This window comes from Paenibacillus filicis (assembly GCF_038070315.1).
In the GTDB taxonomy this organism is placed as follows: Bacteria; Bacillota; Bacilli; order Paenibacillales; family NBRC-103111; genus Paenibacillus_G; species Paenibacillus_G filicis.
Window position 1 is genome coordinate 1 of record NZ_JBBPCC010000030.1, and the last position, 80813, is coordinate 80813.

73 protein-coding genes and 1 riboswitch are annotated in these 80813 nt (G+C 54.1%); of the genes, 24 read left to right on the forward strand and 49 right to left on the reverse strand.

Annotation, left to right across the window (positions count from 1 at the left end; genetic code table 11):
* The first annotated feature begins 424 nt into the window (after window positions 1-424).
* On the forward strand, window positions 425-808 hold the full coding sequence (locus tag WMW72_RS31370) for a hypothetical protein (protein WP_341419539.1): 384 nt from the start codon (window positions 425-427) through the stop codon (window positions 806-808).
* A 210-nt stretch (window positions 809-1018) separates the two neighbouring features.
* Here the strand turns inward: WMW72_RS31370 and WMW72_RS31375 are convergent, their stop codons facing one another.
* On the reverse strand, window positions 1019-2269 hold the full coding sequence (locus WMW72_RS31375; RefSeq protein WP_341419540.1) for a S1C family serine protease: 1251 nt from the start codon (window positions 2267-2269) through the stop codon (window positions 1019-1021).
* 878 nt (window positions 2270-3147) lie between these two features.
* Here WMW72_RS31375 and WMW72_RS31380 point away from each other — a divergent pair.
* Window positions 3148-3882 carry a stalk domain-containing protein gene (locus WMW72_RS31380; RefSeq protein ID WP_341419541.1) on the forward strand — a complete coding sequence of 245 codons (735 nt, stop codon included), beginning with the start codon at window positions 3148-3150 and terminating at the stop codon, window positions 3880-3882.
* A gap of 97 nt (window positions 3883-3979) precedes the next feature.
* On the opposite strand, the gene WMW72_RS31385 is transcribed toward WMW72_RS31380, so the two are convergent.
* Entirely contained in the window at window positions 3980-8689 is a 4710-nt protein-coding gene (locus WMW72_RS31385) for an NEAT domain-containing protein (RefSeq protein WP_341419542.1), read from the reverse strand.
* Between the two features lie 1036 nt (window positions 8690-9725).
* Here WMW72_RS31385 and WMW72_RS31390 point away from each other — a divergent pair.
* The 5 genes from WMW72_RS31390 (at window position 9726) to WMW72_RS31410 (ending at window position 16928) form a co-directional block, all read left to right on the forward strand.
* Entirely contained in the window at window positions 9726-10694 is a 969-nt protein-coding gene (locus WMW72_RS31390) for a cation diffusion facilitator family transporter (RefSeq protein WP_341419543.1), read from the forward strand.
* A 351-nt stretch (window positions 10695-11045) separates the two neighbouring features.
* Window positions 11046-12026 carry an ABC transporter permease gene (locus WMW72_RS31395; protein WP_341419544.1) on the forward strand — a complete coding sequence of 327 codons (981 nt, stop codon included), beginning with the start codon at window positions 11046-11048 and terminating at the stop codon, window positions 12024-12026.
* Between the two features lie 13 nt (window positions 12027-12039).
* The gene (locus tag WMW72_RS31400) at window positions 12040-12912 is read left to right on the forward strand and encodes a carbohydrate ABC transporter permease (RefSeq protein ID WP_341419545.1); all 873 of its coding nucleotides are present in this window, start codon (window positions 12040-12042) and stop codon (window positions 12910-12912) included.
* A 69-nt stretch (window positions 12913-12981) separates the two neighbouring features.
* The gene (locus WMW72_RS31405; RefSeq protein ID WP_341419546.1) at window positions 12982-14529 is read left to right on the forward strand and encodes an extracellular solute-binding protein; all 1548 of its coding nucleotides are present in this window, start codon (window positions 12982-12984) and stop codon (window positions 14527-14529) included.
* Window positions 14530-14600: 71 nt separating this feature from the next.
* Window positions 14601-16928, forward strand: coding sequence for an AraC family transcriptional regulator (locus tag WMW72_RS31410; RefSeq protein ID WP_341419547.1), 2328 nt, complete (start codon window positions 14601-14603; stop codon window positions 16926-16928).
* A 395-nt stretch (window positions 16929-17323) separates the two neighbouring features.
* Here WMW72_RS31410 and WMW72_RS31415 read toward each other — a convergent pair whose 3' ends face one another.
* From WMW72_RS31415 to WMW72_RS31425, 3 genes are all read right to left on the reverse strand, one after another.
* Window positions 17324-18391: a LacI family DNA-binding transcriptional regulator gene (locus WMW72_RS31415; protein WP_341419548.1), complete on the reverse strand. Its 1068-nt coding sequence runs from the start codon at window positions 18389-18391 to the stop codon at window positions 17324-17326.
* A gap of 234 nt (window positions 18392-18625) precedes the next feature.
* Window positions 18626-19738 carry a DNA alkylation repair protein gene (locus WMW72_RS31420; protein ID WP_341419549.1) on the reverse strand — a complete coding sequence of 371 codons (1113 nt, stop codon included), beginning with the start codon at window positions 19736-19738 and terminating at the stop codon, window positions 18626-18628.
* An 88-nt stretch (window positions 19739-19826) separates the two neighbouring features.
* Window positions 19827-20741, reverse strand: a complete 915-nt coding sequence (locus WMW72_RS31425) for a helix-turn-helix transcriptional regulator (protein WP_341419550.1) — start codon at window positions 20739-20741, stop codon at window positions 19827-19829.
* 160 nt (window positions 20742-20901) lie between these two features.
* Between WMW72_RS31425 and WMW72_RS31430 the strand changes: the two genes are divergently transcribed.
* Window positions 20902-21378 (forward strand): CcdC protein domain-containing protein, encoded by a 477-nt coding sequence (locus WMW72_RS31430; RefSeq protein WP_341419551.1) that lies wholly within the window; start codon window positions 20902-20904, stop codon window positions 21376-21378.
* Between the two features lie 171 nt (window positions 21379-21549).
* On the opposite strand, the gene WMW72_RS31435 is transcribed toward WMW72_RS31430, so the two are convergent.
* The 4 genes from WMW72_RS31435 to WMW72_RS31450 form a co-directional block, all read right to left on the reverse strand.
* The gene (locus WMW72_RS31435; RefSeq protein ID WP_341419552.1) at window positions 21550-21684 is read right to left on the reverse strand and encodes a hypothetical protein; all 135 of its coding nucleotides are present in this window, start codon (window positions 21682-21684) and stop codon (window positions 21550-21552) included.
* 190 nt (window positions 21685-21874) lie between these two features.
* On the reverse strand, window positions 21875-22642 hold the full coding sequence (gene sdhB, locus WMW72_RS31440) for a succinate dehydrogenase iron-sulfur subunit (protein ID WP_341419553.1): 768 nt from the start codon (window positions 22640-22642) through the stop codon (window positions 21875-21877).
* 2 nt (window positions 22643-22644) lie between these two features.
* A complete protein-coding gene (sdhA, locus tag WMW72_RS31445; protein ID WP_341419554.1) occupies window positions 22645-24408 on the reverse strand; it encodes a succinate dehydrogenase flavoprotein subunit in 1764 nt (587 codons plus the stop codon).
* A 17-nt stretch (window positions 24409-24425) separates the two neighbouring features.
* A complete protein-coding gene (locus tag WMW72_RS31450) occupies window positions 24426-25082 on the reverse strand; it encodes a succinate dehydrogenase cytochrome b558 subunit (RefSeq protein WP_341419555.1) in 657 nt (218 codons plus the stop codon).
* Between the two features lie 275 nt (window positions 25083-25357).
* Between WMW72_RS31450 and WMW72_RS31455 the strand changes: the two genes are divergently transcribed.
* Complete coding sequence (locus WMW72_RS31455) at window positions 25358-26251, forward strand: LysR family transcriptional regulator (protein WP_341419556.1); 894 nt, start codon at window positions 25358-25360, stop codon at window positions 26249-26251.
* A gap of 7 nt (window positions 26252-26258) precedes the next feature.
* Here WMW72_RS31455 and WMW72_RS31460 read toward each other — a convergent pair whose 3' ends face one another.
* Both WMW72_RS31460 and WMW72_RS31465 read right to left on the reverse strand, forming a co-directional pair.
* On the reverse strand, window positions 26259-26921 hold the full coding sequence (locus WMW72_RS31460; protein ID WP_341419557.1) for a potassium channel family protein: 663 nt from the start codon (window positions 26919-26921) through the stop codon (window positions 26259-26261).
* A gap of 15 nt (window positions 26922-26936) precedes the next feature.
* Window positions 26937-28298: a TrkH family potassium uptake protein gene (locus WMW72_RS31465; RefSeq protein ID WP_341419558.1), complete on the reverse strand. Its 1362-nt coding sequence runs from the start codon at window positions 28296-28298 to the stop codon at window positions 26937-26939.
* A 69-nt stretch (window positions 28299-28367) separates the two neighbouring features.
* Window positions 28368-28518: riboswitch (cyclic di-AMP (ydaO/yuaA leader) on the reverse strand.
* 274 nt (window positions 28519-28792) lie between these two features.
* Between WMW72_RS31465 and WMW72_RS31470 the strand changes: the two genes are divergently transcribed.
* Window positions 28793-30421, forward strand: a complete 1629-nt coding sequence (locus WMW72_RS31470; RefSeq protein ID WP_341419559.1) for a CPBP family intramembrane glutamic endopeptidase — start codon at window positions 28793-28795, stop codon at window positions 30419-30421.
* Window positions 30422-30472: 51 nt separating this feature from the next.
* Here WMW72_RS31470 and uvrC read toward each other — a convergent pair whose 3' ends face one another.
* Window positions 30473-32596, reverse strand: a complete 2124-nt coding sequence (gene uvrC, locus WMW72_RS31475; protein ID WP_341419560.1) for an excinuclease ABC subunit UvrC — start codon at window positions 32594-32596, stop codon at window positions 30473-30475.
* Between the two features lie 95 nt (window positions 32597-32691).
* Window positions 32692-33009: a thioredoxin gene (gene trxA, locus WMW72_RS31480; protein WP_341419561.1), complete on the reverse strand. Its 318-nt coding sequence runs from the start codon at window positions 33007-33009 to the stop codon at window positions 32692-32694.
* 231 nt (window positions 33010-33240) lie between these two features.
* On the opposite strand from trxA, the gene WMW72_RS31485 reads away from it, so the two are divergent.
* A complete protein-coding gene (locus WMW72_RS31485; RefSeq protein WP_341419562.1) occupies window positions 33241-33390 on the forward strand; it encodes a YqzM family protein in 150 nt (49 codons plus the stop codon).
* 166 nt (window positions 33391-33556) lie between these two features.
* Here the strand turns inward: WMW72_RS31485 and dnaI are convergent, their stop codons facing one another.
* The 3 genes from dnaI to WMW72_RS31500 all read right to left on the reverse strand — a co-directional run bounded on the left by dnaI (window position 33557) and on the right by WMW72_RS31500 (window position 36585).
* A complete protein-coding gene (dnaI, locus tag WMW72_RS31490; protein WP_341419609.1) occupies window positions 33557-34522 on the reverse strand; it encodes a primosomal protein DnaI in 966 nt (321 codons plus the stop codon).
* A 113-nt stretch (window positions 34523-34635) separates the two neighbouring features.
* Window positions 34636-36135: a replication initiation and membrane attachment family protein gene (locus WMW72_RS31495; RefSeq protein ID WP_341419563.1), complete on the reverse strand. Its 1500-nt coding sequence runs from the start codon at window positions 36133-36135 to the stop codon at window positions 34636-34638.
* Window positions 36136-36300: 165 nt separating this feature from the next.
* Window positions 36301-36585 carry a YuiB family protein gene (locus WMW72_RS31500; RefSeq protein ID WP_341419564.1) on the reverse strand — a complete coding sequence of 95 codons (285 nt, stop codon included), beginning with the start codon at window positions 36583-36585 and terminating at the stop codon, window positions 36301-36303.
* Window positions 36586-36798: 213 nt separating this feature from the next.
* Here WMW72_RS31500 and hemQ point away from each other — a divergent pair, with 213 nt between their 5' ends.
* Window positions 36799-37545 carry a hydrogen peroxide-dependent heme synthase gene (hemQ, locus tag WMW72_RS31505; protein ID WP_341419565.1) on the forward strand — a complete coding sequence of 249 codons (747 nt, stop codon included), beginning with the start codon at window positions 36799-36801 and terminating at the stop codon, window positions 37543-37545.
* Between the two features lie 166 nt (window positions 37546-37711).
* Here hemQ and WMW72_RS31510 read toward each other — a convergent pair whose 3' ends face one another.
* On the reverse strand, window positions 37712-37987 hold the full coding sequence (locus tag WMW72_RS31510) for a hypothetical protein (RefSeq protein ID WP_341419566.1): 276 nt from the start codon (window positions 37985-37987) through the stop codon (window positions 37712-37714).
* Between the two features lie 3 nt (window positions 37988-37990).
* A complete protein-coding gene (locus WMW72_RS31515) occupies window positions 37991-39181 on the reverse strand; it encodes an NAD(P)/FAD-dependent oxidoreductase (RefSeq protein ID WP_341419567.1) in 1191 nt (396 codons plus the stop codon).
* A gap of 424 nt (window positions 39182-39605) precedes the next feature.
* Between WMW72_RS31515 and WMW72_RS31520 the strand changes: the two genes are divergently transcribed.
* Complete coding sequence (locus tag WMW72_RS31520) at window positions 39606-40595, forward strand: NAD(P)/FAD-dependent oxidoreductase (RefSeq protein WP_341419568.1); 990 nt, start codon at window positions 39606-39608, stop codon at window positions 40593-40595.
* Window positions 40596-40698: 103 nt separating this feature from the next.
* Here WMW72_RS31520 and sda read toward each other — a convergent pair whose 3' ends face one another.
* The 3 genes from sda to WMW72_RS31535 form a co-directional block, all read right to left on the reverse strand.
* On the reverse strand, window positions 40699-40854 hold the full coding sequence (gene sda / locus WMW72_RS31525; protein ID WP_341419569.1) for a sporulation histidine kinase inhibitor Sda: 156 nt from the start codon (window positions 40852-40854) through the stop codon (window positions 40699-40701).
* A gap of 310 nt (window positions 40855-41164) precedes the next feature.
* The gene (locus WMW72_RS31530; RefSeq protein ID WP_341419570.1) at window positions 41165-41833 is read right to left on the reverse strand and encodes an NAD-dependent epimerase/dehydratase family protein; all 669 of its coding nucleotides are present in this window, start codon (window positions 41831-41833) and stop codon (window positions 41165-41167) included.
* A gap of 50 nt (window positions 41834-41883) precedes the next feature.
* Entirely contained in the window at window positions 41884-42456 is a 573-nt protein-coding gene (locus WMW72_RS31535) for a TetR/AcrR family transcriptional regulator (RefSeq protein WP_341419571.1), read from the reverse strand.
* A gap of 237 nt (window positions 42457-42693) precedes the next feature.
* On the opposite strand from WMW72_RS31535, the gene WMW72_RS31540 reads away from it, so the two are divergent.
* Window positions 42694-43020, forward strand: a complete 327-nt coding sequence (locus tag WMW72_RS31540; protein WP_341419572.1) for an SPW repeat domain-containing protein — start codon at window positions 42694-42696, stop codon at window positions 43018-43020.
* 255 nt (window positions 43021-43275) lie between these two features.
* Here WMW72_RS31540 and WMW72_RS31545 read toward each other — a convergent pair whose 3' ends face one another.
* Together WMW72_RS31545 and WMW72_RS31550 are read right to left on the reverse strand one after the other, a co-directional pair.
* The gene (locus WMW72_RS31545) at window positions 43276-43638 is read right to left on the reverse strand and encodes a HesB/IscA family protein (protein ID WP_341419573.1); all 363 of its coding nucleotides are present in this window, start codon (window positions 43636-43638) and stop codon (window positions 43276-43278) included.
* Between the two features lie 33 nt (window positions 43639-43671).
* Window positions 43672-43911, reverse strand: coding sequence for a Spo0E family sporulation regulatory protein-aspartic acid phosphatase (locus tag WMW72_RS31550; RefSeq protein ID WP_341419574.1), 240 nt, complete (start codon window positions 43909-43911; stop codon window positions 43672-43674).
* A 321-nt stretch (window positions 43912-44232) separates the two neighbouring features.
* On the opposite strand from WMW72_RS31550, the gene mqnE reads away from it, so the two are divergent.
* Both mqnE and WMW72_RS31560 read left to right on the forward strand, forming a co-directional pair.
* Window positions 44233-45339, forward strand: a complete 1107-nt coding sequence (gene mqnE / locus WMW72_RS31555; protein WP_341419575.1) for an aminofutalosine synthase MqnE — start codon at window positions 44233-44235, stop codon at window positions 45337-45339.
* 31 nt (window positions 45340-45370) lie between these two features.
* Window positions 45371-46435, forward strand: coding sequence for an NAD(P)/FAD-dependent oxidoreductase (locus tag WMW72_RS31560; RefSeq protein WP_341419576.1), 1065 nt, complete (start codon window positions 45371-45373; stop codon window positions 46433-46435).
* Here WMW72_RS31560 and WMW72_RS31565 read toward each other — a convergent pair.
* The gene (locus tag WMW72_RS31565; protein WP_341419577.1) at window positions 46432-46692 is read right to left on the reverse strand and encodes a YuzB family protein; all 261 of its coding nucleotides are present in this window, start codon (window positions 46690-46692) and stop codon (window positions 46432-46434) included. The genes WMW72_RS31560 and WMW72_RS31565 overlap by 4 nt on opposite strands.
* Before the next feature lie 78 nt (window positions 46693-46770).
* On the opposite strand from WMW72_RS31565, the gene WMW72_RS31570 reads away from it, so the two are divergent.
* Window positions 46771-47019 (forward strand): NifU family protein, encoded by a 249-nt coding sequence (locus WMW72_RS31570; RefSeq protein WP_341419578.1) that lies wholly within the window; start codon window positions 46771-46773, stop codon window positions 47017-47019.
* 77 nt (window positions 47020-47096) lie between these two features.
* Here WMW72_RS31570 and WMW72_RS31575 read toward each other — a convergent pair whose 3' ends face one another.
* The 6 genes from WMW72_RS31575 to WMW72_RS31600 all read right to left on the reverse strand — a co-directional run bounded on the left by WMW72_RS31575 (window position 47097) and on the right by WMW72_RS31600 (window position 52771).
* The gene (locus WMW72_RS31575) at window positions 47097-47915 is read right to left on the reverse strand and encodes an SDR family oxidoreductase (protein WP_341419579.1); all 819 of its coding nucleotides are present in this window, start codon (window positions 47913-47915) and stop codon (window positions 47097-47099) included.
* 57 nt (window positions 47916-47972) lie between these two features.
* A complete protein-coding gene (locus WMW72_RS31580) occupies window positions 47973-48740 on the reverse strand; it encodes a Cthe_2314 family HEPN domain-containing protein (protein ID WP_341419580.1) in 768 nt (255 codons plus the stop codon).
* Window positions 48741-48944: 204 nt separating this feature from the next.
* Complete coding sequence (locus tag WMW72_RS31585; protein WP_341419581.1) at window positions 48945-49382, reverse strand: universal stress protein; 438 nt, start codon at window positions 49380-49382, stop codon at window positions 48945-48947.
* A 64-nt stretch (window positions 49383-49446) separates the two neighbouring features.
* Entirely contained in the window at window positions 49447-51216 is a 1770-nt protein-coding gene (locus tag WMW72_RS31590) for a UbiD family decarboxylase (RefSeq protein ID WP_341419582.1), read from the reverse strand.
* A gap of 98 nt (window positions 51217-51314) precedes the next feature.
* Window positions 51315-52223 (reverse strand): COX15/CtaA family protein, encoded by a 909-nt coding sequence (locus WMW72_RS31595; protein WP_341419583.1) that lies wholly within the window; start codon window positions 52221-52223, stop codon window positions 51315-51317.
* A 203-nt stretch (window positions 52224-52426) separates the two neighbouring features.
* Complete coding sequence (locus tag WMW72_RS31600) at window positions 52427-52771, reverse strand: thioredoxin family protein (protein WP_341419584.1); 345 nt, start codon at window positions 52769-52771, stop codon at window positions 52427-52429.
* 198 nt (window positions 52772-52969) lie between these two features.
* Here WMW72_RS31600 and WMW72_RS31605 point away from each other — a divergent pair, with 198 nt between their 5' ends.
* Both WMW72_RS31605 and WMW72_RS31610 read left to right on the forward strand, forming a co-directional pair.
* Window positions 52970-53815: an SPFH domain-containing protein gene (locus WMW72_RS31605; protein ID WP_341419585.1), complete on the forward strand. Its 846-nt coding sequence runs from the start codon at window positions 52970-52972 to the stop codon at window positions 53813-53815.
* A gap of 9 nt (window positions 53816-53824) precedes the next feature.
* Complete coding sequence (locus tag WMW72_RS31610; RefSeq protein WP_341419586.1) at window positions 53825-54049, forward strand: type II toxin-antitoxin system antitoxin; 225 nt, start codon at window positions 53825-53827, stop codon at window positions 54047-54049.
* 274 nt (window positions 54050-54323) lie between these two features.
* Here WMW72_RS31610 and WMW72_RS31615 read toward each other — a convergent pair whose 3' ends face one another.
* Complete coding sequence (locus tag WMW72_RS31615; RefSeq protein WP_341419587.1) at window positions 54324-55913, reverse strand: copper amine oxidase N-terminal domain-containing protein; 1590 nt, start codon at window positions 55911-55913, stop codon at window positions 54324-54326.
* A gap of 139 nt (window positions 55914-56052) precedes the next feature.
* On the opposite strand from WMW72_RS31615, the gene WMW72_RS31620 reads away from it, so the two are divergent.
* On the forward strand, window positions 56053-57486 hold the full coding sequence (locus WMW72_RS31620) for a DUF2515 family protein (RefSeq protein WP_341419588.1): 1434 nt from the start codon (window positions 56053-56055) through the stop codon (window positions 57484-57486).
* Window positions 57487-57641: 155 nt separating this feature from the next.
* Here WMW72_RS31620 and WMW72_RS31625 read toward each other — a convergent pair whose 3' ends face one another.
* The 4 genes from WMW72_RS31625 to asnB all read right to left on the reverse strand — a co-directional run bounded on the left by WMW72_RS31625 (window position 57642) and on the right by asnB (window position 62867).
* Window positions 57642-59408, reverse strand: a complete 1767-nt coding sequence (locus tag WMW72_RS31625; RefSeq protein WP_341419589.1) for a putative polysaccharide biosynthesis protein — start codon at window positions 59406-59408, stop codon at window positions 57642-57644.
* A 151-nt stretch (window positions 59409-59559) separates the two neighbouring features.
* Window positions 59560-60048 (reverse strand): DUF456 domain-containing protein, encoded by a 489-nt coding sequence (locus WMW72_RS31630; RefSeq protein WP_341419590.1) that lies wholly within the window; start codon window positions 60046-60048, stop codon window positions 59560-59562.
* Window positions 60049-60161: 113 nt separating this feature from the next.
* Entirely contained in the window at window positions 60162-60905 is a 744-nt protein-coding gene (locus tag WMW72_RS31635) for a Cof-type HAD-IIB family hydrolase (protein WP_341419591.1), read from the reverse strand.
* A gap of 84 nt (window positions 60906-60989) precedes the next feature.
* Window positions 60990-62867, reverse strand: a complete 1878-nt coding sequence (gene asnB / locus WMW72_RS31640; RefSeq protein WP_341419592.1) for an asparagine synthase (glutamine-hydrolyzing) — start codon at window positions 62865-62867, stop codon at window positions 60990-60992.
* 249 nt (window positions 62868-63116) lie between these two features.
* Here asnB and WMW72_RS31645 point away from each other — a divergent pair, with 249 nt between their 5' ends.
* Complete coding sequence (locus WMW72_RS31645) at window positions 63117-63926, forward strand: SDR family NAD(P)-dependent oxidoreductase (protein WP_341419593.1); 810 nt, start codon at window positions 63117-63119, stop codon at window positions 63924-63926.
* A 156-nt stretch (window positions 63927-64082) separates the two neighbouring features.
* Here the strand turns inward: WMW72_RS31645 and WMW72_RS31650 are convergent, their stop codons facing one another.
* The 9 genes from WMW72_RS31650 to WMW72_RS31690 form a co-directional block, all read right to left on the reverse strand.
* The gene (locus tag WMW72_RS31650) at window positions 64083-64967 is read right to left on the reverse strand and encodes a metal ABC transporter permease (protein WP_341419594.1); all 885 of its coding nucleotides are present in this window, start codon (window positions 64965-64967) and stop codon (window positions 64083-64085) included.
* Window positions 64964-65935: a metal ABC transporter permease gene (locus WMW72_RS31655; RefSeq protein ID WP_341419610.1), complete on the reverse strand. Its 972-nt coding sequence runs from the start codon at window positions 65933-65935 to the stop codon at window positions 64964-64966. The genes WMW72_RS31650 and WMW72_RS31655 overlap by 4 nt, the downstream gene beginning before the upstream one ends.
* 5 nt (window positions 65936-65940) lie before the next feature.
* Entirely contained in the window at window positions 65941-66708 is a 768-nt protein-coding gene (locus WMW72_RS31660; protein ID WP_341419595.1) for a metal ABC transporter ATP-binding protein, read from the reverse strand.
* A gap of 24 nt (window positions 66709-66732) precedes the next feature.
* A complete protein-coding gene (locus WMW72_RS31665; RefSeq protein ID WP_341419611.1) occupies window positions 66733-67665 on the reverse strand; it encodes a metal ABC transporter solute-binding protein, Zn/Mn family in 933 nt (310 codons plus the stop codon).
* Between the two features lie 370 nt (window positions 67666-68035).
* Window positions 68036-70138: a peptidoglycan D,D-transpeptidase FtsI family protein gene (locus WMW72_RS31670; RefSeq protein ID WP_341419596.1), complete on the reverse strand. Its 2103-nt coding sequence runs from the start codon at window positions 70136-70138 to the stop codon at window positions 68036-68038.
* 45 nt (window positions 70139-70183) lie between these two features.
* Window positions 70184-70891, reverse strand: a complete 708-nt coding sequence (locus tag WMW72_RS31675) for an HAD-IA family hydrolase (protein ID WP_341419597.1) — start codon at window positions 70889-70891, stop codon at window positions 70184-70186.
* A gap of 143 nt (window positions 70892-71034) precedes the next feature.
* A complete protein-coding gene (locus tag WMW72_RS31680; RefSeq protein WP_341419598.1) occupies window positions 71035-72198 on the reverse strand; it encodes a transglutaminase domain-containing protein in 1164 nt (387 codons plus the stop codon).
* A gap of 51 nt (window positions 72199-72249) precedes the next feature.
* Entirely contained in the window at window positions 72250-72687 is a 438-nt protein-coding gene (locus WMW72_RS31685; protein ID WP_341419599.1) for a hypothetical protein, read from the reverse strand.
* A 71-nt stretch (window positions 72688-72758) separates the two neighbouring features.
* Window positions 72759-72911 (reverse strand): hypothetical protein, encoded by a 153-nt coding sequence (locus WMW72_RS31690; protein ID WP_341419600.1) that lies wholly within the window; start codon window positions 72909-72911, stop codon window positions 72759-72761.
* Between the two features lie 227 nt (window positions 72912-73138).
* Here WMW72_RS31690 and WMW72_RS31695 point away from each other — a divergent pair, with 227 nt between their 5' ends.
* Complete coding sequence (locus WMW72_RS31695; RefSeq protein ID WP_341419601.1) at window positions 73139-74299, forward strand: MFS transporter; 1161 nt, start codon at window positions 73139-73141, stop codon at window positions 74297-74299.
* Between the two features lie 449 nt (window positions 74300-74748).
* Window positions 74749-76338, forward strand: coding sequence for an S-layer homology domain-containing protein (locus tag WMW72_RS31700; RefSeq protein WP_341419602.1), 1590 nt, complete (start codon window positions 74749-74751; stop codon window positions 76336-76338).
* On the opposite strand, the gene WMW72_RS31705 is transcribed toward WMW72_RS31700, so the two are convergent.
* The gene (locus WMW72_RS31705; protein ID WP_341419603.1) at window positions 76335-76520 is read right to left on the reverse strand and encodes a hypothetical protein; all 186 of its coding nucleotides are present in this window, start codon (window positions 76518-76520) and stop codon (window positions 76335-76337) included. The two genes, WMW72_RS31700 and WMW72_RS31705, sit on opposite strands and share 4 nt — an antisense overlap.
* 61 nt (window positions 76521-76581) lie before the next feature.
* Here WMW72_RS31705 and WMW72_RS31710 point away from each other — a divergent pair, with 61 nt between their 5' ends.
* Window positions 76582-76932, forward strand: a complete 351-nt coding sequence (locus tag WMW72_RS31710) for a ribonuclease M5 (RefSeq protein ID WP_341419604.1) — start codon at window positions 76582-76584, stop codon at window positions 76930-76932.
* Window positions 76933-76937: 5 nt separating this feature from the next.
* On the opposite strand, the gene WMW72_RS31715 is transcribed toward WMW72_RS31710, so the two are convergent.
* The 4 genes from WMW72_RS31715 to ureG all read right to left on the reverse strand — a co-directional run bounded on the left by WMW72_RS31715 (window position 76938) and on the right by ureG (window position 80679).
* Complete coding sequence (locus WMW72_RS31715) at window positions 76938-77864, reverse strand: AEC family transporter (RefSeq protein WP_341419605.1); 927 nt, start codon at window positions 77862-77864, stop codon at window positions 76938-76940.
* A gap of 59 nt (window positions 77865-77923) precedes the next feature.
* Entirely contained in the window at window positions 77924-78865 is a 942-nt protein-coding gene (locus WMW72_RS31720) for an SCO family protein (RefSeq protein ID WP_341419606.1), read from the reverse strand.
* 313 nt (window positions 78866-79178) lie between these two features.
* Entirely contained in the window at window positions 79179-80054 is an 876-nt protein-coding gene (locus WMW72_RS31725) for an urease accessory protein UreD (protein ID WP_341419607.1), read from the reverse strand.
* A complete protein-coding gene (gene ureG / locus WMW72_RS31730; RefSeq protein ID WP_341419608.1) occupies window positions 80017-80679 on the reverse strand; it encodes an urease accessory protein UreG in 663 nt (220 codons plus the stop codon). Before ureG ends, WMW72_RS31725 begins: the two co-directional genes overlap by 38 nt.
* Window positions 80680-80813 lie beyond the last annotated feature (134 nt).

An 80813-nucleotide genomic window follows, 5' to 3' on the forward strand; every position in this document is an offset into this window, starting at 1 on the left:
AGCTCTCAATCACTCTTGCTTGCCTCTCTCTCAAGGGGCGAGAAGTAATGTACCATATTCGATTCTGTTTTGCAAGCATCAATTTTCTTCTTCCATTCAAGGGGTCTAACCACATGTGCAGAAGCTTTCAAAGGCTGTTGCTAGCGGGCACTCTTTCGAACGGCCGAGTTGTAATGTATCATATTCGACAAAGTTTTGCAAGAGCTTTGTTACAAGAATTTTAGAGAGAATCATATTGTCTTCCTCATTAAGTGCTGCTCATCACTTACTTATGTCTCTGCCAATAGATTGTATATGATGGATAAGACCGCGACAAAGTGAAACAAGTTTACCTTGGTTTTGACAGTCCATTTCGACTGTATTCTTATTCTATTTGCTCTATCATAAGAATATATCCATTTACTAGAGGAGGTTTGCCGTGTCCATGGAGGTTATCCGCGAAGTGGAATCGATGCCAATGCCACCATCCTTATATCCTGAGCATGATCAAGAAAGATCCAAGCCCGTCAAGCTTACTATGAAAGTATTGTACGAGCTGATCGAAGAACTGCAGGAGGAAAACCGCGTGCTGGCGGAACGGCTTGAACAGCTTGAGTCTTGCAACCAATTTCATATCGAGGTTGCCGCCGCGGTACAATGGTCGACCATCCCGATGGAGGCGCCGCATGGCAGCGTGACCTCTCGAGAAATCACTTTACATGCCCAAGACGAAGAAGCCGAAGAATATCTTCTGCCGCGCTCAAAGCGTCACTTTGTCCCCAAGAAAAAAACCTCCTTCTGGAGCCTATTGTTTCGAACCGCCAAGTAGTGGCCAAGCGTCTGGTTTGGCGAAATCGTTTCTAATGAAGTCACACTTCATTATAGAAGCAGACCCTTTTCCCGGTTAGAGGAGAAAGGGTCTGTTTCGTTTCATTGGGCTTAAGAAGCCTGTGTGACGAAGCAGCATACAGGCAAGCTAAATGAAGCATAGTATAAGAAGACGTATCCCTGCGGATGACGGACGAACGTTCTATTGTGGTTACTTCGCATTCTTATTGCCGACTGTGACATGAATCTCGCTCTGCTGGCCGCTGCGTATCGTGGTCAACGTAAGCTGATCGCCGACTGCAGTCTCCTTGACTTTCGAGGAAAGCTCCTCAGCATTGGCCACGGACTGACCGTTTATCGCGGTAATGACATCATACGTACGGATTCCTGCTGCAAACGCCGGACTTTTCGGATCAATCTGGGTTACCACGGCGCCTGTCTTCGTATTAAGATTCAGATCCTGCGCCCAATCGGCGTTCACATCTTCCAAACCAATGCCCAGGTATGGAATAGGCTCTTTGGGTATCGCGACGTTGTTTTTGAGATTCTCCAGCACGGTGGAAATAGTGCTCGTCGGGATAGCAAACCCGATACCCTGCGCTTGAGCGCTAACGGCCGTATTGATCCCGATGACCTCACCGTTCATATTTAGCAGTGGACCGCCTGAATTGCCGGGATTAATGGAGGTGTCTGTCTGAAGCAGATGCTTGTACTCCCGCGTTCCCTGTGTATCGGGGATCGAGATTGGACGTTCCTTGGCGCTCAAGACTCCGACAGTGACGGTCTGATCATAGCCGTAAGGATTGCCGATAGCGACGACCCAGTCGCCGACCTTGGACTGATTCGGATCGCCGAGGGGCAAGTAAGAGAAGTCTTTGTCACCCTCAATCTTCAGCACAGCCAAATCCAAATCATAGCTATTGCCCAGCAAAGTGGCTTTCAGCGGCTTATCATAACCCTGTACCGTCACCCATATTTCCTCGGCTCCGTCGATCACATGCTCATTGGTCAAAATATAGCCGGACTTTTCAAAAATAAATCCGGTTCCCAGACCGCCGTCCTGAAGCTTGTCCGACCCTTCCGCGCTGCCGTCGTCGAAGAACTGGCGGAATCTCGGATCTGTGAACTGCGAATTCGGATTACTTTGCGCTTTGACCTTGGTTTCAATTTTGACCACAGCCGGCTTGGATTGATCGACGATACCGGAAATGCTGCCGTTGGTGCCCAAGTTTACGGCTGCATTCTTTAAGCCCGCGCCCGCTGTCGGGCTTCCGCTTACATCTACTGCTGCTGCCGTCCCTGCTGCCGCGGCCCCCTGATGTAAGGTAAATAAGTTCATTTTATCCGAAGCGAACATGAAGCCGCCTGTCACGAGTGTACCTGCCAAAAAAGCCGCCATCATGCTCCGAAGCCGTGGGCTTCGTCCCGATGTAACTGTTGCTGGCTTATTAAGATTATCCATTTATTTCAGCCTCCCCAGTCCTAGTTTTCTAAGATGAATGTTTGCAACGAATGGTCTTGCGTTTCGTTGTCTCTATCATCAGGGATGGACCTTAAAGGAGGATTAAGACTTCCTAAATGGCAGGTAAAAAGTGAACACGGGGAGATCGCATCCAGAAGAGCATGCCGACCCTATGAATCAACGGGGCTGAGTTCTTGGCATGCCTGACGTAGACAAGGTCTCCTTCAAATTCCATGTACCAACTAAACCAGCGAGAAAAGGTAAGCACGCAATCAGACCAATTGCCCATTGGATGCTCATTATGTCCGTGAATATCCCACCAACAAGTGCGCCGAAATCATAACCTCAGTCTCGCCAGAGCCGATAGACGCCCAAGAGGAAGCATACCAGGTGGGTTGGGCTAAATCACTTATAGCAGCCGGAAGCGTCAGGTATACCCTGGCCGTTCCGATCCCTTGTAATACGAGTGCAGGGATCCTCCTTGAAAAGGAGTGAGCCAAAAAAACAATAAATCGCACTCCTTATGGAGTGCGACAAGTCCAGTCCTGCCGATGAGCGGATTTCACACTGATTTCAATCCACGCACTCCACACGGAGTGCGACAGCGAAAATACCCCATAAATCATTCAAATGGATAATGAAAAGGGATACTTTCATTACTAATCATGCCAAAGGCAAGTCATAATCTTAATTTATTCCCATCTATTGTAACATAATTTTCAATGGGTTAAAGTTTCTATTCTTCTAACTCAGCCGACTGAAAACATGTAATCCGGGTACCCCGTCACCCATACAAGTCTTTATAACCAACACTTCCAATGATATCATTAACAAAATAAACCAAATTTGTAATCAATAAATTCTAATGAGGTGTCTCTTTGAACAAATTCATCGTCCCCCTAGGTCTAGGGCTGCTCCTATCCTCATCCGCCGCTGCGCTGGCCCCCGATACTCCGAAGCTGGAGGTTTCTCCCGCAAGTATTAAGTTCAATCGGACCATCGCTGTTATGCCTTCCGGACACCCAGCCTATCAGATTAACGGGAGTACCTATGTGCCTCTGAGATTTTTAGTTGACCAAACGGGAGGAACTATTCACTACGACGAGACATACAAGACCATTGATATTCAGTACCCGAAAAAGTACGTTCAATCCCAGCTCAGTTCAACCGCTCGAAATTCAGATTTTAAACTCAAAATTCACTCTGAAAAACCGGTCTATCGAGCGGGGGAAGGTCTGAGCATCTGGGCGACCTTGGAATATCTCCCTGATACGGAAAAGGTCATTACCCACAGCAGCCGCCTGTTAAGCTTTGCATTCACAGATGACAAGGGAAACTCCAGTCCGGCGATGACTTTGCCGAAGCTCGAAAAAACTCGGCTCAAGAAGGACATGGACCTGTACGCCTCCTTCACCCCTTACCTCATTCAGAATTACAACCATAATCAGCTGCAACTGGAGTTGTCCGGACCCGAAGACTGGGATCATGTTCCCACTGTGTTGCCCCCTGGCCGCTATAGCATCGGCGCATTCATCAGATACTCGGATGGCGACGATACAACTCACGTCAAGCCTATTACCCTGGCCGCCGATCTTGAAATTGAAGTCAAATAAAGACGCCCATTCATCAGAAAAATCCCTCGGAAAACGTCATCGCGTGATATACGCGGTTTGACGTTCCAAAGGGATTTTGTTAGTTACTGACTCAATCTTACTTTACGTTATCTACTATAGATAGAATTAACTTAACAGCCTCTGCTCTTGTCGCATAGGCGTAAGGAGCAAATACATTATGCTCTCGCCCACTTAGGACGCCTTGCTTGGCTGCAGCAGCAACCGATGCATAGGCCCAGACCGGGATCTGCTGCTCATCTGCGAAGGTCACTTGCCCTCCCTCTTCGAGTGGAAGCTTCATAGCTTTGCTGATGATAACCGCAATCTCCGATCGGGTGATGCTTTGCGCCGGACGGAAGGTACCATCCTCGTAGCTGGTCACAATACCAGCTTGGACAGCCTTAGCAAGTGCAGGCTTGGCCCAATCTGGAATTTTCTCCAGATCCGCAAAGCTCAGTTCGGATTGCTGTGTGCCATCTCCTAGAGCACGGCCGACCAGTGCGATAAATTCAGCACGGCTAATCTCACCGTCTGGACGGAAGCTTCCGTCCTCATACCCATTGACCAGACCAAGCTCGACTGCTCGCTCGATCAATGCCTCGGCCCAGTGGCTGGCCGTATCCTTCAGAACAGGCCGAGAAGCTATAGGACGCTCAGATGTGGAATCCTTGTCTTTCAACACATCTCCAAGTCGGGCATGCTTGCCAAGCAGGGTGGCTGCGGCTGAATCGAGGGTAAGCTCAGCTTCGAGCTTCTTCCCGTCAACCGTGGCGATAATCCTCAGCTTAGATGTTAACGCCTCGATCTCGAATTGAACGTCGCGCGTATCGTTCTTCTCATTCGTATCGATAACCTTGGTATCAGTCAGCTTGCCATTCAATTCGGTTTGGAACGAGCTGACCTTGTGGCTCTGCTTCAGTCTCAGCGTAACCAGCCCCTTGCTGCCTTCTACGCTCAGCAATACGGGCCCGGTTATATAAGCTTGGAGCTCGGAAGGAACAGTTTTGCCCTTCTGGAGCACCGATACGGCTACAGAGTATGCGCCATCCTTCAATTTGCTCGTTGGAATCCCGGGACCGCTCCCGTAGGAACTGCCGCTCGTTGAAGATTTAGGCGGTTCCGGCGCAACCTCCCCTTCTGGTTTCGGCGTCAACACGGTGTAGCTCGTCACAGGCTCTACATTACCGAAGGCCAGCTTCAATGCGGCTGGTTGTCCATTCTTTGTCAGCTTCAAGGCATAGGTTACGGTGAGATCATCGACAACCTCGAACTGTACACGAGTAGCAGCCGGGTCTGCAGCAAGCACACGAACCACTCCAGCCTGCTTGAAGGCAGCTGCCGCCAAGGTTGACGTAATCTCCTGGATCACCTCACCCTGCGCGTTGATAACCGCTATGCTGGAGACGTTAACTCCGGCCTGCAGTTGAAGAATCGCTTGCTTCTTGCCATTCAGCACGTTCAGGCTGTTCCCTTCGCTCTGGATAAAGTCAGCGAGCGGAGCCTCCGCCGGGTCTTCGGACCTGGAGGTGAAATTAACTTTGTACTGACCATCTTTCACCGGCTGGGTCAAATCCAAATGAATATTGCCATAGCCAATCTCTATAGGATAGCTTTGTTCTTGGGCACCCGCAGCTTTTAGCTTGACGGTTCCTTGCTGTTTATTCAGCTTGAGGTCCTGCACTTCGAATTGTATCGTGCGCTTGCCTGTCGCTTCATTGTTTTCGATGACGGAGGCTTCCTTCCATGCCGTGACTGAGTTCAGCTTGGTTTGAAAGGACACGATGTCCAGAGAGGAATGAAGCGTGAACGCTACCTGCTTCTGATCTCCCTTGACCAAGAGAATGCCACGACCTGTTACGTAGTCCTGAATAGGCGAGAGTTCATCTCCACTTGGCAGGAAGAGATTCACATCCAAGGTATAACGGCCATCCGGCAGAGATGTAACGGCATCCTTGTACTGAGACGCAGCGAACAGTTTCCATGCTGCCTGCAGCTTCTTCACGGCTTCGTCCACTTGAGCCTGTGTCGCCGCCTCATTAGCTAACACTAGCGCTACCGCGTCCAGAGCCGTACTCAGCGCAGCCTTAGAACCAGTCAGATATTGTCCAAACCCGCTGCCCTCCACTGCTGCAGCATGATTGGTTTTAGAATCGGCGATCAGGTTAGTCAACTCCGTCTTATCGACAGGTGCCGCACCCCCCTTAACAACCGACTCTTCGAATACAATGATCGCCGCCCTGAGAACGGTTGCTGCCTCATTGATTTCCTGCTGCGTGAGCTGCTCACGGTTTACTACGGTCTGAGCCGCTTCAATACCCGTTTGGAGGATAGCTTTGGCACCGGTCTTATATTGTCCCTTGGCAGTGCCCTCCACCGCCGCATCATGCTTCGCCTGGGCCTCTGCAATCAGCGCCTTCAGCACTTCCTTATTGGCCTTGATCTGGCCGAAGCCCAGCTCGATCACATACTCATGATCATAGATTCCTAACGGAGGACCGAGGTCCCAATAAATTTTGATCCAACTATTCAGTCGTTGCGTCAGATCCTTAACCTCGAAGCTGACGAGTCTCGTATTACGAATAGGATCTGTAGACAGGATATCCGTTTCTGTAAATTGACCGTTTTGCTCTGTTTTCATCGATTGGATTTCTTTACTTTGCTTCAAGATGAATGATACATATTTCTTGCCGTCCTTCACCGTCAGCTTGTGGCTGCCTGGGACCACGTACTGGTTGGTCATCGAAGCCTCATTCGATTGGTTCTGGAATACCGTTAGATCGATACCATACTCGCCATCGGGCAGATCAGGTACAGGGTGGTCCGTAATCACCTTCAGCTTGAGCTCGTTATAGGCTGCCAGCAGCTTGTCATATTGAGCCTTGATCGCTTCTTCGGTCTGTTCACTGCTTACGAAGTTACGGGATTCGATGAAGACCTTCTTGAACTCTGCCATCGAACCCACCGGATATTGGCCGTTCCAGACGCCTTCGCGTGGCTTGCCGGCTTCGGCAATCAGCTCGTTCAACTGATCCTTATTGCCTCCAGGGAAGATCGTCAGATGTTCGGAGGATTCCCCGACATGCAGGCGCCCGCCCTCTTTATTGATCAGTGTGATGTCTTTAACCTGTATCGTGGCAGTTGTTTGCTCGGTCAGCATCTTCGCCACCAGCCGCAAGATCAGGATGTCTTCGGGCGTCGTCGACTTCAGCACGACAGGTTTGTCGGCCGAGCTTAATGCAGTCTTAATGCGGTATACACCCGGAGAGAGCTCTTCCTTGTCCGGCTTAAGGAATTGGCTATGCCAGCCACTGATGCTTGCCAGCTCCAGCTTGCCTGGATCCACGATAACGGTTGCCTCATACCCGTAGATCTCCTGGTACGCCGCATTCGTCACATTCCCAATACTTTGTGAGATGAATACCCGGTTACCGCCAAGCATTTCTTTATCGCTCGACGTCACCGTAACGATCAGCTTCAGAGCGTTTACGGCCTTCTGCAAGGCAGCAACTGCGTCATTTACCTGCTGAGGGGTCGCTGCCGAGTTATTCATTACCGTCTGCGCTGCTTCGATAGCTGCCCCTACTGCTTCCTTCAACGCTCCCGCCGCTGCGGCATCGTGCTCCACTTGGGCCTCTGCAACCAGCGTCTTCAGCACTTCCTTGTTGGCCTTGATCTGGCCGAAGCCCAGTTCGATAACATATTCATGGTCGTAGAGTCCCAGCGGGGGCCCCAGATTCCAATAAATTTTTACCCAGCCATTCAGCCGGTTATCAATTTCTTTGATTTCAAACCGCACGACTCTCGTATTGCCAGCCGGATCCACGCTCGGAATTTCCGTTTCTGTTAAAACACCGTTCTTTTCCGTTTTGAGAGAAAGAATTTCCGCATGCTGCTTCAGGACAAACGACACATATTTCTTGCCGCCCTCAACCGTCAGCTTGCCGCTGCTCGCGTCAACGTAAGCCTGCATCACAGACGTCTCGTTCGAATTTTCTTTGAAAATCGTAAAATCAATCCCGTACTGACCGTCGGGAAGCACAGGAACAGGATTATTCGTGATCACCTTGTCCTTCACGGCCAGATAAGCTGTATTCAGATCGTTGTACCGCTGATCGATTCTGGCTTGGGACGATTCCGTTTCCAAGGAAAATTTGACTGTACTGAAAATATTCGAAAGCACCCCCAAAGACCCTACCGGGTACTGGCCGTTCCAGACGCCCTCGATCAAATTCAGGGAGCTTACCTGGGCTACCAGTGCAGCGAGCTGCTGCTTGTTGCCGGTCGGCTGGAAAGTTACGGTCGCCGACGCATCTGGCGCCTTCCATCTGACGCCTTCCTTGTTAACCAGCCAGAGGTCCGTCACGGTAAGGGTCGTTGTGGTCGTTACGCTCACAGGCTTGGACTTCAAGGTGAGCGTTGCCAGATTGACGAAAGCTGTGCCGAGCTTCACGGGAGCGCTTTGATTTTTCACATCGCTCGTAATCTTGTAAGTCCCTGAGCCAGACTCCGTAATCACCGGCGTATTCCAGGCGGCGACTGCCGTAGTATTCGTAAGCCCCACCTTGTCCGCTTCAACACGCAGTGTCGCCTCATAGCTGTACACCTGCTGGTATACACTATCCGTAACATTGCCTACAGCAAGAAAAAAATTACCCATGCTATTTCCGCCGATAATCTCAGCATTGCCTGACCGCAATAGTCTGCTAGTTGCTGAACTGTCGGCTAAAACAGACGGAAGCGGCAGGCCTGCTAGTACCAATACCAGAATCATCAGGCTGGATACGATTCTTCTTATACCAATGCTCACGTTAGATTCTCCTTTTTCTAAATCGGTTTTGTCGATAACGATAATCATTATCAATTAATTCACAAAAAAAAGAGGCATTTCAAGTATGTATGTAGCGATCCGAATAACACTTAACCCTTCCATTGATAACAATTCTCAGTGAAGGTTATGAATACTTCTTGTTTCCCTGCCGCATGGGCTTAACAGTTAGGCCTCCCTTCTTCTACCGTTTATGGTATATGAATTTTCTTTTCATTGTCAACCCATATTTTGGAGGGATTCCAGATAAGGAACAACGATCCAACCGATTAATTATCCATAGAATAATTAATTGTGAGAACGCCCTGTTTGGGTATACCGACAAACTGCCTGCCGACAGCACATACAGGCAGGATACCAATTGGCCTTCAAAGTAACCAATCTGAAGCATCCGGATATCCAACATATAGCCTCACAGGAATTTGGCTTCGGCCTATAGGGGACGAGTCAAGTTCCAGACGAGCTAGCAAGCCAGTCGGTTAGGAAAGTAATCACGCTAGGATCCTGGCTCGAAAATCTCCCAGTTCCTGGATCGGCCGACATAGAGCCGCCATCTCGGTAGCAGCTGCTCTCGATCGTTCGGTGCCAGGCCGCCTCCGCAGCAGGCGAGCATTAGCTTCTCCTTCACGTCCAGCATCGGTGACGCTTCGCCCACCCCCATGCCAACCAGACTCGAAATCCGAACAAAAAAAATCGGCCCGCCCAACGGGGGCGAGCCTTAAAGTGTTTATATTAAAAAGGGGGTCTTGCTAGCTATATTACACCAGCAAGATGTTAATCGCGTAACAGTAACATTGCAATTTTGTAACAAAATTGAAAGCGCTATACTCGGAATTGATAATCAGTATCAAATAACTGAGAAATACTATCATAATCAAAGTAATCCTTATTATGATAGTGATAATTATCTTCAAATGGCTGAAAATCGCTATCAATTAAAGTATTTGACGAAATTTGAGCATTGACGTATGCTTTGGTTGTAAGTAGATACTTGATTTTAACGAAAGGGTGCATCTGTATGTACGACTATCACCACCTCCCCCATGCCAAACAGCAGAGCCGTTCTAAGCGAACGCTTTGGATAACCTTACTGCTCACACTATTCTTCACGATCGTTGAGATCGTCGGAGGACTCTTGTCCAACTCGCTGGCCCTGCTGTCCGATTCCGCTCATATGGTGTCCGATGTGCTGGCACTCGGCCTCAGCATGCTGGCAATCTATATGGCGACGCGTCAACCGAACAGCAAATTTACTTTTGGTTATCTCCGCTTCGAGATCATAGCCTCATTCCTGAACGGATTGACGCTAGCTGTCATCTCCATCGGGATCTGCATCGAAGGCGTGCGACGATTCCTGAACCCGGAGCCGATTAACTTCCAGCTGATGCTGATCATCGCCTCCATCGGCCTGATCGTCAACCTGGTACTGACTCTCGTGCTAAGCCGCAGCATGAAGGAAGAGGAAAATTTGAATGTACAGAGCGCACTCTGGCATTTCATCGGCGACCTGCTCAGCTCGATCGGAGTTATCGTGTCAGCCGTCATCATCTATTACACAGACCTGCTCTGGTTCGATCCGCTCATCAGTATGGTGATCGGGGTTATTATCTTCATCGGCGGCGCGCGAATTATCAAGGAATCGTATATGATCCTGATGGAATCCGTACCCGACCGCTATAACCTCGAGGATATTCGCGGTACGATAGCAGCCGTAGAGGGTGTAGAGGATGTGCACGAGATGCACCTGTGGGCTCTGTCTACGGACCATTACTCACTAACCGCGCATGTCTTCATTCGGGCCGATATCCAGCCGTTCTGTGTCATCCTCGCTATTAATGAGCAGCTGAAGGAGAAATACGGGATAGAGCATACGACGATCCAGACGGAGCATGCGGGCATTCATCCGCACGGCGAATATGGCAGGCAGTTCCTGCAAAAACATGAAAGGGGCAGCCGGTTCTCCGGAGGACCGGGTCACGTCGTATAGGAGAATCTCTCTGACCCGAACCATTCCGGCACGTCTGCCGATCAACCGAAAGCCATTCTCCAGCCACGCTTAGGTGGCTTCGAGGATGGCTTTTTCCTTCTTTCCACGTATCCAACTGGGATAGAACAGGCTGGGAACGGATAAATGTTGTCCTTCTATTTTCTAATCGATTCGGCCTTTTTCTCCGATTTACTCCCTCTTATAACATCTCGCCAAAAAAGTACAAGCCAGGTTAAGCCCCCTTCAAAAATTTGTTAAGGCATTCAATGTCTGGCCGTCCTATACTCAGGTCAACCGCTGCAGCAGCTATGGCTCGATGCGGATGAAAATCATTGAAGAAGGAGTTGCCGCATGAATTCAACACCCCAATCCGCCTTGGAACCGGATGCACGGACAGCCAGGAATACGGACCGGAAAAGCTCCGGGCTTGTACGATTCCTGACAAGCGTCCGCAAGGATTTCTTTCTATACCTGTTGGTCGCACCCGGTCTGCTGTTTTTCCTCGTATTCAAGTACATCCCCATGTGGGGAGTCATGATCTCGTTTCAGGATTATTCACCTTATCAGGGACTCCTCGGTAGTCCCTGGGTCGGACTCGAACATTTCCAGCGCCTGTTTACCCAGAATGAGTTCGCCGTCCTATTCCGCAACACGATGGCGATCAGCCTGCTGAATCTCGTTTTCTTTTTCCCGGTCCCGATTATTTTATCGCTGATGCTCAATGAGCTGCGCTATGTCATTTTGAAGAAAGCGCTTCAATCCATTGTGTACCTGCCGCACTTCTTGTCTTGGGTTATTATTGCCGGGATCAGCTTCCTGATGCTGTCGACCTCGGATGGGGTATTCAACGCCTTGCTCGAAGCGGCGGGAAGAGACAAGGTCGACTTCTTAACGAATCCCAATTATTTCTGGTTTTTACTGACCGCCCAATCGATCTGGAAGGAAGCCGGGTGGGGAACGGTTATCTTCCTGGCCGCTATAGCGAGCGTGGATCCGCAGCTGTATGAAGCTGCTCGTATGGACGGCGCCAGCCGCATGCGGCAGATCTGGCATGTGACGCTTCCGGCTATTCGCAGCGTCATCATCATCCTGCTGATTCTGCGCATCGGTCACATCATGGATGTCGGCTTCGAGCAGGTGTACCTGATGATGAACGGCGCCGTGTCCGAAGTGGCGGATGTCTTCGATACTTATGTGTACCGCTCCGGTATCCAGCAGGGGCAATTCAGCTATAGTACCGCGGTCGGTTTATTCAAATCGGTTGTCGGTCTCATCCTGGTCATCCTCTCCAACAAAATCGCCAAAAAATTCGGCGAGGATGGCGTGTACTAATGAAGGAGGATTTATGAAACGAACAGCAACCGACCGTACTTTCGACACGATTAACGTAACCATCCTGATCCTGATCGGCATCATGGCCCTATTCCCGCTCTACTATGTCGTCATCGGCTCCTTCTCCTCCGCTGCAGATCTTAGCGGGGGGCTGGTGCTATGGCCTAGCGAATGGACACTCGATGCTTACCGGTACATTTTATCCACTGAATCCTTTATCCGGGCATTCGGCGTCAGTTCCTTTCTAGCCGTTGTAGGTACGGCGCTCAGTCTGATTATTACCTCGATGCTCTCCTACGGCATTTCCCGGAGAAGGCTGAAGGGCAGACGGACGATCATGCTCCTGATTCTCGTGACCACCCTGTTCAATCCCGGTATTATCCCGCCGTATCTGCTCGTGAGGGACCTCGGTCTGATCAACAGCGTCTGGTCGCTGATCCTGCCTGTTCTCACCAGTGGATGGTATGTGCTCTTGATGAAAGGATTTTTCGACAGCATCCCGGCCTCCCTGGAGGAAGCTGCCCAGATCGACGGCTGCAATGACTTCAGCATCTGGATTCGAATCATTCTACCGCTATCTCTGCCTTCGCTGGCCGCATTCGGCCTGTTCTATGCAGTTGGATATTGGAATACCTTCTTCTCCGCCGTTCTGTATATCAACGATACGGCCAAATGGCCGCTGCAGATCTTATTGCAGAACATGCTAATCGACTCTTCGACTTCAATGGGCGTGGAGGCGCTGACCGAGCTGGCCCAGCAGAACATTCCGTCCCAATCGAAGAAAATGGCGACGATCGTCGTTGCCACTCTGCCGATCCTGGCCGTGTATCCGTTCCTGCAGAAGCATTTTGCCAAAGGCGCGATGGTCGGCTCCGTGAAGGAATAAGGAAGCACACCTGCTTCCATTCATGTATACATTCCATTAAGATAAGTTAACGTACAGGAGGAACTTGAAATGAAGAAAAAAGCACTCTCGTCGGCACTCGCGCTCACCCTGGGGGCATCCACCCTGCTGTCCGCCTGCGGCAACAATGCTGATTCGTCGGGCTCGGGAGCAGGAGCTTCCTCCAAGACACAGGCGCCTACGGACATCAGCATCCTGACGCTCTTCTACCAGAAGGAGCCGATGAAGGCCGACCACAAGCTGATTCAGGAAGTCGAGAAGCGGACCAATACGAAGCTGAAGATGACTTGGGTAACGCCGAATAACTTCTCGGAGAAGATGAACGTTACACTCGCATCAGGCGATATCCCCGACCTGATGCTGATCGATAATATCGGATCGCCGGTATTTCAGAAGATGGTGGATCAGGGCGCGTTCTGGGATATCAGCCCGTATCTGAAGGACTACCCGAACCTGATGAGCTACCCGTCGGCGACCTGGGAGAATACGAAGTATAACGGCAAGAACTACGGCGTTCCCCGCGTACGCCCGGTTATCGGCAATACGATGCCTGTCATCCGCCAGGATTGGCTGGACAAGCTGGGTCTGAAGGCACCGACCACGACCGATGAGCTGTACCAGGTGATGAAAGCGTTCAAGAACAACGCCCCTGACGGACAAAAGGACACCGTAGGTCTGGCTGGTTACGTCGGCGTGGACAACATGGGTCAGTTCATCTGGCTGGAGCAGGTATTCACCGGTGCCGCCGGCAATTATAAGGTCGCAGACGGCAAGCTGGTCCATACGATCTTCGATCCGGGCATGCGCCAGTCGCTGGAATGGATGGCCAAGGCTTACCAAGAGAAGCTAATCCCGCAAGACTTCGCGATCCTCAAGGCCGAGCAGGCCAGAGATCTGGTGTATAACAGCAAAGCTGGCGTCTACGGGGATACGCCGAACAATGCGATTAACTTTGCACAGGATCTGCTGAAGGTGAATCCGAACGCCAAGCCGATCTTTACCTGGGTGCCTGTCCTCAGTGGACCTTACGGGCCATTCACCTCCCGTGGCGACGGATTCTTCGGCATGTATGTCATTCCGAAGAAAGTATCGGAGGATAAGCTGAAGCGCATCCTGGCCTTCATGGATTACGGGATGTCTAAGGAAGGCTCCGATCTCGTGAAATGGGGCTTCCCGAACGAAGACTTTATCGAGAGCAACGGCATGAAGCAGCTCACAAGCAGCGCTTCATCCGACCCGAGCTTCCTGGCCTTCACGAACATCTTCCAAGCTTATGACAAGTACACACGTGCCGGAGAGGCCTTGCCGGATGTGCCTGGATCGGATAAAATCAAGGCTGCTAATATCAAGAGCATCGACGAAGCGGATAAAATCGCCCAGGGCAACCCGGCTGTCGGCCTAGTATCCGATACGTATAACAAAGTCGGCAAAAACTTTGACAAGAAAATCCAGGACCTGAAGGTCAAGATCATCATGGGCAAAGAACCGATGAGCGCCTGGGACGATCTGATCGGCAAGCTCAAGACTGACGCGGAATTCAATCAGATCATCAAAGAAATGAACGACGGCTATCAAAAACGGATAGGCGGAGCGAAGTAAAGCTTGCCAAAAGCCCTACATCCTCACCGGCTGTAGGGCTTTTGGATATAGAAAGTGAGGCGTCCAGGTAGATGAGGCTTTCCAAGCCGCAGTTGCAGCGGAATTTTATCAGAATAACCAACAAGGGGTCCTTTTACTGGCGAAGTCTGGCTCTGGTCCTGCTGATCTCCAGCCTTCCGACCTTGCTCATCGCTATCATCAATCTGTATATCGGTACTGGCAAGATCGAAGAGGAAGTAGAGAAATCGCATCAAATGCGCATTAGCCAGGTATCGGAGATGATTCAAGCCAATCTGTCCACGATGGAAATCATGACCAACCGGTGGTCCACGAATCCCTTGGTCTCTGATTCAATCCGCTATTTGGACTTCAAGGACAACCCCGATGTGGTTCAACAGCTGTATGAGTTTCTGCTGATGATGAGCGGCTCTCATCCCTGGATTGAGCAGGTCCGGCTGTACCTGTCGGATCAGGAGGTGATCATCTCCAATAGCAAGGGAGTAAATCCTATCCGGGACGGCAGCCTGAAGACGACCTTCCTGCAGGAGTACCAGCAGCAAGGAGCGCTGTACTGGAGCGATGGTGCAGCATATTTATCCGCAGATGAGCCTTCGCTAACGCTGGTGTACAAGCTGCCGTGGTATATGAACGACTCCTACGGCGCCCTGCTCGTCGATATCAAGCGGGATGAACTGATGAATGCGCTAGGCCAGCTCAATACGGATAAGGAAGGCATCTCCTTCGTCATGAAGAAAGGCTCGAACTGGGGAACCGATCAGTGGAACCCGGCGATTCAACCGTTTGCTGCGGAACTGCGCGGACTTATTTCCCAGAAACAAGGAGCGGCTTCCTTTACCTACGAATGGAAGCGCGATGTGTATGGGATTTCCCAGGGCACCCTGCCACGGCTGGATTGGGTGTTTGTTGTGGCTACCCCGCTGTCCAAGCTCACCGAACCCGTAAGAATGACGACCAACTCGATCCTGATTGCGAGCGCTTCCGGTATTGTGCTGGCGATTTTGCTAGCCCTATACGCCTCCAGGCAAATTTACGGTCCGATCGACCGGCTGATCCGGTTATTTACTTCGGACAAGACCCCTTCGGGCATCGCCTACGAGAAGGACGAGATTCAGTTCATCGAGTCCACCTGGAAGTATCTCCACAAGGAAAGCCGCGTCCTGCAGGAGAGGCTGGAACTATCCTTTCCCTCGCTGCGCACGGGTTTCCTGCTTCAGCTCGTGCAAGGGCATTTCTATGCCCTCACGGAGGAAGAAATTCTCGACAAGATGGAGCAATACGGGTGGAATGTCAAGGACTGCAGCTTCTCTCTGCTGTACATCCGCATGTCCGGGATGAGCAAGCTCGGTGAGCGTTTCCGGGTTGAGGACGAGCAGTTGATTACTTTTGCGGCAGCGAACATTATTGAAGAAAAAACAGCCGGTGCCTTTCACCGTGTTCAGGTGATCAACTTCCAGGACCTGTGCGTCGGGCTGCTGGTTGCCGCTCCCAAATCCGATACGAACCTGAAAGAGCAGCTGACCCAGTCGGCCCATGAGCTGACGGAGACGATCCACAAGTATCTGAAGGTCAATGTCACCATCATGGTCGGTTCGCTAGCGGAGGGGATCAAGGAAATCCCGTATATTCTGGACGAAGCGCGCAGCGCCATTCGGCACCGTGACCTCAGCGTGCAGCATCAAGTGATCGATATCGGCGAAGCGCTGAGATCCGATACCGCCAAGGCCCCCTACTCCTTCCAGCTCGAGAAGGAGATGATTCATGCGCTGAAGCTGGGTCTTGAGGAAGAAACGATCGCGTACATGAAGGAATTTGTAGCGGAATTTTCCGGGCATACGCCCAATATGTTCATGCTGCAGCAGGCGATGCTCCATCTGCTCGGTTCGATCATGCATGCGATCATGCAGTCCGGCTATAATCCGGGCCAAGTGTACGAGGGCGGCAATCTCTATGAGGAGCTGTCTCAGATCCATGAAGCGGAGACGATGCTGCAATGGTTCGAGTCCAAGGTATTCACCCCGTTCTGGCTCAGCCTGCAGCAATCGCATAACATGAAATCCCAATTGATCGTGGAGAAGGTGCTCCGCCTGATCAAGGAAGAATTTATGAACGACCTGTCTCTGGAGCATTATGCCGAGGTGTGCGGGACCAACTTCTTCACGCTAAGCAAAATATTCAAGGACGTGACCGGCGTTAACTTCGTGGACTATGTCACCGGCCTGCGCATCCAGCGCGCTCAAGAGCTGCTGTTGTCCACTGGCCTCAAAATCAACGAAATTGCCGAGCAAGTCGGCTACCAGCATTCTTATTTCAATAAAGTGTTCAAGGCCCATACCGAGATGACGCCTAGTCAGTACCGGGATGCGCATAAGCAAAGATGAAACCGAGAAGGAGCCCCTGGCTAGAGGCTCCTTCTCCGTTTCATATGTAGGGGTTAAAGTATGCGATTAGCATAAGGGATATACCGGATTACACGGGCGAGAACAAAAGCACTGACGATAGAAAGCACTGAGACCAGCAGCCACTTGAAATATGAGGTTTTTTCTCAGTCTGGATCAAAGATTTATTTCCTTATTTATAAACAAATACTACAAAATCCAATATTTAAATCCGAACAGGCTTCGTATAACTTCTCCAGAAACGTCAAAAAACCAGTCCGCCTGCGAACTGGGTATTCGATGTATAGAGACGGGCTATGACAGCCTGCCTCTGCTGTATGGACGGGGCCAGGCGACGCGCAAGCCAGAAAGCACCTCCTCGGTGCTAGGCCCGCCTGTCACCTGCCCGTGGAGCGCCGCGGAACGAGTTGCAGAGGTATCTGGATCTCATGTCCTTCCCTCTCGGCTTTGCTCAAATACTCCTGAGGGAAGCGGCTTAGCGCTGCGTTATCCTCCAGAGCCTGCAGCATCAGGAGCATGACGAATTCGGCCTGCAGGTCTGCCGGCAAAGCCAGAGACGTCAGCAAGGGATGGCAGATCGCTGTCACCGGATCATTGTTAATCCCTGCAATGAGAAACTCCTCAGGCACCCGATACCCTCGCCGCAATACAGCTGACATGAACGAGAGCGTCAGTACATCGTCGAAGCCGATTACACCGACAAGCCCCGGTCCGGATTCCGCGCGGAATGCTTCCAGCTGGTCCAGCAGTTCCTCGATAGAGGCGAAGCTGTCCGCATCAAAGCTGACGCTTGCTACAGGCTCGGACAACCGGTTCAGGCCGTTCTGTACACCGATCCGCCGCTGGCAGTCTGTCGCATACAAGCTTGACTTGCCGATGTAGCAGATCGTTCGGCACCCCTGCTCATACAGATGATTCACCACTTCGTCGCAGCCGACGACGAAGTCCAGATTTACCGCCCCCACGGCGATATCCGTCGGCCAACCCCAAGCGTTGAACAGCACGAGCGGTGTGCCAACACCGACGAGCTGCCGTGTGGCCTCCTGGGACATCGCCAGTCCATGACAGATCAGTCCGTCCACCCGGCGCTGCAGCAGCACGTCGAGATGCCGCTTCTCGATCTCGGGATCGAAGCCGGCTGCCGAGAAGACAGACAAGTGATAGCCATACGTGTGCGCCATACGCTGCATCTCCTCCGCAAAGCGGCCGTGATGACCGGCAAAGCTGGGCACCAGCATACCCAGCTCATACGATTTCTTCCGGCTCAGGCTGGCTGCCATCACATTGCGCCGGTAGCCGAGCTGCTCCGCCGCTTGCTCGACCTTGCGGATCGTCTCGCTGGACATCGGCACGTTACGCCGGTTCAACACATTGGATACCGTGGCGATAGATACGCCTGCGGCTTCGGCCAGATCCACAATCGTTACTTGCCGCTTCCTGCTCATGGCTCGTACTCCCTTTCCTTACTCCCTGAAGCGTTTCAATCTCATTATTCTACCCGTGAAAGCGCAGGTACGTCAACGCGGGAGGCAACCGCGGTCAGCTCAGACGCTGCGCAGCACGGCTGAGTGCAGCGGGCAATACGGCCGTCATGCATAGCGGCCAAAAAAAGAGGCAGTCCGGACGCGGGTTCATTCCGGACTGCCTCTTATCCTGTAGGGGATAGCCCCTTGTCCCCGCTATTCATTCTCCTTCGCCTCAAGCGTCAAGAAGGCATGAGCGACCTCTTCTCCATTAACGAGCAGTACAATCCGATGCTCCCCCGGATAATGACGGCGGGTCGTCAGATCCGCCCAGCGATGATTTCGGGTTCCGTGCAGACGCGTACCGCCGGCAACCGTCTTGTCCGACAATAGAAACAGCTTGCGGGACGTCTGCCCTCTTGCCTTCACGAAGTGGATGCCGTACTCGATACGGATACGCATCGGCTCGCCTTCCCGGACATAGAGCTCATACCCGAGCTCGCAGCTCCCACCAATCGCCAGCACAGATGGGTCAGCTATCAGGGAAGCGTCTGTGATCAATCCCTCTTCCTCGTCTTGACCGTAGCCAAACAGCTCCAAAACCTCGGGCAATGCCTGGCGGATCAGCGTCCGGCAGGCGTGACGTACGATCCAGTCCGTATCCTTGTGGGTGCCCATCCAGCGGCGCGCCGTCTCCAAGACCATATCAGGATGATCCTTGGCGATGTCATTCAGGTTATTGGCCACGCTCTTGCGGACATAGGCAGAGGAGTCGGCTTTCAACTGCTCCAGCACAAGCAGCAGCGGTGCCGGGTCCCGCTTGAACAGCGGCAGCGCCTGTCCCCACGGCAGACGAGGGCGGCACCCCTCGCTCGCGAGTCGTCGGACATGCTCATTGGGATGGGCGGCCCAGACGGTCATCTGGCGCATCATTCGTTCCGGCTCGCGCAGCAGAAATACTCTCACGGCGAACTCCGCCGATGATCTGGCCGTGAACCTCTCCAGTGCACGCATGGACAGGTCCCAGTGCTTTTCCCCTTGTCCATGAACCTCCACGAAATCGGGAAAGAACAAGTACGGGAACCCGACACAGGTCTCGTCGATCGCAAACAAAATGTCCAGTGCATCCTCATAACGGGAAGGAAGATGCTTCCCCAGCGTCTCGGATATACGCCGGATGCGCTCCTTCAGCTTGAGCAGCTCCCATCCCTGGCCCATCGTGTCTGCCACAAATAATTGTACAGGAAAGGAGCCGTAAACCCCGCGGACCTTCTCTCCGAATTCAAGCAAAAATTTCTCATGATACATCGTTCTTAAAGGCTCGGCCATGCTTGCAAAATCCCCCTTCACTGCTCACCGTGCGCAACAGTTGTTCTGTACTCATCGTAACACGGATAACTGGACAACCCCTGTCAAGTTATGTGGAGGCTTTGTAGGTGGCCAGCAGAACGTCCAGTCTCTCCGCGATGCGCTCACGCACACTTGGGGGCGCCATTACTTCAGCAGCCGTGCCAAACGACAGCATATAGCCGATTAGCCAATCGTCATCAGGCAGCTCAGCCGTCACGATGAAGGAGCCGTCTTCCTGTCTCGTCACCTGGCATTCCTGAAATTCGTCATATACACGAAACGCGCCCTCAGCCGAGATACGGAGCTGAACTTGCACAAGTGGCCCGAAGGCCTGGTCCTCGATATCCGCGGGCTGCTCATCCGGAGATCTGGGGGGGAACAACTGCCCGGTAAGCCGGATATTGGCCATGCGACTGATCTTGAAGGTCCGGTACTGCTGAACGGCTAGACAAAATCCCTGCAAATACCAGGACTTCGCTTTAAATATCAGCTTGACGGGCTCGATCCTGCGGCTGCTCTTGATCCCGGAGGAGTTAAAGTAATCGAAAGTGACCAGCTCGTGATGGAGCACGGCCTTCTGTAGGATGCCGAACCTTTCCTTCTGCTCCCGGCTGCTGCCCCATGACGAGAAATCCACCTCTATCCAGCCGATACGATCTTTCTTGAATAGACTGCTGAGCTTGGAAAGAGCTCCGTTTATATCGGGATACTCCGTAGCTGACAAGCTTTGCAGCGCGATCAGGACTTCATTCTGCTCCTGATCGGAAAGCAGGGATTTAGCCAGCACATAATCGTCCAGCAAGGAGATGCCTCCGCCCTTACCAGGGCTGGCATACACTGGAATGCCCGCTGCGCTGAGTACGTCAATATCCCGGTAGATCGTCCGGGGGGATACTTCAAAATGCTCGGCCAGCGCCTTGGCCGTTGTTGTTCGTTTATCGATCAGGATATAAACCATTTCCAGCAGTCTGCTAACGGGCAAAATCATCACCTCAGAAGCATTATACCTCAAACATCCGGCAACAGCAGAGTCCCGTGGTGACTATCGTCACTCGATTCTGGTGACTTCCCACACTGTTGAAAAATTCAGCTATCGGAGATACTTGGTATAAGAAATCGCACATTTACAAAGGAGTGTTACGATGAATACCACCATCTCTTTGCTTATCTCCTTAGCCATCTTCGTACTTATTATCCGCGGCCAATTCCGCGGTATGCAGAAGCCGATGGGGAAATCAGGGATTTCCTTATTAATTCCGATCCTATATATTTCAACTTCGTTATTTCAATTAATGGACCCGACCCTGCATCTATCGCAAGGTGAGGTGCTAACAGCCCTGCTTATCGGCCTGTGTGTGTCCATCCCGCTGATTGCGATGACAAATTTTGAAGTGCGGCCCAACGGGGATACCTTTATCAAGCGAGGCAGAGGGGTATTGATATTTCTGATCGCGGTATTCGCGCTCCGCTTCATCCTGGTGTTCAGCATCCAATCCATCGATAGCGGCGCACTCGGATTTATCGCGAATCTGGTCACCTTGAGCTATATTGCCGTCTGGCGCTCCGCCAGCTTTCTGAAATTCCGCAAAGCTCTCCAGCAGAGACCCGCGCACTCCTGAATTCAGTTCGGGACGAAGGAAAGGATGACCGCAGGAAATGACTTCAGCCGCCCTGCCTCGACGGCAGAGCGGCTGAGTGGTTGACAGACTCACCAGCAAGACACGGCATGGGCAAGCCATCACCTCATACTGCGCCGCTAAGCGCGGTCCGTCCAGGCTGCCCTCCCCCGTTTATACGGACGGGCGGTTGGGCTCGTGCTTGTCCTTGTGATAGGTTGGTATCGTGTTCGCTTTATTCGTTTGCTCGGCATGGTCGGCGAGCGATTGCTGCTGCTGCTGCAGCGTCCGGTTTTTGTTCTTGCCCATCTGCTATCCCTCCACTGTGTAGGATGTATGGCGACTTGCCCTCTTGTTTTCCCACCGATACGGGCTGGCTATCCTCCAGCAGATCGCCTAATCCTTCCAGTCCGCACAACCCATCCGAAATGTCCAGCAAAAGAAAAACTCTCCAGCCATCCGAAGATGACTGAAGAGTCGAGGTTGAACCAACAGATAATTACACGCCCAGCCATTTCTTGAACAGATGCTTCGTCGTATCAAGGTTCATCGCTGCGATGGACGTCGTCAGCGGAATCCCCTTAGGGCACGAGCGCACGCAGTTCTGCGAGTTGCCGCAGCCTTCGATGCCGCCGTCCTCCATCAAGGCTTCCAGACGCTCGTGAGCGTTCATCTCGCCTGTCGGATGGGCGTTGAACAGACGTACCTGCGATACGGCTGCCGGCCCGATAAAGGTCGTCTTGTCGTTGACATTCGGACAGGACTCGAGGCACACGCCGCAGGTCATGCACTTGGACAGCTCATACGCCCACTGGCGCTTCGATTCAGCCATCCGCGGTCCAGGACCGAGATCATATGTGCCGTCGATTGGAATCCATGCCTTAACCTTTTTCAACGCGGAGAACATGCGCTCACGGTTGATGACCAGGTCACGCACGACAGGGAAGGTGCTCATCGGCGCGATGCGGATCGGCTGCTCCAGCTTGTCGACGAGCGCGCTGCACGCCTGACGGGGCTTGCCGTTGATGACCATGGAGCAAGCTCCGCACACTTCTTCCAAACAGTTCGATTCCCAGCATACAGGCGTCGTTTTGTCGCCCTTCGCATTCACAGGGTTCCGTTGAACCTCCATCAGCGCGCTGATGACGTTCATGTTCGGACGGTAAGGAATCTCGAACTCCTCGTTGTATGGCTTGCTGTCAGCCGTGTCCTGACGGGTAACGATAAACTTAATCTTTTTGTTTACGGTTGCGGTTGCTTCGGCCATGATTAATTTCCTCCCTTCTTCTTCTTGTCGGTCGTGTAGTCACGCTTACGCGGTGCGATCAGGGAAACGTCAATATCTTCATAGGAGATTTTCGGGCCTTCGGCCGTCCAGGTCGCCTTCGTCGTCTTCATGAACTCATCGTCGTTACGATCCGGGAATTCCGGCTTGTAGTGCGCGCCGCGGCTTTCGTTACGGAGCAGCGCACCCAGCGTCATCGCGTGGGACAGCTCCAGCATGTTCCACAGTTGACGAGTATAGGCTGCACCCGGGTTGTTGTAACGCGCCGAGTCGTTGATGTTGATGTTCTTGTAGCGCTGCTTGAGCTCATTGATCTTATCGATCGTCTCCTGCAGCCCTTTGTTGTAACGGACAACCGTCATCTGGTTGGTCATCCATTCGCCGAGCTCTTTCCCGATGACATAAGCATTCTCCGTCCCATTCATGGACAGGATGTTATTGTACTTCTCGGTATGAAGCTTCGCATAACGCTCGTACACGGAAGACGAAATATCGTCCACATGTTTGTCCAGTCCCTTGATGTACTCAATGGCCTTCGGTCCAGCCACCATACCGCCGTAGATCGCGGACAGCAGGGAATTGGCGCCCAGACGGTTCGCTCCATGGTATTGGTACTCGCACTCGCCGGCTGCGAACAGACCCGGGATGTTGGTCATCTGGTTGTAATCAACCCACATGCCCCCCATCGAGTAGTGAACCGCAGGGAAGATCTTCATGGGAATTTTCCGCGGATCGTCGCCCATGAATTTCTCATAGATCTCGATGATACCGCCGAGCTTCACGTCCAGCTCCTTCGGATCCTTATGCGACAAGTCCAGGTAAACCATGTTCTCGCCGTTGATGCCGAGCTTCTGGTCGACGCAGACGCTGAAAATCTCGCGTGTCGCGATATCGCGCGGAACAAGGTTTCCGTAAGCCGGATATTTATCCTCGAGGAAGTACCAAGGCTTACCGTCTCTGTAAGTCCAGACCCGTCCGCCTTCACCGCGGGCCGATTCGCTCATCAGACGCAGCTTGTCGTCGCCGGGAATCGCCGTCGGGTGAATCTGGATGAACTCGCCGTTCGCGTAGTGAACGCCTTGCTGGTAAACTGCGCTAGCTGCCGTTCCGGTGTTGATGACGGAGTTCGTCGTCTTGCCGAAGATAATGCCAGGGCCGCCTGTCGCCAGAATAACCGCGTCCGCTCCGAACGTATTCACTTCCATACTGCGCAAGTCTTGGCCTGCGATCCCACGGCAAACGCCGTCATCGTCCAGGATCGCGCCGAGGAATTCCCAGTGCTCATACTTCTTAACCAGACCCGCTGTTTCCCAGCGGCGTACTTGCTCGTCCAGCGCGTACAGCAGCTGCTGGCCAGTCGTCGCTCCGGCGAATGCCGTACGGGAATGCTTCGTTCCACCGAAGCGGCGGAAGTCGAGCAGACCCTCAGGCGTACGGTTAAACATAACGCCCATCCGGTCCATCAAATGAATGATGCCGGGCGCCGCATCGCACATGGCTTTTACCGGCGGCTGGTTCGCGAGGAAGTCTCCTCCGTATACCGTATCGTCAAAGTGCTCCCAGGGAGAATCGCCTTCGCCTTTAGTGTTAACAGCGCCGTTGATGCCCCCTTGAGCACAGACTGAGTGAGAACGTTTAACAGGAACCAGAGAGAACAAGTCAACATGTACTCCGGTTTCTGCAGCTTTGATGGTGGCCATCAACCCGGCCAGACCTCCACCGACTACAATAACTTTCGAATTCGCCATGATGGTACGCTCCCCCCTTAACCTTTCGTTACTGACGTGACTTGCTGGAACGCAGGGTCCAGGAACGCCGTCAGAGACATAATGAACATCACGGTCATGATCACGAACACGCCCATCCATACAAAGGAAGAAACCCGTTGTGCGCGAGGACCGACCGTGATGCCCCAACTAACCAGGAACGACCACATGCCGTTGCTGAAGTGGAATGTGGCTGCCACGACACCGATTACATAAAAAACGAAGTAGAACGGATTGGAAGCGATCTGGTGCATATGCGAGCCGATCTCCATCTGTTCTACGCTGCCGATGGCAATTTGGAACCGAGTTTGAAAAAAGTGCCAAGCCACAAAAATAAACGTAACGACACCGGTTACGCGCTGCAGGAAAAACATCTGATTGCGGAAATACCCGTAATTGCTCACATTGTTGCGAGCCGTATAAGCGACATATAAACCGTAAATCGCGTGATACGCAAGCGGGATCCAGATTCCGAAAATTTCGAGCGCCAAGACGAGCGGCAAGCTATGCAGCCATTCGACGTGCTCAAGAAAGCTTCCAGGTCCGCCCTTCGCTGCCGAATAGTTCGTCAGCAGGTGCTCGATCAGGAAAAAACCGACCGGAATAACACCGAGCAAGGAATGAAGCTTTCGTGAAAAGTACGAGTTTTTGAACATTACCTTTCGTTCCCCTCCTAATAATTAGGCTAGCCACGGCCTTGATAAAAACCAATAATCATTGTACTCCCGACGTCTGAGAGCGTCAACACAAAACGCTACGTCTATTTTCCATGAATCGACAGCCTTTTATACCATTCGCGGTACTTTTTGTGAACAATCCGTGACACTACCATACTACTCCTGTTTCGCTTATAATGGAAGTGCCGATTTCTTATAATCTCTTATAACATTTATGCATATGCTAAAGTTGTCAAGGAGGCGGATCACACCCGATGGAGCTATTCGATATTCTGATTACGGTCGTACAGCAGCAAAGTCTGAACAAGGCATCCCAGATACTTAACATCTCTCAGCCCGCTCTCTCGCGCAAGATCATGAAGCTGGAGGAGGATCTTGGGGTCGAGCTGTTCCGCCGCAAGGGCAAGCGGCTTGAGCTGACGCGGGCAGGCGAGATCAGCTACGAGTACGCGCTGGATCAGCAGCGGCTGGAGCGTAAGCTGCAGCAGTCGCTCCGGATCTTCAAGACGAGCACGAAGCCTGCCAGCCTGGTCATCGGCGCCAGTCTGACCACGCTGCAGTCGACACTGCCTGACCTGATCACGATCTATACACGTGAGCATCCGCTGACGGATATCAAGGCGCTGACAGGCAAAACCCACGAGATCGTCCCTCTTGTCAAGGAGAAGAAGGTCGATATCGGCCTCGTGGCTTCGGGCATCGACGACCCCGGACTCGTCTGTCTGCCGCTGTTCGACGATCCGCTTTGCCTCGTACTCCCCGCCAGCCACCCCTATGCGGACCGCACGGACCTGAGCGCAGCCGACCTGCATGAGCTGCCGATGATTCTGTTTTCCCGGGGAACGTGGTACCGCGTGCTGATGGATGAGATGTTTCACCGCTGCAGCGTCCACCCCGATGTGAAGATGGAGATCGATTCCTTCGAGGCCATCATCCGGCTGGCAGCGACCTGTCAGACCGCCACGCTGCTGCCCGAATCTTATCTGCGGCATGTCCTTGTGGAAACAAACGGCCTGATCGTCCGCTTCATCCCGGAGCTGGAGCAAACAAAAAGAACGACCTCGCTCCTATATACGGAGGAAGCCGCTCTGGAGCCGCCGATCCGGCTGTTCATCGATCTGGCGGTTAAGCATTCGAGTCAGCGGTAGCCGCCGCTTAGCGGATCACAGCCTTCTCGAAATGGTCGATCTGGTCATTCGTCCCGATGATGACCATCACATCCTTCTCCTCCACGGAGTCGGTGGCCGTCGGGGCGATAATAACGCCTTCTTTCTTATTAATAGCTACGATGCTGCAGCCGTACTTGGCCCGCGTGTCGAGATCCCGCAAGGTCCTTCCGTCCAGACACCTTGGAACCGTCAGCTCCGCGATCGTGTACTCGCACGACAGCTCGATATAATCGAGCAGATTCGGCGAGACGAGCTGATGCGCAACCCGCACCCCCATGTCCCGCTCCGGGAAAATAATGCGGTCGACGCCGATCTTGTTCAGCACCTTGCCGTGCAGCTCGGACAACGCCTTCGCCACAACCATCTTGACCCCGATATCCTTGAGCAGAATCGTGGTCAGGATACTGGACTGGATATCGTCGCCGATCGCGACGATCACACAGTCGAAGTTGCGCAGGCCGAGCGAACGTATGACGTCTTCGTCGGTAGAATCCGCAACCACGACATGTGTAAGCTCCTCACTCATCGCCTCCACGGGCTCCTCGTGCTTGTCGATCCCCATAACCTCATAGCCAAGCTTGATCAGTTCCTTGGCCAGACTCGATCCGAACCTGCCTAGTCCAATAACGGCATATTGACTGCGCTTCATCCTGTGTCTCTTCCCCTATCCGATGGTGATTTTCCCTTCCGGGTATCTGTACAGCTCTTTCTCCGCTTTGGGTCCCAGCGCATAAGCCAGCGTCAGCGGTCCAAGACGGCCGGCAAACATCGTCAAGGCGATCATGACTTTGCCGAAGGTCGACAGATCGGGCGTCAGTCCCATGCTGAGGCCGACCGTGCCGAATGCGGACGTTACCTCGAACAAAATCATTAGAAAGCTGTGATCCTCAGTCGTGGACAGCAGCATCGTGACGATCATGACCAGGAACAAGGCCAGCATCGTCAGCGTGATCGCCTTCAGGATACGGTCCTTGCCCAGTCTGCTGCGGAACAGCACGATATCCTCCTTGCCCCGGATCATCGCGATCATGGCCCCGACCAGCACCGTGAAGGTCGTCGTCTTCACTCCTCCGCCTGTCGAGCCTGGAGAAGCCCCGATAAACATCAGGATGATGATGAACAGCTGACTCGCCTGCCGCAGTCCCGCCATGTCCACACTATTGGCGCCTGCCGTTCTCGGCGACACGGACTGGAAGAACGAAGCCAGTACCTTGCCGTCCCAGCCGAGCGGGCCCAGCGTTCTCGTATTCGAATATTCGAAGGCGAAGATGACGATAGCTCCTAGCACAATCAGCAATCCGCTGGCCGACAGCACGACCTTGGAATGCAGGGACAGCCGCCGCTTCTGCTTGAATTCCAGCAGATCCGACAGGACGACGAAGCCGAGGCCTCCGAGCACGATGAGCGCCATCGATACGACATTGACCAGCGCATCATCCGCATAGGAGGTAAGACCGGTGAAGGGCCCGCTCACCGCACCGAATAAATCAAAGCCAGCGTTGTTGAAAAATGAAATGGCATGAAAGAACCCGTAGCCGATCCCTCTCGCCACCCCGAGATCGAAGGACCACCGGATGGCGAACAGAATGGCTCCCGCGAGCTCGATGGTGAGCGAGTAAACCAGCACCTTGCGGATCAGCCGGACAATGCCTTCCATGCTGCCCTGGTTCATAGCCTCCTGCAGAATCAGCCTTTCCTTCAAGGAAATCCGTTTTTTCAGTACAAAAGCGAACAAGGTAGACATCGTCATGAAGCCAAGTCCTCCGACCTGAATCATGATGATGATGACGATTTTGCCGAATAAAGACCAATGAAGTCCGGTGTCTACGACGACAAGTCCTGTCACGCAAGCTGCCGAGGTCGCGGTGAACAACGCATCGAGGACAGGCGTCGGGAGGCCATCCGCGGATGAAAAGGGCAGCGTCAACAGAATCGTGCCGAGCAGAATAATCGCGGCGAAGCCAAGCACCAGAATCTGCGGCGGCGTCAGCTCGAATTTCTTATGCTTCTGTGCGGTTGATATCATCTCATGGGGCACCTCATCGCCGTATATGAACAACAAAAAAAGCACGGGAAACCCAGTGCTTTGCGTACAAGGTTCCTGCATTCAAGCCTACGAGGTTAGCTGACGGATTCGGGTATACAGGCACCCTATCCATGCATGCGGCCGGACGGCCGGGCACGGAATTCACCCCTATGTTTCATGGTTCCCCCGTTTTCAATACGAAATTCGGCTTTTTTATTCAATTCATATGAATTATAGACGGGTTTGAGTGGAAGCACAAAGCTGTTTTTGACGGTTTTGGGTGGATAAAGCGATCCCCGGGGCAATTGTAAGCGATCACATGGGGGCAACCCTTGCGCTGGCTTGTTTTTTCCGACTCTTACGCATGTTATCATGATATTATCCAAAAGCATGGATGGACGTCCTTGCGAATACAATACAAGTGCCAGTCCAAAAGCATGCTCTCAGCACCGAGCCCTCTTGCCCAATAGATTCCAACCGATAAGGAGTGCGCTATGCCCACATTCAAGCAACGCCCCCCCTTGCTGCTCGCCGTTATCGGCTTGCTGCTGTATTTCGGCCTCTCGTACGCGGTTCCGCTGTTCGACAAGCCCTCCTCCCCAGAGCAGGAGAAGCGTTCAACCCCGGCGATCAGCAAGCAGGAAGCGGCCCAGACGGCTGTCGCCTTCATCGACCGGCGCTTCGGCCTCTCCGGGAAGCAGACGGCGGACACGCTGTTCCAATCGTATACGTCCCGCAGCGGCTATATTCAGCAGGCCAAGCTGGAGGATGAATATGAGAAGAAGTTCGCTGCCCGATTCCCTATCGATTACTATGAAGTGGAAATTCGCGACGGAACCTCGACCTACTACGTCGGCGTCAACTTTACGACCCGCAGCGTCCTAAGCTTTAGCGCCTACAAGGCCCCTACAGCCAAGACGGATGCGCTGCCCACACTGGAGAGCACCCCCGGCTCAGCGGCGGAGCAAGCGATCCGGGATATGGGCTTTGATCCCGCAGGCTACACGCTGCACAGCGGAGTCAGCCCGGAGGGAGCGGCCGAGCAGGTGTATGTCAGCAGGACGGAGCAGATCGGCGAAGCCAAGCTGGAGCTGAGGCTGCTGACGGTAGGCGGACAGGTGACGGCATTCCGACCGGCATTCCCGCCGCCCGACAGCTTCGTGCGCTGGCAGGAGGTCCAGGACGGCCGCTCCGGGCTTATGACAAGGATCAGCATGATCGCCTCGCTGGCGATGACGCTGGCCTCCCTGGTGATCGTGGTGCGCTACCGGCGGCAGATCAGCTTCGTGCGCGGCACACTGCTTACACTTGTCTTTCTAGCGCTGTATCTGCTCAACAACTACAATATGCTGCCGGCGTTTCGCACGAGCCATGGCAGCGGGCCATCCGAGGCGGGTGCCATCCTCTATCTGTGGATCATCAATACCTACGTTGTGCTAATGGCGTTATCCACGTATTTCGCCCTGCTTGCCGGAGGTAAGCTCACGCAGGACCGCGGCGTCCGCCCTTGGGCCGTGTGGCGGGACGTGGACTTTGGAGAGCAGGCCAAGCGGTCCATGAAGGACGGCTACATCCTGGGCCTGTTCATTCTAGGCATCCAGCAGGTGCTGTTCCTCGGTGCCTCCGCGCTGTTCGATGTCTGGTCCGTGAACGACCCCAGCGACTCCGTCTACAATATGACGCATCCGGAAATTTTCCCGCTGCTCGCGTGGTCGGCAGCCATCTCCGAGGAAGCGGTCTTCCGCCTGCTGGGCGTGTCCCTGATGCTGCGGCTGACCCGCAGCCCGTTCGTCTCCGTGCTCATCCCAAGCATCGTATGGGCGATGAGCCATACGCAGTACCCGATCTACCCGGTCTATACCCGTCTGATCGAGGTGACCGTCATCGGCATTCTGTTCGGCTATGCCTTCCTGCGCTACGGCTTCCTGACGGCCGTCTTCGCCCATGCGTCCATGGACAGCATCCTGATGGGCCTGTCACTCATCTATGACGGGGACGCCAAACAAGCCGCCGCAGGACTGGTCTACTTCTTCGTCCCTGCGGCGGCCGGCTGGCTGCTCTATGCGATTCACGGACGGATCAGACGCCGTCCTCCGTCCTTGCCTTCCGCGCGCTACCCTTGATTCTCGTCCGCTATGGAACAACTGAGATGTGGTGTCTGACTGGAGCTTCGGTTATTCCGCCAGCCCGGTATTCTCCAACTCGCCAGACACTTTGTCGCTCTCTTCCCCGGAAGCCGCATCCGGGTCTGTATCTGCTGGACCGTTCAGCGAAGCAAGAATATGGAGAGCGAGCTTCTCCCCTATGCCCAGAGGCTTGAAGTCTGCGACTTCGGCCTCTTTGATTTTCTTCAGCGAGCCAAAATGCTTGAGCATGGCCTTGCGGCGCTTCTCGCCGATCCCGGTGATCGAGTCGAGCGTCGAGACGATCATCGACTTGGCCCGCGTCTCGCGGTGGAACGTGATAGCGAAGCGGTGAACCTCGTCTTGGATGCGCTGCAGCAGGTAAAACTCCTGGCTGTCGCGCGGCAGAGGCACGACCTCCGCCGGGTCCCCCATCAGCAGCTGCGCCGTCTTATGCTTGGCATCCTTCACCAGCCCGCATACAGGCAGATGCAGGCCCAGCTCATTCTCCAGCACGTCGACGGCTGCCGCCAGATGTCCCCGCCCTCCGTCGATGACGATCAGATCGGGCATCCGCAGTCCTTCCTTCAATACGCGCTCATACCGCCGCCGTACGACCTCCCGCATCGTTTCGTAGTCGTCCGGCCCTTGTACAGTCTTAATCTTGTACTTGCGGTATTCCTTGCGGTCGGGCTTGCCGTCAGTGAAGACGACCATGGCGGAAACCGGGTCCGAGCCCTGAATATTCGAGTTATCGAAAGCCTCGATCCGGTGGATCGTTCCCGTTCCCAGGTATTGCCCCAGATTCTCGACGGCCTTCACGGTCCGCTCGGCATCCCGCTCGATCAGCTTGAACTTCTCCTCCAGCGCCACACGGGCGTTGTCACAGGCCATGCCGACCATATTCTTCTTCAGCCCGCGGCGCGGCATATGAACCCGAACCTTCAGCCAGCTCTCCAGCGCTTCCTTGACGTCCGATTTCACCTCGGATAGACCTCCGTCATCCGATGCTTTGGATTCAGTGGAGCCTTCATCCGCTTGCGGTTCCCCTTCATCGTCAGGCAGTGGCTCCCCGGCTTCCGCCGCAGCCACCGCTTCACGGAAAGCCAGCCGGTCCGCCTGACTTTCAACCTCCAAGCCGGATTCCTTCTGTATGCCTGCAGCATCTGCGGGGCCGACGGCAATCTCCGCTTCCTCTGCACTGAGCGGCAGGAAAATCTCCTTCGGCAGCGCCGGATTGTCGCTGTAGTACTGGGTCACGAAGGAGATAAAGTCGTCGTAAGCCTGCCCATAGTAAGGGAACATCGTCGCATGTCGCTCGATCAGCTTGCCTTGGCGCATATACAGAATCTGCACGCACATCCAGCCCTTGTCCACGGCGAAGCCAAACACGTCGCGGTCCATCTTATCCGTCGTCGTGATCTTCTGCTTCTCCATCACCGCATTGATATGCATGATCTGGTCGCGCATCTCCTTGGCCCGCTCGAAGTTCAGCTCCTCGGCCGCCTCCTGCATCTTCCGCTGGAGGTCTTCCTTGATGTCATCATGCCCGCCGTTCAGAAACCGTGCAATTTCGCCGACCATCTTGTCGTACGTCTCCTGCTCGATTTCATACTCACAGGGCGCGATGCATTGTCCCAGATGATAGTAGAGACATACCTTATCCGGCAGCGTGTTGCATTTGCGCAGCGGATACAGCCGGTCCAGCAGCTTCTTGGTCTCTTGGGCCGCATACGCGTTCGGATACGGTCCGAAGTATTTCCCCTTATCCTTGAGCACCCGGCGCGTGACCTCTAGCTTCGGATGAGCTTCATTCGTAATTTTAATATAAGGAAAGGACTTGTCGTCCTTCAGCAGCACATTGTACCGCGGCACATATTTCTTGATCAGGTTGCACTCCAGAATGAGTGCTTCCATATTGCTGGCGGTCACAATATATTCAAAGTCGACGATATCGTTGACGAGAAATTGCGTCTTGGTCGTATGGCTCCCCGTGAAATACGTGCGCAACCGGTTGCGCAGGATTTTGGCCTTGCCTACGTAAATAATCGTACCTTCCCGGTTCTTCATCAGATAACAGCCCGGCAGCTCCGGGACGAGCGATAGCTTGGTCTTGATCGCTTCCCGTATTTTCTTCCGTTCCTCCGGGTTCCAGTCCCCCTGCGAGACGGTCATACTCCTTCTCCCCTCTCTTACACAAAGCAAAAAAGCTCTTTTCCAGCATAGCAGAAAAAGAGCTTTTTCTCATCCATTTACCTATCGGCAGCCAATTATTGGTGGCGGCTGATGACGTTTTTCAGAGCGTCCTTGGATTGGAAACCAACAACCTTGTCAACCGGCTGGCCGTCTTTGAAGACGATCAGCGTCGGGATGCTCATCACGCCAAAGCGGGAAGCGGACTCTGGATTGTCATCGACGTTAACTTTGGCGATTTTGACATTGTCGCCGATTTCTTTGTCGAGCTCCTCCAGAACCGGAGCGATCATTTTGCAAGGGCCGCACCAAGGAGCCCAGAAATCTACAAGAACTGTACCGGAACCTTCCACTTCGCCGGTAAAAGACTGATCATTTACATTCACGATAGCCATTAGGAAAAACTCCTCTCGAGCGGGATAATATCAACATGTAAAGTATACCACAAAGCACCGAGTTTTCAACCGAGGCAAAGTTTGCACAATTGTCACTTCCGATCCTTTACAACAATCTGCGAAGTTGGGTATACTAGCCCTATATGCTTACGTTATGATGCCTGACGTGTGCGGTTGAACGGTCTGCAGGACCTGCGCATCCGCCGCACGAAGCGATAAGGAGGAACTCAAATGAGCAACGATCCGAGACACCCGGAACTGCATGTGTACGAGGAACAACGGAATGACTTGATCGACGTAGGGTTAGGCTTCGGCGTATTTTTCGGCGTCCTGTTCGTGATCGCCATCGTCGCAACGGTCATCTCGCTTCTCGTGAAGTAGGACCCCGGATGAACCATGAAAAAAAGACCGCTCGTTCTACACGGGCGGTCTTTTTTTCTGTACATCTTAGTGCTTATATGAACTTAATGCTTACTGGGATGCTCGTCCCGATTCCTTGCCTTCCCGGTCACATCATGCTTCCCCAAGCAGCAGTCCTGCCTCAGAGCTATACCTGCTTCCCACGGCCCCGTTTATTGTATCCGACCACGTCGACGACGTCGACGAAAGGGCGGATCCGGTCCATGATCCGACGTCCCTTGAACTCCTCGTCGCCATCCTTGCTCGTGAAGCTGAAATGCTGCTCGAGCGCATCCAGATCATGATTGGACGTGAAAAAGGTCGGCTTCCGGTTCATCCGGTAGTTAAGAATCGCGCCCATTACATGATCGCGCAGCCACGGATTCAAATTCTCCGCTCCGATATCGTCGAAGACCAGCAGATCGGTTTCCTTCAAAGCGTCGATTGTTTCCTTCAGCTTGAGCGGGTCCTGGAACATGGATTTCAAATCCTCGGCAAAGTCCGGCATATACACAATCGCACCTGTATACCCGTCCTTGGCCAGCTCATAGAGCAGGTAGCACATCAGGAACGTTTTTCCTGTGCCCAAATGGCCGCTTAGATACAGGCCTTCCTTAGGCAAGCCGTCCTGGCGCGCCTTGAGCACAAAATCCATCACCTGCAGCACGGCAGGTTCCCGCTCCTGGTCCTTATCCATAATCTCCAACGAGGAATAGCCCTGGGACAACGCCCGCTCATCCACGTAAAAGCTGCGGATCCGGCTGCGGATCGCATCCTGTGTCGACTGGGCGATGAATTTCTTGCAGGCGACCTTGTGGTCGTATACGCGTGTCCAGTCCTCTCCCGGCTCGATCCTCAGCATGGTGTAATGACCCTCCATGTCGTTCGGACAGCGGTCCAGTCCCGGACAATTCGTACAGTTGGCATGCTCCCGCACATGTTGATGCAGCTTGTTCAAATTCAGCTTGATCGTCTGCCGGTCCAGCTCGGGATGCTTCTGCCTGAGCTTCACGATCAGCGGGTCGGCCGCTATCTCGCGGGCCTTCTCCTCCGCCTGCTGCAGCAGCTTCTGCCCGGGAATCCCCCCTCGCAGCAAATCTCCTAGCGATTCCATTGCCATGATTGCAGCACCTCCTTGTGAAGCACATAGCTATATCACATTGCTTTTATCCGCAAGTGCTCAGCCCCTAAGGGTCCTGGCCTATACGATCTGATGTATAATGCGCCTTATAGCTGCCCGTCCAGCAGCCGCGCCTTGCGCCTCATTTCCTCACGCTCCGCTTCGGACAGCACCCGGGACGGCTTGGCGCCATCCTGGACCACCGGGATCTGGGGCTTCTGCCGCGTCCCGCTGCGCGGGCCTCTGCCAGATGCGGACGAAGTCCCGGCAAAGCCCGGCTTAGCTGCCCGTGCTTTCTTCTCGCTATATTCCATCTGCTCACGCACATAATGAACGGCCTGCTCGAACGAAGCGACCTGTTTGCCCAGCATGTCGGTAACGATCGCTTCCATATACTTCTTAGACCAGGAACGCTTCGTAATATAAATAAAATGGATGAGGACATTAATGACTTCTTCACGCAGCCCATAATTCAGCTCGACCCGGGACAGCGTATCCAGCAACCCGTCAGGCACCGTTCCGCGCGAGAAAATCTTCTCCAGCAGGAACGTATACGGTTCATTGCGCAGGATGTAATTGTACTGATGCTGATTGCATTCTCCCTGGAATAAGTCGGGCACTTCCAGATAGTAGGACATCTCCACAGGCTTGTCCTTGCTCTCCTCCGCTTGCTCGGTCCGTTCATCGGCCCGGGCGGCTTCGTTCCGGCCCGGCAGCTTGGCCATCAGCCTCACGCGGTCTTCACTGCGCTTCTTGTCCTGGCGGAACACCTGGTTGGCGCGGTGCTGGAGCAGCTCAAGCACGAGTTGGCCTCCCTCTTCAAAAACCCCGTCCTCATCCAGCAGCTTGCACACATCCGTCAGGTATAAGCCATACTTCTTGGCCACGTAGTTGATCGTCGCCAGTTGCTCAGGCTCATACTTCAGACTCTCTACATATTCGCGGTTCAACGAGTCATGCGGGAACCGCATAATAATCTCCGCGTACGAGAATCCCTTATTGGCAACCTCCGGCTTCCGCTCGTCGATCGCCGTGGCTGCCGATTCGAAGAACGCCTGCTCCAGCTCGGGGTCGACCTCTGCGCTAAGCCGGAACAGATCATAGAAAGGCACCGATAAATTCTCCGTATTGGCCCGCTTGAGCTCCTCTGCTTCGGGCACGACCAGCTCGTCGCGCAGCGCGAACACGGCATACTTGCCGATTTTATCGCGGAGCAGCAGCGTGAGATGATGGTTCTTGAAAAACTCTCCGGGCGTTAGCGGCTCGAACAGTTCATATTCGTAGACGTAATCCTCCGACGCTGCAGCGAACCTGCGCGACGTACGCAGCAAGCCGACCGCCTCAAGCTTCGACGTCTGATCGATGAGCCACTTGCGGCCCCGCTCGCCAGCCTCTAGCTCCAGTGCCAGAAACAGCTTGCGCTGCTGCTCCATCTCCGAGCAGCCTGTCTTGTCTCCGGGCAGTTGGTGATACAGCGTGTGGTACAGGCTGATCGCGTAAGCCCCGACCATCGGCTGATACATGGCCGTCAGCATTTTATAATCGAGTCCGCTGAGGGCAAAATCCCGTACAACGACAAAGCGATGATATTCCGAAAAATGAAGCATATTGGTAATTCTCAATACATTTCCAACCCCATCCGTAAGGCCAAGTGTTAATCTTCATTTTACCACAGCAATCGACAGCGGTGTAGAAGAAAAAGAAGGCTGCGTCCTTGGCTAGCGGACGAGCCTCCTTCTCTATCCCTTATCCGGGCCTCGCATCAAGCGGTTCTAGAACATGCTGTAGCCCTTGGAGCGCAGCGACTTGATCGTCGAGCCGCTTAGCACAGCCCCGATCAGCCCTCCGACCGCCGGCACATAGTCGAAGACCGAGTATTCGGCGATATTTTCCCCCAGCGATCCCGTTCCCCAGCCCCAGTAAATGACCAGGCCGATGACGAGCGCAATATATCCGTATATAGGGAACCAGGTTGTTTTCATCAGCATGTTCAATATGAACCCAAGTCCGAAAAACAGCACGAACAGCAGCACCGTGACAATAATCAGTTGCAGCAACGCAGACAGCTCCTTTTGGCATTCTCTCTTACTATTATAAACAAATCCGCGATGGGGTAAAGTCTGCCCTTTCCGGAGCGTGTGAACACTTTGTCACCGTTTGCTCACCGGTTCGCCACACAGTTGCCCTAGCCCGATTCTTTAGCTACAATGAAACAAGTTAAGGAAAAGCTTGCCTGACTATATTCAGATAGCCAAAGGGAGAGATAAAGCATGAGTGAAGCCGTACATACGCTCGATGGCTGGTACAGCCTGCATGATTTCCGTGCGATCGACTGGAATGCCTGGAGAAGCCTGAGTGCCCAGGAACGCAACCGCGCGGAGGACGAGCTGCTGTCCCTGCTGAAGCAATATCAGTCTACCGAGGACCAGAAGCTCGGCAGCACTGCTTTCTATTCCGTCGTTGGGCAGAAGGCTGATTTCGTCTTCATGCACCTGCGCGAGACGCTGGAGGAGCTCAACGAGCTCGAGACCGCGTTCAACAAGACGCTGTTCTCGCAAGTGACGATTCCGACCTACTCGTACGTATCCGTTGTCGAGCTGGGCGGCTACATGGCCAAGCCAGGCTCTGATCCGATGCAGGACCCGGACATTCTCGCCCGCCTGAAGCCGATTCTGCCGAAAGCGAAGCATATCTGCTTCTACCCGATGAACAAGCGCCGCGGAGGCCAGGACAACTGGTACATGCTGAGCACCGATGAACGCCGCACGTTCATGCGTGGTCACGGGACGATCGGCCGGACTTATGCTGGTAAGGTGAAGCAGATCATCGGCGGTTCCATCGGCCTCGATGACTGGGAATGGGGCGTGACGTTGTTCTCGGACGATCCGCTGCAATTCAAGAAAATCGTCACCGAAATGCGCTTTGACGAGACGAGCGCCCGCTTCGGCGAGTTCGGCGACTTCTATGTCGGCAACCTGCTGGATGCTGACAAAACAGCCGCTCTGCTCAAGCTGTAAGCAAGCGCTAGGAACCGAACAGGACCTTCGACATCCCGCACCCGGGAAGTCGAAGGTCCTTTGCTTTCCGAATTTACTTCCCGTCCACAGCTCTCGTTACGGTCCCCTGAACATAAAAAACCTTGCCCTCCCGGCCAAATGACCGTTCAGACAAGGCTCTATAGGCTTAGTATTCGTCTTCCTCAGCAGCCAGCTTCGCCAGCTCCTCATCCATCGCCTTGCGCCGCAAATACTCCTCCGTATCGCGGTCGCGCTGGCGCGACTTCTCCTTGAGGCGCTCGATGGCAGGCAGAATCAAAATATCGATCTCCTTCTGCACCGGAGCCACCAGATCATAGCGCATCTGCTCTTCCAGAAAGTGCCCGACATCGATCAAGGCGTTGTACCGGTCCAGCTCCTCCCGGGTCAACAGCCCCCGAACCTGAACGCTGCAGTGGCGCACAGTCTAGAAGCGGCCTTTCTTGAGAACCAGCGGAATGCCACCGATCGTGTACAAATAGCGGACGTCGATGATCTTCTTCATCACCGAAGCCACGCCGCCCTTGATCTTCTTCGAGCCGACGATGCCGATCGCTTCCCCGCGGCCGAGCGATGCCACAGTGCCCTTCGGCTTGTATTCGAATTTCTTCAGATCGGAGTTGCGGATCTGAGCCACCAGATTATGCGCACAGACATCAGCCTGCTGCATCGAAATCTGAGCGGTCGGCGGGTAAGGACGACCCTCTGGATTCATGACGATGGAACAGTCACCCAGCACGTAGATGTTCTCATGTCCTGGGATACGCAGCGTATCGTCAACCTTGATGCGTCCACGCATCGTCTCGAAGCCTGCTTCATCCAGCATATGGTTGCCGCGGATGCCACCGGTCCAGATCACAGTAGAGGACTTGATCTCCTCGCCCGTTGCGAGGACGACGCCGTCCGTCGTGCATTCCTTAATCGCTGTCGCAATCTTGAACGTCACGCCCTTGTTCTTCAGCACGTTCATCGCGTATTCCACCAGCTCGGGGTCGAAGCCAGGCAGCGCCGTCGGTGCTGCCTCGATGTTATAGATCTGCACCACAGAAGGGTCAACGTCGAACTCCTTACAGAGCTCGGGAATGCGGTCGGCCAGCTCGCCGACGAATTCGATGCCCGTGAAGCCTGCTCCGCCAACGACGAACGTCAGATAGTCGGTACGCGCCGGCTCCCGCTTGAACTTGGCGAACTGGTATTCGATATGCTCACGGATAAACCGCACGCTGTTGATCGAGCGGATGTTCATCGCATGCTCTTTCAGACCCGGAATGCCAAAGGTTTCCGGCTCTCCCCCCAGCCCGATGACGAGATAGTCGTAGGAAAGCGTACCTTCCTCAAGAATAACCTTCTTCTCCTGCGGACGAATCTGGACGACGGTCGACTTCACAAAATCGATCTTGAATTCATCGATCAGCTTAAGAATGTTGACGCGCGCATTCTCCGGATTGTCTGTGCCGGCAGCTGGCATATGAAGATGGGTGGTAATATAGTGATAATCGTGTTTATTTACCAGCGTAACGTCCGCTTCGTTATAGTTCAGTTCCTTCTGCAGCCGGATCGCTGTTACAATACCGCCATAACCAGCACCCAAAATCACAATTCTTGGTATTCGACTCATGCTCGATCCCTTCCATCCTAGGTAGTTTTTCTATTATGCATTGTAGGTTGTTCCAAAATTCTTTGTGAAAAATTACACAATCTATATCGAAACCGAGTTTTATCCGATTTGATCAAGCTTTTGTTTATTGTGGGCATTTTTTAGGCAGAATATGATAAAACCAGGGACCCAAACCCCATTAATGCACAGAAGTAACCAATTCTTATGAAATGATATAATGTTACGTCTGAAATAGCAAGTGTTATTTTGTTTACAAAATGACGTAATATTTCAATTATATTTCAATGAACGAGGGGCTATTTGAAAAAATTATGAACGCCATTAATTATTTTAATTGATAATTGTTCTCTTTCGTATTTTCATGAAAGGGGCGGGCGTTTATAATAGAGTGGATTCATAACCGTACCGGAGGTGCTTTCATTTCATGAGTAACGAAATTGTAGACATTATTGTCATCGGCGGAGGGCCTGCCGGGATGTTCGCTTCTTTTTACGGCGGGATGCGTCAGGCTTCCGTTAAGCTGATCGAAAGCATGCCGCAGCTCGGTGGACAGCTCGCAGCACTCTATCCTGAAAAATACATCTACGATGTAGCCGGATTCCCTAAGGTAACCGCTCAGGAGCTCGTTAATAATCTGGATGCACAGATGAAGCATTTCGAAGGCATCGACATCCGCCTGGAAGAGAAAGTGCTGAAGGTTGAGAAGAAGGACGAGCGTTTGTTCGAGGTTACGACGGACAAAGGTGTTCATCAATCCAAAGCCGTCATCATCACAGGAGGCGTAGGAGCCTTCGAGCCTAGAAGACTTGAGCTGCCCGAAGCTGCCCAGTACGAGAAGAAAAACCTGTACTACTTCGTCAGCGATCTGCATAAGTTCAAGGGCCAGAAGGTGCTGATCAGCGGCGGCGGCGACTCCGCGGTTGACTGGGCGCTGATGCTGGAGCCGATCGCCGAAGAAGTGACCCTGATCCACCGCCGCGATAAATTCCGCGCGCATGAGCACAGTGTAGAAAACCTGAAGAACTCCAAGGTTAAAGTGCTGACTCCGAAAGAAATCGTCTCCCTGCATGGCAACGACAGCATCTCTTCCGTTGTACTGAATGATATCAAGTCCGGCGAGCAAACGGTTGTCGATGTCGATGCCGTGATCGTAAACTTTGGTTTTGTATCCTCCCTCGGTCCGATCGGCGAATGGGGACTTAACATCGAGAGTGGCTCTATCGTCGTCGACTCCCGCATGGAAACCAATATCCCCGGAATTTTCGCAGCTGGCGATATTACCACCTACCCCGGCAAGCTTAAGCTGATTGCCGTTGGCTTCGGCGAAGCCCCAACCGCTATCAACAACGCCAAGGTCTACATCGACCCTACGGCGAAGCTGTCCCCAGGCCACAGCTCGAACATGAAGCTGTAATCCCTGTCTGAACATGTAGGCAACGATCGGCCCTTTGCCCACCAGCCGGCAAAGGGCTGTTCGATTTGCGCCAACGAACCTTACGGGCAAAAAAAAGCGCCGGTCAGCAGACCTGCGCATCGCCTTCTCTGTAGAAATTCAAGTCAAGTTGACGACGATTGATCTCTTCCAATAACAATTCGACAAATTCTTCTTCAAGCATCAGGTCAAGGGCTTTAAAGTATGAATCTACCAAAATCTCATTACTGATCAATTTCATAGTCATCACCTTACTTATTCTTTAAAGTAAAGTTATATTACCATGGGCAAAAACTTAGAACAAGCGTTCCGTTATCCACATCCGGTTGTGCACAACCTGTGTGTAGGATGTTGATAACTGTAGAATAATGGATGTTATTGCGGACGGATATGTGGACAAAGTTATACACACCCGTGAATGGTAAGAACGGTAATAAAAAACTTTAATCATTTTTTATAATTCCCATTGTCTTCCTTTTCAGTGAAACGCTGCTTGCTGCGAGAACGATACAGCTTATGTCCTCCGAAGACCGATGCTAGTCCTTCCACAGTTATACCCGGTCCTGCTGATGAGCCAGCCGGAGAATGTCCGGAACCTGGAGGATAGGCTTCTCGTACCCGGTTCGAGCCACCTGAAGCATGGCATTTCCGAGCTCCTTCATGGTGAGCAGTTGATTGGGGAACAACGGCTTTAGCAGCGGATACAGCCAGGTTATGGTCCAAGCGTAGCTATACGTATTTTTCAGGCCCTTGGTCGGATGGATGTAGCTGGGACGGAACATATAGGCAGCCCGGAACGGCAGCTGCAAGAGGTGATTTTCCGTCCTTCCTTTCACCCGGGCCCACATGCTTCGTCCCTGCTCCGTGCTGTCGGTGCCGCTCCCTGTAATATAGCAAAAAACCATGCCCGGGTTCGACCGCGAGAGCAATTCGGCCATATGCATCGTCATATCGTAAGTAATCCTCGTGTAATCCGCTTCGCTCTTGCCTACTGATGATATGCCAAGACAATAGAAGCAAGCATCATAGCCCTTCAGCCGTTCGGCTATAGAGGATAGGTCGAAGAAATTATCGTGAACAAGCTCAGTTAGCTTAGGGTGAGACATCCCGGATATTCTGCGGCTGATGACAAGCACCTCTTCAACCTCTGGATCCAGGAGACATTCATGCAGAACCCCCTCTCCAACCATGCCTGTAGCTCCAGTTAGGATAACCTTCATCGTAGATCCCTCACTTTCGTCTTTTTTCTGATAACGATCCGACCTAAAGTCTACGGCCGGCTAATAGCTCCCCACAGCGCCTCCCAGCCCATCGATTTGAGTTGACATAGCTGGTCCGGCTCCCGGAAGGCCATCTCTAAAACCATGTCTGCGAGAGCCTGAATGATTCCTGCCAGAAAGGAAACCGGCTGTTCACGAAGAACGCCCGTCTTAAAGCCTTCTGCCACCATCGTCTGAAAATCAGTAAACATCGTTTCGCCAGCACGCTGACTATCCTCGGTAATTCTTTCGGAGACGCTAAGCTGCCGCAGGGCTCTCCACTTATTCGGATGGCTCGCTCCCCACTCGACAAATTGACTCCAGAGCCGCTGAAACTGTTCTTGAACACTGGCATCAACCGAATAATCAGCCGAGAGGATGAGCGTCAGATCGGACTTCAAGTCCAGATAAAGCTGGTTCAGCAGATCGTCCTTCGTCGGGAAATAGACAAATAACGTCCCTTCGGCGACCCCGGCATTCTTTGCGATTTTGCTCGTAGATGCGGCAATGCCAACAGATGCAATCTCGTTGGCTGCAGCCGCAAGCAATGCCTTTCGTTTCTCTTCACTAAGAGGACGGGCCATGAGTTCATCCCCTATCATTTAATTGAGTGATTACATACTCATTATAACAATCAGAATCAACATTTGTCAAAAACGGCCCGTCATTTTCAATCATCGATTTTCTCTGAATCTTTTAACTACTTGCCTTCTCCGCTGCTTCGCCGGAACTTTTTTGTAACCGTTTGCATATGCTGATAACAAGGGGCCACTCCCTGATGCTGCCCCTACTTTCCATGATAGAAAGGATGGTGAGATCGGATGGCCCTCTATAATGGACTTGCCGCTTGTTTGGGTTTTGTATTTGCAGCCGCTCCCTGGTGGGCTTCATTTACCGACAATCAGCCTGCTCTTTGGACCAGCATCATCTTCGGTCTGCTGCAGGTGCTTGCCTCGCTCTCCGCACGCAGCCATAAGGGCTGGTCTTCCTGGCCTCATTGGATTTCGCTGCTATGCGGTGTATCGTTTCTTATCTTCCCGTTCCTCTTCCACTTCCCATGGGGACTTGCTGTACTATACGCGGTGCTCGGTTACTCGACCGTACTGCTCAATTATGCGGCTATGAATAAGCCAGCTCCTCCTCGCTAGCATTTAGAGGACATGATCCGCCGCCAGCACAGGATACCCCGCAACTTATCCCCTATTGTGTGGATATTGTGCATAACAAGTCGGATAAGGCCAAGACTTCAGGTTTGTGCCTGTGTATAATTATCGCGCAATTCCGAATTATCCACAAATGTGCCGGGCACGCACAAAAAAGCCTTCCCTGCTTCAGTGCGCAATACCACACTTTCGCTGGGAAGGCAGCATGTCAAAATAGCTATTAACGCCAGATATGAAAACTTAATCCTCGCAAGGCTGCGCGAGTACCGCGTCTTCTTCCTTCGTACGGAACGATTGTCCGCAGCCGCAGGAAGCTACGGCATTCGGGTTCTGGATGGTGAAGCCGCCGCCGATGCCGGTATCCTGGAAGTCGATCTCGACACCGTACAGATACTTGGCGCTATCTCCATCCACGACAACCTTCAGCCCGTGGATTTCCATCGTTGTATCGTCTTCCTTCTCCGTATCGTCGAAACCCATACCATACGAAAAACCGCTGCATCCGCCCGATTTGACGCCGATGCGCAGGAACAAATTCGAAGCTTCCTCCGCCTGCAGCATTTCTTTGATTTTATCGCTAGCCGTTTCGCTGATCGTGATCATAGAAACTCAGCCTCCCTTACATAAAAGTTATTTCTATATAAAAGTATACTCCTTTGAGGCCGACACCTCAAGGGACTTTGCACAATCGAATTGCCTCATCAGCTTGTCTGTATGATAAAAGCGGAGAAGTAATACATCGAGCTGCTCACTGCACCGTTGAACCTCCGGATGCATAAGCCCAAGCTCTACGCCCAAGCGAACCATACGCTGGCGGTTATGTTCAATTTCCAGCGTCAACGTGTTATGCAGATCAGCCAAATCCTCAGTCAACACCTACACCGTCCATTCATCCAACAAGTACCGTCACCTTGCCAACAAAAAAGAAGTATACTAGATTTTGGCGGCAATGAAAACAGAGAATCTAAATTTTTGTAAGCTTGTCCATAAAGATTTATGGGATATTCATTAATTTCACCCAATTACTTCCTACTCCATAGGGCCTTGCTTTTCTTTTGTTCCACGCATGTATTGCTCCGCTCAGATATGAGGTTTATAATAAAGTGTGCTTTTATTCAGATTTGTATGTACCGATTGACGAATGCGCCCATGAGCCTGCTGCCCATGGGCGCCTATCCAGTTTACGGAGGTGGATCGATGAGCACCGCAATTAACAATGAACAGCTGCGCATGGCGGCAATCGCCGAAAAGGTGGAGCATGGCGAGCGCCTCTCTCTCGAGGATGGCGTATTTCTGTACGAATCCGACGATTTGTTGACCATTGGTCAGCTGGCCAATAAGGTGAACCTGCGCAAGAACGGCAAGAAGGTTTACTTCGTCGACAACATGAGCCTGTACTTTACGAATGTATGCGAAGAGCATTGCGCCTTCTGCCATTTCCGCCGCGATGAGGGCGAAGAAGGAGCTTACACGCTGACCCCGGAGCAAATGTTCGACTATATCGACAAGCATTACCATCCGGGCATGCGGGAATTTCATATTACCGGTGGGCATAACGCCAACGTCCCTTTCCAATACTATGTGGACTGCATCCGCGGTTTGAAGCAGCGCTATCCCGATGTGACCATCAAGGCGCATACGGCTGCTGAGATCGAATTTTTCTCCAGAATCAGCGGCCTGGGATACAAGGAAGTGCTTCAGGCTCTGATCGATGCGGGACTCGGCACGATGCCTGGCGGAGGCGCAGAGATTCTATCTGAGCGCTACCGCAAGAAAATGCGCCTCGTGGATAAAGCCTCCACGGATGAATGGCTCGATGTGCACCGGACTGCACACCAGCTCGGGATGAAGACGCACGCGACCATGCTGTTCGGGTCGATCGAGACCTTCGAGGAGCGTGTCCGCCATCTGATGTATCTCCGCGAGCTGCAAGACGAGACCGGCGGGTTTATGGTGTTTATCCCTAATGCGGTCCAGCCTGCCAGTGTAGATGCAGGTCTCAAGCGCCGGGTGTCCGCTTACGACAACCTGAGAACGATCGCTATCAGCCGGCTGATGCTGGACAACATCCAGCACGTGAAAGCCTACTTCATCAACCTGGGCACGCAGCTCACACAGATCGCCTTCGCCTTCGGAGCCTCAGATGCTCATGGAACCATTATTCAAGAACGCATCAGCCACGCAGCGGGCGCTACGTCTCCCGAAGGGCTGACTCGAGACGAGCTTGTCCATCTGATCAAGGGAGCCGGACGTATTCCGGTAGAACGAGATACCTTCTACAACGAAATCAAGGTGTACGAATAAATTTGCATGCGAGAAAGGGTTTGCCGTTCTTATGAAAAAACTTGTCATTCTTGGCGGTGGGTATGGCGGACTGACCGTCGCCCAAAAATTGCTCGATGCGGAGCTCCCGGCTGATACGGTGATGATTATGGTGGACCGTATGCCTTATCAGGGGCTGAAAACCGAATACTACGCGCTAGCGGCCGGCACCGTATCCGATAAGGACATCCGTGTGCATTTCCCCGTTGATCCCCGGCTTATCCTGAAATATGGCGAAGTGAAAAGCGTCGATCCGGAGGCAAGGCTCATTTATTTTGAGAATGACGAGCCGCTGTCCTACGACTGGCTTGTCATCGCGCTGGGATGCGTAGACAAGTACCACGGCATCGAAGGGGCTCAGGAGTTTTCCCAAAGCATTCAGTCCTTGTCAGCGACTCGCAGGACGTACCAGGCGACCAACGATGCGCGGCCTTACGGCCAGATCTCGATCGTCGGCGGCGGTCTTAGCGGTGTCGAGATGGCCGCTGAGCTAAGGGAAAGCCGGCCGGATCTCAATATCCGCATCATCGACCGCGGAGCCAGTGTGCTATCCCCATTCCCGGAGAAAGTGCGCAAGTTTGTCCGCGAGTGGATGCTGGAGCATGATATCGAGCAGCGGACCCATGTGTCGCTGTGCAAAGTGGAGCCCGGCATGCTGCATAACGGGAGCGAGATTATTTATTCGGATGTCACGATCTGGACAGCCGGGATTCAGCCGAGTCCCATCGTACAGCAATTGAACCTGCCCAAGGATGCGCAAGGACGGCTCACCATTAATGCTTACCATCAATTGCCTGACTACACCAATATTTATATCGTTGGCGACTGTGCGTCGCTCCCTTTCTCGCCGAGCGGTCAAGCCGCCGAGGCCCAAGGGGAGCAGGTCGCCGAAGTGTTAAAGGCCTTGTGGAAAAACGAAACTCCCCGGCTTGGCAAAATCAAGCTCAAGGGAGTTCTCGGTTCGCTTGGCAAAAAATCCGGCTTCGGCATGATGGGCAAGCGAACCGTCATGACGGGTATGATGCCGCGGGCGCTCAAGAGCGGCGTGCTCTGGATGTCCAAGCGGCATTTCGGCTAGTCGGCATCGCTCAAGAGGTCGAACATGTCTTCGATCTCTTTTATTTTCGCATAAACGGCCTGCTCCAAAGCTTCTGCGGATTCAGCTGCGACGATCTCTCCGTTAACCAGGGCGAAGGCCGCCAGGTAACACTCGCCGCAGTTTCCCAGACAGCCGTATTCCAGCACGTCATAGTCGGGGTTGGCCTCCAGGGCCTGCATCAGCTTATCCGTACCGTGATGCATGTTGCTGGCACAAAATTCTATAATAGGTCTCACGGACGTTATGCTCCTTTACAGCCATTTTAATTTTCTGACGATTGTACTATAATAAGAAGTAGAAGGGAGATGAAGCACATGAGCGAAAGTACTCAGCAAAGCACCATGTATGATGAGGTGCTTGAAGTTCTAGATAAGCTTCGTCCATTCCTGCAGCGCGACGGCGGTGACGTTGAGCTGGTGGACGTGGAGGATGGCATCGTCAAGCTGAGATTGATGGGTGCTTGCGGCAGCTGCCCGAGCTCCACGATCACACTCAAGGCCGGTATCGAGCGCGCGCTGCTTGAAGAGGTCGAAGGCGTTCAGGAAGTTATGCAAGTATTCTAAGCTCCTTCCCTGAAGGAGAAGCGAAGGGTCGACCGGCAACGGTCGGCCCTTTTTTTGCTTTCGTGCCGATCAGAGGATCATGAAGTCGCAGCAGACCCCGCCGCAGCTCCGCTATGGACCGTCCCTCCGACCATAGCCCGGATCGGATCGAGTCCGCCCGACACGTCGATAATATTCCCCGTCAGGAAATCGGACCGCTCCTCGCACAGGAAGGCAATGACCCGCGCAATATCCTCGCCGGTACCGGGGCGCCCGCGCGGTGACTCGTCATCCTGCAGGTGCTCGACCTCGGCAATGAGCTTCTCTTTGTTAGCCCCGCGAATATCCCCCGGACAAATCATATTCACGGTAATGCCGCCGCCAGCCTCCTCGACCGCGAGTGTTTTCGTAAAGGATACAAGTCCAACCTTGGCGGCTGCATAGACTGCCCGGTGAGGCCAGCCCCTCGCCTCCGCCGCATGGCCGAAGCCAAAGTGAATGATGCGCCCCCACTGGTGCTTGCGCATGAGCGGAATAACCAGATGATCCAGATGCATCACCCCGATGAGATTGCCCTGCATCAGACCCTCGATCTCCGACGCCTCATATTCCCTGAATAACCGCCGCTCCCGGATGAACGGTCCGGCATTATTGATCAACACATCGATGTGGCCGAGCCGGTCAATAGCTTCGGCAACCAGCCTGTCGCGGTCAGCCGGCCGTGAGATATCGGCCTGTACCGCATAGCAGCGGGCACCGAGCCCCTGGATATGCTGGCATAGGGCCTCGGCCTCAGCCTCGCTGTGCATATAATTAATGACGATATCGAAGCCACGTTCAGCCAGAAGAAGCGCCGTCATTCTGCCCAGTCCCTTGGCGCTCCCGGTAATGAGCGCGGCTCTCCGTGGTTCCTTCATGCCCATTCCCCCTGCGGCTTATTCTATCTTCCAGTATAGTAGAAGCTGTGGCGCGATTCAACGGCGCCGGGCTTTCTCCCCGGACTCACCCGGTCTCGCCCGGTGGTGGGCAGCAGGCTTGGACGCGGCATGCTTGGTGCTGTAGCGGAACGCGATCACGATGATGCGCAGCGCCATCTCGCAGCCGGCTCTCAGATCGGCCAGATTGCCGTCCACCTCTTCCGCTTCGGGCCGGATCCGCTCACCGGGCTTGCTCTCCTTGGCCCGGATCAGGTCGTCCAGCAGATCGGCGTCAATCGTATGAATTTCGATATTGCGCTGATTGCGCAGGCGAGTTACCGGATCCTTGTACGTGACTTTCAAATCAAACAACATCTGCTCCAGATCCGTATACAACCCGTTCTGATGCATATTGCGGAGGACTGTAAAGTACGAAAACCGCGACTTGATTTTTTCCGTCTGCAGGGCGAAGCGTTCATTGAGAAATTGCCCTAGCTTATCCAGAATCGAGAACAGCCGGATTAGGGCGTTTTTATAGTAATACAGATGGCGGTGGTATTGCTGCCGCTCCTCGGGCGGCATCTGATCCACCAGCGTCGTATCGATTAATCGTCCGTAGCGTTCGGCTGCGTACTGGCTTTGCTCCAGCTCGTCAATTGACCTCAGGAAGCTCTCGCTCCATATCGCAAACCGTCGTTCCTGCGGCGTTTGCCTCTCCTGGGGAATCAGCGTGAGGGAACGCATATATGTCCTTATCGCCTCGTTCGCTTCCTTCAGCAGCCCTTCTTCCTTGCGGGGCGGTTCGTCGAATAAAGCTCTTAACATCGTACAGCTCTCCATTCTCGCAATAAATACCGGATTCTTCCTTGTTAGTATACCCTATGGGCAGGCGGAACACTACGGGAGCAGCCTGGAAGAAAACATGTCCGATGGTATGAAGTCCGGAGACAAGTCCGAAGATCCGTTTGTACGAACGCAAAAAACCGGAACTCCTGTCGCCAGGGTTCCGGCCAATGCGCTTGCGTCCTGTTATTTCACAACAAGGACAGGAATCCGTGCATGCTGCACGACATTATGACTGACACTGCCCAGCACGAATTCACTGAGCCCGCTGAGCCCCCGGCTGCCAATGACGATGACATCGGCACCGGATTCCTCGGCATGCTCCAGAATAACCTTGGCCGGCGAGCCCTGCTGGGTTGTAACTTCGACATTCAAGGCTCCGAACTCGCTCGCATGAGCCTTAGCCCGCTGCTCCAGCGCCACCGTATACTCGTATTCCTCCTTAGCCGCAGACGGTGAAGCCGCTACGAAGGCTTCACCGACCACCAGCGTCGGCCAGTAGAACACATGAATCACCTGCAGCTTCGCATCCGGGCTCAGCGCCGCGAGCCGCGCCCCCGCCTCCAGTGCCCGCTCCGAAATCTCCGATCCGTCATACGCTACCAAAATGTTCGTGTACAGCATGCCGATTCCTCCTCCAGATCTCATCCTTCTGAATTACCCCGTACGGCGTCAAGCTAAACAAGCCCTACACCTTCTCGGAGAAATACTCCTTCCACCGCGAATCCACCAGGTCGACAATGTCCTCCCGTGGAAACAGCTCGTCCGGATAGCCGGGCTTCATCCGTGCATCGATCACGATCGGCACCCGGTACCCGATATGGTGACGCTTCAGCTCGGCGTCGGCGTACATATCCGCCGCCGGGTTGAAGCGGGTGAAAACGGTCCACAGGAACGGCGTCTGACCCTCTGCGATAGCCGTATCGTCGACAAGCACGACGAGCGGCCAATCGGCGAGGCGCTCTCCCGCATCGCGGACAAGCCGCGGCGCGAGCTCCGGGTCTTCCGCAAAGCCTGCGCCAGCTACGACCAGACAGCCGCGGCAGTAAGGCACAGCGCTATGGATGCCGGGCAGTTCCCCGCTCTCGTAGATAGCCGGCAGCTTGCGCTTCGGCTCGCCTACGCCGAGCAGCACGGCCTTGCTGCCGTGATTCAGACGGTCGCCCGTATAGTCGAGCGTATCATGCGACGTCTTGTTGAAGATGAAGAGATCCTGCTGCGGATCGAAGCGCTCCAGCACCGTCTCCAGCAGCTCCGGGAAGTTGCTCAGATCGACCGGCTGGTTCGTGACGATCAGGAACTTCGTCAGCGTCAGCTGGCCTTCCCCGAGAATCCGGAACGCTGTCGATAGCGCCTCGCGGCTGTAGCTTTCCCGCACAACGGCGGCAGCCAGCGGATGAACGCCTGTTTCGGCATAGGCCCACAGCTCCTTGACCCCCGGCATCGCCATCGGGAAGGCCGGGGACAGCAGCCGCTGCAGGTACTCTCCCAGATAATAATCTTCCTGGCGCGGCTTGCCGACGATGGTCGCCGGATAGATGGCATCCTTGCGGTGCCATACATGGTCGACCTCGAACACCGGGAAGTCATGCACGAGCGAATAATAGCCGAAGTGGTCGCCGAACGGCCCCTCCGGACGGCGCAGATGCGGAGGCACCTTGCCGCTGATGGCGAATTCCGCTTCCGCGATCAGACGATGTCCGCCGCGAGGGTTGTTCGTCAGCGGCAGCTTCTGCCCGATCATCAGCGAGGTCAGCATCAGCTCCGGCAGATGCTCCGGCACCGGAGCGATCGCCGAAGCGATAAGTGCCGGAGGGCCGCCCAGGAATACCGTAACCGGCAGCGCTTGATTCCGAAGCTCGGCTTCGTGATAGTGGAAGCCGCCGCCTTTGTGAATCTGCCAATGCATGCCGGTCGTCTGCGCATCATACACCTGCATGCGGTACATGCCGAGGTTGTGATGCCCGTTCTGCGGATGCTCGGTGTATACGAGCGGAAGCGTCACGAACGGTCCGCCGTCTTCCTGCCAAGAGGTGATCACGGGGATGCCCGCCAGCGGAGCGTCGGTTTTGCATACCTGCAGCACGGGGGCCGCTTCGGAGCCGACATTCTTCGTCCCGATCTTAAGCAAATCGAAGAGCAGCTGGCGCTGCTCCCAGATCGCCTTGGGTGTCGGCGGCAGAAGCGTATCCATCGCGCCGATAATTTGCTTCATCAGCTGCTCCGGACGCGGCCCGAAGGCCAGGTCAACACGCCGGCTTGTCCCGAACAGATTGGTAACAACGGGAAAGGAAGCCCCCTTCACATTCGTAAAGAGCAGAGCCGGACCTTCCTCCTCAATGACGCGGCGGTGAATCTCGGCCAGCTCCAGATTAGGATCGACTGGCGCAGAGATGACCTGCAGCTCCTTCTCTAATCGCAGCGCTTCCAAGTAAGTACGTAAATTAGCGAACCTCATAGCTTCGACATGCCCCCTGTATTCAAGTTCAAAAAAATCAGTCCGTTGATGAAGAAGAAGGCTTACGGCAGCCTTCTTGCTGCGTAAGCCCTAGCTTGTTATCCCCTCGTATGACGCGAGGCGATCGCCGAATAACATAATATACCGAACAAACAGGAGACAAGCACCGCATGCAGCAGGCTGGCCAGCAAGTAAATATCGTAGCCGATAGCAAGCGTCACGAAGCCGCCGCTCAGAATCTGCAAGAAGACCAGGATCAGCGACAACCTGACGGAACGGTAAATTCCGCTGTCCGATCTGGCTTGTCCGCGCACAAACAAGAACAGCGTAAGCAGCGCCAACCCGAGAATGGCTGCTCCGACCCGGTGAATAAAGGCGATGCTGGTCGGTCCGGTCATCTCAGGAATCACCTGGCCGTTGCAAAGCGGCCACCCGATACAGCCGCCCATCGCTTCGGTATGGCGAACGAACGCGCCCAGATACACGACCACATAGCTGTAAACCAGCACAGCCCAGATGGAAAACCGCACACCCCGGGTCAATCGGGTGCCATCTCCCTTGTACATGGCGTCGCCGAATCTCGTAAACACCAGATATAGCAGCAGCGTAAAGGCAAAGGACATCAGCGAGAAGCCAAAGTGCAGCGCCAGAATCGCCGACGATTGCGGCCACACGACCGCCATCGCGCCCAGCACGGCCTGCAGGAGCGTGAAGAACATCGCGCCGCCTACATACCATTTGGCATCCTTACGCTTGCTGTACAGAAACACAAGAATCATCGTAGCCAGCAAAATGATGCCGACGACGCCCACCACAAAGCGGTGGCTGTATTCAATAAGCGATTCAATCGTATAGGCAGGTACAAACTTGCCATTGCAAAGCGGCCAGTCATCGCCGCAACCCCGGCCCGATTCCGTCTTCGTGACAAGCGCGCCCATCACCAGAATCAGGAACATCCCCAGCATGCTGGCCAGAGACAAGGCCTTCAGTCTACGCTCCATTTTCATCCGCTTTTCACCCGCTTCTTTTCGTTCGTTACTTGCTTAGTATGGACATTCGATGGATGTTCAGACAGCACGAACGCTCATCTAACATTATAACGATTAAAACGGGCCAATTCCATGCGGAAATGTTACAAAGCCATGAAAGAAGAAAAGCCCGGGCATGCGATGAATCGCCGCCTGGACTTCTCGTAGGAATAACGCCGGTGTTAAGAATTAACGGCGCGGGATACCTCGACCGCACGGTCGAGAAATTGCTCGATCTCATCCCGGGTCTTGCGCAGCTTGCTCACGAAGCGGACCACTTCCTGACCATTGCGGAACACGATAAAGCTGGGAATGCCCAGAATATTGAGCTCGCTGCACAGATCAGGCAGATCGTCACGGTCCACATGAATAAAGCGCAGACGATCGTCATAGGCTGCCTCGACCTCCGGCATAAACGGATCGATAAAATGGCAGTCCTTACACCATGTCGTCTTGAATACAGCGACTGTAGGTTTGTCGTCTGCGGTAATTTCCTTGAAGCGCTGGTCGGTTTTGACCTGTTCCATGCTCATCACCTCTATTCCACTTATAGCACCCGGTAAGCTTTGTGTCAATTCTCTGCGCAGCCCCCGCAAGGGACAAGCCTCTGTCCCCCTAGGGAGGAATAAAGTCATATTTTCCAGAAAGTAGAGATTTACATTAATTTCTAAAAGTGATATCATAAAAATATCAAAATAATATTCACCCAAAAGGAGTGTATGTATATGCAAGAAAAGAAGCCCTGGACTTGGAACGGTTTTGTCGGGCTGCTCGCCCTGCTACTGATCGATATCGCAGGAGCCTGGATCATGGTCCAGACCGAATCGCCTGTCATCGGCGTGATTCTGGCTATTATCTCCGTCACCCTGTTGTCCGGCCTGACAATTGTCCAGCCGAATCAGGCGATGGTCGTCACCTTCTTCGGCAGCTACGCCGGAACGATCCGCCAGAGCGGTATCTGGATGACGACTCCATTCTCCGTCCGCAAGAAGGTATCGCTGCGGGTCCGCAACTTCAACAGCACGAGGTTGAAGGTCAACGATATTGACGGCAATCCGATCGAGATCGCAGCGGTCGTCGTATTCCGCGTCGTCGATTCGGCCAAGGCTACCTTCGATGTGGATAATTATGAGCAATTCGTCGAAATCCAAAGCGAGACGGCACTCCGGCATGTAGCCGGTAAATATCCTTATGACATGTTCGACGAGCAAGGTTACTCCCTACGCGGCAATTCTGACGAAGTAGCTGCCCAGCTCGCCCGGGAGCTGCAGGACCGGCTGTCCGTAGCCGGTGTCGAGGTTATGGAAGCACGGCTGACGCATCTGGCTTACTCTACCGAGATAGCCAGCGCCATGCTGCAGCGACAGCAGGCAGCTGCCATCATCGCAGCCCGCTCCAAGATCGTGGAAGGCGCGGTCGGCATGGTCCAGCTCGCCATCTCCCAATTGCAGGCGGAGGGCGTCATTGAGCTGGATGAAGAGCGCAAAGCGGCCATGATCAACAATCTGCTGGTGGCCATCGTGTCCGACCGCTCGGCTAGCCCCGTGATCAACACGGGAAGCCTGTATTAGGTCACTGCCATGGCCGCAAAGAAAAATTTTGCTCTGCGGCTGGACCCCAAGCTCTACGAGGCGCTCGAAAGGTGGGCAGCCGACGATTTCCGCAGTGTAAACAGCCATATTGAGTATTTGCTGCGGGAAGCTGCGGCTCGCGCCGGAAGGCTCGGGCCGCAGCGCCCGTCCTCCAGCCGTGACGAGCCCCCGTCGTCCAGCGCAGCATCTGACAGGACCGACGATAACTTATAGCAGCAAAATTCCAGCAAGCCCCCGAACGCTCCGGCCTACAACGGAGAACGGTTCGGGGGCTTGCTGCGTTCACAGGCTTCGGGAGGCTCAGCTCTAGCAGGCGTTTCCTCCCTTCAAGCATAACAAGGTGCATATTGGGATAATCTAACTTTCAAGCAGGACGCGCTGCAGACAGTATCAGAGGCCGCATTGCCTGGTCTCCCGGTCTTGGATGGAACGGGCGGAATAGAAAAAAGGCCTGGGGCGCTTATTGCGCTCCAGGCCCTGCATTCTTTTAATCGCGGGTAATATGGACGGTTTGTGTTTCTTGTGTCCAGCCTACCTTGGCATTCATGCTTTCTGCTACAAAACGTACAGGTACATAGGTATTACCATCGACAAGCACAGCCGGTTGATCCAACTCAAGGGTTTTACCATTAACGGTCGCCTGCTTGCTGTCAAGCGTCAATACCGCAACGCTGCCCGTGAGCGGGTCTGTGATGGTCACTTGTTTGGTTGCCGCATCCCATTTGACTTCGGCATCCAGCTGCTCCGTTACGAAACGAACCGGCACCATGACCGTTCCATCCTGGTTGTAAGGCTGCGGCAGGAAGCTCCAGCTTTCTTCGCCTGCTGCTGGAACGTACATGTCGACCTTCTTCTTGGTTACCTGCAGATCGTCCTTCAGCAATTTGTACAGATCGGACTTCGGATCTAACGAACCGACGAACTTGCCGGCGGTCAATCTGCCGGAATCGCCCAGCAAGTCGATAACGCCGCCGGATACGTCGATCTTGTCGACCGTGACCGTCTTGTTGATATTCCAGGCCTCACTGGTGGACGTTACTTTGAGCGACTTCACCCCGTGCTCGGCGGAGTTCGGCAGCTGAATTTGCAATTCCGTCACGGACTTGCGCGTAAAATGGTCTTTATCTACATACAGATCCGTCTTCAACGACTGATTATCGTTCAGTACGTCTTTGACGGAGTCTCCGACCGTCTTATCAAAATCCGCTACGATTTCTTGCAGCTTGCCTTTCAGGAATGTATGGATGAATTCTACAGCCAGTGTTTTGTTCTCCAGGAACGGCAGGATCTGATCCATCTGTCCACTGCCCGCACCTTCCGGTTGGGAAGCTTCAACGGATTTCAACATTTCCTTTACAAAAGGCACATACAGGTCATACAGCACGCCGATGAATTCCTTCAGTCCTTGGTCGTCCTTCAGCACGTTCGTCAGGAAGCCCTTGACCAGACTAACCAGCTCGCCGCCCGTCAGCTCGATGTGAAGCTTGTCTGTTGCTACGGATTCGCCGTTTACGGTGATTGTAGCAGATTCGGCCGAAATGGTTTTCGGATTCGGGAAGTTAGTCGTGAAGAAGCCAGCCAGCTTAGGCATGGAATCAACGGCCTTCAGCGTGAGCTCCTGGATCTGCTTCTGCAACTCGGCAGTCAGGATCTCGCTGCCGGCAGCACCGCCAGGTACCGCACCGTTACGGATGACGATCGGTTTTTGAGCGCCTTCAATTTGGAGTGTGAACTGCTTGTCAGTCACCGTCAGATGGAACGGAATCTGCTTGCTTCCGTAACTGAACGACCCCTTCATGGAGGCATTCGTCAAGCTTTCCTGCTTGGATTCCGTGATATCGATCTTTAGTTTTTTCAGGAAATCGAGCGTGCGCTGCTGCTCGGCAGTCAGGGAAGCGGACGGGTCCTGCGTCAATTCCAGCGTAATGCTCGAAGAACCTTGTGCGGATTTGACAGAATAGGCACTGGAGATCGTTTTGCCAACATCCACGCTTCCGACCTGGGCACATCCTGCCAGACCAACCGCAAGAGCGGACGCCATCAGACCAGCTTTAAAGCTCCAACTTCTTTTCTTCATTCTGTACCTCCTACAATTTGACGAATAATAAAGCCCACTAGTTATATACGTTGCCAGATGAACAAATGTTTCGTTATGTACAAAATAACAGACCCTGTTTATCAATACTTACCTAATTCTTTACCCAGGTGGCGATGGCATGAATCACGGGAATTCACGCGGCAGGCAAGTTTGGGGCCGGATAACCTCACTGCCCCGATGGCTGAGCCGGCACGCATCGCGGCTTGGGAGCCGGGTGCTTCACTGGCTCAGCTACCGAGGCGCAGCGGAATCGAAAGTGGCTGATGGCGTGGCTGGTAAGCCGATTGCTGGCAGCAGCCGTGAAACAGACGACACGATGACTAGTAGGCCAAATGGAGTCGGTGGTGAAACTGACGATGCAATGGCTAGCGAGCAGTTCGGCGAGGTGGTGACCGGGAGGCCAGATAGCAAGGAAGACAAGGCGGTCCGGCTGGAGCCAGCTGCTCTGCGTGCGCTCTCGGCTCGCTACAGCTGCGAGCTCGGGGCCATGCAGCCTGAGACAGCAACAGCCGCTTTGACCGGTCGGGAGCGCAGCCTGTTAGCCCGTATCCAAGCTGAGCGGGATACCCTCAACCGCAATAATCTGACACGTACAGAAGCCTACCTTCGGTTCTATCGGGACCATCCCGAGCTGCACTGGGCGCTGCTGGCGCATCTGGTCTCGCGCAACGGCGGCTGGAGCATGACGGACCTGTGCGGGGAACATGTTCCTTTCCTGCTGGACAGGGACCAGCGGGCCTGGGTATTCGCATTCCTGGAGCGCGCGAACTCGCTGATCTTCTACGATGCGTATCCCCAATTGCTGCTGTATGAGGCAAGCCTGAGGGAGCGTCGGCCTCTCTTTCACCTCCTGAAGGAGCTGGGCGTGTCGGCCTTCATGTGTCCGCTCTGGGAGCGATTCTGGGAGAAGCGGGAATCCTCCCTGCTTACGATAGGGCTCATTGTCAATGAACAGCATTTTATCGAGGAGCGTGTCATCCGTCATTCGGCTTACCGGGAGCATGTAACCGGCACGTTCTTTTTTCAGCTGCAGTCACTGCTGCAGCTGAATCAGGTGTTGTTTCCTTACCCGCAGGATGGCGGGGTATCGAGGCTGGCAGGACTTGCGCTCGAGAGCTTCAGCAGCCTGAACGAACGTATCGAGATCGGCAAGCAGCTGTATGCGATGCTCTTCGCTATCCCCGAGGTGCACCGGGGCGCAGTAAGCTTCGCTATAACCCGCACTCACTCCGGCTCGCGGGCCGATTATTGGCCGCATATGTTCACCTCTAGCCGCCAGGGTCCCCCGCCGAAACGGGGACAACTCCGGGAGAAGCTCGACGGCATCCGTCTGCAGGCCGGGGCTGCCCGGCTTTACAGCCCCACACTGGATGCCGCATGGCCGGATCATCCGGTGGCCCCTCCCGAGCCGGGAGACTGGTTCAGGGATTTTTCCGCACTCGATTATCTGCAAGATGTCGAGCCACCCTTCCTCTACGACCGAACGCAAGCTTACGGCAGCGGCTTGAAGCGACTGGAGATGGCCGTACTCGCAGGCGACCTGTTCAGCTAAGAGGCCACTCAAGCTCAGACAGACTTGTCTGAACGGCAACTTTCCTTAGATACACCAAACAGCCCGGCTCGAGAATTTCTTCTCAAGCCGGGCTGTTTGTTTTTCTTTTCCCTATCAGACAGGGTCGTCAAGCCTGAAGCGTCAGCACACCTGGGCTATTTCTTCGAGCCCGGCATACGGGACAGGACCGGCCGCAGCAGCCGGCGCAGCGGACCAGGCAAGCTGTTCAGATCCTGAAGCGTCATGACGCGCGATGCGAAGAGCAGCACGGTGTAGAGTACGCCGACTACGCCGCAGACGATAACAGCCTGCACGAAATCATTGGCGCGCAAGGAGACGAACGGCTGAACATAGGTCCGAACCGCCGCGTCGAGTGCAATACCGACCGCCGAGACGACTACCGTAGAGACGATCAGACCGGCCCAGCGGCGGATGCCGAAGATGCTGAACGAAATCGAACGGCGCAGCACCCCGAGATTGATTACGGTCATCAGGATGAAACAGAAGGCGGTAGCGGCGATGATGCCGTATATGCCCCATACCGGCGCGAGCACGAAGCTAAGCAGAAGCTTGGCCCCAATCCCGACAACAACGCCCAGCACCAGCGGCTTCATCCGCCCCATCCCCATGAGCACCGCGCCGGATGTTTGCATCACGATCTGGAAAATCGCCGATACCGTCAAGGCGGCTATAATCGGCCCTGCATAGGTATCCACAACCACCGATGCCGCGGAATTGCCAAAAACAAATCCATTGAGAGACCTTGCGCCCAGAGCAATCAGCAATACCATAGGCAGTCCGGACAAGATGGACAGTTGCAGCACCTTGGAAGTTTGAGCGGATACCTGTTTCAGATCATTCTGCGAGTACGCTCCCGAGATAATCGGTACGATCGACTGGCTCAAGGCAATAGCCAGAATAATCGGAATACCGGCGAGCGACTGAGCGCGGCCCGTCAAGATCCCCAGCAGTTCCCTGGCCGTATGCTCACCGACCTGCTCCTTGAGCAGCAGCGTCACAATCGACGAATCGATCGTATAGATCAGGGTAACGGTCATCGAGAAGATGACGATTGGCACGGACAGCTTGAAGAGCTGGGCGTAAATCTCCCGGAACCGAAGCGGTGCTGACGGCTTGGAAGCCGACGCACTGTCCTGCTTGCCTGGTAAGGAAACCGGCGGAGTCCCCTCGGCGGCCTCCGGCCCGGCGACGACAGCCGCTTCCGTTCCAGACGTTCCCGGTACAGCATCCCCTGGCTGCGGCCGGCGTTCGCTCCGGTCGCGCCGCTTCAGACGCAGCGCATAGTAGAGCATGACAGCTGCAGCGGCTATGCTGCCCATCACACCGCCAAACGAAGCGCCGGCGACGGCGGCATCCAGGCTGTGGCTGAGCAGCAGATAAGCTAGCGCCACCGAGGTGGCAACGCGGAAGATCTGCTCGATAATCTGCGAGATCCCGTTAGGCATCATCATCCGCCGTCCCTGGAAGTACCCCCGCATGATCGCGATCAGCGGGAACAGCAGCAGGGCCGGAGCAATCGCCTGAATCGGCAGCGTCGCCTGCGGGTTCAAGATGCCGCTCGCAAAGTACGGCGCACCGACATACATGATGACCGTCATGATGACACCCGCAATCACGGCAAACAGGAGCGCCGCGCGGTAGATGCGGTCCGCTTCCTCATGCTTTCCGAGTGCCGTACGCTCGGAGATCATTTTACTGAGCGCACTCGGAATACCGGCCGTAGCAACGACCAGCAGCACGGAATACAGGTTGAAGGCGATGCCGTAGGCCGCCATCCCGATATCCCCGAGCAGGTAGACCAGCGGAATGCGCTGCACAACGCCCAGTGCGCGCGCGACGAGCGCAGCCAGCGTCAGAATCAGCGTTCCCTTCACTAACGAATCCTTCGAATCCTTCGACAACGTGTTCCCTTCTTCCCTGTCCGATAATTCATGCGAAAGACCGCCCGGCTGCGCGCCGGCCGGTCATCGCGACTACCATCGCTTATGTACACAGACACAGAGGTACTCCACGGGTTGTACCGCCCGATAGAGCCTCCGGCTTCGCCAAGAGCTAGGCGTAACGCATGATCCAAACAATAAACAGCAGGATCATCAGCAGCTGCAGTATGACCTTAACGACCAGACCCGAGAAGAAGCCGACCAAGGCCCCAAGTCCGGCGCGCAGCGACTGGCGGATCGGCGTTCCGACGATTAACTCGCCGATGACCGCCCCCAGGAAGGGACCGGCGATCAGGCCCACGACCGGAATCACGAACGGTCCCGCGATCAGTCCAATGGTACTGCCGATCACGGAGGCACGGTGGCCGCCGAATTTCTTGACGCCTATCGCGCTCACCAAATAATCGGCAATCATAAGCACCACGACCAACGTGGTCTGGATAAGCCAGAACCATAAGCCGAACGGCTTGAACCCGATCATAAAGCCATAGACGAAATACGCCCCGTAAATCGCCAGCGCTCCCGGCAGCACCGGATAGACCGCGCCTGCCATGCCTACGACGAACAACACGATGACAATAATCCACGCGGTGATCACCATACCGGTTCCTTCTTTCCTCCGTCCGGAACTCCGGACTTCCCGAATGTCTGAAGACTGCCTAAGCGACCTGCCGGATCATTCACGACCTCGCCCCCGAGCGATCAGCCTGCTGCTTATACCAAGGCGTACTCCCTGATGATCTTCGCAACGCCATGCTCTTCGTTGGACAGCGTGACGGCGTCCGCCAATCCCTTCACTTCCTCCTGGGCATTTCCCATCGCGACGCCCAGTCCGGCTTCACGGATCATCGCTATATCGTTCTGGCTGTCGCCCATTGCGATCACCTGAGACATGTCGATGCCATACAGCTCGCATAGACAGCGCAAGCCCGTCGCCTTGCTGACTCCCTTCGGATTCAGCTCGATATTGCATGGATGCGAATTCGTAATCTCGTACAGTCCGCTTTGTTCGAGCTGTTCGCGAATCACAAGCAGAGACTCCAGATTCTCGGTGTAATAGCCGAACTTGAGCCACTCCCGCTCCTGCAGCTTGCCTACGTCGCCCCAGCTTTCCTTGTTGAAAATCCCGTTGACGGAATACGCCCAGAACCAGGGATCGTACTGCACGGCAAGCTCATGCATCCGCTGAACCTGCTCGGCCTTGAGCGTATGACGCTGGAGCAGCTCCTCCGGCGTCTTCCAGACCTCGCCTCCGTTGACGGTTACGAGCGGGGATTGCAAGCCTAGTTCCACGGCATACGGCAGCGCGCTTTGCAGTCCGCGTCCCGTCGCGAAGACAACCTTGATCCCAGCGTCCTCCGCAGCCAGAATGGCTGCGCGGTTTTCTTCAGAGATGGTCTTCTCCTCTGTCAGCAGTGTCCCATCCATGTCGAGCGCGATTATCCGGTATCTTCCCATCGTGTTCCTCAGCTCTCTTTCTATGCAATTTATCAACCTGCGTCAGGCCGGGAGATCCCTCACCGGCCTAGCCCTGCTCTCTCCCTATAGAGCGTGAGCAAGCACAGGGACTTTTTCTTCCTTGAGGTAAGTCGAGTGCCAGAGAGCAAACATATAGATGGTCCAGATGCGGCGGGCGTAGTCGCCCTTCCCGCTGCGGTGCCCGTCCAGCATCGATCTGACCGTATCGATACGGATATACTCCTCGATACCGCTGCCCTCGATCTGCTCCAGAATCTCGGAGCCTCTCGGGCCCCTCATCCAGTCGCGCATCGGCACGGGGAAGCCCAACTTAGGGCGGTTCAGGATAAAGTCGGGGATAATGCCTTCCATGGCCTTACGGAATACGTACTTCGTCGTGCCTTCGGCGATCCGGTATTTGGCCGGGATGCGCCTGGAGACTTCGTACAGCTCCACATCGAGGAAAGGAACACGCAGCTCGATCGAGTTAGCCATCGTCATTTTATCCGCCTTCATCAGAATGTCGCCCGGCATCCACAGGTTCATATCGATATACTGCATCCGCGAGACCGGATCGAGATGCCGGCTGCGGTCGTAGATGGTCTTGGCGATCTGAAGGGGATTTCGGTATGACCGGAGCAGCTCGCGGTCGGCATTCACGAGGTCCGCCTTCATATCCTCCGTGAAAATTTTGGCATTGCCCAGGAACCGCTCTTCGAGCGGCGTTGTCCCGCGCAGCACGTAGTTGCGCCCCTTGAAACCAGATGGCAGCATACGCGCGAGCGCATGCATCATCCGCTTGACGCCATGCGGCAGCCGCTCGATCGGCGCCAGCGAATTGGGCTCACAATAGATGCGGTAGCCGCCGAACAGCTCGTCCGCACCTTCGCCCGACAGCACGACCGTGACCTGCTCGCTTGCCATCTGGGATACATGATAGAGGGCAATCGCCGACGGATCGGCCACCGGCTCGTCCTGATGCCAGACCGCCTTGGGCAGCGTGTTAAAGTAATCCTGCTCCGTGATCACCTTCTCAAAGTGCTCGGTATCGAGCGCCTGAGCCGTCTGGCGGGCGATCAGGGTCTCGTTGTTCGCACCCTCGAAGCCGACCGAGAACGTCCGGATCGGCTCGATGGACCGCATCATCGTCGCAATCGCCGTCGAGTCGATGCCGCTGGACAAGAAACAGCCCCGCTCTACGTCGCTTTGCATATGGTGAATGACCGAATCCCGCAGCGTCGAACGGATCTGCTCCACGCAGTGCTCGAACGAGAGGCTCTCATCCGGCTGCAGCATCGGATCCCAATAGCGCTTGATGGACATATCGCCGTCGTAGCTCACGGTAACCGTATGTCCCGGAGGAAGCTTGTGAATATCCTCGAACATCGTATCCGGGTCCGGTACGTACTGGAAGGTCAAGTAATTGTACAAGCTCTCGCGCCGTACGGACCTCTTGAGCCCTGATGCAAGCAAGCTCTTAATCTCCGAGCCGAAGATGAAGGTGGAGCTGTCCTTATAATAATAAAGCGGCTTAATGCCGAAATGGTCGCGGGCACCGAACAGCTTGCGCTGCCGCTTGTCCCAGATGACAAAGCCGAACATCCCCCGCAGCTTCTCTACACAGGCTTCCCCGTACTCCTCGTACAGATGAACGATAACTTCTGTATCGGTATGCGTCTTGAAGACATGCCCCTTGCCCTGCAGCAGATCCCGCAAGTACTTATAATTGTAAATTTCGCCGTTGAATACGATCCAGACGCTGTCGTCCTCGTTGGCCAGCGGCTGATGACCTTCCTTAATATCAATGATGGAGAGACGACGGAAGCCAAGACCGATTCGGTTATCGCTCCAAAATCCGATGTCATTCGGTCCGCGATGCACGATACAATCGGTCATGCCCGTCAGCATCTCCCGGGACGGTTCTCGATCTTCAAAATACATGACGCCGGTAATCCCGCACATTCCAGTAAATCCTCCTCATACCGCGTAGCTAGCGCGAATAAATCGTTGATACATCAGTATACCACAAGTACGGCCGTTTCTGTAACTTATGGTTGCGCCCGCGTAACTTATCATGACACCTGTTTAACGGGTCAGAGGGACTCCCAGCAGTCGTTTTTACTTATAAAAAATACCGCTTGCCTTAAAGTCGACTTTAAGGGTTACGATGATTCATGAGCCAAGCTCAATCCGTAATCTGGAGGGAATATCATGAATAAAACCATTTTAATTACAGGCACATCAACGGGATTCGGTAAGGAATTGGTTCTGCAATTTGCCAAGCGTTCATGGAATGTCGTCGCTACCATGCGGGATACGTCGAAAGCTGCCGCTGAATTTAGCCCATATAGCAATGTACAAGTCCTGGCCTTAGATATTACAAATTCTGAAATGATTAACGAGGTTGTCGGTGCGGTAACCCGTCAATATGGACAAATTGATGTATTGCTCAATAATGCCGGTTACGCGCAAGCGGGTGTTTTTGAAGAAATATCTGTGGACCAAGCGCGTCAGCAGTATGAAACCAATGTTTTTGGTGTCATGAGCACCATCCAAGCCGTTCTTCCACAAATGCGGCAAAATCGCTCGGGCCATATTATTAATATCTCGTCCATGGGTGGCGTGCAAAGCTTGCCAACCTTGTCCGTTTACTGTAGCTCTAAAGCAGCCCTTGAAAGTCTAAGTGAAGGTCTGGCGGCTGAAGTTAAGGAGCTGGGCATCCAAATTACGCTTGTCGAGCCTGCCGGATTCAAAACAGGCTTCCAGGGGAATACTCAGGAAATTACGAGCGACATATCAGACTATCAACCGATTTATGATTGGTATAATGATCTGGCTAAGACCGCACCTTATGGCAACGTGGAAAAAGCCATGTCAGCCGTAGCCGATATTGCCGGCACTGACCATGCTCCAAGAAGACTAGCCCTGGGCAGCATGGGGCTCGTGATGGCCCGTACGCAGCTGAATTCCATGCTTGAGGAGTATGACAAGTGGGAGCACATTACGGCTAGCGCAGATTAATTTTGAAGATTCAAAAGGGGTATGGAAGTTTTTCCATACCCCTTTTTGCTATTCGTCAAATTCATTATAGAAGTGCTGTACCTATCCACTGATCAAATTCAGATGCGGTTATTGCAGGTCTCATGGATTTCAGGCTAGGAAATAGCATCATCACATTCAGGTTACGAATTCTCCCGCCTGTTTGCGCAGCTTCAGCTTGCGCCAGACAATGCCGTGTGTAGGCGAGAAGAGGAAAGCCACCACGAACAGGATACCGGCTACCGTGATCATGCAGCCTGCGATGGAGGCGTCGAGCACGACGGCCATCCAGTAGCCCAGCACGGCGCTCAGCACACCTATAGCCATGCTGTAGACAATCATGAGTCCGAGCCTCTCCGTCAGCAGATAGGCCGTTGCGGCCGGTACGACCAGCATGCCTACGACCAGAATGGCGCCTACGCTCTCAAAGGAGGCTACTGTCGTCACGGACACGAGGCCCATCAGGAGATAATGGAAGAAAGCGACTGGTATGCCGATCGCAGCCGCCATCGCCGGATCGAAGGCGCACAGCTTGAACTGCTTGTAGAACAAGCCCAGCACGATCAGGCTGACGGTCAGGACAAGTCCCAGCCCCCATACCGCCTTAGGCCCGATATCCACCCCGAAGGCCTCGATTCGGTCCCACGGCACCTGGATGATCTCTCCATACAGCACACAGTCCAGATCCAGATCCACCTGGCGGGTAAATAGACTGACCAGCACGACGCCCAGCGCGAACAAAGCCGTAAACACGACGCCGATTGATGCATCCGATTGCACCCCGCTCTGATTAAACCATTGGATCAGGAAGACGGTAATCAGTCCGACGACGGAAGCGCCCAGCATCATAAAGAGTGAGTCCCGGGAGCCACTGAGCAGGAAGGCAATCACGATGCCTGGCAGCACCGAGTGGCTGATGGCATCGCCGATCATGGCCATCTTCCGGAGGACCAGGAAGCAGCCGAGCAGCGCGCATGAGCAAGCGACGAGCGAAGCGGTCAAGATAATCCAGAAATCATTCATAGCTGACCCTCCTCGCGCGCGCTCTGGGTCGAGCGGGAATGAATAACAACCCGCTGCTGATGAACCTCCAGCTCACTGAGTACGCTTCGCTTAACGGCAATACGCTCGAGCAGCTTGGCAGCCAGCCCGCGCCTTGGCGCGAACAGCACGGAGAAGACGAACAGTGCCGTCGCCGCCAGAACGCTGAGCGGACCGGTCGGCAGGTTGCTGCCCAGACCGCTGATGAAGGTGCCGACAAACCCGCTGATAGCTCCGAATATGCCGGACAGCACGACCATCACGCCCAGCTTCTCCGTCCAGTACCGGGCGGATACAGCCGGCGTAATGAGCAGAGCGGACATCAGAACGACCCCGACAGCCTGAATCCCCACGACGACAGCCACCACGATCAGGAACATCATAAACTGGTCGAGTGCCGCTACCGGCAGCCCGATGCCTTTGGCAAAGCCGGCGTCAAAGCTGAGCAGCTTGAACTCCTTGAAAAGCAGTGCGCAGATCAGCACCAGCAGCAGGGCGACGACGGCCATCGTGATCACATCCGTCAGCACCATCGACGCAGCCTGCCCGAACAGAAACTTGTCGAGTCCGCTCTGATTGCCGCTGCCTCCATGCTGAATCTTGGTGAGCAGCACGATCCCGATGCCGAAGAACACCGACAGTACGATCCCTAGCGCAGAGTCCTGCTTGATCCGCGAATTCCGGGTCACGTACCCGATCCCGAAGGTCGCGATCAGCCCCGCTGCCGCTGCCCCGATCAGGAAGAAGAAAATCGATTTGGAGCCGGTCAGCATAAAGGCGATGCACACACCGGGCAGCGCCGCATGAGCCAGTGCGTCACCCATCAGGCTCTGCTTGCGCAGATAAGCGAAGCTGCCGAGTACCCCGCTGCTGAGACCGAGCAGCATGCTGCCGAGCAGAATCCATTGGGCATTCGGATCGCTTAGCAATTGGATGAAATAATCAAACATTCCACTCACCTCGAACTGACGATTACGGCTTCTTCATCCTGCTGAAGCAGCGTCAGCCGTCCGCCGTAAGTCTTCTGTAGATGCTCCCGTGTGAACCATTCTGCGGTCGGGCCGATCCCCATCAGCTCGACATTAAGCAGAATGATCCAATCGAAATATTCTTTGACGGTCGCCAGATCGTGATGGACGACGAGTACCGTCTTGCCTTGCTTCTTCAATTCATTCAGCAGGGTCACAATCGCCTTCTCGGTCGCGGCGTCCACACCGACGAACGGTTCATCCATGAAGTACAATCTGGCGTCCTGAGCGAGTGCCCTCGCGAGGAAAATGCGCTGCTGCTGCCCCCCGGACAGTTGGCTGATCTGACGTCCTGCGAAGTCGGCCATGCCGACCTTCTCCAGACAGTCCAGTGCGTACTCCCGCTCCCGCACACCGGGACGCTTGAACCAGCCCAGATGCCCGTAGCGGCCCATCATGACCACATCCAGAGCACTCGTCGGAAAATCCCAGTCGACGGACTCGCGCTGCGGCACATACCCGATCAGCTTCCGCTGCTCCTGATACGGACGGCCGAATATCGAGACGCTGCCCGTCACCTTCGGAATAAGCCCGAGCGTCGCCTTGATCAGCGTCGACTTGCCGGCCCCGTTGGGTCCGATAATCCCGATCAGTTTGCCCTCGGGGATCGTCAGCGAAATATCGCGCAGCACCGGTTTCTTCTGATAAGCGACGGTCAACCCTTCTATCTGTAAAGGCGTATTCTGCTCTGACATGCCCTTCACTCCTTGCGCTTCTCGTTATTTCAATGCCTTCACAATCGTATCGACATTATGTCTGACCATGCCGATATAAGTGCCCTCGGGCGTGCCAGCTGGACCCATGGCGTCGGAGAACAGCTCTCCGCCGATCTTCACCTCGTGCCCCTGCTTCGCAGCCCCCTGGATAACGGCTTCGATGGATTTCTTGGGTACGCTTGATTCCACAAACACTGCCTTGATTTTATTGGCTACCAAGTAATCGCGCAGCGTGCTTACATCCTTGGAGCCGTACTCGGAGGCTGTGCTTATGCCCTGAAGCCCCATAACCTTGATGCCGTAGGCTTTTCCGAAGTACCCGAATGCGTCATGAGCCGTCACCAGCACCCGCTGTCCCTCCGGGATCGAAGCGATCTGCCTGGCAGCGTATTGATCGAGCTCCCGCAGCTTGGCGATGTAAGCATCAGCGTTCTGCTTGTATTCGGCGGCATGAGCGGCATCGTGCTTGGACAACGCCTCCTGTACTGTCTCGGTCGCCCTGGTCCACAGTTTGACATCGAACCATACATGCGGATCATGCGTGCCGGAGCCGTCATCGACCAGCAGCAGCTGCGACTCAGGAATGTCCCGGGTCACGGCAACCGTCGTCTTCTGCTTTGCCATATTCTCAAAGATATCCGTCATCTTGCCTTCCAGATGAAGACCGCCATACAGAATCAGCTCAGCCTCCTCCAGCTTCCGGACATCGCCTTGGGATGCTTTGTACAAGTGCGGATCGACGCCAGGCTTCATCAGAGCCGTCACCTTCACATGCTCGCCGCCTACCTGCTCGGTAATATCTGCGATCATCCCGATGGTCGTCGTGATTTTAATCTTGCCTTCCGCGTCCGCGCCAGTCGTCTTCGCTCCCCCGCCGCAAGCAGCAGCTCCCACTGCAAAACTTAGAAACAACATCGTCATCATCAAGCGCCTCATCGATGCAGGCAGCCGTCTTCCTTTGTTCACTTTCAATACCCTCTCTCCCCTTCTAACCAGATATATGTACTGGTCATTTATATGGTGTCTAAAAGTTGTCTAAGACCTCAATTGTTGGACATGACAACCTTTCTTTCCCTTATGACTTTAAGTTTATTATATACAATAAATTTTCCTTAGTGCAACTTTTAATTTGTGAGACTTGTTTTTCTGCTGCTCGTCTCGGGCATAATCCCCCAACTACTAGCAACCATCAGCGCAAAAAGGCCAGCCGAAACATCTTCGGCTGGCCTGTATAGACTAGGAGCCTCCCTCGGGAGGCTCCTAGTCAACTATTCGATTCACCTGACATCAAGCAGTGTGTCTGCGACTAGCGCTGTTTGTTTCCCGCGGAGCCTGCTGCACCATCTGGTCCCTGGCCGGAAGCATCTGCCGACTTCTTCGGCACGCCGTCCAGTCCGTAATAATAGTCGTAGGCGTCAAAGATTTTGCGGGCAATCGGCGCGGCACCGTAAGCGCCATAGCCGCCCTCCGGAACGACGACCGCCACGGCAAGCTTGGGCTTATCCATAGGGGCAAACGCGATGAACACCGCGTTATCGACCTCTTTGTTGCCGGCAACCCGCTGGGTCGACGTCCCCGTCTTCCGCGCGAGCGTGTACTTGAAATCTTCAAAGCCACTGACTTTAACCTGGGCCATTCCCTTGAAGATCGCATCCCAGTATTCCTTGGGGAATTCCGTCTTATCCAGCACGACCTTATCGTTGAACGCTTGGACCGGATCACCATTGTAGGTCTGAATTTTATCCACCAGCAGCGGCTTCAACCGTTCGCCCCGTGTCGCAAGCGTAGTGGCGTACTGAGCAAGCTGCATCGTGGTGTACTTCTCGTTCTGTCCCCAGGAAGCGAACACCATCCGCTGCTGCAGGGACTCCTTCTTATTGGTCAGATACTCGCTGATTCCGGGAGATTCGTTACGCAGACCGGTTTCCGTCAGGACGCCCATGCCGAACTTCGCCATGTAGGAATCCCAGATCTCGGCCGCTTTTTCTCCCTTTTGACGGTGAAGCTCATAGCCGATCATCGCCGACATGAACGTATTGGACGAAACTCTAATAGCTTCTGTTGCATCGATATACCCGTTCACTTTGCCGTCGGAGTTGGACAGCTTAGCATTGTTATCCTTGCCGTAGTAGAAGGTTCCCGTGTCGTTGTATCTGGTGCCGACCCCGAACAGTCCTTCCTTCAGCCCGATCAGCACGGACAGCGGCTTGATAACGGAGCCTACGTACACGATCGAAGTCGGGTGCCGGTTGCGTTCTTCCGCCGTCGGATAGTTCGGATAAGCGGTCGTGATCGTACCGTTGTTGATGAAAGGCTGAATCTCCAAGTACTGGGCGTTCGTCTTGATCCCGCCTGCCCATACCTTAGGATCGTAATCCGGCATGCTGGCCATAGCCACTACCTTGCCGGTTTCGACCTCCATCGCCACCGCATAGCCGGCTACCGCATTTTTGCCCCGTCCGACATAAGGGTCGTTGCGTACAGCCGGGCTTTTCAGATAGGCCAGATGATCCGTGATCGCTTTCTCCGTAATGGTCTGAATATCTTTATTGATCGTCAAATACAGATTGTTACCCTTGCTCGGAGGAGTCACTTCGGCCTGCCCGATGATTTTATTCAGGGCGTTGACCGGATACGTCTTGGTTCCGTTCGTTCCCCGGAGCTCCTTCTGGTACATGAACTCAATGCCGTCATAGCCTACATATTCCGTATCCATGTAGCCACTCGTATTGGTTTTGTCCTGATAGAAGGCTAGGCCGTTCTTAGACTCCCTCGCCTGGGAATACGGGCGCATATATCCAACGAGCTGGACGGCGACCGGCTTGGTAGGATCATAAGTACGGATGCTTTCCTCCGAAATCTCAATCCACTTCAGCTCATCGCGATGCTCCAGAATATAAGCCATCTCGTTATTGGACAAGTCAGTCTTAATCCGCCGCGGGACCGAGTTGTAGCTAGGTCTCTTCTCCGTGTCGGCTCCGTTCAGATCATAGCCTACGTCCATTTCCTTGATAATCTCCTCCGCCGTCAACGGGGGCTCTCCATCCCGCCCATAATCAGCAAAGGTTTTGGCCAGCTTATTCGCCAGCACGATGACCTCATCCTTGGGCTGCTGCTGCTCGATGCGGAAGTACAGCGACTGCACAGGCACCGTATAGGCCAGGGGAACACTTTCCCTATCGAAAATATTGCCCCGAATCGGAGGAATCGGATTGGCCATGCTGTTCAGTTTTGTTTTCTCATCGAGCAGCTCCTTACCCTTGACGAATTGGAGATTGGCAAGCTGTACGATCAGCACCGAGAACAGGAAGAACGTAACAAAGAAAAAGATATTAATACGAAACGTAAAATTACGCCGTTTGCCCGCCTCCTGCTTGGAGTGGTCTTCCATTCCGATCGACTTCTTCATGTGTGCCTATGCGGCTCCTTTCGTTGGAAGGAAGCACTCCCGGAGCTAGAGCAGTTCCTTCAGCGAGTGTATACCTTCGCCATCATGATAATCGTAGCGTTTGATCTTAACCGCATTGATGCCCACTTGCGCCGGGGCCCAGATGTCATTGCGGTCATGATCGCCTACGTACAGCACGTCCTCCGCAGCCAGCCCGCCCGTCTCCAGCGCCAGCTGGAATATCGCCGGGTCCGGCTTCTCCAGACCTACCTCCGTGGATACAATAACAGGATCGAAATAAGACAGGATTCCCTTATGCTCCAAGATCGACTTCAAGGTCGGAGCAAAGTTGGAAATAATGCCGAGCGCATAGCCCCGCCGCTTCAACTCAGCCAGTGTCTCCTTCACATCCTCAAACAGCGAGTACTGCTCAGGCGCCGTAAACAGATCATACAGCTCATGACAGCAAGCGTGGATCTGCTCCTCCGTCCAATTCTCGCTCTCTACCCCAAGCTTCTGCAAAATATAGTGATAGACCTGCATCCAAAAGCTCCGGTCAGACTCCGGCGTGCAGGCCTCAAAGTCCCCTAATTGCTTGCCGTAATACAGTAGACGAAAAGCCTCGGTAAAAAGTTCACCGATATGCTCCTCTTCGCGATGGAACGCCCGGGCAGCCAGCTGCTGCTGCAGAATGACCCGAGCAGCCGGAATCGTCAACAGCGTATCTCCGACATCGAAATAAATAGCTTTATAGGCCGAAAGTTCTTTTCTCAACGCTGAAAACCTGCCTTTACCTGCAACCTGAGCGATGACCCCTGGGAACACCGCGATTGCCATTTGTTTTATTCAGTTTACCACAAATTCCGAACGCAGGAAAAAGCCGAAATCCGGAATAAAGGATATTCGGCGGGCCGCGCCTAGGCGTCCTTGATATGTGTTTCGTTGAAGCCCGGAGGATTAAACCAGTTGCCACCACTCGCGACCCAGGTGGAGTCGAGTGGCACCCAGGTCGATTCATCCGCTATATACACTTCATTCCAAGCATGGGGCCCGTAGCCTCCCCTGCCGTCATACCCCAGGCCCGTCACGACCTTCACATCCAGACCGACGGAGCGCGCCATGACTGCGTACAGTCTGGAGAAATCGATGCACACCCCCTGCTTGGTGAGGAACGTATCCTCCGGGGTCTGTTCCTTCCAGATGCGCCTGGTTTCATACTGCTCGACCTTGTCCCAATCATACTGAATACGTGTGCCGACCCAGCGGTAGAGCAGGCGGGCCTTCTCTTCGTCGGTTTTGGCTTTGGCGGTTACCTGCTTGGCCGCCTGGGCCACATCCTGCGGAATCCGGGCATCCAGCACCTCATACTTGCGCTGGAGAATATTGCTGAATTCCTGCTCGACCGCTCTCGTAAATACCGGAAGCTGGCTTTCCAGAAATCCTCCGGTGACCGGCTGGATGACCCCTCTCGCCCCCGTCTGATAAAGCGTGGAGGCCTGTATATAGCTGGCTACAGGCGTCTGGGGAAATAAGGTGGTGAAGATAAAGAGCAGCGCGATCATCACCAGGCCCCGCCCAAGTCCCGTTACCCCGCCGATCAAGCCCCCCAGCACACTGCTGACGATGGACGGAGTACCACGCGTAGGGACGCCCGCCCCTTCTGCACGCCTGCCCAGCCATCCGTCCACCACCGGGTCAAGCAGCCTGTATACCAATTGCTTGACCACCCCGTAGCCGAGTACGAACAGCACACTGTAGCGAAGCAGCGAGAAATCGCGCACAGCCGTGACCCCGGTATAGTAAAACTGCTCCCAGGTCCCCAGATCCTCCGAAGGGATCTTGAGATTCAGCCCGACCAGCCACGACTGCACCTTGGGCGACAGCCAATTCGAGAGCTGCCAGGCGAGCAGCAGGCTGACTAGCGTAACCAAGCCTTCGGTGAACATAAGCCCCAGATGCCTGGCCGAGGAGGAAGCGCCGCGCCGCAAGCCCTGCACAACGGAAATGAGAAACGCTCCCGCTATAACAATCGTAACCACATTCCATGCTTGTGACTGATTCCAGAAATCCGCAACGTTCATTCCCTCTCCCCCTCTTCCGGCAACCGTGCCTGAGAAAATCTGCTCCTCCGGCTATTGAATACCTGCGTTCTTTTTGGCCTGATCCACCAGCGCCTTCATCACATCATCCATTTTGACCGTAAAGCTGTTGTTCATAAACGTCACCTTGATGTCGCTTTCTCCCGGCTTGCCGTCCAATCTGACACTTTTAGTCATGACGGTGAAGGAACCATCCGGATTCTGCTTGTATGTCGCTTCCTTGATCTCGTCACTGAATGCCTTAACCACCTGATTCTTCACTTCGGCAGCGGCCTGCGCTCCTACTGTCGCTCCCAGCTCCAGCAATTGATCCTTATAGCTCGCCCCATAATAATAAAGCGCAGCGAGCAAGGCTATGATCAGCACCCACTTCACGACCGTCTTCACCAGCTTGATGACTAAGAACAAGACGATCACCGCGCCTACGATCACAAACCAGCGGTCCTGGATAAATTCCATCAAAAAGTCCACGTAGATCCCCCTTATTACCTTTCGTTGTCCGGCTATGCTGTCCGCCCCGTTCATCATACAACATAGGGCGATTATTCTTCATCTCTTTTTTTGCGGAGCTCCGCGAGCCGTTCCTGGATGTCTGCGGACCTGTCAAGGCGCTTCAAGCTCCGCCGCAGCCGGATCAGGCGAAATACAGATAACGCGAGTATGGCGAACAGCACGATAATGACCAGCGAATTCAATCTTCTCAACCTCCCCACGCGCGTCGCGTATGATGTTTTACGTCCAAGCAGCCCGCGGGTTGCGCCGGTAGCCGTTAGTGAGCCTAATCGTTAGAGCCGCTTACCATTCACGTACCTGATCATTGCATCAGCGAATAGTTGTACTAAGTTGGGCATGACTGACGTACACGTAGAAAGAACGGAAGTGCGGACAACCGCTCGCATAAAGATAAACTGGGGTGATTGGATTGAAAACCGCTGTTTGGCTGTACCTGTTCATGTTCGTCGCTATCTTCGATCTGCACGCGCAGTATCCGATCCTGACGCCTTTCGCCGTCTCGCTGGGCGCTGCTCCTTCTTTCATCGGCCTGATTCTTGGCGTTTACTCCATTACCCATCTGCCTGGAAATCTGATAGCCGGATACGGAGTAGACCGCTACGGCAGCAAGAAGTTCATTCTCTTCAGCCTGATTGTAGCAGGAGCGCTGCTGCTTCTCCAGTCCCGTGTTACCGACCCCTGGCAGCTCCTGGTCATCCGCTCCATCAGCGGTTTTGTGCTGGCTTTTCTCTCGCCAGCCTGCTTGTCCATGCTCGCCAAAATCGCCAGAGACCGTGTTCATCAGGGTAAGCTGATGTCCGGCAACGGCATGGTTCATACGCTAGCCTCCGTGCTGAGTCCGGCAGCAGGCGCCTATCTGGTAGCCACGCTCGGCTTCGAGCAATCCTTTGTCTATCTGGGCTGGGGGCTGATGGTTACCGGCGTGCTGGCCTGGATTTTCGTGAAAGAACCGCGCGAGCTTATGGAAGCGGAACGGACGGAGGGACAACCTCTGCACGATACCCCAGCATCTGTGGGACAACCCGGAGGCTCCGGGTCTATTCCTTGGCTCTTCTTCTGCGTGCCGCTGGCGTTATCCTGCTCCCAGGGCATTCTGTTCTTCGAGCTGCCCTTGATGCAGGAGACGCATAGCTCCATTATGACCTCCGGGATTTTCTTTTCCCTGGTCAGCCTGGGCTCTCTCGTCACCTTGAGCATGCTGTTTCTTAACCGCATGTCGGCGGCGTGGCGGATCACGCTCGGCAGTCTGGCCCTAGCCTTCATCTTCTTCGGCATGTCTATCCGCTGGGCGCTGCCTATGTTCGCCTCGTTATTTATGATCGGCATGACCAAAGGGGTCATTTTCCCGGCGATCGCTTCGTATCTGGCGGCCAATACGAACTCTAACCGATACGGCAGAACCTTCTCCATTCTGTCTATTGCCTACTCCATCGGAGCCTTTATCGGTCCGATCGTCGCGGGGCATGTGCGCGGGGAAATGTCGCCTTACTTTATCGCGTTTCTGTTCCTGATGACCGCTCTGGCCATCCTTCCCTTCCGCTCCATTCTCTCGCCAGCCCGAGCCTCGTAAAAGGGGGCGTTCGGAGGGCTGCTCCCGTCATGTAGGGTACTCGGAACGGGTAATAAACGACTGTTTTACGACAGAAACGATGTTCAAGGTCCTAGTCCGCCAGCCGTTCAGCCTTCTCCCTGCCTGATGAGTCGTCTGGCACATAAAACGCCCCGAAACGGGCGTTTTTTTGCGGAACAGACCGGAGAATTTATATGACGTGTGTCTTATTTTCCCGGGACCTTCGGTCAAATTCAGCCGATCCGGGCAACACTGCCCCTCGTATAAACGTTTAGATAAGGAGCCGCCGTGTTTCGGCATGCTTGAAGCCGGGTAATGGATCAACAGACTGCCGCTAGTCCGGTGGCCCTAATCTTGCAGGCAAGGAGGTGAACCGATCAGCAGGCCAGGCCTTGTAGGTATCATCGATTTCATCGCACTAGTAGAAGCAGATAAGGAGTGAACCGTAGATGAAGTTTTCTGTCCTGCAGAAGACGGCTCAAACCACCGTTCTCATGATGCTGCTGTCCATCCTCATGCCGGTTCTGGCCTTTGCGGCCAACGGCTTTACGGTTACTTTCAACAACGGCACCGTGACCGGCAGCGTATATTCCGATGTGTACAGCGAAGTAGCCCCCTCCGTCTATGCCTATGATGCGAATGGCAATCAGATTGGAGTCGCTACCGCTACGTACAGCGTCTATGCAGACGGCGTGTACAAGTACAACTTCACCGTTACTGGTCTGGGCGTATACGATAAGATTCGCCTGCATGGACCGGTCGGAACCAAATTCACCGGCGTCAATGAAGCGGTATACCAGACCGTGTACCAAACCTATGACTCCGACGAAGGCTCGAGCGGCGGCGGTGGAGGCGGCGGGGGCGGAGGCCCGTCCACGAACGCCTCTGAAACCATCAGTGTCGGCACGGACGGCACCGTCAATGCCGAGCAATTGAAAAATTCCTTCGAGAAATATGACACCGTGATCCTGACACTTAGCGGGGATACCGTCACAATCCCGGCTCAAGGTCTGGAAACCTTCCTGTCGAATGACAAGAAAGTGCTGAAAATTAGCAATGACAACGGAACATACGTGCTTCCGCTATCTGCACTTCGTCTCAGCGACTTGGCCTCCAAGCTGTCGACTACGGTCACCGATCTGAAGCTGAAGGCGACCATTCAGGCGGCGGATGAAGCTACGGCGGCTGCCGTCAGCGAAGCGGCCCAAGCGCTCGGCGGGACGGTTCTCGCCAAGCCTGTCGATTTTAACCTCGTAGGGATCGGCAAGGACGATGAGACGGCTGCCCATGATTTCGGCAGCACCTATGTGAGCCGGACGCTTCCGCTCGCGGACGAAGCCAAGTCCTTCGAATCGACCGGCGTGAGATACGATCCTTCGACAAAAAAGCTAAGCTTCGTGCCGACCGTATTCTCTGGCAAGGAAGCCGTGCTGAAGCGTAACGGTAACAGCTGGTACGCCGTCGTGAAGCTGAATAAGAGCTTCACGGATATCAGCGGCCACTGGGCGCAAACGAATATCGAGCTGCTCGCCAACAAGCTGGTCGTGGATGGGGTGACCGATACGTCGTTCCAGCCGGAGCGCAGCATCACGCGCGCCGAGTTCGCAGCACTGGTCGTCCGTGCGTTGGGCCTTGAGCCGTCCGGCAGCGGAACGTTCAAGGATGTCTCGGCCAGCGACTGGTTCGCAGGCGTGGTCGGTGCCGCAGCCTCAGCCAAGCTGGTGGACGGCTATGAGGACGGCACCTTCCGTCCGAACGCCACCATCAACCGTGAAGAGCTCGCTGCCATGGTCGTGCGTGCACTGGACTACGCCAAGGCTAAGCCGAGCGTGAACGCCGATCAACAGCAAGCACTGCTCGCGAAGTTCAAGGATTCCGGCTCCATCGTATGGGCTAAGCAAGAGCTGGCTACAGCCATCGAAGCTGGCATCATCGACGGTATGACGGAGGACGAGCTGGGTGCGCGAAGCGACGCGACCCGTGCCCAATCCGCCACCATGCTGAAGCGGTTGCTAGAGAGAGCCAACTTCATTAACTAAAGGATCGACGAACAGACAGCCGTCCAAGGCTGAACGATCCGGCAAAAGCCCCGCACATCGGCTGATGTGCGGGGCTTTTCGGCACGGCGCACGTTCTTGCAATCGACAATGAGCATAAAGTCTGCCGGTGTCAGCTCGACAATTTCCTGGGAAATAGCAGGATGGCCGATTGGTTTAGACATCAAAAGGGGATATACTACAACTACATGAATAGAAAATCGGACGGATTGCGAGGGTTCGGATATGGGAGTTGCTATCATTGTCGAAGGAAAAAATGACAAAAGCAGATTAAAACGGCTGCTCACGGACGATGTACTACTCGTCTGCACGTATGGTTCACTAAACACCGCCAGGCTGGAGGCGCTCAAGAAGGCGATCGACGACCGGGAGATCTTCCTGTTCACCGATAATGATTCCTCCGGCAAAAAAATACGGGCCATTCTGCGCGACACGTTTCCCGATGCGGAGCAGATCTATACGCGCCGCGGTTATGCGGGAGTGGAAGGTACGCCGGATGAATACCTGATTCAGCAATTGGAAAAGGCCGGGCTGGAGGAATACATCGTGTATCCCCCTATTCTCCCGACCCTCTAAGAGAATCACCGTATGAACTGCATCAGATAAATAACGAGCGTCACCGTAAATATACTGAAAATCGTCGATGAAAAGACGACCTGCGACGAAAATTCCGGTTCATTATCGTATTCGACAGCCAGCAGAACGCTGCTGAGCGAAGTAGGAACCGCACAAGACAACACGAGCGCTTGAGCCATCGTTCCATGGATGCCGAGCAGCAGTACGATGCCAAACCCTACGGCCGGGCCGACACATAAGCGCAGCACGTTCGACAGCATCACGTCGGAGAGCATCAGCTTCCACTTCATGCTGCCCAGCTGTACGCCAAGCGTCAGCAGCGCAGTTGCAATAAAAGCATTGGAAATATAATTGATCGGCGTGTAAATCGGCCCCGGAATAGGCACTTCGAGCCCGCGCATCAGGAAGGCGATCGGAATGACATAAATAACGGGCATCGAGAAGATCGTTCGCAAGGTCTTGCCCAGCTCGTTACTCTTCGTCCTGTTCACGGAGTAAATCCCGTATGTATTAGGAATCAGACTCTGCATCATCATGATGATGATCTGAATCGACATCGTAAAGGCATCCCCTACAAACACGAGCTGATTCAGCGGAATGGCATAGTTCGCGCTATTGTAGAAAATAACGCTGTTGCGCACCGCAGGAACCATCCCTCCCTTGTATCCCCGAAGCCGGATCACAATCTCCATCAGGATGAACATAGCCGCGAAGTAGACAACGAAGAAAAGCATCGTTTGTCCCAATACAGCGAGCGACAGCGTAGATTCATACAGCATCTTGAATACGACAGCCGGCGAGAATAGATAGAAATTCAGCTTCGACAGCGTACGAATGTCTAGCTTAAACGCCCGGTATAGGATGACCCCAAGCGCGATCATGACCGTTAACGGAATGATATTGTTAAGCAGGATGTAAGAGAACACGCCCATGACGGGTTAAGCCTCCGTCTTCGCGCGCGGCGTACCTATGAGAACGCCGGACACGCAGCTTATTTTTCCTTGCTGATCTTGATCAAGTCCGCAGCTACCTTCTGTACGTCCAGATTCTCGTCGTGTCCGCTGTAATACGTACGCAAGTTGCCCTTACCGTCGACGAGCAGGAACAGATTGCTATGGGTCCACGAGTCATTCTTCGTATCCTTCTCGACCAGCACACCGAATTTGCGCGCCAGCTCGACCGTTTCCTTCTCATCGCCGCGCAGGAAGTACCAGCCCTTGTAATCCGGGTTATAGCGGCTGGAGAATTCCTTGAGCCGTTCCGTTGTATCCTTGGTTGGATCGAATGAAATCGACATAATCGCCGTGTCCGTACCGAATACACCCTTCTTGATCAATTCATTCTGAATTTTCGACAACGTAAAGGTCGACGGCGGACATACATCCGGGCAAGTGGAAAAGAAGAAATAAACAAGCTTGGCTTTCCCTGCCGTATCGGCAAGCGAGACTTCCTTGCCGTCCAGATTTTGCAGCTTGAAGTCAGGCGCCTTCTGTAAGATCCCCATCTTCTCATCCTTCGACTGGCCCTGCAGCAGCATGTAGCTGAATGTGCCGATCAGACCGACCAGCAGCACCATGACTACGATTTTAAACGCATTGTTTGGCATATTCATCCCCCTCTTCGATTCTTTTTCTCCCAAAAATAAATCCCGGGGCGCCGGAGCACACCGCGGGATTGTAGGTGATTGCCTTTGCCTTATGTCAGGCCCTCTTGAAGCTGTTACGTTGTGGCTGATCAACAGGATGATGAACAGCAGTAGCCAGACATAAGTAAACAGCCCGATCAGACTGAGCAGCGTCGCGAGCGGACTTTGTACGAGAAGCCAGAGTACCGAAAGCCCGGCTATCCCCAGCGCAATGCCGTACCTCAACACCGTCTGCGGCGAGATGATCCCGCTGACGAGCGCAGTTCCGTGTACACTCCATCTTCGCATCCATATCGCGGTCCAACATATTAGTGCCCGAAGTCGTGACGAGCACAGTCCCAAATGAGCCTCAGCCAGTTGATGTCTCATCCGGATGCGTGACTAACATTTGCGAAGCATGTGATGTTCTTCACTTGCTTCTCATGCTCCTTTATCATAACAACCCGCTGTTCGTTTGACAATAAAGGGGGAACAGAGTTCAAAATATTGTCGAAACCCCCGAGGTCTTCCTGACGGAAGAGCTCGGGGGCCGTTGAGTACCATATGAGGGAGTTCAGTTAGCTGTTGCCGGACAAGTGCTGAATAGCCGAGCGGCATCCTCTCACTTGGGTGGCGTCCACACCGTCAGACCGAATAGCTCGCTCCGCACGAAGCTCCAAGCCTGATGAAGCAAGCGCTGAAGATCAAGCACGCCTCCGCCCAAGGCATTCAGCACGAGGCCGTGCTTAGCTGTCAGGCTAATGCCGAAGGACAGCTCGCCGCGTGCGGTGAAACACTCCTCCAGATGCCCCCGGAGCGCTTCCGCTAACGGAGCATCCGCCCGCTCCGAGAACAGCAGCAGCGAGCCCGCATGCGTCAGACTCCCCCAGCGGCCGATCGTCTGGGGAGCGCCATGGTCCGGCTCCACTCGCTGCTGGTTGTAATATATCAGCTCATCCTCTTCGTACACGGCGAGCCGATTGCGGTACAGGCGAAAGCCGAATTGCTCTCCGCGGTAGGTACGTCCGGGACATAAGATTTCCCCGGACAGGAAGGATGCCCCGCTCCCGAGACGCACCTCCGTCCGGCTCCACAGTCCAGCATCGCGGTACAGCATGACTGGCTCCGGCATATACTCGACATAAGCCCCAGCAGCGAGGCGAAAAGACTGGTTCTGCACACTCAGTTCGGCAATATCAGAACCAGGTGCACGCGGAGGATGCACCTTGGTATAAGACTGGTTCGTCACATAGGCGCAGCTGCCTTCCCCGAACTCCCAATCCAGCTCGTACCGGTCGCCCGCCATCATCCCTGGAGAGGCATCCATCACATACACGCCCAATTGCTGCTGTGGGAAGCGAAAGGTCTTCGCGATTTTCAAGGGATAGGCATGATGATGGCTGCGCATCCGGGTCAAGCCTCCTGTGACATCGAAGGAGGCGGAGACCCTGCCGACGACATCAGGCATGGCTGTATTCGTGCTCGATCCATTCGACAATCGGAGCCAGCCCGTCGCCGTTGAACAGATTGGAGAAGACGAAAGGCTTATCGCCGCGCATCCTCACCGTATCCTCTTCCATCACCTTGAGCGAAGCCCCGACGTGAGGTGCGAGATCGATTTTATTGATGATGAGCATATCCGACCGCATAATGCCCGGACCACCCTTGCGGGGGATCTTCTCGCCCTGCGCCACATCGATAATATAGATGAAGCGATCCACCAGCTCGGGGCTGAAAGCCGCCGCCAGATTGTCGCCGCCGCTCTCGATAAAGATGATGTCCAGCTTCTCGAAGCGCTGCTCCAGCTCCTCGATCGCCTCGAAATTCATCGAGGCATCCTCGCGGATGGCGGTGTGCGGGCAGCCGCCCGTCTCCACGCCGATAATGCGCTCAGCCGGCAGCGCCTTGGAACGGATCAGGATGGCCGCGTCTTCCTTCGTGTAAATATCATTCGTAATCACCGCGATGCTGTACTTATGATTCAGCGACCGGGCCAGCCGTTCGACGAGGGCCGTCTTCCCGGAGCCTACGGGCCCCCCGATGCCGAACCGCATGGGACGCTGCAAAGCCTCCCGTGCAGGTGTTTCCCAATGATGATGATGGTGCGCGCCTCCTTGACACATATCCATTACCTCCCACTATAAATTAATAAATTCTCTTGTTTTCTCACTCTTTCTTAGACTTTCAACCATGGACTTTTTGAGAGCTGGAGAAGTCATGTAAGGATGACATTATTTTCTGGTGGAGCCGGTGGCAG

What these genes read in the sequence shown, in the direction of transcription:
- WMW72_RS31610 (WP_341419586.1), top strand. Translation starts at nt 53,825, where the DNA reads ATGGCCGCAAAGAAAAATTTTGCTCTGCGGCTGGACCCCAAGCTCTAC.
- WMW72_RS31535 (WP_341419571.1), bottom strand. Translation starts at nt 42,456, where the DNA reads ATGGCCCGTCCTCTTAGTGAAGAGAAACGAAAGGCATTGCTTGCGGCT.
- uvrC (WP_341419560.1), bottom strand. Translation starts at nt 32,596, where the DNA reads ATGACCGTCTCGCAGGGGGACTGGAACCCGGAGGAACGGAAGAAAATA.
- WMW72_RS31370 (WP_341419539.1), top strand. Translation starts at nt 425, where the DNA reads ATGGAGGTTATCCGCGAAGTGGAATCGATGCCAATGCCACCATCCTTA.
- WMW72_RS31590 (WP_341419582.1), bottom strand. Translation starts at nt 51,216, where the DNA reads ATGAGGTTCGCTAATTTACGTACTTACTTGGAAGCGCTGCGATTAGAG.
- WMW72_RS31455 (WP_341419556.1), top strand. Translation starts at nt 25,358, where the DNA reads ATGGAGCTATTCGATATTCTGATTACGGTCGTACAGCAGCAAAGTCTG.
- WMW72_RS31515 (WP_341419567.1), bottom strand. Translation starts at nt 39,181, where the DNA reads ATGAGTCGAATACCAAGAATTGTGATTTTGGGTGCTGGTTATGGCGGT.
- sda (WP_341419569.1), bottom strand. Translation starts at nt 40,854, where the DNA reads ATGAAATTGATCAGTAATGAGATTTTGGTAGATTCATACTTTAAAGCC.
- WMW72_RS31655 (WP_341419610.1), bottom strand. Translation starts at nt 65,935, where the DNA reads ATGTTTGATTATTTCATCCAATTGCTAAGCGATCCGAATGCCCAATGG.
- WMW72_RS31715 (WP_341419605.1), bottom strand. Translation starts at nt 77,864, where the DNA reads ATGGGCGTGTTCTCTTACATCCTGCTTAACAATATCATTCCGTTAACG.
- WMW72_RS31430 (WP_341419551.1), top strand. Translation starts at nt 20,902, where the DNA reads ATGAATACCACCATCTCTTTGCTTATCTCCTTAGCCATCTTCGTACTT.
- WMW72_RS31400 (WP_341419545.1), top strand. Translation starts at nt 12,040, where the DNA reads ATGAAACGAACAGCAACCGACCGTACTTTCGACACGATTAACGTAACC.
- sdhB (WP_341419553.1), bottom strand. Translation starts at nt 22,642, where the DNA reads ATGGCCGAAGCAACCGCAACCGTAAACAAAAAGATTAAGTTTATCGTT.
- sdhA (WP_341419554.1), bottom strand. Translation starts at nt 24,408, where the DNA reads ATGGCGAATTCGAAAGTTATTGTAGTCGGTGGAGGTCTGGCCGGGTTG.
- WMW72_RS31465 (WP_341419558.1), bottom strand. Translation starts at nt 28,298, where the DNA reads ATGATATCAACCGCACAGAAGCATAAGAAATTCGAGCTGACGCCGCCG.
- WMW72_RS31700 (WP_341419602.1), top strand. Translation starts at nt 74,749, where the DNA reads ATGAAGTTTTCTGTCCTGCAGAAGACGGCTCAAACCACCGTTCTCATG.
- WMW72_RS31620 (WP_341419588.1), top strand. Translation starts at nt 56,053, where the DNA reads ATGAATCACGGGAATTCACGCGGCAGGCAAGTTTGGGGCCGGATAACC.
- WMW72_RS31600 (WP_341419584.1), bottom strand. Translation starts at nt 52,771, where the DNA reads ATGGAACAGGTCAAAACCGACCAGCGCTTCAAGGAAATTACCGCAGAC.
- WMW72_RS31450 (WP_341419555.1), bottom strand. Translation starts at nt 25,082, where the DNA reads ATGTTCAAAAACTCGTACTTTTCACGAAAGCTTCATTCCTTGCTCGGT.
- trxA (WP_341419561.1), bottom strand. Translation starts at nt 33,009, where the DNA reads ATGGCTATCGTGAATGTAAATGATCAGTCTTTTACCGGCGAAGTGGAA.
- WMW72_RS31615 (WP_341419587.1), bottom strand. Translation starts at nt 55,913, where the DNA reads ATGAAGAAAAGAAGTTGGAGCTTTAAAGCTGGTCTGATGGCGTCCGCT.
- WMW72_RS31390 (WP_341419543.1), top strand. Translation starts at nt 9,726, where the DNA reads ATGTACGACTATCACCACCTCCCCCATGCCAAACAGCAGAGCCGTTCT.
- WMW72_RS31630 (WP_341419590.1), bottom strand. Translation starts at nt 60,048, where the DNA reads ATGGTGATCACCGCGTGGATTATTGTCATCGTGTTGTTCGTCGTAGGC.
- WMW72_RS31680 (WP_341419598.1), bottom strand. Translation starts at nt 72,198, where the DNA reads ATGAACGTTGCGGATTTCTGGAATCAGTCACAAGCATGGAATGTGGTT.
- WMW72_RS31395 (WP_341419544.1), top strand. Translation starts at nt 11,046, where the DNA reads ATGAATTCAACACCCCAATCCGCCTTGGAACCGGATGCACGGACAGCC.
- WMW72_RS31665 (WP_341419611.1), bottom strand. Translation starts at nt 67,665, where the DNA reads ATGAGGCGCTTGATGATGACGATGTTGTTTCTAAGTTTTGCAGTGGGA.
- WMW72_RS31720 (WP_341419606.1), bottom strand. Translation starts at nt 78,865, where the DNA reads ATGCGAAGATGGAGTGTACACGGAACTGCGCTCGTCAGCGGGATCATC.
- WMW72_RS31570 (WP_341419578.1), top strand. Translation starts at nt 46,771, where the DNA reads ATGAGCGAAAGTACTCAGCAAAGCACCATGTATGATGAGGTGCTTGAA.
- WMW72_RS31585 (WP_341419581.1), bottom strand. Translation starts at nt 49,382, where the DNA reads ATGCTGTACACGAACATTTTGGTAGCGTATGACGGATCGGAGATTTCG.
- mqnE (WP_341419575.1), top strand. Translation starts at nt 44,233, where the DNA reads ATGAGCACCGCAATTAACAATGAACAGCTGCGCATGGCGGCAATCGCC.
- WMW72_RS31645 (WP_341419593.1), top strand. Translation starts at nt 63,117, where the DNA reads ATGAATAAAACCATTTTAATTACAGGCACATCAACGGGATTCGGTAAG.
- WMW72_RS31605 (WP_341419585.1), top strand. Translation starts at nt 52,970, where the DNA reads ATGCAAGAAAAGAAGCCCTGGACTTGGAACGGTTTTGTCGGGCTGCTC.
- WMW72_RS31545 (WP_341419573.1), bottom strand. Translation starts at nt 43,638, where the DNA reads ATGATCACGATCAGCGAAACGGCTAGCGATAAAATCAAAGAAATGCTG.
- WMW72_RS31405 (WP_341419546.1), top strand. Translation starts at nt 12,982, where the DNA reads ATGAAGAAAAAAGCACTCTCGTCGGCACTCGCGCTCACCCTGGGGGCA.
- asnB (WP_341419592.1), bottom strand. Translation starts at nt 62,867, where the DNA reads ATGTGCGGGATTACCGGCGTCATGTATTTTGAAGATCGAGAACCGTCC.
- WMW72_RS31595 (WP_341419583.1), bottom strand. Translation starts at nt 52,223, where the DNA reads ATGAAAATGGAGCGTAGACTGAAGGCCTTGTCTCTGGCCAGCATGCTG.
- WMW72_RS31420 (WP_341419549.1), bottom strand. Translation starts at nt 19,738, where the DNA reads ATGGCCGAGCCTTTAAGAACGATGTATCATGAGAAATTTTTGCTTGAA.
- hemQ (WP_341419565.1), top strand. Translation starts at nt 36,799, where the DNA reads ATGAGTGAAGCCGTACATACGCTCGATGGCTGGTACAGCCTGCATGAT.
- ureG (WP_341419608.1), bottom strand. Translation starts at nt 80,679, where the DNA reads ATGTGTCAAGGAGGCGCGCACCATCATCATCATTGGGAAACACCTGCA.
- WMW72_RS31580 (WP_341419580.1), bottom strand. Translation starts at nt 48,740, where the DNA reads ATGTTAAGAGCTTTATTCGACGAACCGCCCCGCAAGGAAGAAGGGCTG.
- WMW72_RS31710 (WP_341419604.1), top strand. Translation starts at nt 76,582, where the DNA reads ATGGGAGTTGCTATCATTGTCGAAGGAAAAAATGACAAAAGCAGATTA.
- WMW72_RS31520 (WP_341419568.1), top strand. Translation starts at nt 39,606, where the DNA reads ATGAGTAACGAAATTGTAGACATTATTGTCATCGGCGGAGGGCCTGCC.
- WMW72_RS31575 (WP_341419579.1), bottom strand. Translation starts at nt 47,915, where the DNA reads ATGAAGGAACCACGGAGAGCCGCGCTCATTACCGGGAGCGCCAAGGGA.
- dnaI (WP_341419609.1), bottom strand. Translation starts at nt 34,522, where the DNA reads ATGGAATCGCTAGGAGATTTGCTGCGAGGGGGGATTCCCGGGCAGAAG.
- WMW72_RS31705 (WP_341419603.1), bottom strand. Translation starts at nt 76,520, where the DNA reads ATGTCTAAACCAATCGGCCATCCTGCTATTTCCCAGGAAATTGTCGAG.
- WMW72_RS31485 (WP_341419562.1), top strand. Translation starts at nt 33,241, where the DNA reads ATGAGCAACGATCCGAGACACCCGGAACTGCATGTGTACGAGGAACAA.
- WMW72_RS31635 (WP_341419591.1), bottom strand. Translation starts at nt 60,905, where the DNA reads ATGGGAAGATACCGGATAATCGCGCTCGACATGGATGGGACACTGCTG.
- WMW72_RS31410 (WP_341419547.1), top strand. Translation starts at nt 14,601, where the DNA reads ATGAGGCTTTCCAAGCCGCAGTTGCAGCGGAATTTTATCAGAATAACC.
- WMW72_RS31435 (WP_341419552.1), bottom strand. Translation starts at nt 21,684, where the DNA reads ATGGGCAAGAACAAAAACCGGACGCTGCAGCAGCAGCAGCAATCGCTC.
- WMW72_RS31470 (WP_341419559.1), top strand. Translation starts at nt 28,793, where the DNA reads ATGCCCACATTCAAGCAACGCCCCCCCTTGCTGCTCGCCGTTATCGGC.
- WMW72_RS31560 (WP_341419576.1), top strand. Translation starts at nt 45,371, where the DNA reads ATGAAAAAACTTGTCATTCTTGGCGGTGGGTATGGCGGACTGACCGTC.
- WMW72_RS31670 (WP_341419596.1), bottom strand. Translation starts at nt 70,138, where the DNA reads ATGAAGAAGTCGATCGGAATGGAAGACCACTCCAAGCAGGAGGCGGGC.
- WMW72_RS31495 (WP_341419563.1), bottom strand. Translation starts at nt 36,135, where the DNA reads ATGCTTCATTTTTCGGAATATCATCGCTTTGTCGTTGTACGGGATTTT.
- WMW72_RS31660 (WP_341419595.1), bottom strand. Translation starts at nt 66,708, where the DNA reads ATGTCAGAGCAGAATACGCCTTTACAGATAGAAGGGTTGACCGTCGCT.
- WMW72_RS31650 (WP_341419594.1), bottom strand. Translation starts at nt 64,967, where the DNA reads ATGAATGATTTCTGGATTATCTTGACCGCTTCGCTCGTCGCTTGCTCA.
- WMW72_RS31460 (WP_341419557.1), bottom strand. Translation starts at nt 26,921, where the DNA reads ATGAAGCGCAGTCAATATGCCGTTATTGGACTAGGCAGGTTCGGATCG.
- WMW72_RS31375 (WP_341419540.1), bottom strand. Translation starts at nt 2,269, where the DNA reads ATGGATAATCTTAATAAGCCAGCAACAGTTACATCGGGACGAAGCCCA.
- WMW72_RS31530 (WP_341419570.1), bottom strand. Translation starts at nt 41,833, where the DNA reads ATGAAGGTTATCCTAACTGGAGCTACAGGCATGGTTGGAGAGGGGGTT.
- WMW72_RS31540 (WP_341419572.1), top strand. Translation starts at nt 42,694, where the DNA reads ATGGCCCTCTATAATGGACTTGCCGCTTGTTTGGGTTTTGTATTTGCA.
- WMW72_RS31415 (WP_341419548.1), bottom strand. Translation starts at nt 18,391, where the DNA reads ATGAGCAGGAAGCGGCAAGTAACGATTGTGGATCTGGCCGAAGCCGCA.